Below are 115,343 nucleotides of genomic sequence, written 5' to 3' on the forward strand. Positions count from 1 at the left end.
GAAAAAATCGGTGGCTGCACTCGTAGCGACAATGATGCTAACCGTAAGCGGCGGGACAGCGATGGCAGTCGAGAAGGATACATCAATTAAAAATGTAATTATTCTGATTCCAGACGGTATGGCTAATGACGCTACTGCACTGGCTAGATGGTACAAAGGATCATCTTTAACGTTAGACAGCATGGCAAGCGGCATGGTGCGCACGCATTCCGCGGATGCACCGATTGCCGATTCTGCTCCAGCGGGTACAGCTTTTGCCACAGGACATAAATCACATACTGGCTATGTAGGTGTTCTTCCGGATGAAGCGACGATGCCTGGACAACAACCGATCGCAGCAGGTGATGCCAAAAAACCTGTAGCTTCCATTCTGGAGGCTTCCAAGCTAGCAGGGAAATCGACCGGAATTATTGCTACTTCGGAGATTATGCATGCGACACCAGCTGATTTTACCGCACATTATCCTGACCGTAAAAATTATGATGCACTCAGCATGCAACAAGCCTACAACGGAGTTGACGTTGTGTTAGGTGGAGGAGGCAAGTTTTTGGAGCCAGCAGGGCGTAAGGACGGCCAAGATATAATTGCTCAAATTAAAGACCAGGGCTATGATTTTGTCACAACACCTGAAGGGTTGAAAAATTCGACCTCCAACAAGCTCTGGGGCAGCTTTTCTCCCGAAGCCCTCGCGTATAACTTGGATCGCGATGCATCCAAGGAACCTAGTTTGGCAGAAATGACAACGAAAGCCATTGATGTGTTATCCAAAAATGATAAAGGCTTTTTCTTAATGGTAGAAGGCAGTAAAGTGGATTGGGCTGCACATGCTAATGATCCAACGGGAATTATTAGTGACGTGCTTTCATTTGACGATGCAGTGAAAGTGGCTCTGGATTACGCCAAGCAAAATCAAAATACTGTCGTCGTAGCAGTGACAGACCACGGAAACGGTGGATTGACGATTGGTAGCAGTGATACAACTAGCAATTATGACAAAACGCCTTTGGCTTCTTTTATAGACCCGCTGAAAAAAGCGAAGCTAACGGGGGAAGGCTTGGAAGCCAAGCTGAATGCAGATCGCAGCAATATTAAAGAGGTGCTTTCCACGTATTTTGGCATCACCGATTTGACAGACGAAGAAGTAAAGACAATTAAAAATGCTAAAGAAGGTAGCGTGAATTATGCCGTCGGACCGATGATTAGCAAACGTGCCAATATTGGCTGGACTACGGGTGGACATACAGGAGGCGATGTTGTGTTGTACACGTACGCGCCGAACGGAGACCGTCCATCCGGTGTAATCGACAATACGGATGTAAATAAGTATATGACACGTGTACTTGGACTGGATTTGGATACAGTCAGCAAGCAACTGTTTGTTCCTGCAAAAGCCGCTTTTGAAGCTAAAGGAGCCAAGTTTACTGCAGACACGAAAGTCATTACAGTGACCAAAGGCAGTAACAACCTGGAGCTTCCAGTATACAAAAATATTGCTACACTCAATGGTAAAAATTCTACGCTCAACGGTGTAGTCGCATTTAACGGCGTTGATTATTTTGTACCCCAGCAAGCGATTGATTTGATTCAGTGATAAACAGAACCATCGACAGAAGCTGTTTCTTCCATAAGGGAGGAGGCAGCTTTTTTTTTTGTGTAGAGATGAATATGTAGTTTTTAAGTTGAGAATGAAATTGGTTTTCAGAAAATGGGATTTTTTGTGAAACTAGTCACGTTATATTCTCTCTAATGTTGCTAGAATAATACATGTACGATATAAGTCGCTGATGATGTAAAGTCCGGATGGACGAGGGAAGAAGGGATGAGTCACGGACGAATTATTACTGCGTCTGGCTGATGGCAAGGAATGGACGCATACAGAAATGACGGAACTGCTAACACGTCTGGATAGTGAGCCGGCGCTACGAGCTCAACTGCGTCAACTGGCAGCTCGCACCAAATTGGAGCGTTATGGCAAAGGTGTTTTTTTACGAGGATTAATTGAATTCTCAAGTATATGTCGTCAGGATTGCATGTATTGTGGGCTGCGTGCTTCGAATAAACAGGCAGACCGTTACCGTTTGCAGCCGGAAGAAATTCTGGCCTGCTGTGCGGAGGGGTATGAACTGGGTTATCGGACCTTTGTTTTGCAAAGTGGGGAAGATTACTGGTTTACGGCTGCTCGGCTGACGAAACTAATTCGGGAAATTAAAAGCCGTTTTGCAGATGTGGCGGTTACATTGTCCATCGGTGAACGGGATGACGAAACTTATGAGCGATTATACGAGGCGGGTGCGGACCGTTTTTTGCTCCGGCATGAGACAGCTTCACCCAGTTTGTACGCCAAGCTGCATCCGACGATGACGATCGAAAGCAGGCGTAGCCGTCTGCTGGCTTTGCAACGTATCGGCTTTCAGATCGGGGCTGGATGTATGGTGGGATTGCCAGGACAAACGAACAGTGAATTAGCAGACGATTTGGTCTATTTGCATAGCCTGTCCCCAGATATGATCGGGATTGGCCCCTTTTTACCACATAGCAACACGCCGCTTCGTGAGGCCAGCCAGGGGAGCATGGAAAAGGCACTTGATATCATCTCATTATCCCGATTGGTCGTTCCAGATGCGCTTATTCCGGCATCCACGGCCATGGGGACGATTCATCCCCAAGGAAGGGAGAAGGCGCTTCAGGCGGGAGCGAATGTGGTGATGCCTAATTTGTCGCCACTGGCGGTGAGGCCTAAGTATGCGATTTATGAGAATAAAATATGTTTGGGTGATGAGTCTGCCCAATGTAGACATTGCTTGGAGCTGCGGATCCGTGGAGCTGGATTTGAAGTTGATATGGGGCGCGGCGATAGTTTGAGAGTGCAACGACAGCTTATAAGACAGGGGACAGTGTGAAACGTGACGGAAACAGTGCAGTAACCATAAATAAGGAGATGGGTATACGTGAGTGGAGTACGGGAGAAAGTGTCGGCGGATTTTATTGATGAAGCAGAGATTATGGCTGCAGTGGAGCAGGGGAAACAAGAGGCAACCAATCGACAACGCATTTTGGAAATTTTAGAAAAGGGTAGAGCCTGCCGCGGACTGAATGCAAGTGAAGCGGCGGCTCTTTTGCATGTGGATGATCCTGAATTATTGGAAGAGATGTTCAAATCTTCGCGGGCAGTCAAAGAGCAGATTTATGGAAATCGGATTGTGTTGTTCGCTCCTTTATATGTAAGCAATCACTGCGTTAATAACTGCGAATATTGTGGTTATAAACATACCAATGATAGCTTTACGCGTAGCCGCTTGACCCCGGAGGAATTGGTGGAAGAGGTCAGAGTACTTCAAGAACTGGGACACAAGCGACTCGTACTGGAAGCGGGCGAAGACCCAGTCCATTGTCCCATTGACTATATCGTTGATTGTCTGCGCCAGATCTATGAGGTCAAAGTAGATAATGGCAGCATTCGGCGGATCAATGTGAATATTGCATCCACTACCGAAGAGGATTATCGGAAATTGGCAGAGGTGGGTATTGGAACGTATATTCTATTTCAGGAAACGTATCACCGAGAAAGCTATCGCAAATTTCACTTACAAGGACCAAAACGGGACTTTGATTGGCACACCACCGCAATGGACCGGGCTATGCGTGCAGGTATAGATGATGTGGGGATCGGTGTGTTGTACGGTTTGTATGATTTCCGCTATGAAACTGTAGCCATGCTGAAACACGCCGAGCACTTGGAAGAAGTCTTTGGCTGTGGGCCTCACACGGTCTCGGTTCCACGCTTGCGTCCGGCTGAAAATGTAGACCTGGAGCGATATCCGTACCTGGTCAACGATGATGATTTTATGAAAATTGTATCCGTCCTTCGACTGGCTGTCCCTTATGCTGGTATGATCCTGTCTACACGCGAGGAGCCGGAATATAGAGACCGTGTCATTGGTTTAGGCGTGTCACAGATTAGTGCAGGATCAGCTACGGGCGTAGGCGCCTATGCCAAACAGGACACGGAAGACAAGCCCCAATTTGAGGTGGGAGACCATCGCTCACCATCGGAAATTATTAAAAGTCTGTGCCGCGGCGGATATATGCCAAGCTACTGTACAGCTTGCTACCGTGAGGGACGAACTGGAGACCGCTTCATGGAGCTTGCCAAATCCGGACAAATTCACAATGTGTGCCAGCCGAATTCGCTGCTGACCTTCCAAGAATATCTACTGGATTATGGGGATGAGGAGGCACGTGAACTGGGAGCTGCCGCGTTGCGAGAGAATCTGGAGCGTATCCCACGTGAATCGACGCGCCGTTTGACGCTTGACAGACTTGAACGATTGGAAGCAGGCGAGCGTGATTTGTATTTTTAGCATTATATAATATGGGTAGTATCATTTCACGCTATGAAAATTCTTATTATTTATAATAATAGCATTTGAACATACAAAAGTAGCCGCGCTGATTCCAACGCGGCTGCTTTTGTATGTCTAGAGAAAAAATATTAATGATGAGATTTTAAGAATAACTACCGGCTTCAGCCGCTTGCTCCCAGGCCAGCATAGCAGATGGAAAGCATTCAATAGCACGGGGAAAGACCCCCTGGACATAAGCGATAAAAACACCATAGTTCACAATCGGCACGCCGGCCGCTTTCGTTTCAGACATACGATGAAGCATTGTACGCCGATTGAGCATGCAGGCACCGCAATGAATAACCAACGCATATTCACTCAAATCGTCAGGGAAACTGGAGCCGGATGCATGCTCGATAATGAGACGTTTGCCTATCGTTTGGCGGAGCCAACGAGGGATCTTCACTCGACCAATATCGTCAGATTGGCATTGGTGAGTGCAGGCTTCGGCAATGAGTACACGGTCTACATCCTTGAGGCGATCAATGGCTCTTGCCCCTCGCACCAGTTCGTCCAGATCGCCTTTATGACGGGCAAACAGAATAGAGAAAGAGGTAAGAGGTACATCCTTGGGTGTGTCGGCTGCGACTTTCATAAAGACCTGTGAATCGGTAATGACCAGGCGGGGCTTGCGTCCCAGTCGCTCCAGCGTCAAACGTAGTTCATGCTCTTTGGTCACTACAGCGATGGCATCGCTCTCTAGCGTATCACGGATCGTTTGCTGCTGCGGCAGAATCAATCGACCCTTTGGCGCAGCTTTATCGATGGGAACCACCAGCACGACCAGATCGCCAGGTGACAACAAGTCACCTACGATGCGGAAGCGATCTTCGTTTTGGGGGAGTGTATTCGTGATGGCCTTTTTCAGTTCAGTGTCCCCCCGAAGCATAGCGGCACTGAAAGGAATCAGTGTGAGATTCAATTCGTTCCCCAGCGTTGCAGCCATCGGATCTGATTCAGCAAGGGTATCTATTTTATTAAGTACCCCAATGACAGGAATCTTTTTAGTGCGTAGCTTTTCAAGCAGCTCATGCTCGAATGGTCCGACGCCAACAGTGGCGTCGATGACCAGCAGAGCCAAGTCTATACTATTAAGAATTTCTAGCGTTTTGTTGCGGCGCAGCTCCCCGATCTCACCCTCATCGTCCAGTCCGGCGGTATCCACCAGAACAATGGGACCCGCAGGAAGTAGCTCCATCGGCTTGAAAACGGGGTCCGTAGTCGTTCCTCCTATAGGTGATACCACAGCGGCGGGCTGGCCGGTCAAGGTGTTCAGAATGCTGGATTTGCCTGCATTTCGGCGACCAAGCAGAACGATATGTGGTCGGTTGCTTCTCGGGGTATCATTCATTCCCATGGTGAGTTCCTTCTTCCTGCCCCGGAATTCCGGGCTTGGTAACGGTATAGGGATGGCACAATTGGTCAATCCGCGCACGGGTCAGTTGACCGCGATCCTCTGCAATATCCTCTGGTGAGCGCCCCTGTGCAATGGCTGCTGATGCAATGGAAGCAGCTTCATCATAGCCAAGTTCCGCGACTAGCGCAGAAGCCATCACAGCTGAGCTGTGCAGATTAGCAGAGCAGCGTTCCTCATGTACGATCAGACCGCGCACACACCGTTCCTCGAACAGTTGAACGGCATTGCTGAGAATGTGCAGAGATTCCAGCAGCGACTCGGCAATCAACGGTAGGAACGCGTTCAGCTCCAGCTGTCCAGAGGCAGCAGCCATCGTGATAGCCGCATCATTGGCCATCACGCGCATCGCTGTCAATCCGGCCATTTCTGCCATCACCGGATTGACCTTGCCTGGCATAATAGAGGAGCCAGCTTGGACCGGAGGCAGCATGTATTCACCGATACCACCGAAAGGACCAGAGGCCAGCAGACGAAAATCGCCAGATATTTTGAGCAGATTTACGGCAGCGGATTTAAGTAGACCCGATACCTCAACGAAGACATCCATATTTTGAATCGGGTCCATGGGGTGGTCGCTACGACATAGTCCTAATCCAGTCTCGTCCGCCAGCTTTTCGACCATCCGGTAGCTGTAAGCCCGAGGCGCATTCATACCTGTGCCAATCGCCGTGCCTCCAATTGGGATTTCTCGCAGCCGTTCTTCGGCTTTATAGAGGCGCCAACGGTCACGCGCTATAGCTTTTGCGTAGGCACCAAAGCCTTGCCCGGCCATCATAGGCAGGGCATCCATTAGCTGTGTGCGGCCTAGCTTGAGCAGGTCGGCATATTCTATTTCTTTTTGCTGTAAAGTATTTTGTAACGAAGACATCGTGTCACATAAAGGGCGCAGCAGGCGTATCGCAGCAATTCGTAGCGCCGTAGGATAGACATCATTCGTAGATTGGCAGCAGTTCACATCATCCAGCGGATGTACAAGCTCATATTGCCCTGGCTGCCCCCCTAGCTGTACGATGGCCAAATTAGCAATGACCTCATTTACATTCATATGGGTACTGGTGCCTGCGCCGCCTTGCATGGCATCTACGGTAAACATATCTTGATGCCGTCCAGCGAGTAATTCATCGCAGGCATTTACAATGGGAGACACCCGGTGAGTAGGTAGCCGTTTCTGCTCACCATTGACTTGAGCGGCCGTTTTTTTCACCAATACAAGAGCGTGAATCAGGTTTCTGTTCACGGGCCTGCCGCTGACTGCAAAATTGTTCATCGCACGTGCGGTGTGAATACCGTACAAGGCCTCCGCAGGAATTTCCATGTCTCCTAGTGCATCCCGTTCGGTCCGCATAACTTTGACCAGAGGAGAAGACGGAGTCATGTTATAGACCCGTCGCCGGAATACGTGTCATATGCAGCAGCTGACGTGCACTTGCAGCTCGTTTTTCCTCAACCCGTGCATGAACCAGATCTGGCTCGACCAGCTTGAGGGCTTGCGTTGGACATTTTCCAATACAGGCCGGTCCGCCATCCACACCTTCGCACAAATCACATTTGCTGGCAATCATGCGTTCTTTGGGTTGCAAACGACCCGACACATTAGTGTACAGTCCGTCTTGCACGACCGGCTGTCCGTCTCTATATTGAGGCACCATGGTAATCGCGCCGTAAGGGCAGGCGATCATGCAGGTTTTACAGCCAATGCAACTTTCGCTGTTAATAAGAATGCAGCCGTCTGCGTTCGTAATGGAGCCGTTCGGGCAAGCATTAGCACATGGAGCATCCTCACAGTGACGACACTGGACAGGTGCGGTGACTCCAAAGGATTTGATCACCTTTAAGCGAGGGTGAAAATGAAACTCGTCATCTGGCGAGATAAAAGGGTTCTCCGATGAATGTGCGATAACACATGCGATTTCACAGGTACGACAGCCGATACACTGATCGGGATCAGCTAAAACAAAGCGATTCATACTAACTCGACTCCTCTCTAACTAACGGCAAATTATAATTTCTAATGATTATATCTATGTGTTGAACGTACTAATGAATGGGATAATCGATATGTCCTTTGACGGACATATCACTGCTGCTGCGGCTCTGCCTGCCGGGTCCACGCTTTTGAAAGGACGTGTGCAGCAGATGGTGTGATACATGACCTAGCGGCTCACCTAGAAATTCATCGTACAGCTTGATGATAAAAGGATTCTCATGCGATTTGCGCACCTGAGATGCAGCATCATGTCCATAGATGGACGATTTACGCGCACGATAAGCCTCGATTTTTTGTTTTTCTAACATGAGCTTGGGTTGCCCTCCTCCGCTGATACATCCAGCTGGACAGCCCATCACCTCAATAAAATGATAATCACATTCGCCTGCCTGCACACGATCCAGGAGCTGATAGGCATGCTGGAGTCCAGCGACGACCGCTACCTTGAGCTGCAATTCGCCCACCTGTACCTCCGCTACTCGAATGCCTTCCTCGCCACGGACAAAATCCAGCTGGAGCTTTGGCAGCTTCTCATTCGTCAGCAGTTCATAACCTGTGCGGATGGCAGCTTCCATAACTCCTCCTGTTACACCAAAAATAGTACCTGCGCCTGAATATTGACCTAGCGGTGCATCAAATTCCTCATCAGGCAGGTTCATAAAATCAATGCCTTGTTGCTTGATCCAGTATGCAAGCTCACGCGTGGTCAATACCTCATCTACATCACGATAACCGTCGGATTCCATTTCGGGACGATCGCATTCAAATTGTTTACAGGTACATGGCATGATCGCGACGCTGTAAATATTCGCAGGTTCCACCTCATCCAGCTGTGCACCATAGGTCTTGACCAGCGCTCCCACCATTTGCATTGGCGATTTGCAACTGGATAGATGGTCTAGCAGATCGGGGTATTCAATCTCGGCAAAACGGACCCAAGCTGGACAGCAGGATGTGAACATCGGTAACGGTCCACCCTCGGTTACGCGGCGAATCAACTCAGTGCCTTCTTCCATGATGGTTACGTCAGCTCCAAAATTCGTATCATATACTCGATCAAAGCCGAGGCGACGAAGGGCAGCGGCCATTTTGCCGGGTGTTAGGGTACCAAACGGCATACCAAATTCCTCCGCGAGTGACACACGAATGGCTGGGGCGCACTGCACGATTCGAAGCTGTCCTGGCTTCTTCATCATGTCAGCTACCTTATTCAGGCTGTAGCTATAATAGGCAGCAAAGAGCGGTTCGCCGGTGTCGGCAGGCATATCGCGTTCACGTATACGTTCCTGACGTTTGATGGCGGCTGCGTGCGGAGATGAATCTGCCCAATCTGTGGCGTATACGCTGCAGATTTGCACACATTGACCGCAAATAACACAGCGGTCTGCGTTCACGGTTTGAGGTTCTCCAGGCAGTCCCTCTATGGCATCTACCGGACAAACACCCGCACAGCGTCTGCATCCAGTACAGAGCGTTGGGTCAATATGAATGACGGGGTCTGTAGAATCAGACGTCCTCATACATGGAGGCGAAGAGATCTTGTCTGTTGTTGACATGTTTTTCTACCTTTCTGCGGCTGATTTTGACCTTACAGGCGTGGGAAAAAGACTTCCCGCCGAGGCTCTGGAGGCGAGTCGGATATACCATTGGCCAGCCGTAGCACATGATTTGGACAGGCCTCTACACAAGCAGGCTGTCCGTTCTCTGTTTCCGCGCACAGATCGCATTTGCTTGCCGCAGTGCGGGGAAGCGCGGTTCGATTCGCACGGTTAGTCAGACCGGACTGCGTGATAACGTGTCCGGCTCGATAGACTGGAGATACCTCGATTGCCCCGAAGGGGCAGGCCAAAACACAGGAGGTGCAGCCGATGCATCGGTCCTCATCAATCATGACTACGCCGTCCTCCTGACGAATGGCCTGCACCGGGCAGGCATGTGCACAGGGGGCATTCTCACAATGCCGGCATTGCACTGGCACATACGTATCCCCGGCGCGCACCACATATACCTTGGGAACCACAGGCACGCTGACGGTTCCGACCGAAGCGCCTATGCCGCCTGCCTGACCATGAACGGCAAAGCACGCTAGTTCACAAGCTTTGCAGCCAATACATTGCCCGCCGTCTGCAACGACGAATGAGGAAGCAATAGCACTTGTTCTATCGGCGGACCCCATTCTGTTTGTCGGACGGCTCAGCGTGTTGCGCGCGCCGCTCATCTCGTCACCTTGTCAGCTAAAACGGCTTCCTGAACGTTCATTTGTTTACGAATCTGTTGGTATGATTCATGTACATCACGTTCAGCCTGCGCTTGGTCGGCAATCCGCTCCAACCGGATGGCACAGTATTTTAATTCCGGGGTTTTGGATACCGGGTCGAGAAAATCGGCGGTCAACTCGTTACATGCTCCGACCCACCAGTGATAGGTCATGTAGGTCGCACCTTTCTGCACACGGTCACTGATTTGTGCCCGTGCCATAATGCGTCCCCGACGCGAGGAGATAGCCACAATTTCGCCATCTAGAATGTTTAGATCTGCTCCGTCTTCCGGACTAATCTGAATAAATCCAGGCTCATCAGACAACTGGCGCAATGCACGGCAGTTACCAGTCATAGTACGTACGGAGTAATGGCCTACCTCACGTACTGTAGATAAGACAAGCGGGAATTGTGCATCCGGCTGTTCTTGTGGTGGTCGCCATTCGCAGGCGAATAATCGGCCTTTACCACTAGGTGTGGAAAATTGGTTGCCTTTGTACAAATACGGTGTACCTGGATGATCCTCTGTAGGGCATGGCCATTGTACGCCGCCTTGTTCCTCCATTTTCTGGTAGCTGGCACCAGCGAATAAGGGACTGAGGCTTCGCATTTCATCCCAAATTTCCTCGGTGTTCGCATAGGACATAGGGTAGCCCATGGCGGTAGCAACCTCGCTAATAATAGCCCAGTCAGGCTTTACATCACCTTGCGGCTCGACGGCCTTGCGGATGCGCTGAAAGCCACGGTCTGCCGAAGAATACACCCCGTCATGCTCGCCCCAAGCGGTAGAAGGGAGGATGACATCCGCATGCAGTGCCGTCTTGTTCATGAAAATATCCTGCACCACGACAAATTCCAATTTTTCCAGCGCTTCACGCAGCTCGGCAGCGTTCGGATCACTTTGTACAGGATCTTCGCCGAAGATATAATAAGCCTTCAGCTTGTTCTCTTTCAGAATGAGATGCGGTACTTCTGTAAGTGAATATCCTTTTTTACGCGGCAGTTCAACACCCCATGCTTTTTCAAACTTTTTGCGAACTGCAGTGTCGATGACATCCTGGTAACCAGGATACACATTGGGTAATGCACCCATGTCGCAGGAGCCCTGGACATTGTTTTGTCCACGTACAGGTCCAATACCTACATTTGGCTTGCCCAGATTACCAGTAAGCAGGGCAAGGGAAGCGAGACCTTTTACCACATCAACGGCCTGTGAAAATTGACATACGCCCATTCCGTATAGAATTGTAGCGGTAGGAGCCTTGGCATATTCCCTCATAGCGGCCCGAATGTCAGCAGCCTTGACACCCGTAATACCTTCCGCATATTCAGGTGTATATTTTTTAATGTTTTCTACATATTCGGCAAAACCTTCTGTGTTTGCTTCGACATATCTTTTGTCGTACAGCCCTTCATGTACTAGCACATGACCAAAGGCGTTCACCAAAGCCATGTTCGAGCCGCCTTTTAGAGGTAGCCACATATCCGCGATGCGCCCTGTTTCAGTCATACGAGGATCACATACAATAATTTTGGCACCTCTTTGCTTGGCAGCTACAATACGTCTTGCGACGATTGGATGCGTTTCTGGCGCATTGTATCCAAATACGAAAAGGAGATCAGAATGTTCAATTTCAGGAATAGAGTTGGACATAGCCCCATCCCCAAGCGAGTAGGTTAAGCCTGCTACGGAAGGACCGTGGCAAACACGGGCACAGTGATCAATATTATTGGTGCCAATGACTGCCCGCATGAACTTTTGCATGACATAATTGGCTTCATTCCCCGGACCGCGTGCGGAACCCGTCCCCATGATAGAGTCAGGTCCATACTTTTCCTTAATTGCTGACAGCCGTTCGGCAGTATACTGAATGGCTTCATTCCATTCCACTTCCTCCATGACTCCATTTTTGCGAATCATGGGCTTGCGCAAGCGTGCAGTCAGAATCTGTGGATCATTCAAAAAATCCCACCCATAATGTCCTTTCAGACACAATGTTCCTTCATTTGTACGGCCATTAGCTGGCTCCGCGCCAATTACCTGTCCTTTGTCCACTAGCAAATGAAGCTGACAACCGCTTCCGCAGTAAGGACATACTGTTAATACCTTGTCTGCCATGTGTGCAGCACCTCTTTTTATATGAAATAGATGAAACTCGTAACATAAAAAAAGCCAATACAAAAATGCCGCTTTACGCTGCATTCTGTACTGGCTTATCCGCGAGCGAGGAGCTAATCTCCTTCCCGCTAATCCAACCGGGGTATGTGTTGTAATTCACAAGTAATGATAATATGTCCGTCTCCATGGACGGAGGGGCAGACCTCCCAAGTGTAAGTGAAGGGACTGCCAAGTGTTTTTTCGGCTTCCCTCATAAACTCCTTTTCCAGATAAGGACGAAGGACATTCCAGTAATCACTGACCTTTTCCACAGCGCCTTCATGAACGAGAATTTCGGACAGATTAGACAAAGTACCTTGGATCTCTACTGTAACTCGGAGTGGTGAGTTCAAAGAAACCTTAACGTTGTCCGGTCCTTTTCCTCGGTAATGCTTGACAATACATACGGCCAGCTTCCTGATGCGCTCACGGTATTCCAATTCGGTATTCAACATCTGGACACTCCGCTTCGAATCAAAATAAAGGCGTACTTGCCGCGCATGCTAGACAGCCTCTGTAGCTAATTTAGAACAGGAAGTAAACGTCCCGACCAAAATGGTCTGCCCAGCACGGCGTATCACTCTTCTATGGTAGAACAGGTTGACCAGGAAAGATGTGAAATTCATTACACCCAACCAAAATTTTACATAGTTTAGATTGGAGGTAGGTATGCTGGGAATTTGCGAGCGAAGTTCTGGAAAAGTAGCCATTGGTTTTCATAAAGAGTGATTATGGTCGGAGGAAATCTACACACTAGCAAATACATTGACCGAGGAAAAGTATGGATGATATAATCAAAAAAGGAAAAATCATTGATTATTTTAGATCCGTATTTAAACGGGCTTTTTTAAGAGTTTATTTTGTAAGCGTGTACAATGATTTTCCTTATATAACACGGGGGAGGCGATCAATGGATTCATTTTATCCAAAATAAGTGTCTTTCTTTTTTTTTTATTTTTTATGCAACCGGTTGCACGATCTAGCTACTAAATTTTATCAGGAGGGTGTTAACTTGCTAAGAAAAAAAACAGGGAGTTTTATTTCTTGGTTGATTATACTGTCGCTTTGCTTGAACTTTTTCGGTTTACCTGGCGGTGCTTCGGCCAGTAACACCGATCATACAGCCGCCTATACGAATTCCACAGTGAATGTTCTTCCATTGCCGACCGCAGCGGTCACGTCTACCGTTACTGCGACGTATGCACCTACATCAACTCAAAACGGATTAACGGTTCACTTTAAAAAGCCTGCAAGCTGGAATTCAGCAATTCGAATCCATTACTGGAATTTGAATCCGGCAACCGTTCCGATTAGTGGGGCGTGGCCCGGAATTCTGATGAAGTCGGACGGAAACGACTGGTATAGCTATACCATTGCCGAGGCGACAGGCTCAAGTCTCATCTTTAATGATAGTAGTGGCAAACAGACGGCCGACTTGTCCCGCAGTGTGAAAGAGGGCTGGTATTACACGGATAACGTATGGTATGATGCCAACCCGGAAACTCCAAAAGTTCCGGTGGTTTCCATCTCTCCCGAGCCGAAAACATACGATTCGGCCCAAATGGTAACGCTGTCCAGCACCAACAGTGGCGATAAGATTTATTATACGATAGACGGTTCGACACCTACGACCTCCTCGACCTTGTATACCACTCCAATCAAGGTTGCTTCCTCTTTGACTATCAAAGCCATCGCTGTCAATTCAATCGGTCAAACTGGAAATGCATCCTCTTTCGATTATGTAATTGACCTAAATGCCGATCTGCAAGCTCCGACAATCACGGCTAATTTGCCTGCCGGGCATTCCGGTTCCTCTGTGACGATATCCTTCAACCTGAAAGATAACAAGGCGGCAACGACCAAGGCATACTACACGGAGGATGGTACGGAACCGACCACAAGCTCAAAAGTCTACATCCACGGTAACGCACTGACCGGATTGACCGGACCGTCCATCCTTATCTCCAGGACCACGACATTAAAATTTCTTGTTATAGACGGTGCTGGGAATCAAACCAAACAGAGCTTTGTTTATAATATTGGAGACAAGGGGGATTTTCGGGAAGACACTATTTACTTCGTGATTACTTCCCGGTTCTATGACGGTGATCCAAGCAACAATGTGCATGCATGGGATGATACCAAGGCGCGTAATCCGGATTCGGACCCGGCTTGGAGAGGAGATTTTAAGGGACTGATTCAAAAGCTCGATTATATCAAAGCCCTCGGATTTAGTGCCATCTGGATTACACCTGTTGTGCAGAATGCCAGCGGTTATGATTATCATGGTTACCATGCTATAAACTTTGCCAACGTAGATCCAAGGTATGAATCGGCAGGAGCTTCTTATCAGGATTTGATCAATGCGGCCCATGCCAAAGGGCTGAAGGTTATTCAGGACATCGTCGTCAATCATACCGGTAATTTTGGTGAAGAGAATCTGTACCCCATGTTTAAGAAAGATCCGGCTAAACCGGATACCGGTAACAACTTGGTGAAAACTACGGATAAGCTGCCGTCAAACTATGATTCCATGACACCCGATCAGCAGTATAAGGCAAGGCTCGCTTTAATGAAGACCGCCGAAACGAATAATAATATTTACCATACAGAGAAAAGTCTTTCCTGGGAGTCCTATACTGTTCAGACTGGTCAGATAGCGGGAGATTGCGTGGATTTGAACACGGAAAACCCTGCAGTTAACAAATATTTAATTGATACCTACAATCACTATATAGACATGGGCGTTGACGCTTTCCGTGTCGATACAGTGAAGCATGTGAGCCGATATATTTTCAATAAATACTATATTCCTGCCTGGAAGACAAGAGGCGGCTCGGATTTCTATGTTTTTGGAGAAGTAGCCACCCGGTACAGAGATGTTTGGAACAGCGGAATTCCAGCGATTTCAACGCCATTCTATACTTGGAAGGCTTCAAAATCATATCCGGGCGATGGGAAAAATGACTATGCCTCTAATAAAATGTCGGTTGAACAAGAGTGGACGGATAACTCTACTACAGCAGGACAGCCAACCTCGAACAATGCTTTCTTAATCGGCAATACCTATCATACGCCTGACTATTCGATGAAATCGGGTATGGATGTGATAGATTTTCCTATGCATTGGGCATTCAAGACCGCGCATGAAGCCTTCAATATGAGAAGTGGAGATCAATACTACAATGATGCCACCTGGAATGTAACCTATGTCGACTCCCATGACTATGCGCCCGACCAGGCTCCGGAAAATCAAAGATTTGCGGGCACACAAGATACTTGGGCCGAGAATCTCGATCTGATGTTCACCTTCCGCGGAATACCCGCCATCTTCTATGGCTCCGAAATCGAATTTCAAAAGGGGGCAGTCATTGATCCGGGTCCAAATGCACCGCTAAGCAAAACGGGACGGGCTTACTACGGCGATCACATAGAAGGCAGTGTTATGGTACAAGATTATGGCAAATACACAAACGCTACTGGCACGCTGGCGGAATCACTCAGCCATCCTCTGGCGAAACATATCAGACAGCTAAATTTAATTAGAAGAGCTGTTCCTGCCTTGCAAAAAGGCCAGTATTCTACAGAAAATGTAACGGGTAATCTTGCGTTTAAGAGAAGATATACCGACAGCGCCAAAGGCATTGACAGCTTTGCGTTGGTCACGATTTCGGGAAACGCAACGTTTTCCGGAATTCCGAACGGAACCTATGTGGATGCAGTGACCGGTGATTCCAAAAAAGTTACGGATGGCAAAATTACCTTGACTTGCTCCGGTAAAGGAAATGCAAGGGTATATGTTTTGAATGGCAGTGGTGGAATTGGAGAAACGGGAACCTATTTGAAGTAAGCAGTCATCGGAGATTGACGGTGTACGGTATGGTGATGCACTCAATCTCAATGTTTTAGCGCAAAACTATAATGATATAAAAATAGAGTCATACCAAAGGTCAAAAGGAAAAATAACCTTCGGCCTTTGGTGTTTTAGTCTTGCCTCAATATTTTCTTAAGCGCGCTTATAGGTCAAGACTATCACTTCTATAGATATCATATCTTAGACCAATCAGACACGTCGTGGTATATTGTTGACATCCAAGAGAGAGCCGTACAGCTTCTCTCCACTAGGTTCGAAAAACACAGGGGTGAATATTGATGAGTAAAAAGACCATGTTCGAGAAAATTTGGGATAACCATGTCATCTATCAGGAAGCGGGCAAGCCGAGTATTTTGTACATTGATCTTCACCTCGTACATGAGGTAACTTCGCCGCAGGCGTTTGAGGGACTACGTCTTAGCGGTCGCAAGGTGCGTCGTCCAGAGCTGACGTTTGCCACAATGGATCATAACGTACCGACAAAAGATCGTTACAACATTACGGACCCGATTTCCAAGCAGCAGATTGATACATTGACTCAAAATTGCCGCGATTTCGGTGTCACACTATATGATCTGGATACGGTAGATCAGGGTGTCGTTCACGTTATGGGGCCTGAACTGGGGCTGACTCATCCGGGAAAAACGATTGTTTGTGGTGATAGCCATACCTCCACACACGGGGCGTTCGGAGCGCTCGCTTTTGGTATCGGAACCAGTGAGGTAGAGCACGTATTGGCAACGCAATGTCTCCAGCAAGCAAAAGCAAAAACGATGGAAGTTCGTTTTGTAGGGCGTCGCAAACCTGGTGTGACGGCAAAGGACATGATTTTGGGTGTCATCGCCAAATACGGTACAGATTTCGCTACAGGCTATGTTATTGAGTACACAGGTGAGTCCATCCGCGAGTTGAGCATGGAAGAGCGCATGACAGTGTGTAACATGTCTATTGAAGGCGGAGCCAGAGCAGGTATGATTGCGCCGGACGAAACGACCTTCAACTACTTGCGTGGACGTCAACATGTAGCCCAAGGTGACGCATTTGAGCAGGCGGTTGCTGAGTGGAAAGAGCTTGTCACCGATGAAGGCGCTGAGTTTGATGTCGTGCTGGAGTTTGACGTGGACTCCTTAATTCCACAAGTAACGTGGGGCACCAGTCCCGGTATGGGCACAGATATTTCCTCAACCGTACCCATTCCGGCAGAATTGCCGACAGAAAACGAACGTAAAGCAGCTGAAAAAGCGCTTGAATATATGGATCTGAAGCCAGGCACACCGATCACGGATATTGCAATTGATTATGTGTTTATCGGCTCCTGCACCAACGGTCGGATTGAAGATTTGCGCGCTGCAGCCGAAGTAGCCAAAGGCTACAAGGTTTCTGACAAAGTCACGGCAATCGTGGTACCAGGTTCGGGTCGTGTGAAAATTCAGGCTGAAGAAGAAGGACTGGACGTCATTTTTCAAGAAGCAGGATTTGAGTGGCGCGAAGCGGGTTGCAGCATGTGTCTTGCAATGAATCCAGATGTACTTCAACCGGGGCAACGTTGTGCTTCAACTTCTAATCGTAACTTTGAAGGTCGTCAGGGACGCGGAGGACGTACTCACCTTGTATCTCCAGCAATGGCAGCCGCTGCGGCGATTCATGGACATTTTGTCGATGTACGAGATTGGAAATTCAAGCAAGAAGAAGTTGTCCGCTAGGATACGGAGGAGGAATTAACGATGGAAGCTTTCACAACTTTAAAAGGAATTGTAGCGCCTGTGGATCGGGTGAACGTGGATACGGATGCTATTATTCCTAAGCAATTTTTGAAACGAATCGAGCGCACAGGCTTTGGGCAGTTTTTGTTCTATGAGTGGCGGTTTGATGAGGCGGGCAATATTAATCCTGAATTTGAACCGAACAAGCCTCGTTATGTAGGGGCATCTGTACTGATTTCTCGCGCCAACTTTGGTTGCGGCTCCTCCCGTGAGCATGCACCGTGGGCAATCATGGACTATGGGTTTCGTTGTGTAATCGCACCGTCTTTTGCGGATATCTTCTATAATAACTGTTTTAAAAACGGTATTTTGCCGATCAAGCTGTCTGAAGAGCAAGTAGAGGAATTGTTCCAGCGCACGGCGAAGCATGATAATTACCAATTAAACGTAGACCTGAATGAAAAAACGATCACTGACGATTACGGTCTGCGTATTGAATTCGATCTGGATGAACATCGCCGTCAATTCCTGCTGCAAGGCTTGGATGATATTGGCTTGACCCTCCAGCATGAGTCTGAAATTCTGGCTTATGAGCAAAAGCGTGCTGCGAAACAAGGCGCATAATGCTCATTTCCAGTCCAATTTTAATATGAAGAAATATAGTTGATTTATTTGATAGACAGACAGCCCGTACTGGCAACTCTTTTGCCTACGGGCTTTTATCATGTTTAGAAAATAAATTGGTAAATAAGGGGTTGACGGTTCGACTCATCATGGTATTGTAAATGTAAAATGGTTGAAGGACTATGTCTGTAAGTAGCACAAAAAATACATATATAAGTTAGGGGAATGAGGATGAAGAAATATGGTTGGGTGATACTAGCGGCTATCTTGATTTGGTTATGGCCGTCCTCCCCTCATGTGAATGCGGCTGGAGCAGAATTATTTTTGGAGGGCAAAAGGGTGGAAGCGCCCGCAGGTGCCAAGCCTGAAATGGTCAATGGTAAAATCATGGTACCGCTCAGGGTGGTTGGGGAGCAGCTTGGATATCAGTTTAAGTGGGAGCCACAAGCCTATAAAATTTCAATACAAAAAAACAGTACCGATATGTCTATGTATGTAGGCCGTACATCGGCTGATGTGAATGGAAAAACAGTTAGTTTGGATGCACCACCTGTGCTGCGGGGCAGCTCGACCATGGTTCCATTGCGTTTTGTCGGGGAGCAAATGGGGTTAAAAGTGGATTGGAATAATCAAAATAAATCCGTAAATCTCAGTCAGAAGATTGCAACTCAACCAGCGAATAAACAGTCTCAATCCCAACAACCGTCGCAAACGTCAACACAGAGTACAAAAAGCACAAATAAAACGTCTACAGTAACAGCGACAACAATAACTCCGGTTGAAGCAGACAAGCATACGGAAGCCGTACCTTCAACTTCCAAGGAGCAGAATGTAGAACAGACTACAACAAATGCGGTGCTTGTACAAAACATTTCTTTTGAGAATGAAACGTTAAAGATTTCTCTGAACAAAGACCTAACTCCTAAAGTATCCAAAATGACAGGACCTGACCGTATAGTTGTAGATTTACCGGAGACTTCACTGTCGACAGATCTTCTCCAGTCGTTCCCGGTTCGTAAGGATGGCACGCGGGCGTTGGTGAATAGTTACAGTGAGGATGTACAGGAAATCAGATTTGCTCCTGCGGATGGAACAAAAGGGGGCGCACGTATCGTCATTGCTTTGAATCAGGCACGTGATTACGATCTTTCAACAAATGGCATAGGTGATATCACCCTTCAGTTGCGTGAACGTAGTGTGAACCCGGAGATAGTAGCTCCAACGAATGTCGAAGGACGGCGAATCGTCGTAATTGATCCAGGACATGGTGGTAAGGACCCTGGAGCAGGCAGTGTGACTGGACGACATGAGAAGGAATTTACGTTGGCGGTAGCGTTAAAAGTCCAGCAGCTTGCCCAAAATGATCCTGATATTCAAATTGTATTGACTCGCAATGGAGATACGTATCCCACACTGGATGAACGGCCACAGCTCGCTAATAATCAGCAGGCTAGCGTGTTTGTTTCCATTCATGGTAACAGTATGCCAACTTCTAATAACGGAAAAGCTAATGGGTCTGAAACCTATTATGCACGTCAGGAAAGTTTGAGCCTGGCCACGATCATGCACAAGCATCTTGTAGCAGCAACCGAGTTTAAGGATAACGGTATTAAGGTGGCAAACCATGTGGTGACGAGAAAATCACAAATGCCCGCTGTATTACTGGAATGTGGCTACCTTAGTAATCTGTCAAATGAAGCGGCCATGTTCACAGAAGAAACACAGCAGAAGATTGCCGAAGGTATTGTCGATGGCCTGAAAGAGTACCTTGGAACAGGCACAGGAGTAACTGAATCACTCAACTAAGAAAGTTTGCAATAAAAGCTGCTTTTTCACCTTTTAATGAAAATTCATGAGGGTGAAAAGTAGCTTTTTTTATTTTTTTGCTGTGACTTTTGACGGGAAGCAAATGGTCCATATTTTTAGTCAAAATTCGACAAAAATAGTTCTTTGGCACGTATATTTCTGTTATGATGGAATATATTCGCAACTTTTGGTGTGAGATAACGTCTATAAGGTTGTCTGATATTACATAAGGCGTATATCAGGTCGCCGCACCGGAGCATGTGGCAAAAAAATTATGAATGGAAGGGTGACGAATGAAGAAATTTGGTTTTTTGTTGTTATTATTTGTCTTCATGTGGGCGGTTCCGGGTTATGGACATGCGGCTTCGAGTGGAACACAAATCTATCTCGACGATCAACAGTTAAGTGTCCCTAGTGGTGCTAAGGCACAAGTAATTGGCGGAAGTACGATGGTTCCGCTGCGCGTAATTTCTGAAAATTTGGGATATGACGTGACATGGAAGCAGCAGGCGCGAACCATAACGATTGAGAAGGACAGTACCTTGATCCGAATGATAATCGGAAGTAAGACGGCGACTGTCAATGGAAGCGACATTAGTCTGGATGCTTCGCCTCTGCTGCGTTCCAATTATGCCCTTGTACCGCTTCGTTTTATCGGCGAGCAAATGGGACTGGACGTAAAATGGGACAGCAGCTCCAAGTCCGTAAAATTATATACCCGCAATAGTGGGTCTGGAAACGGGGAATTTACACCTCCTAAGTCCGGAAATAACAGTACAGGTACAGGAAGTGTAACTGCGCCAACCAATAATGCGAGTTCAGGTGTGACGCAGGTGCAGGGAGTCAGTTTCAGCCAAAACCGCTTAACCATCACAACAGCGGGTGCTGTCAAGCCGAAAGCGTTTACGATGACAGGCCCTGATCGGGTAGTGGTGGATTTGCCAGCGACTGCATTTGCGGACAATTTTGGAGACCAGCAGAAGCTGGATAGCAACTTAAATGGTTCGCTGGACATTGAGAATGAAGCGGATGTGTCCGGTATCCGATATGCTTTATTCCAAAAGGAACCATCAACGGTGCGAGTTGTTATTGATTTGAAACATGCCATGAATTATACCGCATATAATGATGGATCGAATCGTGTTATCGTCGATCTGGCTTCCAAGGATTCAGTGAATACAACGCCAGACGCAACGTTACCGGATGGGTCAGAGCCGGACGATACGCAGACATCTCCAGTTAATAGCAATGGTAAAAAGGTCGTTGTTATTGATGCTGGACATGGAGCAAAAGATTCCGGGGCAGTTGGTATTTCAAGAAAAAATTATGAAAAGACCTTCAACCTTGCGATGGCTCTGAAAGTAGAAAGCATATTAAAACAAAACCCCAAGCTTGAGGTTGTGTTAACACGTAGCGATGATACATTTTTGGAGCTTAAACAGCGCGTAAAAGTGGCTGAAAATCTTAAAGCCAACGTGTTTGTGTCCATTCATGCTAACAGCAGCGGTAGCTCAGCTTCCAACGGCACAGAGACGTATTACCAGCGTAGTGCAAGCAAAGCGTTCGCCAACGTTATGCATAAGTACTTTGCTCCTGCGACGGGTCTGACAGACCGCGGCATTCGTTATGGAAATTTCCATGTAATTCGGGAAACGACTATGCCAGCTGTTTTGCTTGAAGTAGGATATCTGAGTAATGCAAAAGAGGAAGCAACACTGTTTGATGAAGATTTTCAAAACCGGGTAGCTCAAGGGATTGCAGATGGAATCACAGAGTATCTCGACGTAAAATAAATCTTCAACAAATCGCTTGCCAACGTCAAGTAAGGAGGGGGACAGACATATGAACAAGAAAATCGTAATTGCAGGTCTGCTGGCACTGTTTGCCATTGCAGGTGCAGGGTGTGCCTCTAAGCAAACATCGGCTCCTGCGACTCCATCTCAGGAAACACAAACTTCAGCTGCACAAAATAGTACACCCGAACAGACGACCCCTGATCCATCAGCTCAGTCTGCTGAAAATAATGGAGCGAGTCAAACACCTGCAACTCCGTCGACGGAGCCTACAAAGACCAAGACGGACACGGAAAAGTCAGGAGATCGTCAAACACAGCAGATCACGGTGTATTATACGGATACACAAGAGAACGGTTTGAAAGAACAAAAAAAGGAAATTACCTATCCGAGCGAGCTGGAAAAATTCCAAAAAGCGTTTGAAGCTCTACAAAAGAGCGGTGATTCTGCTCTGATTCCGTTGTGGTCCGAGAAAATTACCGTGCATAAGATCAAATTGGATAACGGTGCATTGACCTTTGATATTTCCCTGCCGGATGAGGCTCGATTGGGAGCTGGCGGCGAGGAATTGGCTATCGATGCTTTGAAGCAAACGATGTTCCAATTCAAGGAAGTCAAAACGCTGGATTTGCTCGTAGATGGTCAATCTCTGGAGTCCTTAATGGGACATGTAGATTTGGAGCATCCAATGAGCCGTTAATCGATCAGACTGTATGAAAATTTCTTGAGAATTTACACACTTTTCACGTGCAATCTGTGACAGATAATGATAATATAGGAGTGTATTTCTCGCCTATGCAGGCAGTCATGCACAAATAGTATTCGTTTCTTTCCGGATGATTATTTAGAGTGACCGTCTTGATGCGGGCTATCCCGTATCAAGACGTTTTTTTTGCTAGGAGGTAGGATTTCCGTGAATGCAGCAACCGCACGTCATATATTGGACACCATCGGTACGATGTTTCCGGATGCCCATTGTGAGCTGAACCATGACAATGCTTTTGAATTAACGATTGCCGTGTTATTGTCTGCTCAATGCTCCGATCAGATGGTCAATAAAGTAACGGCAGACCTGTTTCAAAAATACAAGTCACCTGAGGATTATTTGGCTGTTCCTCTTGAGGAACTGGAGCAGGATATTCGTAGAATCGGCTTGTACCGAAACAAGGCCAAGCATATTCATAACCTCTGCCGGATTTTAATAGACCAGTACGGGGGAGAGATACCTTCGGAGCATGATCAACTGGTCAAGCTACCCGGTGTTGGCCGCAAGACGGCTAATGTCGTAGTATCTACTGCCTTTGATGTACCAGCTATTGCGGTAGATACGCATGTAGAGCGCGTTTCCAAACGGCTCGGCTTTGCAGGGTGGGATGATTCAGTGCTTGAGGTGGAAAAAAAGCTGATGAAAAGGGTACCTAGGGATGAATGGTCTGTGACCCATCACCGGCTCATTTTTTTCGGACGCTACCATTGCAAAGCTCAAAACCCTCAATGTCAGGTGTGTCCATTGCTGGATGTGTGCAGGGAAGGCAAGAAACGTATGAAAACGTCTCTTATCAGAAAAGATAAGAAACGTAGAGCTTAAAGACCCGAAAGACCTATAAAGGTAATAGAGGGTTTAACCATTTATGTGTAGAAAAGGATGAAGAGTAATGAAGTGCATTGCGGTATATACAGATAATTTTGAGGCGTTCTCCGATATTTTTGAGCAAATTGTAACAACAGAGTTTGCTGAAAACGAAGAGCGCGAGCTAGAGGGAATCACAGTTAGTCATTCTGGTGATGTCCCTGAGCATTACCTGGAGCGTATGTCACAAAAACCAGAAGTGGTCGTAATGAAGGATAAATCCCGTGGAATTACGATCTTACAGCATGGTCAAGTATTTGAAATTTTGCTGCCAGTACTTGAGACTGCAGCTAATTAAGTGTAATTAGCGGACGACATGCGTTGCATGTTCCGGTATAGGCGGCTCGGCTGGTCTAACCAGCCCGCAGGCGCATATACGAACCTTGAAGACCGTCATAAAACGCTGGATATGGATGATTTCACATATTTAAATATGAAATCTTCAATTACATTTTCAGAGGAGTTTCTTAAATGAGCATTTATGATTATTCAGCCATTGCGATGAACGGCAAGGAGATCACCCTTAGTGATTATAAAGATAAAGTAGTGTTGATTGTAAATACGGCCAGCCAGTGCGGTTTTACATTTCAATATCAGGATTTGCAGCGTCTATATGATCAATATAAGGATAGAGGCTTGGTGATTCTCGGGTTCCCATGCAATCAATTTGCCGATCAAGAGCCGGATTCCAATGAAAGTGTGCAAACATTTTGTACTCTGAATTATGGGGTCGCATTCCCCATGTTCCAAAAGGTGAATGTACGTGATGAGCAGGCTCACCCGTTGTTTACATATCTTGCTTCGTCGTTGCCCTTTGAGGGCTTTGATGAAACACATTCGGTTGCCAAAATACTTATTCCTTTAATTCATGAGCGTCATCCTGAGTACTTACCAGGAGATTCGATCAAATGGAATTTCACGAAATTCCTGATTGATCGGAACGGGAAAGTGATCAAACGATTTGAAGCAACGACAGACCCTCTGGATATGGAAGAATATATTGAAGCATTACTGTGATGATCTGTTTTGGACATTATAAAATAAACTTATGGTTTGCCATTTACAAGAACGCGTTCCCGAAAGCCAGGTACAGGCAGGGAGCGCTTTTTTAGTTTTTTTAATGTGATGATTCTCACAGTGGCTTAGGAATGCTACAATATAGCTATTTGGTGCAGATAAGAAACAAGGAGTGAAACCGTAGCTTATGATGCAAACGATTACAGGAGATGCGGACAAGTGGTTGAATACGATAGAACAGATACAGGATAACTTGCGTAAAGCAGGGGATGAAGCGGGAGCGAGGGCGCTAGGGGATTTGATGGAAAAAGCGCATGCGCAAGAGTTGACCATTGCCTTTTGTGGACATTTTTCAGCAGGTAAATCGAGCTTGATTAACAGCCTGTGCGGTAAAACCGTGCTGCCATCTGGACCGGTGCCTACAAGCGCTAATGTAGTGTCCATCCGTCATGGACGTTCGAGAGTGCTTATTCATCCAGCCCGATCGGTAGAAAACCCGGAGCCGGAAATCGTGGAAGCTTCCCTGTCCGAGCTTGCTGAGTATTGTAAAAATGGTGGAGCCTATGAATCAGTTGAAGTATGGGAGGATGTTCCGATATTATCTGGCGGAGGAGTGCTGCTGGATACACCCGGCGTAGATTCCACAGACCACGGACACGCGATGGCGACACATTCAGCTTTACATTGGGCTGATATTGTTTTTTATGTGATGGACTACAATCATGTCCAATCTGAAAATAATTTGTCTTTTGCCAAAAGTTTGTCGGATTGGGGCAAGCCACTATATTTGATCATCAATCAAATCGATAAGCACCGAGAGCGGGAGCTATCCTTTACACGTTATCGTAATGAGGTGGAAAGCAGCTTTCATGCCTGGCAGGTACATTACACGGACGTTCTGTTTACTTCCTTGAAGGAGCAAAATCACCCCTGGAATCAGTGGGAGCAGTTGACGTGCTTGATTCCGAATTTGCTGGAGCGCAAAGCAGAGCTTTTGGCTTATAGTTTAGTGTCTTCTATGCACCATTTGGTAGAGCAGCATGTGGAGACGGTGCAGGCCGCTGAAGAAGAGGAACTGAACGCACTGCTCAAAGAAGCAGGTGGAGAAGAGGCCATTTTGCGCCTGGACATAGAGCAGAAGGCCTTACAGCAAGAGGATGAACACTGGAGGATGCTTCCAGAGCAGGAGCATAAACGGCTTCGTCAAGAGCTGGATCATCTACTGGAACACGCCCATCTCACGCCTGCGGAGCTACGTGAAGCTGCTGGCGAATATTTAGAAAGCCGCAAGCCGGGCTTTAAAACAGGGTTATGGTTTGCCGGAGGAAAGACAGAGCGAGAAAAGGAGCACCGTTTGGCCCGGCTGGCAGGGATGCTGAGTGATCAGGTGGAGGGACAACTGTTGCCTCATGTGCGTGAGTTACTGAGGTCATGGGGAGAAGGTCAAGGTTTGTGGACCGCTGCGATGGAGCAGGAGCTGGATGACATCCGCCCTGCAACGGATCGGCAACTGGTAGAGCAGACAGTAAAGGAAAATGCTTTGTCTCCGGAGTATACGTTGAACTATTGCAAGGACTTACGCGCTGCTGTGACCGCTGATTGCCGCCGCAAGGCGTTGGCGCTGGTAGACCGCCTGCTGGCCCAGCTTGCGGTACGGGTCGAAGCCAACCGCGAGGCTCTCGCGGATGCGCGCACTGCGTTGCTGGCGCAGGCGGACGCGGCGAGCCGTTACAGCACTCGCTTGCAAGCCTTGGCTTCGCACGCCGACCTGCTGCGTAGCATGCTGCCGCAGGCTTCCGCGCCTGGCGGGTTGCCCCGTGTGGGCACGCCTGCTCCTGCGGCCGATACTGCCGCTGCTGCCCCGACAGATACGGCTTCAACAGGTGCCGTGCGTCCAGACATTGCTGGCTCGCACAACGCATCGGTGCAGCCACAAGCAGGCATGACAACAGCGCAGTCTGCCGCCGGGGGCCGCCGTACGCGGCTGGATGCAGCAGCGACAAGATTGAAGGCGGCCGCTGCATTGGTAAGCCCGTACCCTGCGATGCAGGCGGCTGTTCGGGATTTACATGCGCGAGCTGCTGCACTGGAGGACGGGCGCTTTACACTGGCGCAATTCGGAGCATTCAGTGCCGGCAAATCCAGCTTTGCCAACGCTTTGCTGGGCGAAGCGGTGTTACCCGTATCGCCCCATCCGACGACAGCGGCGATTAATCGCATTATGGCGCCTACAAGTCATGAGCGCCATGCCACGGCTGACGTCCACATGAAATCAGTGGATGCGTTGCGGGAAGATCTTAAATACTCATTTCGGTTATTAGGATTGGGAGAGCCAGCATCCGTGGGCTGGCAAGAAGCCGTAAATTCGTTATCACCAGAAGGTATTCATCCTGCGGGAAGGCCTCATTACAGCTTTTTGAAGGCTGCTGCAGCTGGATGGGAAGAAGCTGAAAGCTTGCTAGGACAACAGCTTCAGGTGAATCTAGAGCAATATCGAGATTTTGTCGCATCCGAGCGCAAATCATGCTTCGTGGAGCATATCGACCTTTATTATGATTGCACTTTGACTCGTCAGGGCATCGTGCTGGTGGATACGCCAGGTGCCGATTCTGTGAATGCACGGCACACAGGTGTGACCTTCAATTATATGAAGCATGCAGACGCTCTTGTATTTGTGACATATTATAACCATGCGTTTACGCAAGGAGACCGACAGTTCTTGAATCAATTGGGCCGAGTCAAAGAGACATTGGCGCTGAATCAGACGTTTTTTATCGTCAACGCATCCGATTTGGCGTCTTCTGAAGATGAACTATATTCTGTGACTCAGCATGTACAGGAACAACTTCAGGCGAACGGAATCCGCAAGCCGCGTATTTATCCGCTTTCCAGCATGCTAGCGTTGGAAGCAGCCGAGCGGGGAGAGGCTTCGCTACGTGCAGCTTCACGGTTTGATGTGTTTGAAAATGATTTTTCGGCATTTGCAGCCGAAGAGCTGGCAGGCTTGTCTATTGCATCTGCTTTGCAGGAGCTGGGACGTCTGCGGAGTCGAATAGAACAACATGCTGCTGATGCCCGGTATAGCGCTGAAGAGCGTGAGCTCCGATTAGAGCAATTAACTCGAATTCGTGGGGAACTGGAGAATGTGCTCCTTGGTTCGACTGACAACAATGGTGGATCTGTGCTGTCGGACGAAACCGATGAACTGTTGTATCATGTACGCCAAAGGCTAGCCTACCGGACGGGTGAATTTATGGCAGAAGCGTTCCATCCATCTGTTTTGCGTGAAGGAGTAGGTGATCTTCGTTTGGCCTTTGCATCTTGTGGTCGTGAGCTGATGCGATTGATCGAACTGGAGTTGTCTCAGGAATTGCTGGCAACCACCCTCAGACTAGAAAAAATGGGGCAAGCCTTGGTGGGTAAAGCTATCCAACAGTGCGTAGATCACATGAACCTTCAGTTGAATGGGCTAGATTGCACAGTTCCTGGATTTAGAGAATGGGCTGTCCCCGAACTGAGCGATATTTCCCTACAGGAGTCCATTCAGTGGAAGAATTATTGGAATAGCTTTAAAAATCCAAAGCTATTTTTTGAAGGGACGGGTCGGGCGAATTTACAAACTAGACTGGAGCCCATATTACGCCAGTTAATCGGAGAAGCTGTGGATCAGCAGCGAGAACGAATGTCTTCTTTTTACGTTGCTATGATGCAAGAGGAACAAACATGGCAGAAAGCACAGCTACGAGAGCAAATGCTGGAGACGATTCGTGGTATGGAACATGCACTTAAGGGCGGTGAGGAGCCACAAGTTTGGGAAGAGCTTGCTGATCAGCTCGCGAATTTAGAGTCAATATAAATATGTTCATGATTGCATTAAGATCAAGACACCGGGTTGTGGGACAATCCGGTGTTTTAAGCATACTTCAAAAAGAAAGGAAAACTGAGGAAATAGCCATATTCAATGATAAGAAAGCGATTTAATTTGTCTAATCACCTACCAATTGCGAACCTGCCTGAAAACGGCCCGTTATCCTCTTTGCCGCCTTGGAACACGGATGGTAAACTTCACTAAGCCATATAACAACGTCGTGCAACTAATGGAGGGACTTGACATGGAAGTGCTCAGGCAACTGCAAGTTTTTTTTCGTGAGAGGAGACATTATCTATTTCTTTCCATTCTATGCCTTGCGATAGCGACGGCCTTGGGACTGGTGTATCCGAACCTGCTCCAACGGCTCATTGATAACGCTATCATTCCCGGTGACTTCGAGAAAGTTCCGGTTCTGGCTCTGACTGTACTGGGAGTCGTGATCATCAAAGGGTTTATGCAATTTTTACATGGTTTTTTTGGTGGACGGCTAGGTAACTATCTGGCGTATCGACTTCGCAATGCCTGTTACGAAAAGCTGCAATTTCTGTCCTTCAGATATTATGACACCGCCAAAACGGGGGATCTTATGTCCCGTCTGACTGGTGATTTGGAGGCGATTCGCAACTTTATCGGGTTTGGTTTTGCGCAGCTCCTCAATGTGCTACTGATGGTCGTATTCGGCTCTATCATGATGCTGTATATTAATTGGCAGCTCACCCTCTTTACGATGATCAGCATGCCATTGCTACTCTTCGTCACATTCAAATTTGAATCTCGGATTCATCCCACCTTTCAGGAAATGCGAATAGCTCTCAGCGCCCTGACGACAGCGGTACAAGAAAATATTACAGGTGTGCGAACCGTTAAATCTTTTGCTCGCGAATCCTATGAAGTGGAAAAATTCTCCGTACGTAATGAGCAGTACAAAAGTAACCAAATTCAGGCTGCTTCCTTATGGAGTCGATTTTTTCCTGCGATGGAACTGATTGCCTCGGTCAGTGTGGTTCTTCTCTTGGGCATGGGTGGATATCTAGTTATCCAGAAGTCAATGACCTTGGGGGAACTCGTCGCTTTCTTTAGCTTAATTTGGTATATTATCGGTCCCATCTGGAGCATTGGCTTTCATATCAATAACTATACGCAGTCCAAAGCTTCCGGTGAAAGGGTTTTGGAGTTGCTGAATCAGTCTGTAGATGTAACCGATGAAGCTGATGCACTTACACTCAACGCCGATCAGGTGAAGGGACATGTGACGTTTGATCATGTTACCTTTGCTTACGGAAATAAGCTACCTGCTGTTGTTGACATCAATCTGGATGCGCCACCGGGATCGGTCATTGGGATTTTAGGAGGAACAGGTTCCGGGAAGTCGACCATTATTCAACTACTCATGCGAGCCTACAATGTGAATGCAGGAAGCATCAAGCTGGATGGGACGGATATACGTCATTTGAAAATTCGCGATTTACGTGCTCAAATTTCTTCTGTGTTTCAGGAGACGTTTCTGTTCTCGTCCTCTATACGCAACAATATTGCATATGGGTTAAGTCATGTCAGTATGGATGACATCATACGTGTTTCCAAGCTGGCTCAGGCGCATGAATTCATAACTGAATTACCGCTGGGCTACGACACTGTTGTTGGTGAACGTGGATTGGGACTGTCTGGAGGGCAGAAACAACGGATCGCCATCGCGCGCGCACTACTCAAAAATCCGAAAATTCTCGTGCTGGATGATGCTACCAGTGCGGTCGACATGGAGACGGAGCATGAAATTCAGTCCGGTTTTCAAGAGGTTATGCGTGGACGCACAACGTTTATTATAGCTCATCGAATCTCTTCGCTTCGTCATGCCAATGAAATTGTAGTGCTTGAGGAAGGACGAATCGTCCAACGTGGAACACATGAACAGCTCATTGCTACTCCAGGTCCATATCAAGATGTGTATCATATTCAATACGCCGATTACATAGCGGAGGCTCCAGACGGTGTATCCGAAGGGCAGGTGAGACCATGAATATTCCAGTAGAAAAAGCCAAACCGTTAAAGAAGCCGACCAATGAGCGCTTTGTCTATCAAGATGATGAGGTCATTGATAAACCGTTTAACTGGGCGGAATTCAAACGTTTGCTAGCATACATGAAACCTTATGCCCGTCAGATTCTGCCGATTCTTCTGGTCATGATGATTCTCGGCACGATTACTAAGCTGACGGTTCCATATTTGATCAGTCTGGCCATTGACAAGGCCATTGCTCCCGCATGGCCTGCACTGCCGAGCGTAAAGTTATTGTTGCTCATTACGGGTGCCGTGCTCTTGTTATATTTAATTCAATGGGCAGCCAGTACGTACCGCATTAAATTCACCAATATTATTGGTCAGCGGGTTATTTACGATTTGCGTGAAGATTTGTTCAAGCATATTCAGAAGCTTTCCTTTAACTTTTTTGATAAAAGACCGGCGGGTTCTGTATTAGTACGTGTGACGAATGACATTAACTCGCTACAGGATTTATTTACGAATGGTGCAGTGAATGTCCTGATTGACTGCGTACAGCTTTTCGGAATTATCGTTATTTTGCTGCTTATTAACTGGAAGCTCGGTTTGGCAGTGATTGTGACCGTTCCGATCATGTTTTTGATCTCGACCAAGCTGCGAGTACGCATCCGTCGCGCCTGGCAAGAAGTACGCATGAAGAACTCGCGTATCAATTCTCATTTGAATGAATCTATTCAGGGAATTCGTGTGACACAAGCGTATACGCAGGAGCAGGAAAACATGGCTTATTTCGACGATATGAACAGCTCCAGTAAAAAATCGTGGGATAAGGCTTCTGCTATGAATCAGGTCTTTGGCCCACTTATTGATATTACCGGAGGATTAGGTACGCTTGTGCTGTTCTGGTTTGGAGCGCATTTAATTCAGACAGATCAGCTTACGGTGGGGCTGCTGGTTGCATTCGCCAACTATGTAGGGAACTTTTGGGAGCCAATCAATCGGCTGGGTCAAATGTACAATCAGCTACTGGTTGCGATGGCTTCTTCAGAAAGAATTTTTGAATTCATGGATGAACAGCCGAATATTGCAAACAAACCGGGAGCAAAAGCCTTACCGCCTATCCGGGGTGAAATTCAATTTGAAAAAGTCATTTTTGAATATGAAAAGGGACGTCAGGCGCTTAAAGGTATTAATCTTTCTGTCGAGGCAGGTCAATCTATAGCGCTTGTAGGTCATACTGGATCAGGTAAAAGTACAATTATTAATTTGCTCAGTCGTTTTTATGACATTACGTCAGGGCGACTTACCATTGATGGTTATGATGTGCGAGATGTCACGGTGGAGAGCTTGCGCAGCCAGATTAGCATCGTGCTTCAGGATACATTTATTTTTTCGGGGACGATACGCGATAATATCCGATTTGGCCGTTTGGATGCAACGGATGAGGAAATTGAAGCGGCTGCGAAGGCGGTCAATGCTCATGAATTCATTGTTCACTTACCAGATGGCTATGAAACAGAGGTAGAGGAGCGTGGAGGGATGCTTTCCATGGGCCAGCGCCAGCTCTTATCCTTTGCTCGTGCCTTACTGGCTAATCCGCGAATTCTTATTCTGGATGAGGCCACAGCTAGCATTGATACGGAAACGGAGCTGAAAATTCAGGAGGCTCTTCAGGTTCTATTGGAAGGCAGAACTTCTTTTATGGTTGCTCACCGTTTGTCCACTATTCGGAATGCTGATCATATCGTTGTACTGGACCATGGGGAAATCCAGGAAAGTGGTAATCATGAACAATTGATGAAAAAACATGGAATATATCGGGGGCTGGTGGAAGCACAGTTCAGATTTTTGTAAAAAAAAGATCAAAAAATCGCGTTTTTTGTAAATTAAAATGCCGAGCACTATTGCATTCTTGGAGCTAAACCCTGAAAATAAAGATGAAAAGAGATCAGAGCAATATCGTCAGAGGGGGAAGAGTTCAAGATGTGGGGTGCTCCTTTTTCTGCCAAGGCTAAGAAGATGCTACTGCTGGGTAGCGGCGAATTGGGAAAAGAAGTCATTATTGAAGCTCAGCGGCTTGGCGTGGAATGTATTGCTGTAGATCGCTATGAGCTGGCTCCAGCAATGCAGGTGGCTCATCGCTCTCACTGTCTGGATATGCAGGATGCTGAGGCGTTGAAGGCATTAATTCGCAAGGAACAGCCCGACATAATTGTACCTGAAATCGAAGCTATTGCTACGGGTGCTTTGGAAGAATTAGAGCAAGAGGGATTTCACGTAGTACCAACGGCCCGGGCCGCCCGTCTTACGATGGACCGGGAGGGTATCCGCAGGTTGGCTGCCGAGAAATTACAGCTTCCGACTGCCGCCTACCGTTTTGCAGATCATTTTGAGCAGTTACGGTCGGCGGTTCAAGAGCTGGGCACGCCATGTGTGGTCAAACCCTTAATGAGTTCGTCGGGTAAAGGGCAGTCTGTATGTCGGACACTCGAAGACGCAGAATCCTGCTGGAATACGGCGCTGGAAGGCGCGCGTGCCAAAACGACACGTGTCATTGTTGAAGCTTTTGTCCCGTTTGAGAGCGAAATTACCTTATTGACCGTCAGATCGGAATCAGGCACGACTTTTTGCCCACCGATTGGCCATATTCAAAAAGATGGGGATTATGTCGAATCTTGGCAGCCTCATGGCATGACGGACAAGCAGCTTTCGGAGGCGCAAGACATTGCCCGTACGATTACGGATGAACTGGGTGGTTACGGATTGTTTGGCGTAGAGCTGTTTTTAACGGCTGATAGCGTCATATTTAGTGAAGTATCCCCGCGTCCGCATGATACAGGTATGGTAACCATGATCACGCAGGATTTGTCTGAATTTGCGCTTCATGTACGGGCGATTCTCGGATTCCCGGTGCCTTCGGTCACGCTGCTTACACCAGGAGCTTCAGCTACCTTGAAGGCAGAAGTGGCAACGCGCGATTTCGCAATAAGCGGTCTGCATGATGCACTATTGCTACCCCGGACACAGGTGCGAGTGTTCGGGAAGCCTGAAACCAAGCCGGGACGCCGGATGGCTGTAGCGCTTAGCGCTGCAGAAGATGTGGAGACAGCACGGAAGACAGCCAAAGAAGCTGCCAATATGCTGAAAGTGGAGGTAAATCATGTCTAACAGTGTGATGATTCCAGTACTGACAATTCGTTCCGTAGAGCTTGGCGATTGTGAAGCCGTAACTGGACTACTTAGAGAAGTCGGATACCCGATGACTTGTGGTGTTATGAAAGAAGTTATGGGAACAGCGCAGGAGGACAGTCAAGCGAATATGATGGTTGCAGAAATGGATGGTTGTGTTGTCGGAGTAATCGGCATGCATACGGCTCAAAGCCTGGCCTATCCTGATCCTGCTGTACAAATCACCATGCTGGTCGTGAGCGGGGAGTATCGCGGCGAAGGCATTGGCAAACGATTGGTTGCTTGTGGTGAGGAGTGGGGGCGTGCGCAAGGCTGCTATCATTTATTCATTACTGGAGCGAATAACCGCATCAAACAAGTAGAGGCCCGTGCTTTCTACAACCGAATCGGCTTTGAGAAGCAAGGCTACCGTTTCAGCAAAAAGCTTAGATAATTAGCTTGCAACAAACAATCTAATACTTAAAGCCTCAATATTTTTAACTTAGTCCTGTTCGCCATTGCCGAGCAGGCTATTTTTTTTCCAACTTTTATACCATTGATGATGCTATAAAACATGATATACTGCTAGAGTAAAGATTACAAAGTTGTAACCTGAGACGTTCACACCAAGGCACTTATACAACGAGGAGATGACGAAATGAAGAATATGTTGAAAAAAACACTGGTGATGGGAAGCTTAAGCGCCGTTTTATCCGCAGGATTCATCGTTCCGGCATCAGCTTCACCAGCTGACGATTTGTCTGCCCAATTACAACAGTGGTTTCAAAATAACGGATACACAGTCAATATGTCCAATGGGACGACAACAATAACGAAGACTGTCATTAAGGATTATTCTGAAAAGGACAAGGCTAAAACAAAAACAGCAAATCCTTCTTCTGGCAAGCAAACGACGAATCAGGCTAGCCAAAAGGCTTCAAAGACTGTTACCAAGCAACAGACCCAAACACAAAACGCCAACTCAGGTGCAGGTCAGTCTACAGATTCTAATGCACAACTGAGCAAGTCTCAATTTGCAGCCGAGGTGGTAAAGCTTGTAAACAACGAGCGCAGCCAAAAAGGTCTGAAGCCCCTCACCTCTAATGCGAAGCTTACAGAAGTAGCCTTAGCGAAGGCGAAGGACATGAGCACGAACAATTACTTTTCCCATACATCTCCGACTTACGGTTCACCATTTGATATGATGAAAAAATTCGGTGTAACTTATACGTATGCGGGTGAGAATATTGCAATGGGACAAAAAACACCACAAGAAGTAATGAAGGCCTGGATGAATAGCCAGGGACATCGTGAAAATATTTTGAAGGCAGAATATACACAAATCGGTGTGGCTTACTACAATGGATATTGGGTACAAGAGTTCACACGTAACTAAGTTGATAGAAAAAACGTTTCAAACGTCATTTCTGTTTGTAAAAAGATAGTGACGAAACGTAATTTAGAGACCCGCTGACAACGTTCAGCGGGTCTTTTTATGTCGCTTATGACTCTTCAAGCATAAACCATTTCTCTATCCCAGAAAAGACATATGGGACGCGCTTATAGTATGATGACAGTAAGCTGAATGGATAACAAACTACTTTTGGAAAGCTAGGTGAACAAATGAGCTACGAAATCGTGCATGAAGGTGCTTTTGCGATGCTTAAGGTGCAGTTGAACCCCGGAGAAACCATTAAAGCAGAAATGGGAGCGATGGTTTCCATGTCTTCCAGTGTAGATATAAAGGGGACGGTAGACGGTGGGCTGTTACGTGGTTTAGGCAGAATGCTGAGCGGAGAAAAATTCTTTTTTCAAGAGCTGAGAGCAGCCCGGGGACCCGCTGAAGTACTGCTAGCCCCCGCAAGCATAGGTGATGTACAAGCAGTGGAACTGGATGGCACGTACAGGCTGTTGGTCCAAAAGGACGGTTTTTTGGCCTGTACGGAAGGGATTGAGGTTAGTACCAAAATGCAAAACCTGATGAAAGGTTTATTCTCCGGTGAAGGTTTTTTTATTGTAGAAATCAGTGGCCGAGGCACAGTATTCCTATCCTCGTATGGAGCCATTCACCCCATTTATATCGCGCCAGGAGAGGAGCGTATTATTGATAATGCTCATCTAGTGGCATGGCCGGATTATATGGATTATAGAATTGAAAAGGCATCTAAAGGCTGGTTGTCCAGCGTAACGAGTGGGGAAGCTCTTGTATGTCGTTTTCGCGGTGAAGGAACGGTACTGATTCAAAGCCGAAATCCGGGTAGTTTTGGACAATGGATTAGAAGTTTCATCCCTGATAGCAAATAGTTCCTTCCGTCTAATCCCGCTGATGAGAGGAAGGGCTATTCGCACAAAAAGTATAATAAAAGGATGGGAATTTGCCATCCTTTTTTAGTATGTTCATGGAAAATTATATGGGATTGTAATCATTGATTTTCGCTTGAACCAGAACGGTTTATTTGCAAAATGACAGGAGAAGCTTTATGTTTATTTCACCAAGCTATCAGGAGGGAACACGAGTGAATTCATCAAAATGGATTTGGCGGTCTGTCGGTTCCGTTTCCATTGCCGCCACACTGCTATTATTGTACGGATTTATTGCAGCAGTACGAAGTATTACGGCTCCAGAGCCATTGGTAAGTACTCAACCTGTACAATCCGGTTCATCGCAGACACAAACTGCACCATCGGCTACTGCTCAGACGGAAGAGTTGCGTGTAGCTGCCATTGGCGATTCGTTAGCCAAAGGAACGGGGGATGACTCCGGAAGTGGTTTTGTGCGTCGGTCGGTGACTTTGTTAAATGATCAGGAAGGACATAAAGCTCGGCTCATAAATAATCTAGGGATTAATGGACTGACGACTCAAGGACTATTAACCAAGTTGGATGAGCCTGGTGTGTCTTATGTACTGAAGAAGGCTAATGTGATTATAGTTTCGATTGGCGGAAATGATTTATTTCAGGGCGCACAGGCGGCCCAAACCGGCAAAGAGCCACCTACACTCAGCGGTTTGCGCAAAGCTCTGCCTGATGCAGCCAAACGTCTGCAAAAGGTGCTAACAAAGGTAGGGAAAATTAATCCGAATGCTAAAATTGTCTATGTAGGATTGTATAATCCATTCAGTGATCTGCGGGAAATGAAAATTCCCGGTAATCTTGTGGTAACTGAATGGAATATGGCTGCCATGGCAATTACCAACCAAAACAGTAACATGACGCTGGTTCCAACTTTCGATTTATTCGAGCAAAATTTGCCCGTCTATTTATCATCCGATCATTTTCATCCCAACGGACAAGGCTATCAGGCAATCGCTGAACGTATCGCACAAGGATTTGCTGTTACCGCAACGAAGGGTACCGATCATGTAAATCCTAATCAACAGTCTACAAGTAGCCAACCTGCAGAAGCGAAAAAGGGAGGGAACAAGTAATGAGCATCCAATCTGCTGACAAGACCGAGGCTGGCGTGACCCAAGATTCGACATCCACGAATGCAGTGTCCAGTCTTCATTCCTCCAATCAGGTTGGTAGCGCAGACAGAGACAGCAGCAATAATGAAATCGTGCTCTCTGTTCAGCATGTTAAAAAACGAATTAAACGCAAAATGATCATTCATGATGTAACGTTCGACGTTCGCGCAGGTGAAATTTTCGGATTTCTCGGCCCCAATGGAGCAGGAAAAACGACGACTATTCGTATGCTGGTCGATTTAATTAAGCCTACGGAAGGGACGATAACCGTATGCGGTCATAATGTAAATCGTGACCCTGAGCAGGCTTTACGGCATATTGGTTCTATTGTGGAAAATCCAGAGGTGTACAGCTACCTGACAGGATGGGAGAATTTAGAACATTTTGCCCGCATGCAGCCTGGTGTTGATGAACAGCGCATCCGCGAGGTGGTTGAGTTGGTTCGGCTCGATCGTCGCATCCATGATAAGGTAAGTACATATTCACTGGGGATGCGCCAACGTCTTGGTATAGCTCAAGCCTTGCTTGGCAGACCTAAGCTACTCATTTTGGATGAGCCGACGAACGGGCTAGACCCCAAGGGAATCAAAGAGATGAGAGCTTTTATCCGTTTGTTAGCGGCAGAAGGCATGGCTGTATTTGTTTCCAGTCATTTGCTCAGCGAGATCCAGTTGCTATGTGATCGTGTGGCAATTATTAGTCGGGGAAAGGTGCTGGCTGTTGGTGGGGTACAGGAACTGGTTGAGACACACTCACATATGGCTGTATGGCAGCTGGAGCCTCGCGATCAAGGCCTTGCCCTATTGCAAAATTCTCCGTATGTGCACATAATTACGAACGTCGATGAATTAATTGATGACAGCATTGTTGCAGGCAGCGGAGTCGATGCTATTTTTACAGAAATGGATGAAGAGCATATTGCGAAGCTGGTCGCACACATGACAGCTTCCGGTATTTCCGTTAAAGGTGTAACCAAAATTAATCCTACATTGGAGCAACTATTCCTGAAAATGACGGAAGGTGAGATACTTGAATAATATTTTACCGCTCGTACAAAATGAAACCCTTAAAATTATCAAGAAGAAACGATTTTATGTCATTTTACTTGTTTTGCTTGTGCTTGTGCCGATTTTTACGTACGCTCAGATGAAAGTGGCAGAAAACAATCGCAAGAAATTCGGCAATGATTGGCGGCTGGAACTGCGTCAAGCCATTACCGATAACCAAAACTCGCTGGGCAGCGATAGGGTTCCCGAAGAATGGAAGACCTATCGTCGGGTCTTTGTGCAGCAGATGCAATATTATCTGGAGAATGATGTGAATCCTAATGAGCCGAGTGGCGTCACTTTTACCAGAGAGTTTATGGATAACTCCATAAATCTGTTCGTTCCGTTGTTGATCATGGCCATTGCTTCGGACTTGGTTTCAGGAGAACGGACGACAGGCACGATAAAAATGTTGCTGACTCGGCCGGTCAGGCGGTGGAAAATACTGCTGAGCAAGCTGCTGACACTGTATATGTTCGTTTCGCTCATCATTTTGGCCGTATTTGTCATTAGTTATCTTATATCAGGCTTGTTTTTTGGTTTTCGTGGTTTTAATGTTCCGGTATTTACCGGCTTTCAAATTGTTGGATCGACGGTGGATTTGTCTGCTGTACATGCAATTCCACAATGGCATTACCTGATGCTGCAAGCCGGATTGATCTGGTTTGTCAGTCTGGTGGTTGCTTCGTTAGCCTTTATGGTATCTGTTCTGGTACGTAGTACAGCTGCAAGTATCGTGGTCATGATGGCCGCGCTCATTTCGGGCACTATACTGACCAACATGGCTTCATCTTGGCAGAGCGCCAAATATTTATTTATGGTTAACCTCGGATTAACCGATTATTTATCTGGAAGCCCTGCCCCGATTGAGGGAATGACCCTGCCGTTTTCTTTAGCTGTACTGGGCATTTGGGGGCTGCGGCGTTGATTGTTTCATTCGCCGTCTTTACGAAACGGGATATATTGAATTAAAATGGACAAGGTAAAAGAAAACATCTGTTTGCATTTTTGGTGAAAACCATCAAGAATAAGGCAAAACACGGTTACGATTAGACAAAGGGGGAGCATGAATGGTCGACAAAATCGACTTGTCTGCGGGAGCTTCCGGTACACAGAACGGAGCTTCAGAATATGGCGCGGACGACATTCAAGTGCTCGAAGGGCTTGTGGCAGTTCGCAAACGGCCGGGCATGTACATCGGGAGCACCAGTTCTTCGGGACTGCATCATTTGGTATGGGAAATTGTAGACAACGCGGTGGATGAACATCTCGCCAAGTTTTGCTCTCGCATTGATATCACAATGCATAAGGACGGTTCTGTTACAGTATCAGACAACGGGCGCGGTATTCCTACGGGAATGCACAAAATGGGAATTCCTACGCCTCAAGTTGTATTCACCATTTTGCACGCCGGAGGTAAGTTTGGCGGTTCGGGATATAAAAAGTCCGGGGGTCTGCATGGGGTAGGTGCGTCTGTAACGAACGCTCTTTCGGAATGGCTTGAAGTGGAAATCTACCGGGACGGCAAGATTCATCGTCAGCGGTTTGAATATTGGCAGGACAAGAAGGGCGTGGAGCATGTCGGTGAACCGACCACAGGCCTTGAAGTGCTGGGCAATACTAACAAGACGGGCTCGAAAATTACATTTAAACCGGATATTCGCGTTTTTCAGTCAGGAATTCATTTTAACTACGATACGCTGGCTGAACGCCTTCAGGAGATTGCTTTTCTGAATTCCGGCCTTCGTATTCAGCTTAAAGACGAACGCAGCGGAAAGTCAGATGAATATTTTTATGAGGGTGGAGCAAGTCAGTTTGTTTCTTTTTTGAATGAGGGTAAGGATGTACTGCATGATGTTATTCACTTTAATGCCGAGAAAGAAGACATTGAAGTGGAGATTGCCATCCAATACAATGCCGGCTACACAGAGACGATTGCTTCATTCGTTAACTCCATTCCGACACGTGGCGGGGGTACGCATGAAACAGGCTTCAAAACCGCTTACACTCGTATCATGAACGACTATGCACGCAAAACAGCGATGTTGAAGGAAAAGGATAAAAACCTGGAAGGTAACGATCTGCGTGAGGGTATGATGGCTGTAATCAGTGTCAAGATGGCCGAGGTTGAATTTGTCGGTCAGACAAAAGATCAGCTGGGTAGTGCTTCGGCGCGGAGTACAGTGGATGCCATCGTATCTGAACAAATGCAGCGCTTTTTGGAGGAAAATCCACAGATAGCGCAAACCTTGATCAGAAAGGCAGTTCAAGCATCCAAAGCGCGTGAAGCTGCACGTAAGGCTCGGGACGAAATGCGTTCTGGCAAGAAACGCAGTGAAAGTTCTAATTTGAATGGCAAACTGTCGCCTGCGCAGTCTAAGGATTTTACACGTAATGAGTTATTTATCGTGGAAGGCGATTCGGCTGGAGGATCGGCCAAACAAGGACGGGATTCCAAAATCCAGGCAATTTTGCCGTTAAAGGGCAAGCCGATGAATCCGGAAAAATCAAAGTTGGCGGATATTATGAAAAATGATGAGTATCGTGCGATTACGGCAGCGATTGGCGCGGGGGTAGGAACTGAGTTCACGCTGGAAGACAGCAATTATTCCAAAATCATCATTATGACCGATGCAGATACAGATGGCGCGCACATTCAAGTACTGTTGTTGACGTTCTTTTATCGGTACATGAAAGAACTCATTGATGCAGGACGCATATTTATTGCTCAGCCGCCATTGTATAAAATAACCCGCAAGTCGGGTAAGCTCGAAACGGTTCGTTATGCCTGGACTGACGAGCAGCTTGATAATTACTTAAAAGAATTTGGACGAAATTTTGAGCTTCAACGTTATAAAGGACTCGGGGAGATGAACCCTGATCAGTTATGGGAAACGACAATGAATCCCGAGTCACGCACCCTGTTGCGCGTTCAGATTGAGGATGCTGCCAAAGCTGAACGCCGTGTGTCCACATTGATGGGTGATAAGGTGGATCCACGTAAGCGCTGGATCGTGGAAAACGTGGATTTCACGGAATACGTAGAGTAGTGCTATTAAATGAGGTGTAGACATGAGCTTATCGGAGCAATTTTTGCCAGCTTATCTGGAGGAAATGGTCGGTGACCGCTTTGGCCGATATTCCAAATATATAATTCAGGATCGGGCGATACCTGATGTACGGGATGGATTAAAGCCTGTGCAACGCCGAATACTGTACGCGATGTACGATTCGGGTAATACCCCGGAAAAAGCGTATCGCAAATCCGCCAAAACCGTTGGGGACGTTATGGGTAATTACCATCCTCATGGTGATTCATCTATTTACGATGGGATGGTACGGATGGCGCAACCTTGGAAAATGAGCCACGTACTGGTGGATGGCCACGGCAACTGGGGCTCTCAGGACGACGATCCTGCGGCAGCTATGCGTTACACGGAGGCACGATTATCTCCGATCGCAATGGAAATGCTGCGTGATATCGAAAAACGTACGGTTTTGTTCAAGGATAACTTTGATAACTCGGCAAAGGAACCTGTTGTGCTGCCATCCCGTTATCCTAATTTGTTGGTAAACGGATCCAGCGGGATTTCAGCGGGATTTGCAACGGAAATTCCAACTCATAGCTTGCGTGAGGTGATTGACGCCACCATCGCAGTGATGGAAAAGCCGCAGATCGAGCTAGAAGAGATTATGACCTTTATTAAAGGTCCGGATTTCCCGACTGGCGGACTCATTATGGGTGGCGAAGGCATCAAGGATGCTTACAGAACAGGCAAAGGACGTATTTATATCCGTTCCAAAACGGAAATTCAGTCTTTGCGTGGAGGCAAGCAGCAACTGGTTATTACAGAGATTCCATACCAGGTTGTTAAATCCAGGCTCGTAACCGCTATGGAAAACATCCGTTTGGAGAAAAAGGTAGAAGGGATTGCCGAGGTTCGTGACGAGAGCGGGCGAAATGGCCTGCGTATTGTTGTCGAGCTGAAGAAGGAAGCGGATGCAGAAGGTATTTTGGCATACCTGCTGAAAAAAACCGATCTCCAGGTGGCTTATAACTTCAATATGGTAGCCATCGTAAACAAAGCACCACACCAGCTTGGATTAAAGTCCATTTTGGAAGCGTATATAGCTCACCAGCGCGAGGTTGTCACAAACCGTATCAAGTTTGAACTGGAAAAGGCGGAGGATCGCGCACATGTACTGGAAGGTTTAGTCAAGGCGCTGAACATTCTGGATGAGGTCATCGCGGCTATTAAAGCTTCTAAAAATCGTCAGGATGCACAAAATAATTTGCAATGGATGTTTGGCTTTAGTGAACGACAAGCGGATTCCATTTTGACTCTGCAATTGTACCGTCTTACGAATCTTGAAATTACAACTCTCGAAAAAGAACTTACTGACATTCAAAAGAAAATTACTCAATATCGTTCTATTCTGGATAGCGACCGCAAGCTGATCAGTCTGATCCGAAAGGAACTGCTGGAAATTCGTGAAAAGTACGGTATTGACCGTCGCTCGGAGATACAGGGTGAGGTAGAAGAAATTAAGGTAAACCTGGAGGTCATGGTTGCGGCAGAGGATGTGTTGCTGACCCTCTCGAAAGATGGCTATGTGAAACGTACGAGTATGCTGTCGTTCACTCGCTCTGGCGGGGAACGTTCAAACTCAGGTGTTAAAGAAGGGGACTACATTACCCAGTTCCTTGATGTGAATACACTCGATGTGCTACTCGTCTTCACCCAGCGTGGACAATACTTTTTGCTGCCTGTGCATCAGGTACCAGAGTATAAGTGGAAAGAGCCGGGCACTCCAATTGTCAATGTCATTTCGCTAGCGAAGGAAGATCGGATCGTAAGCGTTATTCCGATCAAAAACATGGAGGAAATCGGCAAAAGTCTTGTGTTTGTAACGAAGAAAGGACAGGTCAAACGAACAGAACTTACGGAGTATGCTACAAAGCGCTCCAGTGCTGTAGCAGCCTGCAAGGTGGCTGGCGACGATGAAATATTATCAGTAACGTTAAGCGACAATAGCAAGGATATTATGTTGATTACCCGTGCGGGGATGAGCATACGCTTCAAGGAGCAAGAGGTTAATGCCATGGGCCGCGTTTCAGCGGGAGTCAAAGGTATACAACTGGCGGAAGGCGATGAAATTGTCGCAGCACTATGGGTAGAAGAGGATGAAGGAGAGGTACTGGTACTGACCGAATCCGGTTACGGTAAGCGTACGCTACTGCTGGATTATCCTTCTCAGGGAAGAGGCGGTAAAGGAATCAGCACCTTCGAATTCAAGGAAGGCAAGCGAGTGCGTTCGAACGGAACACGAATTGTGGCTGCCTTCTATTGTCGTGAAGCTGTTCAATTATTTGTCATCACATCAGAAGGGCAGACGATGTCCTTCCTTTCGGAAAAAGCTCCTTTAACCGACCGCAAGGATACAGGCAAGCTGCTGGCTCCTGTGGAGAAGAAGGACGAAATTGTAAATGTGCTGCCGCGTAGTGAACCTCAGAGTTCGCAGACAGTAGAATAATTGTAAAGTCAAGCGTTTTTTAGCTCGAAAAAGAGAGGTCCTCACATGCCATTCCGGCACGAATGAGGACCTTTTTGCCGTCATGCTGTCGAACCTTGACCTGCCTCCAAATCCGAAGTGAGACTTCCTTCCCCTTTTCATTTGATGCTCCAAAAAAGGCAGGAAACTGAGGGGAAATGGCGAAAATTTAATGTGATGAAATACAATCCGGACGGTGGCCCATACGGTAACTTTGATGCTTTTACTGACCCTGTTATTCAAAGGAGTGAGGCAAAATGCAAACGACCGAATTTGCAAAAATCTGGTCCAGAATGGCTAAGGACTACAAGGTTCATATGGAGCAGCAACTAGCTCCATCACTAACTGAGGCTCAACTCACGGTGTTGGAGGTTCTGAACGAATACGGCCGCATGAAGCCGTCTCAACTTATCCCATATCTCGCCACTACACCTGCGGCAGTTACGATGCTATTGGATCGGATGGAGCGGAATCGACTGGTCACCCGGTTCAGAGACGTAAAGGACCGTAGAATTGTATGGATTGTTATTTCAGATCAAGGTAGAGAAGAAGTGGAGCGTGGATTGCAAATCAGGGACGATTTTCTGGGTTCTGCACTAAACCGAATATCTCAGCACAATCAGAATTTGCTGGTTTATTTGTTGGGGAAAATTACAACGAAGTCAAAAACTGCTGTATCAGCCAGTGAAAACGAGGGAATAAAGGAACAAATAGAGCGAGCAGAATAGCTTTCTGAGGCGAATAGAAATGCGCGGGTAAATGCCGATCGTGGTATTCATTTCCGCGCTTTTTTGTGTTCAAGCATAGGTAGTATTTGGGGGAATGTTGACATTTACATAAGAGATGGTAAAATAATAGTTATAAATAAATAACATTTCGCATGCGAATAGTTACTAGTTTGTGTATATGGGTAAAGAATATGTATTGGGAAGAAGGATGGTTCTAGTGAGTGACAGAGAGGAAGACAGACTTGAGGTGTACCGGATTATTCAATCGGTAAGGGAGGTTAACAAGACAATATTTTATGCTTTCTGGAATGAGGAGCAGCATTTGGATCTGACGGCGATTCAGCACATGGCTTTGGCCATTCTAAATAAACGTCCCAATATTGGGTTATCCGAGCTGGCAGAGATAGCTCATGTGGGAAGCAGCACTATGAGCGGGGTGGTTGACCGCTTGACCAAGGCGGGATATATCGCTCGTGGACGGCATGAGCATGATCGCAGATCTTTAGTACTGACGCTTACGCCAGAAGGAAAAGATATCATGCAAAAGGTAGACGCCATGTGGATGGAGCGCGTCTTGCCAATTCTGGACATCCCGAAGGAGCAGCTAGAGTTGCTCTTGGATGTTCATAAACAAATGATCATGAAATTAACACCGAAGGGAATGAATCAACTTGAGCAGTCCTCAAATGACACTACCAGGTAATGTCCGCAGAGCACCCATTGTGGCCGCTCTGTTGATTGGCGCAATTGTTGCGATTTTAAACCAGACGTTGATAAGTGTGGCTTTACCGAAAATGATGAGTGATCTGAATGTAGATGCCAATATAGCTCAGTGGCTTAGCACAGGTTTTATGCTCGTAAACGGGGTATTAATCCCGGTGACCGCATTCCTCATTGCCCGTTTCTCTACTCGTAAATTGTTTATTAGTGCGATGACTATTTTTTCAATCGGCACGCTGTTATGTGCAATAGCGCCGAGTTTTAGTATCTTGCTAATCGGTCGGCTTATTCAGGCTGCGGGTGCAGGGATTATGATGCCATTAATGATGGTCGTTATCTTGAACATTTACCCAATAGAGCGTCGTGGCCGTGCAATGGGAACGCTGGGGCTTGCCATGGGGTTTGCTCCAGCCATTGGACCAACCTTATCTGGTTATATCGTCCAGCATTATGACTGGCGAGTATTGTTCTGGATTATCCTGCCGATTTCCGTAATTTCGATTGTGATCGGATTTATTTTTCTGAAAAATGTAACCGAGCAATCCAAGCCTAAGCTGGACATTCTCAGTGTTATTTTGTCTACATTCGGTTTCGGCGGGCTGTTATACGGCTTTAGTGATGCTGGAACATCAGGTTGGGGAAGTATTCCAGTCCTGTCTACACTCATCGTCGGGACGATTGCGCTTATTTTATTTATTGTCCGACAACTGAAGGTAGATGAGCCTATGCTGGAGTTCCGTATCTTTAAATACGATGTGTACAGCTTGACGACAATCATTAATGTTATTGTGACGATGGCTCTGTACGCTGGTATGATATTGCTTCCGATTTATTTGCAAAATATTCGCGGATTTACACCGCTCCAGTCTGGTATGCTAATGCTACCAGGAGCGATTCTGATGGGGATCATGTCTCCTGTGACGGGAGCTATTTTTGACCGAATTGGAGCGCGCTGGCTGTCTGTAATTGGGTTGTTGATCATGACTGTAACGACATGGGAATTTACACGTTTAACCGAATCAACCACCTATTTGACACTCTTGATCAACTATACGGTACGGATGTTCGGGATGTCGTTGCTGATGATGCCGATCCAAACGGCCGGACTGAATCAGCTTCCACAACGATTGAATGCCCATGGTACAGCGATGGGCAATACGCTGCGTATGATTTCGGGCTCGATTGGGACAGCAATTCTAGTGACGGTAATGTCTACTCAAACCAGCAATCATTTGACCACGATGATTGCATCTGAAGGACTGAACGTTACGGACAAAGCGGGAATGCTGGCTGCTGGCAATCAAGCTACGATTTACGGTATTAACTCGGCTTTTATCATTGCTACACTATTGAGCGTGACGGCTTTGGTTTTAGCGTTTTTCATCAAAAATACGAATGCACAAAACGCACGTTCCCGTCAACAGCTGGTCAACAGCGAGAAGGGGAATACCGTGGTTTCCTCATCATAAGCATGGATACATTTTAATTTGCTTTTGTGAAAAAAGAGAACCCGCATTGCATGTTTGTTTACATGCAGTGCGGGTTCTTTGTAGTAAGTCTGCTCAATTCTCCGACGTAATCATCTTCTCATAAAGCGACAAGGGCCACTCACTCCAAGGAAATTGGACGGGAGGCAGTGAGTGGAAGCTCATCGCTTCCTTGCTGACCGGATGCGGTGCTCCAGCGAGCAAGGACCAGAGGGCCAGCTGTTGACCAGGACGGCTCAGATTACCGCCATATTTTTGGTCTCCATAGAGGGGACAGCCGATTGCCTGCATCTGTACGCGAATTTGGTGCGAGCGTCCGGTGTGTAGCTTAATTTCCACAAGACTGAGTCCAGCAGCCTGTCCGATAACGCGGTATTCCAAAATGGCTTCCTTGGCACCGGCCGTGCCGGGTCGAACCGTTTTGACCGTGTTGGTACGGCTGTCCTTTAGCAGGTAATGGGTTAGCCGGCCTTGAAGAGCCGCAGGAACGCCATTCAGAACAGCTGTATACAGCTTGTGAAAATGACGACTTCGAACCGACTCTGACAGGCGAGAAGCAGCTTTGGACGTCTTAGCAAAAATCATGGCTCCGCCTACAGGCCGATCTAGCCTGTGAACTAAACCTAAAAAGACGTTACCAGGCTTATTGTGTCTGATTTTCAAATCTTCCTTGAGTAAAGACAGCAGATCGGGATCACCGCTGGCATCCTCCTGTGTCGGAACATTGACAGGCTTTACAACCGCCAGGACATGGTTGTCCTCATATAGTACGGGAATATTCGGCTGTGCATGCTCTTGCCGAGTAAGTTCATCTTGATTCATAAGAGGAATTAAGCCTCCCAGCGTCCGAGAATACCACAAGGCAAATTCAATCCTGAGCGTGTGATCGGCAATCCGATTTCACCAGCGCTAATTTGGCCCCCATACTTTTGTTGCATCGTCATGCTCAGCATGTTACGCAATACAGTAGGTGAAATACCCGTCGTGTAGGAGTTGATCAGCATAAACAAGGGTTGATCTGAAATGATGCTCATGCAGGATTCAAGGAACGGATATAAGCTTTCTTCAAGCTTCCAGGTTTCTCCATTAGGTCCACGTCCGTAAGAAGGAGGGTCCATAATAATGGCATCATAACGGTTGCCTCGACGTTGTTCCCGTTGCACGAACTTGAACACGTCGTCTGTAATGAAGCGCACCGGACGGTCAGCCAGACCGGACAATTGAACGTTTTCCTTTGCCCATTGCACCATACCTTTGGCGGCATCCACGTGAACTACACTGGCTCCGGCATACGCTGCGGCAGTCGTGGCCCCTCCTGTGTATGCAAACAGGTTCAGTACGGAAATAGGTCTGCCCGCGCCTTTAATTTTATCCATCATCCAGCTCCAGTTGGCTGCTTGCTCTGGGAAAAGGCCAGTATGCTTGAAGCTGGTCGGTTTAATGTGGAATTTAAGCGGTCCATAGCTAATCGTCCAGCGCTCGGGGATAGGCTTTTTCATATCCCATTGGCCTCCCCCGGAAGAGCTGCGGTGATAATGCCCATGAACATTCCGCCATTCCGCTGTTTCCTGGGTCAAAGGCCATATGATTTGCGGATCGGGACGACGCAGGACAATATTGCCCCAACGTTCCAGCTTTTCACCACCGCCTGTATCCATTACTTCATAGTCTTTCCACTCTTGTGCTACATACATGTACAATCCATCCTTCAGCAGTCAATTCAGGATTTAGGCAGTAAGCTGCGTAAAATCCCCATATGGAGTCTATTGTACAACAAACCTTAGCAACAATCGAATGATTCCATGAATAAGTAAGTAGTTAGACAGAGCAAAAATATTTTTTTCGGATGTACTTGTAATTAGAGCGCTTCCATATTAAAATGAAATCAATCCCACTTGTACGTACAACTATCCGATTTTCATTCTATTTGTGAAGAAGGGATTCAGTTGTACGTACATAATATTTTTACATCTATCCATAGATTCTAATTGTGAAAAGTCGCATATAATGCGACTTTTTTGCGTATATGTTTACCAAAATACAGTTGATAATTGAAATTTGTATTTGACAATGAGAATCATTATCAAATATTATTTGAGTAATAGGGAATGAAAGCATCCCATATTTCAAATAAAGGTGAGGGATGAACTTGGGTAAAATCATGATTGCTTATGCTAGCATGACCGGTAATACAGAGGAAATCGCGGAATTGATCGCCGAGGGTGTTCGTCAGGCAGGGCATGAGGCGGAGTTGAAGGCTTCGTATGATTGCAGCGCGCAAGAATTACTTGCATATGATGGATTCCTTTTGGGTGTATATACATGGGGAGATGGTGAGCTTCCTGATGAATTTTTAGATTTTTATGAGGAACTAGACGAGCTTGATCTGTCTGGTAAAAAGACTGCTGTATTTGGCAGTGGAGATACATCTTATACACAATTCTGTGGCGCAGTGGACTTGGTAGAGGAAAAAGTCAAAGAACGCGGCGCATCGGTCATTCAGGAGAGTCTGAAGATTGAATTCAATCCACTCGATGATGAGAAGGAGAATTGCCGGGCTTACGGAAGGCAATTTGCGCAGGCTGGTATTGGAGTGTCCTGAGAAGAGAGTGAGGGATAGGTATGCGCAATAGCGATAGCTTAAGCGGTTTTCCTCTTCTGCACGACTATCAGCTTGAGGAGATGTGGAGAACTCCGCAGCCAATCCGTCAATCACAGAGAAAACGAGGGCGTGAGGGTTGGAATTGGCGGCAACGGGTTCAATATGCGATAGGGCATGCGCTGAACGAATACTTTGGAATGGAAGTAGAGGTACGGCGAGAAGTCCCTGTCCAGTATGTGCTGGAGAAGTGGTGGCCTAAGCAGTCGAACAGTTTTGAATCCTTGTTCCATTACTGGGATGTCAAAAATAAAGTGTCAGGCGAGTTGTCAAAAATATGTGCCTTAAATAATGACTTATTGGTGCCTGTGATGTTGTATGAACAATTTTGTACAGCGGTGCCTGAGTTGGAGGTCGACATTTCGCTGATTATTCAGGCAGCCTGGCAACAATCAGAACAAGCGGATTCATTATTGATTCAAAAGTATATGGTGGACTACAACCCTAACGTTATTAGTACTTTTCAACATTTAACAAATGTATTTTGTTACTATGCATTTGGAGCTCTTCCTCAGCTTATCGAAGTATACTGTCTGCTAGAAGGCAAGAAGGTTCGTTTTTTTCCGGGCTCGGCTTCTTTACAGCAATCTTTGGATTACGTACGACTATTAAAAGACTCCAGAGAGGATAAGCATGGGACGGCAGAACGCTGTCGTTGTAGGGGATGTATGGGGCAGCAAGGTTCTCAGCAGAACAGAGCGAATAAGGACAAAAAGGAAGAGCGGGAGGCGAAAAACTGTAGGAATCGGTCATTTGGACCTACGATTTTCTCTTAGGTTTATTGTGTGAACCTTTAAATGTAAACTATCCCTTTTCATGAAAGAGCCTTGGAAACAAGGTTCTTTTTTGTGAAAAAAAATTCTGAAAAAACTGAAAATTTATATTGCCTGAATAGATAAATATATCTATAATATTTCAATGTACAATAGTTATATGAAAATATTTAAATATAATAAAGACGGTTTGTGGACTATGGATCAGCTTGTCCTACGTACATAAATAAGTCCTGTCTTGTGCATGGCTTGCTGCCATGTGTTTATTTATGCTCTACATTTGATTTAATGCCCTAATATTTCAATTTTAAAATATTAGCGTTGAATAATAAAAATTTTTTGGACAACAGGGGTGGAACAAGTGAGTAAGAAAACTGTATTGCCGATTCTCATCGTGCTGCTCATTCTGAGTGGTGGAGCTATTGGCTACTATTATTGGTATCAGGCAACACACTTTGTTAAAAGTGACGATGCGCGCATTCAAGCCGATCAGTATAAGGTGATGCCGCAAATCTCCGGTGAGATTAGCCACATTGATGTTGAAGAAGGCGATGTGCTGCAACGCAATGAACCGATTGCCGAACAGGATGTATCAGGACTGGATGCAAGCATGATTAGCAAGTCTGTGCTGCGTGCGCCGATTAACGGAACTGTTATTAAGATTTATTCAAAAGAACATGAAATTGGAACACCGGGTAGTGCTGTAGCGACTATGGTTGATATGAACAACCTGTATGTATCCACGAATATTGAAGAAACCGATATTAACCGTATTAAACCAGGACAGCTTGTTGACATTACGCTTGATGCTGCAGGCGATCAGGTCATTCAGGGTAAGGTTCGTAAAGTGGGCGAAGCTTCCAATGCAGTGTTTTCGCTCGTTCCTGCTGTGAACACAAGTGGTAACTTTAATAAGGTGACTCAACGTGTACCTGTAGAAATTGCTGTGAACAAGCCGAAGGACATGAAGCTTATCCCTGGAACGAACGTGGAAGTAAAAATTCATACATCTTAAAAAGGAGGGGTCCATGTGGCTGCCAATGAAACTGCTGCTGCTCCTTCGACAGATTCTTCCAAAGAACGCTGGCTTGCCTTTTTTGCTATCGTTTTAGGCGCCTTTGTCGCCATTCTGAACAACAGTCTGATCAATGTCGCCATTCCACGATTGACGACGGATTTAGGGTCAACGACGACACGTATTCAGTGGGTTATTACAGGTTACACGCTTGCATCCGGCGTAATCGTTCCGATTACCGGATATATGGAGCAGCGTATCGGATACAAAAAGTTTTTGATTCTTGCGCTCAGCGTGTTCTCGCTGGGGACAGGAATATGTATTTTTGCATGGAGTGATTCTTCCCTGATTGCAGCGCGTGTATTGGCTGGTCTGGGTGGCGGTGTCATTATGCCGCTGAGTATGACGATTATTTACAAAATTATGCCGCGTGAACAAATCGGGATGTCCCTTGGTATATGGGGTATCGCTGCAATGGCCGCACCAGCTGTAGGGCCTACGCTGAGTGGCTACTTAATTGAATGGTTTAACTGGCGTTTCTTGTTTATTGTCAGTCTGCCGGTTGCTTTATTTGCCATTTTAATGGTCATCCTTCTCATCAAGGAGCCGCCTAAGGTTACGCCGAAACCGTTTGATCTGCCAGGATTTTTACTGGCGGCAACCTGTGCAGGAACACTCTTGTACGCACTGACAAACGGCCAGCGTGATGGCTGGACTTCTTTTGGGATTGTATCTCTACTATTTATTTCTTTCTGGGCACTTGTCTTTCTCATCTATGTAGAAAGCGGCAAGGATAATGCTGTAATTGAAATTTCATTATTCAAGAATTCAAAATATACGATTAGTGTTATCGCCTCCAGTCTGGTCATGATGGGGATGTACGGAGGAACGTTCCTAACACCGTTGTTTTTGCAAAATATTCAGCGCGTGTCACCGATTGATACTGGTATTATCCTCATTCCACAGGCCATTGCCATGGCGGCGATGATGCCTATTGCCGGGAAGCTGTTCGATAAGTTCGGCATTGTGCCTTTGGGACTTGTGGGCCTGACGTTAACCAGCTTTATGACCTATCATCTTCATCAGCTTACGCCAGATACTTCGCATGCCTGGTTGGAAACCGTAATGGCATTACGGGGTCTGGGAATTGGTATTTGCATGATGCCATTGTCCACGGTCGGCATGAATGCTGTTCATCCGAGCAAGGTAGCCAATGCGTCTACAGCGTCCAATCTGGTACGTACCGTGGCTGCATCTATGGCGATTGCGGTACTGACCGCCATTATGCAAAGCCGTTCAGCTGCCCATGCCCAGCAAATTTCGGAGTCCATTACACAAGACTCGGCTCATACGCTACAAGCGACATTGGGTAGCTCATGGATGTCATCCATAAGTAGTTTAATCACACTGGATGCTACATCGAGAGGAATTGGGGATACGTTCCTCATTTCATCTATACCGCTGTTTTGCACGATTCCACTCATCTTTTTGTTTATTCAGAGGAAGAAAGCAAAGACACAGCCGGAAGCTTAATAAAGAGAAATACAAAAATATCGACTGGATGGCTTACATTATTTCCACGGACAGAAAGAAAGGGAATTATCATGAAAATATTGAGAGTAGAAAGTACATTAGCGGCTTTAGTCCTCGGCGGCGCAGTGCTGGCAGGCTGCTCCAGTAATAGCGAAGCGGCTCAGGACATGGTCGTACCGGTTAAAATTAGTCAAGCACAGCAGGGGATTATCGGACAGGGCAATATTTATACAGGTACGGTAACTCCTTCGGAAACAGTCAATATTGTGCCTAAAGTAGGCGGTAAAGTGGTTGAGCTGCCTGTGGATATTGGTTCTGAGGTTAAAAAGGGTCAAGTACTATTCAAGCTTGACGATAAGGATATGCGTAACAATGTTGCAAAAGCCCGTGCCGCCGCCGCAGCAGCAGCAGCAGGCGTAAGCACCGCTCAAGCATCCCATGAATCAACGATGGTTCAAGCAACTTCGGGCTTAGTGCAGTCCAAAAGCGGTGTGATTCAATCCCAAAGTGCAATCAATCAGGCTCAGGGAGCTATTAATCAAGCAACTACAGCCGTAGAACAAGCGACACATAGTGTCTCCTCGGCAGCCAATACGGTGAAACAAACACAGCAAGCATTGGCAGATGCACAAAAGAATGTAACCCGTACACAAAGTCTGTTTGATGCTGGTGCGAGCACCCAAGCACAATTAGAACAAGCAAAAACCGCAGTTGTGAATGCGGAAGCGGCTTATAATAATGCACAAAATGCGCAGGCTAATGCAAAAGATCAATTGATAGCGGCTCAAAAGGCCCTAACTACAGCCCGCAACAGCTATGAGTCAGCAAAAAATAGCTACAGTAATGCCAACAGCGGCTACAGCAATGCGCAAAATCAACTTAAAGTATCTCAAAATACGGCTGGCATTGAGTCTAGCCAACAATCTCTTAAGCAGGCACAACTGAATGTAAACATTGCTCAGGATGCATTGGATGACACCGTTGTTACATCACCGATCAACGGTATTGTGGGTACGAAAAATGCAGAAGTGGGCGAAATGGTATCCGCTCAGTCTCCTGCGCTTGTCATTGCTAACCTGAGTACGGTCAATACATTGATCTATGTCCCTGCGGAACAGATCAACAATGTAAAAGCAGGTGACAAGGTACAGGTTCGTGTTGCAGCTTCCAACATTGTAACAACAGGTACAGTCAAAAATGTAAGCCCGTTGGATGCAAGCGGAAAAGGCTATCCTGTAAAAATCTCAGTAGCCAATCCAGATATGAAACTGAAATCCGGCATGTTGGCTGATATTAGCTTTGTCGCTGCCAATGCGCAAGAAGGTATTGTTGTTCCTACTGCGGCAGTGCAAAAGGATCAAGGTAAAGAATATGTATATGTGGTAAACGGCGACCATGCGAAACGCAAGGAAGTGAAGATTGTTCAAACGACAGGTTCACAAACACTCATTACCAGTGGCTTGAGCAAGGAAGAGAATGTGATCGTGAATAATCTGGCATTGCTGACCGATAACTCACCGATTACAATTACCCAATAACTTGGTTCTAAACTTGCGTTCTTTATAATAGTAGAAGTTTATTATGGATACATTCCAAGGCAGCCCGCAAGTGGGCTGTCTTGTTTTTATTTCATTTGCACATTTTACATAGAATTAATGTCGATCTGGGACTTTTTTTGACGAACATTGGTAGAATAGGATAGACTAAATTGGAAATAGATAGTTTACGAGATCTCAGACAAGCGATCGGAGGAATTGTGAGATGGAAGTGAAATTGGTTGTAGATTATGAAGCTTATGAGAATGGCCAAACGATGGCTAAATCTATTGAGGAACTGGCAGCCAAGCCGGAGAGTGCCCAAGTTACGGATCTGATCATCGGAGATTGGGGAGGCGCCTATGAAAACTCACCAGATGATTTTATACCGGTGTTAGTGAAGCTGAAAGATCAATTTCCTAAGGTACGCAAGCTGTTTATTGGTGATATGGAATATGATGAGTGTGAGGTATCATGGATTAACCAAACGAATCTGTCCCCGCTGTTAGAAGCGTTTCCAAAGCTTGAATCCTTACATATTAAAGGAAGCCAGGACCTGAGCTTGGAACCACTTCGCCATAATCATCTTCAAGAATTGGTTATTATTTGTGGCGGTCTACCTGTGAGCGTTCTTCAGCAAATCATTAATGCTGAACTGCCTGAACTGCGCAAGCTGGAGCTGTATTTGGGTGTCGAGGATTATGGTTTTGACGGTAAACTGGAAGATATTTTACCGTTTTTGGACAGCAATCCTTTTCCCAAACTTACGTACTTGGGACTCAAAGACAGTGAGATACAGGATGAAATTGCCATTGCTGCTGCTAATGCCCCTGTGATTGGACAACTGGAAGTGCTAGATCTCTCACAAGGTACATTGTCTGATCAAGGTGCAGAAGCGCTGCTGGCTAGTGAAAGTATAAAAGGGCTAAAACATCTGGATTTGAGCTATCATTATATGTCTAGTGAAATGATGGAACGCTGGAAAAACTCAGGTTTATCTGTGAACGTAGAAGATCAACAAGAAGCAGATGAAGAAGATGATTGGCGCTATCCATCACTGACAGAGTAATTTGCTCCAATGGATTTCTAAAACGGATTGAATTTAAAATTAAAAAGAATAAAAGTGAGGCGGCTCTATGATGAAGATGTGGGATAGTAATGTCAACGAGCCGTTTATCTTGTTCGGTAATTCGGGGAATCGTCGAACTACGGGGCTGCAGAAAGCACGAAGCAGATTAATGCTTCCGCCAGCTCTGGAGGTTTCCTATACAGATGTGTTGGGGGCCATTCGAGAGAAGCACAGTCTGAGCGAACTGATGGTCAGGATAGCTGCACAAGCTGCGCAAGATAGCGTGAATGGCAGTGTCCATGTGCAAGAGAGCATTGATCAATTACTGGCAGGGCGGGTGGACAGAGGTCCATTGCTACGTCTGGATGCACCGGGCGAAAACTTTGAGGTAGAGCGGGAATTGATTGCTCTGGGCGCCCCGGATGCCGAGGGAGACGATTCTTTGTTGCCATGGCCGGAATGGGCACATGACACAGGTATACTGGCGACAGAAGCGCGCCGTTTGCAGGAGCAGCATGGTCGCATTTGGCACCCGGCACAATGGTTCCGGGGCTATTGCCGTCTGCTGGCTTGGCTGCGGCATGAAGTAGATCGGCTCTGGCCTTCGTCGCGCTGGATGAACGATCCTGCGGAAGTAGCCGTCATGTTTGACAAACGGGGTTGTAGCGCCGTATTAGACCAGGCAGACATCAGGGTTCCGCCTGTGCTTACAGCTTCAGGCGGTGCTTTTCGTGATGCTGTCGATCTCCATACAGCTATGAAAAAGAGTGGGTTTCACCGCGTATTTGTGAAAATATTTTGCGGGTCAGGTGCTTCTGGTGTCATGGCATATCAGGTACATCCCCAGACACATGCAGAGCTGGCGGTAACTACGATTGGAACAGAGATCATACACGGACAGCGTGTGTATTATAATGCCGGACGATTGCGTCGTTATACAGACAAGCAGGACATTCATGCCATCCTTAACTGGCTATGTTTAGAAGGAGTACATGTGGAACGCTGGATTCCCAAAGCGACCCTGAACGGACGTGTTTATGATGTGCGTCAACTCGTGTGTGAATCAGAAGCTTGTCATGCGGTTTTACGTTTGAGTCACAGCCCCATTACAAATCTACATTTGCGTAATGAGCGACTCTTGCTGGAGGAAGCCGGACTACCACAGAATACGATAGAATCGGTTCAACATACTGCAATAGCCGCCATGAGGGTTTTTCCGGCGTCTATGGTTGCTGGACTGGATGTGCTCGTTCCAGCTCACGGTGGTCGTCCTTATGTATTGGATGTTAATCCGTTCGGTGATTTACTGTATCGGGTTGAGCATCGGGGTTGGAATCCATATGAATGGGAAATGCTGCACCTTGCTAATAGGAGCGTAGTTTTGGAAAGGGAAGACAGATAATGACTGATATGAATCAAATTGTCGGCTCTCACGATATTGTCATGATTACGCTGGATACCCTGCGTTATGACGTAGCCAAGCTGGAGGAAGAAAACTGCCCGAATTTATGCGGCTCCGGGTCGTGGGAAAAGCGCCATACACCAGGGAGCTTTACATATGCTGCACACCATGCTTTTTTTGGCGGATTTTTACCGACTCCGGCCAATACAGATAAGGCTTCACATATCAGGCTGTTTCACACAAAGGATACGGGATTACGAACGCATCCACATACCTGGCTGTTCGATGCTCCGGACATTGTGTCGGGGCTGGAGAACGAGGGCTATCGGACCATCTGTATCGGTGGCGTTATTTTTTTCACGAAGAAGAACAAGCTGGCCAAGGTACTGCCCGGATATTTTCAAGAGAGCTACTGGCGTATGAACTTTGGCGTTACCAACCCTCGTTCAACAGAGCATCAGGTGAATCATGCCTTGAAGCTGTTAGAAAAGGTAAACCCTGCACAGCGCTTGTTTTTGTTTCTGAATGTATCAGCAATCCATGGGCCTAATCATTATTTTATAAAGGGCTCTTCAAAAGATTCAGTAGAGTCTCAACGAGCAGCTTTGCGGTACGTGGATGGTGAACTTGGACGCTTGTTTGATGCTTTGCGTAAGCGTGGCAAGACGTTTTGCATGGCTTTTTCCGATCATGGTACAGCTTATGGCGAAGACGGCTACGAAGGGCATCGTCTGGCGCATGAGGTAGTGTGGAATGTGCCTTACCGCGAATTTATACTGTAGGACAAAAAGAAACGTAGTTTGCACTGGTAAATGATCAAGAATCCAATCCAGCGCGAGGAAGGAGCAGAAATGAAAGCCATGAATCTGAATCACCTACATCCGATGGGCGCAGCAACCCAAACTTCTCCGGGAATGGACACAAAATTAGTAACGACTAGATTTCAGTGGCCGGATACTCCTGTAGAATGGGCACGTACGATCCGAGAAGCTCCCTATCGCTCCTATCTGTACTCTTACCCGCATAAAACGGCCTATCGTTCGTTCGATACACCGCTCTCACTGCAGGAATTGTGGGAGAAAGAAGAGTTGGAAAGCTATTTTTTGTATATGCATATACCGTTTTGCGCAGCTCGCTGTGGATTTTGTAACCTGTTCACTTTACCGGATAAGCGCCAGGATGTGCACAAGGAGTATGTGGATGCGCTAGAAAGACAAGCTCGGCAATGGGCCCCAATTATGGGCGGTCGGCCTTTTTCGCGTTTTGCGATTGGCGGTGGTACGCCGACCTTATTGGAGGCTCCTTTGGTGGAGCGTTTATTTGACATTGCGGAAAATATTATGGGATTGGACCCCAAGCGAGCTTCTATTTCAGTCGAAACCTCTCCCGATACTGTAACTGAGGATAGGCTGGAGGTGCTCAAGCGCCGCGGTACAGATCGTGTCAGCATGGGAATCCAGAGCTTTGTGGAATCAGAAAGTGCCGCCATATACCGACCTCAGAAGCCCAAGCTTGTTAGAGAAGCACTTGAGCGGCTGGTAGAATACAATTTTCCTTTGCTCAACGTGGATCTGATCTATGGTCTGCCTGGTCAAACGGTGGAAACCTGGCTGTATTCTCTCGAGGAAGCCCTGTCCTATTCGCCAGGAGAGATTTTTCTTTACCCGTTATACATTCGTGAAAATACGATTTTAAAGCCCGGCTATACTGGGCTGGATCATGATATTCGCCTTAGCTTGTATGAAGTAGCGCGCGAACGACTCAAACAGGCAGGATATGTACAATATTCCATGCGCCGTTTTGCTAAAAATGAGGGTACATCTAGCAAAGAGCTTTTACCCTACAGTTGCCAGGAGGAGAGCATGGCTGGATTGGGGTGTGGTGCACGCTCTTATACACGCGATGTACACTATGCCAGCCGGTATGGTGTCAGTACAGCAGCTACACGTAGTATTATCGCGGATTATGTGGCGGCGGAGCGTCATGATCTGGCTGACTACGGCTTTATTTTAAATGCGGATGAGCGTAAGCGGCGCTTTATCCTGAAGGCGCTTCTTCATCGGGAAGGTTTGGAGCTATGTGCCTATGCAGAGCGCTTTGGTGTATCCCTGGAAGACGATTTTACAGGAATGTCGCTGCTACTGGAATCGGGTATGGCTGTGGTCGAGGAGGGCACGCTTCGACTTACGGAGGAAGGAATGGCCTATTCCGATGCGATTGGAGACTGGATGATCTCCACATCAGTACGCGAGCGTATGGAAGGATATGTAGGCGCATGAGATCGACCTTATATTATCGTGGTTCGTTGACCTCGTGCAACTATGCTTGCCCTTACTGCCCATTCAGTAAAAACGTCGATAGTCGGGAAACGTTGAACAAGGATCGGGCGCAGTTGGAGCGTTTTGCTGATTGGGTACGGGAGCAGGGGGCTTTAGGGCACCAGCTCTCCATTTTTTTTAATCCGTACGGAGAAGCCTTGATTCATTCCTGGTATCGTAAGGCTATGATTGAGTTTTCTCACATGGCGCATGTGGAAAAAGTGGCGGTACAGACGAATCTATCGGCTAAGCTGGATTGGACAAACGAACTAAATCCAGATACGGCTGCGCTGTGGGCTACTTATCATCCTGGAGAAACCAAAGAGCAAGCTTTTATATCGCAGGCTATGAAGCTATATGAACTTGGCATTTCCTATAGTGTCGGTACAGTTGGATTGAGACAGGCGTTCCCGGCTATTCGTTCCTTGCGGGCGCAACTTCCAAAAGAAGTTTATATGTGGATCAACGCCTACAAGGACCGACCACATTATTATACGGATGCCGAGGTTGCCGAATTAACTGAGATAGATCCCTATTTTCAATGGAATTTAAAGGATTATAGCAGCCAGGGGAGAGCATGTCGCGCGGGAGCAGATGTATTCTACGTCCAAGGTGACGGGCGAGTAAAACACTGCTATCAGGATCGACGTGTGATTGGGCACCTGTACAGAGACGGTCTGGAGGGGCTGAGCGCCCAGCGTCCGTGCCGGATGAAAGAATGTGGCTGTTATATCGGTTATATCCATATGGAAAAGCAGCCATTTCGGGAAATGTATGGTAGTGGTTTGCTTGAAAGGGTGCCGCGTACAACCATGACGATCTATTAGAGAGAAAAGAGCAGAAAAAGAACCGCCCTTGCCACCAGGCAAAGAGCGGTTCTTTTGTTTTGAAACAAGTTTGTATGACGGTTCTATGCAATTAATTAAGTTTGGACAATAGCGGTAATTTCTTCATCCAGATCCAATCTGACCTGCTCGCGATAGGCACGAATATTGTATTCGGAATGAAGATATCTCAGAATGGCTTCAATCATATTGGCTTCCACCAGATATTGACTGCGTCCCTGGACATGAACTTCGGCTGTATAGCCTGTATCCTCTTCCCAGCTTAGCTCCACAACCACATCGGTCGGTCGTACGCCCTTGCGTTCAGCCATATGCAGGCAAATGGCATTGACAATCTCATCCATGCTTAAAATCATAACTTAGTAACGTCCTCCACGAGAATCATCGGGTCTACGGCGATTTTTGATAGCTCGGTAGATCCCTACACCAACCATAATCAGGACATAAATAGCTAGAACGTTAACGGCCAGGCCAAGTAAGCTGCCCAATGCACCCATGTTGCCGAACAATCCGCCGAAAAGCATACCTGCCAAGCCGCCCAGCATCATACCTTTGAGGAACCCGCCACCGCCACCGAGGAACCCACCGGTTCTGCTTGTGTTGCCCGTAGCCGCACTAGATTTAGTTCCGCTATCAGACTTATTGATGCCGCTGCTGTCATTCGCCTTGCTTGGTGTAGATTGGTATGATTTTGGTCCGGATTTAAATCCACCACCACGCCTTGCATCAGCTGTAGATGGTGCGATCATAGCAATGAGTAGGGTGAAAGCCATCATCAGCATCATCATATTTTTCAAAGTGAATGTCTTTTTCATGTAAATATAATCCCCCTAGTAATTTGTGTTATAGGTCAAACAACCGCTTACCCGTAATACGATATAGCATGGAAAAGGGTTTCAAAGAATTTTAAATTTTAAAAAATTAAACGATAACGTACATAAATCCCATGCATGGATTGATAAAAGCATTTTGCTTTAGGGTTTAAGTAAAAACGGATTAGTGTCCGCTCTGACATCACCGGCAAGCAGCATGCGCAGCACCATTTGGCACCATTCCAGACCTGCTTTGGCATTCATAAGCCCTTTTTGTACTAGAATATAGTCACCGAAATTCTTACTGCCAAAGTGTAAATTTTCTGCGGGAATGTCGTTCAGTATATCCTCTAGATGACGGATTTTCTGAATAAAATAACGTTTGCGTTCCTCTAGCATACGATTGGCGCTAGTTTTGTCCGTCAACCAGAGACAGAATAGTCGAAGGCTTAATTCATCCCGTGTAACCGGAGCAGCTAACGTTTCCTGAGACCATTGCTGAAGCATATGGATTCCCTTGTCCGTAATGGTATACATCTTTTTATCAGGCTTGTCGGACTGCTGAATCCATCGGGAGGCTAGCAGTTCCTTGCTCTCCATACGGGCCAGTAGCGGATAGATCTGGCTGTGCTTGGCCTGCCAAAAAGGCTGAATACGCAGCATCAGATCATAGCCGGAGGATTCCTCTCTGGCGAGAAGTCCCAACAGACCATACGATAGTAAATTCATATATCTTATCTCCTTCATCCATCAAAGTAACGGTTGTAACAGCTCTGCGGCAGGTAATCTGCGGCTCCATAAAAAGTGTACACTGAAACTGTATGGTTTGACAACTTTCACACCAGTCGTTCACAGGTTAGCCAAAATTGGCTCGGGTCATTCGGTATGTATATGTGCTTTTTTTCATAGAAACAGGGTAGTTTAAGCACGTATATACGCGCCTGAACTACCCTGATAACTTTTGAGGATAAGGATTCTGTTTACTGGTTATTCCCATCAACAACAAGGGTTAACGCGCCTGTATCCGGATGTATTACCATACCATGAACGGGCGTATTGGGAGGGAGAAGGGGGTGGTTTTTAATAAGCTTCACTGTAGTCTGTACCCCTTCTTCAATGTTGTCAAAACCCTTCAACCATTTATTTAACTTAATACCTGAATTTTCTAATGTACTTAGCACTTCCTGCGAAATTCCACGTTCCAGCATCTCATTAACCATATGATCAGCGTTTAGTGCAGCCATGCCGCATTCATAATGACCTACAACGAGTACTTCGTCTGCTCCCAGCTCATATAAAGCGACTAGCACACTGCGCATTACACTTCCAAAAGGCTGTGAAATAATGGCACCCGCATTTTTAATAATTTTGACATCCCCGTTACGCAGGTTCATGGCTTTGGGGAGCAATTCCGTTAGCCGCGTATCCATACAGGTTATGATGACCATTTTTTTGTTAGGGAACTTGCCCGTTCTATAGGCCTCGTATTCTTTGTTTTCTACGAAAACACGATTGTACTCTAAAATTTCTTGGATGTGATCCACGATAGTTCCCTCCAGATTCTAATAAAGTGCAATATGTACTGCCCAACGTTGATCCAGGTATTAGGAGTTGGTCGTACATGTTGTGTGTTGATTATACTTTTTAATATAAGTATCATCAAGTATAGGTAGTTGTAAAGTTTTAACCATTTTAAGTTAAAGAGGTGACCCTAATTATGGAGCAACAGACGTTGGATCAATGGACGGCTTTAAAGGAAATCTCACACAAAATCAGCGGTTATGGCGAAGCAGTCGGCTTGCTGCACTGGGATTTACGGACAGGAGCTCCACGCAAGGGAGTTGACATTCGGTCCGAGACGTTGGGGATGCTGTCCACGGAAATGTTCAAGCTGATGATCTCAGATGAAATGGGGCAGTTGCTGCAATTTTTTGCCGCAAAAGACAAGCTGGAGCAACTGGAGGACAATGATCGCAGATTGGTAGAGGAATGTCGCAAAAATTATGACTTGAATCGTTCAGTCCCAGCAGACCGCTACCGGGAGTATAGCATTTTAGCGGCTCAGGCAGAAAGCAAGTGGGAGGAAGCAAAGGAATATAGCGACTTTGCCGGATTCGAACCGTACTTGTCTAAAATCGTAGACATGAAGCGTGAGTTTATCGGCTACTGGGGTGTTAAGGATACAGAGTACGACACACTTTTGGATCAATATGAGCCAGGGATGACGGTTGAAAAGCTGGATGCTGTCTTTGATCGACTCAAAAAGCGCCTTGTACCCCTTCTGTCTAAAATTCAGGCTTCACCCAACCAGCCGGATAAGAGCTTTTTAGACGGTGTATTTGATGTGAAGCAGCAGGAAAAGTTCAGTCTGTTCATTTTAGGGCAGATGGGTTATGACTTTGATGCAGGTCGTTTGGATGAGAGTGTGCATCCTTTTGCGACAGGATTAAATCCAGGTGATGTGCGTATAACAACACACTATTTGCAAGATGATGTAACCAGTGCTATTTTCAGCTCACTGCATGAAGGAGGCCATGCACTGTACGAACAAAACATTGCTCCTGAGCTGGCAGGATCACTACTGTCCGGAGGAACCTCTATGGGGATTCATGAATCCCAGTCCCGCTTGTGGGAAAATAAAATCGGACGCAGTCGTGCTTTCTGGGATCGGTATTACGATGATCTGCAAAAGCATTTTCCTGATCGTTTGGCGAAGGTCACGGCAGAGCAATTTTACCGGGCAGTCAACCGCGTGGAAAATTCATTGATTCGTATTGAAGCGGATGAGCTGACATATAATTTACATATCATTGTCCGCTATGAAATTGAGAAAATGCTGTTTAATGAAAAGCTGGATGTAAAGCGTCTCCCCGAAGTGTGGAATGCAAAATATAAAGAATACCTGGGGCTTCTACCCCCGAACGACGGGCTGGGCGTACTTCAAGACGTTCACTGGTCCGGTGGTGATTTTGGCTATTTTGCTTCTTACTCACTTGGCAATATGTATGCAGCCCAAATTTTGGCGACTCTGCGTAAGGAGCTGCCGAACCTGGATGAGCTGATTGCTGCTGGTGAGCTGGAGCCGATCAAGCAATGGCTGACTGAACGGATTTACCGTTACGGCAAGAGCCGGACGCCGTCTGAGTTGATTGTAGCCATTACGGGTGAGGATCTGAATCCTGATTATCTCGCCGACTATCTGGAAGATAAATATACATCCATATACAAGCTCTGATTTAGAGTTCTTATACAATCGCACACAAAAACCTCGCATTCATAGGCAAATGCGGGGTTTTTGTATGCAGTTAACCATTATAATGTCAGCCGCATAACAATATATGAAGTCAACGATGTAAAGGTGGGGAGGGAACAAGGATGAAATACGGCGCTCGTTGCAAAGCAGTGGTGGCTGCGGCACTACTCGGATTACTGTTGCTCAGTGGGTGTGCCCCCAAGGGGGGGCAGACGATTGAGATCAGACTTGGCGAGGTAGCCCGTACGGTCTTTTATGCGCCGCAGTATGTAGCCTTGAGCCAGGGGATGTTTGCTCAGGAGGGACTGGATGTCCAACTGGCTACGATCCCTGGCGGAGACAAGGCGATGACGGCGTTGTTGTCCAATCAGGCAGATATCGCGCTGATCGGCGCGGAAACATCTATTTATGTGTATCAGCAAGGAGCAGAGGACCCTATCATTAATTTCGCTCAGCTGACACAGAAGGACGGAACCTTTTTGTTTGCTCGGCAAACAAAGGATAGCTTTGACTGGGAAAAGCTGAAACAACAAAGTTTTTTGGGACAACGCAAGGGCGGAATGCCACAAATGTCACTTGAATTTACGCTTCGCAAACACGGCATTGATCCGCATAAGGATCTGAAGCTGATTCAAAATATTGATTTTGCCAATGTCGCCTCTGCTTTTGGTTCGGGTACAGGGGATTATGTGCAGCTGTTTGAGCCACAGGCGTCTATTTTTGAAAAGGAAGGTCGAGGTCGGGTAGTTGCCTCTATCGGCGTAGAGAGTGGCGAGTTGCCGTATACGGTATATATGGCGAAGCAAAGCTATCTAAACACCAATAGCGAAGCCGCTCAGAAATTTACAAATGCCATATATCAGGCACAGCAGTGGATTGCTGCGCATTCACCTGAACAGATCGCCGAAGCTATTACACCTTATTTTAAGGATACAGAATTAGCTGTTTTGACGAGTAGTATCAAGCGCTATAAGGAACAGGGTACCTATGCAATGAACCCGATGATTGAGGAAAATGAATGGAATAATTTACAGGATGTCATGGCTTCGGCAGGTGAGCTGAAAAGCCCGGTTGCACTAGATAAGCTGGTAAACCCAAGTTTTGCAAAACAGGCGATCTCCTCCAACTCTATCGGGAATACTGAGACAGATGTGAAAAAGAGCACAACCGAAGCTACGGATACAGCTGTGGATGCAGGAGGTTCACCATGACGGAGGAACAGAGTGGTCTCACTGCGGATGTGATGATCCCGATGGTGAGAATGGAGCAAGTGACCCATGTATACGTAACAGATCGGGAAGCTTCATTGGCGGTTGAGAATATCGATTTTTCCGTAAATACAGGGGAATTTGTCAGTTTAGTCGGTCCAAGCGGCTGCGGAAAAACGACGATCCTGTCCATGATCGCCGGGCTGCTGCGTCCAGCGGCAGGTCAAGTTATGTTGCAAGGTCAGCCGGTAAGTGGCCCGAGTCCTGAGGTCGGTTACATGTTGCAGCAGGATTATCTTTTCCCGTGGCGGACGATCATGGATAACGCATTGTTAGGTCTGGAACTAAGCAACAGAGTAGATGAAGCTGCGCGTGAGCGGACGCGATTATTGCTGGAAGGTATGGGTTTGGGAGGAAAGGAGCATTTGCATCCATCCCAGTTGTCTGGAGGAATGCGCCAGCGTGTGGCGCTGGTACGGACGCTGGCGACGAATCCGGGATTGCTGCTGCTGGATGAGCCGTTCTCCGCGCTGGATTATCAAACTAAGCTGCAGCTGGAGGACCTCGTTGTGCAAACCTTGCGCGAACGAAAGAAAACGGCGATTTTAGTCACGCACGATTTGGCCGAGGCCATTGCAGTCAGTGATCGGGTTATAGTGATGGGGCGTAATCCTGGTCATATCCGGCGTACTTTCGAGATTCCGGATTCCATTCGGGAAGCGCAGCCTTTTTTTGCGCGCGAACAGCCGGGCTTTAATGAGCTATTTCATGAAATATGGCGGGAACTGGAGGCTTCGGGAGCAAAGGAGTGAGTTAACGTATGAAGAACGAAGCTGATCAGCCTGAGCAACGTTGGATTCAAGGACTGCATCAGACGTATTTGCGTAACAGGCGTATGCAACAGTGGTTAGTAACAGGTGTGCAGATAGCTATTTTGCTGCTTTTATTTGTATTGTGGGAAATTGCAGGTCGTTTGAAGTGGATTGATGTATTGTTGTTTAGCTATCCTAGCAAAATTTTCACTCAGATTGGCAAGGATGCGGTCAGCGGGGAATTATGGGGACATGTAGGTGTCACTGTTGGAGAAACGATGGCAGGTTTTTTGCTCGGTACTCTGCTCGGCACATTGCTCGCGGTACTTATTTGGTGGTCGCCGTTTTTATCAAGGGTACTTGATCCATATATGGTTGTGTTTAACAGTATGCCCAAGGTAGCGCTAGGGCCAATATTTATCGTCATGTTTGGGGCGGGTTTTACCGCGATTCTGATGACAACCCTCTCCATTACGGTTATCATTACGACCCTTGTGGTATACAACAGTTTTCAGGAAGTCGATCCCAATTTGGTCAAAGTGGTTCGCACGTTTGGAGGAACACGCCGGGATACGTTTCAAAAGGTGATTTTGCCTGCCTCCTTTCCCGCAATTGTCTCTACGCTGAAAGTGAATGTCGGCATGGCATGGGTTGGCGTGATTGTTGGTGAATTTTTGGTTGCTAAAAATGGCTTAGGTTATTTGATCATTTATGGTTTTCAGGTGTTCAATTTCACACTGGTCATGTCCAGTCTGTTGATCATTGCTGTCGTAGCTACATTGATGTACCAGGCAGTTGTGTATGTGGAGCACCGCTTGCTTTCAGGTCGCCCTCATCGGTAATTATTAAATTTCTGAATATTTGTGCAAAACGTGAAAATAAAGTACCATGAAAATGAAATACTTAATATTTATGAAAATGAGAAAACAGATTTCATCTAGAGGGGACAGAATTTTTTCATGGGCTTTCGTACGATTAAAACGGCTATTGCCGCATTAATGGCCGTACTTATTGCGGAGGGAGTAGGCATTCACGGAGCCACCTCGGCAGGGCTTTTAGCAATTTTGGGGGTGGATGTCACACGCAAGAGAAGTCTCCGCACCATTTCGGCGAGATTTTTTGCATCCGTCGTGGGACTTCTTTTTGCTTGTGTTTTGTTTGTGGTATTCGGATTCCATGATTGGGTGCTTGCATTATATATTTTAACGGCGTTTCCGGTCATTGTACGGGTGGGCTTTAAGGAAGGCATTGTCACGGGTTCGGTCGTGGTTTTCCGAGTATTCAGCGGCGGTGTGATTGATATGGAGGTACTGCTGACCCAGCTGGCTCTGCTGGTGATTGGGCTGGGTTCTGCGATGGTTGTCAATCTAGCTTATATGCCGCGTTCTGATAATACAATGCAACAAATCCGGCAGGAGGTGGATCGGACATTTTCTGTTATATTCAGAAATATGGCCAACACGCTGCGTAGTCCGGCATACATATGGGATGGCAAGGAAGTTATTGAAGCGGACAGCGTGATCACCAAAGGGGTCACTGAGGCGGGTCGTTCATTGGAAAATCAAATGCTTCGTCCCCAAGAAGGCTGGAATGTGTATTTTTATATGCGCAAAGAACAGCTGGATTCGATTCAAAACATGATGCAGTTGATCGCACAAATGTATCAACACATGCCGCAGGCCAAGCTTCTGGCCGAGCTGTTCGACCAGCTTAGCAACGACGTTTTGGCTGGACATTATACAGGACAGACCGAGAAGCTGTTGGAGCAGGTTCGTGAAGAATTTAAAGCCATGGAGCTTCCCGCAACTCGGGAGGAATTTGAGATTCGTTCGGCATTATTGCAGCTTACACATGAGCTTCACCAGTATTTGAAAATCGCTAAAAAGGACAAGGCCCCTACTCCGGTGAAAAATTAGAGTAAGGACCTTGAGCGGCTACTATCTATGACGGACAGTAGCCTTTTCTTGTTCAGTAACGGTAGAATTCGGATGAGTGAAAGTCCGTTTATGCCGAATTCGATCTGTGATCCATAAGACGACGGTGATCAGGCAAGGGTAAAGCATGGCCCACCCGACAAAGGGGAAAACAACTGCCGTGGAAATGAAGGAAATCCAACTAATGGAAACTCCCCAACGACTCCCACGTAGGAGCTTGATTCCTGCTGCACAACCCCCTAGATAGGTCAGAATGAAGGTAGCGTTCGGCAATTGGATCAGGTTGGTGAGTGAAACAGCACCGCTACTGTACAACACCATAATGATCACGAAGCAGACGCTAAGAAAAGCAATGCCCCCGATGGGGGTATGGAAGCGTTGGGATAACACGCCCATCCAGCGAAAGGCCTGTCCTTGTCGAGATAAAGCATAAGCGACTCGTGAAGCGGCACCCACGTAAGCAATAATAGTAGCGGTGCAAATAAAGATCCCCGTCAAGCCCGCAATGATCGCACCCCATGGCCCGATAGCCCGACTAATCACCCATATGAGCGAAGCATCCGAACCTCCTGCAAGGTAACTTTGTGTGCCTACCGTAGCAAGCGCAGTAAGGAAATAAAGCAAACCCACAATGATGGCTGCAATGGTCACACCTCTAACGGCAGACCGCTCGGGATTGGTAAATTCCTCTGACATATGGGACACAGCCTCCCAGCCGATAAAGCACCAGAACAGAATCGCAGCTGCTTGGCCGACAGAAAGCCAGCCATGTGGAACAAACGGCGTGAAGTGAACAGTTTTCATCTGAGGGAGTGCTGCGGCAATAGCGAATATCAGGACGGCAACGATGGCTATAACGACGGCAATCTGAATACGTCCGGCAACCTTCATACCAATCCAGTTGATGACCAGGCCCACCGCCAGCATGGCAGCGGCCAACATTATGCGGGTTTCCTCTCCCCAGCCCATAGCTGCGGTCATATAGCCGGCTCCGGTAAGTGCGGCAACAGGGGCCCCAATTGGAACCGACATGAGAAAAAACCACCCGATATAAGCACCAGCACGTGGGGAAAAGGCCAACGTCACAAAATGCGATACCCCTCCCGCATTTGGGAATTTCGCGGATAGAAGTCCCATGGAAAGCGCCATTGGCAGAATGAGCAGGGTCATGAATCCCCATGCCAGCAACGATGCTGGACCCGCCATTTGGGCGGCAAGACCAGGCACAATCAATACCCCCGAACCCAATACAGCTCCGATATAGAGCGCAATGGCCTGTGGAAGACCAATAGTGGATTGAAGTTTATTTTCATTCGTCATGCAGAAAAGCCTTCTTTCTCTTGTTATTTTCTCCAGCTTATCAGATAATCAATCTATCGGAAAAACGGAATATTACGATTGCTTGCATCGGAAAAATCGATTGAAGGAGCGGATTATGGAATCGCGGCATTTGTTTACCTTTATAAATGTGGTGGAGGCAGGCAGTTTTACGCGAGCAGCGCGTATACTGGATTATGCACAGTCAAGTATTACTGCTCAAATTCAAACACTGGAGACGGAATTGGGTACGCCGCTGTTTGATCGCATTGGCAAGAAAATTATGCTGACCGATGCCGGACGACGCCTGCTGCCCTATGCGCAGGAAATTTCCAAGATGCATGCTATGGCCAAGGATGCGCTTCGTTCAGAAACAGAATTAGCAGGAACGCTAAAAATAGGAGCACCAGAGTCTCTGGCTGCTTTTCGTTTGCCGAGTCTGATCCGTGAGTACAGGGAGCGGTACCCAAAGGTTAAAATTGTACTTAAACCCGGCGAATGCTGGGAATTACGTGATTTGATCCGTTCCGGTAAATTGGATTTGGCTTTTTTGCTTCAACCTGAGACGGAGGATAGGGAACTGAATATCACCACGCTTATTCATGAGCCGATGGCGCTGGTTGCGCCACTGAAGCATTCGCTGGTTGCCTATACACAGGTAGAGCCTGCCGACTTGAAGGACGAAACCATTTTGCATACGGAGGCTGGATGTACGTACCGAATCCTTTTTGAGCAGTATTTGAACAAACACGGTATTTTTGCAGACCCTAGTCTGGAATTTTGGAGCATAGAAGCCATCAAGCAATGCGTCATGGCTGGACTGGGTATTGCGCTGCTTCCGCTGGTTACGGTACAAAATGAGCTGCGAGAAGGGAAAATGGCACGTCTAGCCTGGGATGACAGTGAACAGCAGGTGGCTACTCAGGTCGCTTATCACACGAAAAAGTGGAAATCGCCAGCTCTCAGCGAATTTTTACAGATCGTTGAGCAGCATGTAACACATTGGCGTGCATGAGTTCAAGCCATGGCGGCATATGCTTATACAAATAATATTTTTTCCTTTTCGCCTATTCACTCAACATTCGCCCACAACCTGCATACATATGTATGGAATGATTGATTGTATGGAGGAGGTTCAAGAATGGCATTAAGTCATAAAAATCGTAGAGAGATTATTACCAAAGCGATCTGTGGTAAAGGTCGCAGATTCTCTACCGTAACCCATACCGTAACTCCGCCGAATAATCCGACCAGTATTTTGGGGGCATGGATTATTAACCACCAGTATGAAGCTGTGGCGGCTGGAGACGGCATTGAGGTCATCGGGACGTATGATATCAATATTTGGTACTCATACGATAAAAACTCGCAGACCGATGTGGCTAAGGAAACGGTGTCGTACGTAGAAAATGTGCCGCTCTCGTATCTTGATCCGAAGCACCGGGCGTCTACAGTGGAAGTATCCGCCGAAGCTACACAGGAGCCAAGTTGCGTCGAGGCCAGTGTGTCTTCTGGAGGTGGCAGCGTAATGATCCGGGTCGAGCGGGAATTTGCGGTGGAGCTGGTGGCGGAAACGAAGATTGTTGTAGAAGTATTCCCGTATGGTAGCAGTGACGATTTTGACAAGGACTTTGATTTTGGAGCGGAAGAGGGGGACTATGAGGAGCTCGACCCCGACCTCATTGACGACGAGCTCTGACAGGAGTGACCAAAAAGAGGGCCACTTTACTCTTTGCGCCGGCTGAAATTGCGCAGGGGGCAAAGGCCCTCCTTTTTTGTCGTTTGGATTGTTTAAGTCCGTACGTAGATCGGTAAGGGGGAGTTATGATGCGGCAACCGGGACAGGCGCTCAGACGTTTCAGACAGATGACGGACGATGAAAAAATGCGCAGATTGGAGCGCTCAGGTATTTCGGTTCGTTGGCTGGATGAGAGTACAGCAGATTTTGCGATCGGCTACGCGGTGCAAATCCATCAACTACGGGTGCTGGAAATCCGTAGACGTTCCCTCGAAGGTTCTACTAAGGTTAGTGCATATGATCGGTCTGAACTAGATTATCAATCACCGCTCTATGTCCGGATGGAGCGGCTGGCTGTACGTGCGTTGTATACTCTCGGTTTGGACAGTGGTGAGGTAGTGCTGACGCCGCTGGGAGAACGTAGTTGTCAGGTTCGCTATGTCTTGGCACAGCCATGGCTGAACGATAGACGTTTGGCCACGCTATATGAAGCTGCTGCTCGTGAAGAGGATGCTCCGGGAGAGGAACTTTCAGCGGAACGGGGCAGAGCGCGACTATTAATCGGAATGGATCCCGAATTTGTGCTGGTTCGTATGCCAGAGGGGAGGGTTGTTCCGGCCTCTCGATATTTGGGCCGATTAGGCGTAGCCGGCTGCGATGCCGTTACCCGCCGAGGACGAACGCTATACCCAGTCGCTGAGCTTCGTCCTGCACCGAGCGAAGATCCGGCACGTCTGCTGAGGCACCTGCGCCAAGCTTTTGCGATAGCAGCTCGGCGGATAGATGACCATACGCTCATCTGGCAGGCGGGCGGAATGCCGCAACCAGGTTTTCCCCTGGGCGGACACCTGCATTTCAGCGGGGTTCCGCTAAATGGTGCCCTGCTCAGGGCGCTAGATAACTATTTGGCGTTGCCTCTGGCGCTGCTGGAAGACAAGCGCTCGGCTCGGCGCAGACCGCATTATGGCAATTTGGGCGATTTTCGCCGTCAGTCTTACGGAGGCTTTGAATATCGTACACTGCCCAGTTTTCTAATCTCGCCACAGCTGGCGAAAGGTGTGATTGGGATGGCGTTTCTGATTGCTTCCCAATACTCACGTTTGCAGCGTAGGCCGCTGGGAGAAGAAGAGGCTCACAGAGCTTTTTATGAAGGGAATCAGGTTGTACTTAGAGAGTATATGGAGCCACTTATTTTAGATATGATTTCATTAGAGATCTTTTCTCAATATGAAGCTTATATAGCGCCACTGCTGGATAGCCTTCGCAAGGGAAAACAATGGGATGAAACACGGGATTTGCGCCCGTACTGGAAGCTTTCGTAAAATCAAGTGTCAACACCCGAGAGGGTTTCATGTTATCGACTGTCATTTTTGATATAATGAAAGGTAAATATGAGTTTAAACGGAACAAAGTGTGGGGGTTAGGAAACGGTATGTCTAAATATACACCGATGATCGAGCAATATTTATCTATAAAAGAGCAGGCTAAAGACGCATTTTTGTTTTTCCGCCTGGGCGATTTTTACGAGATGTTTTTTGATGATGCGATCCTTGCATCCAAGGAGCTGGAAATTACACTGACTGGTCGTGAGGGTGGCGTCGCGGAGAAAATTCCGATGTGCGGCGTGCCTTATCATTCAGCAGAAAATTACATACAACGCCTTATTGAGAAGGGTTATAAGGTGGCCATCTGTGAACAAATGGAGGAAGCCTCAGCTACCAAGGGAATGGTACGGCGGGATATTGTCCGTGTTGTGACCCCGGGTACGGTCATGGAGGGCAAGGTGCTGGGTGATAAATCCAACAATTACATGGTATGTGTCACAGAGACGGACGGGATGCTGGCGCTGGCGGCATGCGACTTGTCGACAGGTGAACTCTATGTGACTTCCGTACCTGATTCGAAAGAATGGCTATTAGATGAAATTAACATTTATGAGCCGTCCGAAATGTTGGGGGATGGTCATTTGCTTGATTTTGTGACCTCCCGTATGTCCCCTGTTGGAAGGCGGGTTGTGTATACGGCGTGGGACAAATCCAAGGATGATCTGGTACGGGATCAATTTGGTGAAGCCACGTGGGCAAGGCTTACGGAGGAACGCAGACGGTGCGTATCGCGCCTGATTTCCTATTTAAATGAAACGCAAAAAAGATCGTTAGGTCAACTGACCCAAATCTCGGTCTATGAGCCTAATCATTTTATGATTCTGGATCCATTTACCCGCCGGAATCTGGAACTGGTGGAGACGGTGCGTGAGCGCTCCAAGAAAGGCTCGTTGCTGTGGTTGCTGGATCGGACAGAGACATCCATGGGCGCACGTTTGTTACGTCGTTGGATCGACAAGCCGCTGTTGAGTAGCAATATAATTGAGGAACGGTTAGAAGCGGTAGACAAGCTATACCACCAGTTTATTTTCCGCGAGGATGTACGTGCTCAGCTTAAAGAGATTTACGACCTGGAGCGTTTGGTAGGACGGATCGCTTTTGGTAGTGCTAATGCACGAGATTTGATCGCCCTCAAGCTGTCTCTGGCCCAAATTCCGTCTTTACGCGAGCTGTGCGCTGAATCTCCGTCGAATACGCTGAGACGGATTGCACAAACATTGGACAGCTGTGCAGACCTGTGTACGCTGATTGAGGAAGCAGTGGCTGATGAACCCCCGATTTCCGTAAGAGATGGAGGGCTTATAAAGGAAGGCTATCATCAGCGTCTAGACGAACTGCGTGAGGCGAGTGTGAACGGTAAGCGTTGGATTGCTGAGCTGGAGGCCAAAGAACGAGTAGCAACCGGCATTCGGTCACTCAAAATCGGATACAACAAAGTGTTTGGTTATTACATCGAGGTGACCAAATCCAATTTGGCATCATTACCGGAAGGTCGATATGAACGCAAACAGACATTGGCGAATGCAGAACGGTATATCACACCGGAATTGAAGGAAAAGGAATCGCTGATTTTGGAAGCTGAGGATAAGATGGTGGATCTGGAGTACACGCTTTTCTCAGAGCTACGCAGTAAACTGAACGCTGAAATTCCCCGTCTGCAAAAGCTGGCAGAGCAAGTTGCTGAAATTGACGTGTATCAGTCGCTGGCAACGGTTAGCGCGGAACGTGGATTCGTGAAGCCTGAGCTGACAACAGGATATGATTTTGTAGTGGAACAGGGACGGCACCCCGTTGTGGAAGCCGTCATGAAAGATGGCGGCTTTATCGCCAACAATACAGTGTTGGAAGAAGCCGATGCGCATATTCTACTCATCACCGGTCCGAATATGGCTGGGAAAAGTACGTATATGCGTCAGGTTGCACTCATTGCGATTATGGCTCAAATTGGCTGCTTTGTCCCGGCTGCACGTGCTAAAGTGCCGATGCTGGATCGCATTTTCACACGGATCGGCGCAGCGGATGATCTCATTGGCGGACAGAGTACTTTTATGGTCGAAATGGCAGATATTCAAGTCATGACGGACAAGGCAACTCCACGAAGTCTGATTATAATTGATGAACTGGGACGAGGAACATCCACCAGCGAAGGGATGGCAATTGCACAAGCGGTCATCGAATTTGTGCATGATACGATTGGCTGTAAGGCGCTGGTATCTACGCACTTCCATGAGCTGGCCCATTTGGAGCAAGGTCTGTCTTCGCTGCGAAATTATTCTATGGCCGTGCAGGAAAGCGGCGATAAGGTGAATTTCCTACGCAAGCTCATACCGGGTGCGGCTAGTAGTAGCTATGGTATTTATTGTGCCCGACTTGCAGGTTTGCCTAATAACATTATTGAGCGAGCAAATGGTCTACTGTATGGTTTTGAACAGGCGGCAGCTCAAGTAACGGCAGGCACCGAGACAGCAAGAGGAACGAAGGAAGGGACTGATCTTCGTACAGTGCCAGGGACAGAAGAGATTTCTCCAATGTCCGCAAAATATGCGGACCAGACATTGCGAGCAAACGGAGAAACTGCACCACAAGTCCAGTCTGGATCACAGCAAGCTACCCTGGTAAAAGAAGATACTCTACAGATTGTGGAAGATTTAGGTGAGTTGGAGCATGCAGCTTCTGACGTGGTACAGCTGTCCATTTTCGGAGAGCAGGACCTTGCTCCCTCCAAGCCACACTCAGAGACGGTAGAAGCTAATCCGATCGTGCGCCAAATTTTGCGGAAGGTGAAAAATGCTGATGTCATGAATATGACACCCTTACAGGCGATGCAACTGTTAAATGAATTAAAGAATAAGGCCAATGGTCTGTAATTAAGAATATTAGACATTATTATTTTGCTTATTTTTCATCACACTTTGAAGTCAGGAGGAGGTTAAAAGGATGTCTAAAATTCGAGTGCTAGATGAGCATATTGCGAATCAGATTGCTGCCGGTGAGGTCGTGGAACGTCCAGCCTCCGTCGTGAAGGAGCTGGTGGAAAATGCGATTGATGCGGGCGGTACACGAGTGGACGTATGGGTAGAAGAGGGCGGCCTGCAAAGTATTCGGGTGACGGATAATGGCAGTGGGATAGAGCCTGAGGACGTGGAAACGGCATTTTATCGACATGCGACAAGCAAAATCGGACATGGCCGAGACTTGTTCCAGATCACAAGTCTCGGCTTCCGGGGAGAGGCATTGCCAAGTATAGCGGCTGTCTCAAAAGTAGAGCTACTCACAGCAGCAGGAGATGACGGCCGTGCCCGTAAATTGGTGATTGAGGGCGGTAAACTGATGCTTCACGAGGATGCTGCTGGTAGGCAGGGGACGGATTTTACCGTACGCGATTTGTTTTATAATACACCTGCGCGGCTAAAATATATGAAAACGATCCAGACGGAATTGGGACACATTTCGGATGTATTGTACCGAATGGCGCTTTCGCACCCAGAAGTGGCCTTTACATTGCGGCATAATGGTAATACATTGTTGCAAACGCTGGGCAATGGTGATTTGCTCCAAGTGATTGCTGCTATTTACGGAACTTCTGCGGCGAAATCAATGTTGATGGTGGAAGGAGAGAGCCTCGATTACCGAATTAGCGGCTATGTCAGTCGCCCAGAGTGGACCAGATCGAATCGAAATGCAATCTCGACAGTAGTGAATGGACGATTTGTGCGGAGCTATGGGCTCAATCAGGCACTGCTCAAGGCGTATCATACTTTGTTGCCGATTAATCGTTATCCGCTAGCTGTGATCCAACTGGACATGCATCCTTCTTTGGTGGATGTTAATGTCCATCCAGCCAAGCTGGAGGTGAGGTTCAGTAAAGAAGCTGAACTGTCTCAGTTGGTTGAAGATTCGGTAAAAGCTGTTTTAGGGCAGCAAGTGCTGATTCCAAAGGCAGTCAAACGCGAAATTGGCGGCAAGGATAGCGGCTCATTTGTGCAGGAGCAGTTTCATTTCTCGAAAGGAAATAGTGCAGAAGTAGATGCTTCTTCAGATAATATAAGCAGTAATGAAAGTAATGAAGAGAGTAAGAAGTTTAGCCAGGAACGTGAGCAACTTCCAAATAGGGGGAGCCATTCAGTCATTGGGCAGGCCAATAATCTCGCTCGTCAAAGTATCAGTGATGATGAGCTGGATGCAGATTTTGTGGAAGAAAACAACGAGGGTGATGTTAAAGGAGGCGTGTCGCTTCCTGATGGGACGACTACACGGATATCCACAGGAGATCATGCCGAAACAGATGTCTCTTCCTCGTACAGCGAAGGGATACAGGAAACGGCTGCTTCTGCTGCTTACAGTTCTGCTGTTTCACCAATTGCAGACAACACTACTAAATTCACGGATCAGAAGCCGCATCAGGAACGTCTGAATACAGAGCAATTAGCAGCGTTGTCGGGGGCAGCCCCCGAGTTGCCCACGTTTCCTGAGCTGAATTTAATCGGTCAGCACCATGGGACCTATCTGATTGCGCAGAATGACCAGGGCTTGTATTTAATTGATCAGCATGCCGCGCATGAGCGGGTCAATTACGAATTTTATTACGAAAAATTTGGCAATCCTGAATCAGTATCACAGGAGTTGTTACTGCCAATTACATTGGAATTTACGCCTTCCGAAACGGAAAAATTGAAAACGAGGTTGCACTGGTTTGAACAGGCGGGGGTGTATTTGGAGCATTTTGGCGGGCAAACCTTCCGTGTCAGCTCATATCCGTACTGGCTCCCTAAAGGAGAAGAAGCGGATGTCATTGAGGAAATGGCCGGATGGGTACTGGAGGAAAAAGCCATTGATCTTGCTAAACTGCGGGAAGCTGCCTCAATCATGTGCTCCTGCCGGGCTTCGATTAAAGCAAATCAGAAGCTGGCTGACCGACAGGCTGCCGTGCTGCTAGAGCGTTTGGCAGCCTGCAAACAACCCTATACCTGCCCCCATGGGCGCCCCATCGTTGTTTCCTTTTCCACATATGATCTGGAGAAGCTGTTTAAAAGAGTAATGTAAGGGAGTATAAATATGTTGCAGGATTGGGAAAACCGTGAAGAAGAAAAGCAGATGATGCTTCGTGAGAAGCAAGCTGAATTACTGGTCACGACAGGAGATTCTCCCTCGGACGAGGTTGTGGAGCGCGCAAAGTTGCTTGCAGCCGAGCTTGGGGTGCTGTACGCTCCACGTCGCGGCATATCAGTAGCTAAGCTAATCGCTGCTCACAGAGTCCGTCAGGCTCTGGTGCTGGTGCAGGGCGGGGTGAGGCTGATTGGCCCGAAACAATCACCGATGATTTTTCATCCAAGCATGGGATTCATTCGAGCTAAAAGGGTATTAAAGGGCGAGGCTGATCCGATGTTGACGGCTGCCCGACTTGCCCCGGGTGATACCGTGCTCGATTGCACGGCAGGGCTCGGTACGGATTCTCTTCTATTCTCGATTGGAACGGGAAGCTCTGGACAAGTTACAGCTGTGGAGAGTTCCTTCCCTGTCTATGCATTAATCAAGGATGGGATGAGGCATTACCGTTCCGGTAACGCTGCAGTGGATAGAGCCTTTTCAGACATTGACGTTCGTTATGGTCATCATCTGGACTATTTGCGTAGCTTGCCGAATCGAAGTGTAGATATTATTTATTTTGACCCGATGTTCCGTGATCCGTTGCTTGATTCCAGTGCAATCGGTCCATTGAGAGGATTGGCTAATCCAGATGCGTTGAATGAAGAAAGTATTGCTCATGCGAAAAGGGTTGCACGAAAAACAATTGTATTGAAAGAAAAAAGGGGTAGCGGAGAGTTTGCCCGCCTCGGCTTCCGTGTGGAGCAACGGGGCACAACGAAAACAGTGTACGGAGTGATTGATATTGACAGTGGCATCTAAGCCTAAACTACTTGTTCTTGTTGGCCCGACTGCGGTTGGCAAGACGAAACTAAGCATCGAAATGGCTCGACAATTTGACGCGGAAATTATTTCCGGGGATTCCATGCAGGTATACCGTCATATGGACATTGGAACTGCCAAAATTTCCGAACAGGAAATGAAAGGAATCAAGCACCATTTAATCGATATTCATGAGCCTGAGTACCCATATTCAGTAGCCCGATTTCAGGAAGACTGTCGTCGTCTCATACCTGATATTCAATCTAGGGGAAAGCTACCTTTCATCGTAGGCGGAACGGGTTTGTACGTAGAATCGGTTTGCTATGAATACCAATTTTCTGAGGTAGGGGCTGATGAAGCTTTTCGCCAGGAACAGCTTGACTATGCCGATCAGTTTGGAGCCGAAGCGCTTCATGCGCGACTACAGGCAGTTGATCCCGAAAGTGCACTTCGTCTGCATCCTAATGATCGTCGTCGAGTCGTGAGAGCGCTGGAAATTTACCATGTTAGCGGAACAACACTTAGCTCTCAACTTGCCAGTCAAAAAAAGGAATCTCCCTACCAACTCTGCATCGTAGGTTTGACAATGGATAGGCAAATGCTATATAAACGTATTGAAGACCGAATTGACGGGATGCTCGATCAAGGGCTTGTTGCTGAGGTAACCTCCTTAATGGAACGGGGAGTGCGAAGCGATGCCATCTCCATGCAAGGTCTAGGCTATAAAGAGATATCCTCCTACCTGCGGGGAGAGGTGTCTTTGGAGGAGGCGGTGACTTGGCTAAAACGGGATACGCGTCATTTTGCGAAGCGACAGCTCTCGTGGTTTCGCCATATGAAGGATATCCAGTGGGTAGATGTCACTGATTTCGAAAATTTTTCTGCTCATGTAGCCCGAATACACGAAATTATAGCAGGAAAGTTCCGGACAGACCTTGAATATACTTCAAAACAATCCAAATGATTATTGGGGGTACGGCTAAAATGAACAAGTCTATTAATATCCAAGATACGTTTCTGAACCAATTGCGCAAGGATTCTATACCTGTAACGGTATACCTCATCAATGGATTCCAGGTGCGAGGAACGATTAAAGCATTTGACAATTTTACAATTGTTATCGATTCGGATGGAAAGCAACAGCTGATCTACAAGCATGCCATCTCCACCTTTACACCGCAACGCAACGTATCGCTTGTACAACAAGATAACGCTAGCGATAACTGATTACGGCTGGGCGGACGCCCGGGTAATGAAACTTTTCAGGCGTCCGTCTCGTCTAACTGTATAGGAATGTGACCGGGAGCAACCTGATCAGGGTTGTTCTTTTCATTCCGTTTACTTTCATGCTGCCGACAGCTAGCTCTAAGCTTAGGCTCGGTGACATAATGATTATTCGCGAAAGGGAGTCAGGGGAATGCCAAACGATTCATTGTCCAGATCCGGCAATCGCAATAGAAACACATCTAAAGAGAAGCCGAAGGGCAAGAAAAAGAAAATAACAGGTAAGCGAGTTGGGTGGACGCTGTTTATTACAGCAGCATTAGCCATATTTTGCGCACTTGGTGGTTATTTATTTGTCATGGTTAATGGCGAAAAAATCTACAAAGCCAACAAGGACAAAATTACAGTGAACGAGACATCAAAGGTTTATGACCGCAACGGTGTGCTCATGGGTGAGCTGTCTGTGCAAAAAAGTGACCCAGTGAAGAGTGAAGAAATTCCACCGTTGCTCAAAAAAGCTTTTATCGCAACTGAGGATAAGCGTTTTATGGAGCATCAAGGAGTTGATATTTGGTCTATCGGTCGGGCGGCAGTGAAGGATATCGTTGCTCGTTCTGCGGTGGAGGGCGGCAGTACGCTGACTCAGCAGTTGGCCAAAAACTTGTTTTTGACACGTGACAAAACCTTTTTCCGTAAAGCGACAGAGGTATCCATCGCAATGGCGCTAGAGCGGAATTTGACTAAAGATGAAATTATTACGCTATACCTGAATCGGATTTGGTTTGGACGCTCGTATTCCGGTATTAAAGCAGCCTCGGAAGGCTATTTTGGGCAATCGAACTTAAAAGAACTAAAATTGTGGCAGATTGCTACACTGGCAGCTATTCCAAAAGGGCCTTCCAAGTATAACCCGATCAGTAACCCGGAAAACTCAAAGGCCCGGCGTGCAGTGGTTCTCCAGCTGATGTTTGAGCAGGGAATGATTGGCAAGCAGGAAATGGAAGAAGCCAAGGCTATAAATTACGATTACAAACAACCGGAAAAAGTGCAAAAGTATCAAAATTTTATGGAATATGTCATGGATGAGGCAGAGGATGCCTTGCCAGGAGTCAGCGGCAATGATCTGATTATTGGTGGTTATAAAATTCATACGACAATGGATGCTCAGGCTCAAAATGCGCTGGACCAAGCGATGGCAGATGATGATATGTTCGAAAAGAGTCCAGACGATCAGCCTGTTCAAGCCTCTATGGTCATTATTAACAACCAAACAGGTGGTATTGCCGCGATGGCACCCGGACGGGATTATAAAAAGGGAACCTTCAATCGTGCGACACAGAGCCGCAGACAGCCAGGATCGGCCTTTAAGCCGATTGTAGCCTATGCGCCAGCTCTTGAATCCGGTAAATTTACGATAGATACTCCTTTGAGTAACGAACGGCAGAGCTTTAACGGATACAGTCCGAAAAACTTGCATGGTTACTCTTCGACCATCAGCATGATCGATGCCATTACGAAGTCTGAAAATATACCACCTGTATGGTTGTTGAACCAAATCGGTGTGGAAAAAGGGGTTCAATTCGCCGAGAGCGTAGGCATACCGATGGACAAAAATGATCACTCGCTTGCTATCGCATTAGGGGGATTAAGCAAAGGAACAAATACCCTCGAAATGGCGCAGGCCTATAGCGCTTTTGCCAATAAGGGACAATTCCAAAAAGCTTACTCCATTAAGCAAATTAACAATAGTGATGATCAAGTGGTTTATACTCATAATGAGGAATCCAAATCTGTTATGAGTGAGAAAACGGCTTATGAAATGACAAAAATGATGCAAAATGTGGTCAATAGCGGTACAGGTCGCAAAGCACGTATTGACTGGCCTGTAGCTGGTAAAACGGGTACGACCCAAAGTGGTATCAGCGGCAACAGTGGTAACCGGGACATTTGGTTTGTCGGTTATACGCCGGAATATACCGGAGCGGTATGGATGGGGTATGACAAGCCGGACAGTAAGCATATGTTGAGAAACTACAGTGGACAGTCGGCTGCCTTTTTCGGAAGGGTCATGGGTGAAGCTCTCAAGGGGCATCCAGTTACGCAATTTAGCGAGCCGAAGGGATATGAACCACCGGTTGAAGAGAAGCCAGAAGAGCCGGTTCAGGCCACCGCTCCTAGCGGACTGAACGGGTCTTATAGTCAGGATACCCAAATTGTATCGTTGTCTTGGAATGCGGCAGAGGGAGACAATGTACAATACCGTGTTTATCGTAAAGAGTCTTCCGAAGGAAGCTTCCGGACGATTATGGAGGCGATGAGAGGCACGAGTGGTGAAGATACGTCTCCTGTAGCTGGAAAAACGTATCAATACTATGTCGTAGCTTATGGAGCGGATGGTAAAGAATCCGCAGCTTCCAATACGATTAGTGTAGAAATTCCGGCAGAGACTACTCCGATAGATCCGCAGCCAGGAAACGATCCTAATCAGGATGGAACCGTACCGGATAATGGCGAGAATATAGACGGTCAGAACGGCACAGACCAGGGGAATACGATTCCTGGAGGTACTGATAACGGTACTGGTACTGACCAAGTTCCAACGTCTCCTGGAGGTAACAATGGAAATGGTACTGGAGGCACAGGCAACAGTAACGACAATTTTGGGAACGGAAACGATACAAATACGGGGAATGGTCAGACGACTACACCGGATTCAGGTATAACTGATGAAAATACTATGACCAATCCAGAAAATACAGATGCATCTACCACAGGTGCTATTATGGATGGAAGTCATGAAAACACATCCAACGGTCATTCAAACTCCAATCGTGGACGTCACAACCGGGATTAGCAAATATGTTTTATGTAAGATGATAGTGGCTTCAAATCAAAGGTATTTTCGGACTGTTTTGACAGTCTGAAAATACCTTTTTTGCTGTAATACAGGGGTTATTTTTGAGTGTACAGTTTAAATATGGTAAGCTGGTTTTACCAATGTTGGAGAGGAACATCATTTATGAAGCGCAAATTCGGAGACCGGGCCAACTGGCGCAGAATCACCAATCGCAAGTTTGCTTGCCGGTATGTAGAAAGTGATGCGTTTACAGGATATGTGACCCTGTATACTATTTTGAGTCTCAAGGAGCCATTATGGAAAAGTTATGGTGGTCATACGTTTTGCATAGCCGATAAAGGTTATTCCTGGTTACAATATTATCCCAAAGGTAAGCATTATGTGGTGACTGCTATGTTTGACAATCGAGAGCAAATCGTTGAATGGTACATTGACACCTGCCGAAATCAAGGAGTAACCGATCAAGGAGTTCCTTGGTTTGATGATTTGTATTTGGATGTGGTCGTGCTTAAAAACGGTGAAATCTTTCTGGTGGATGAGGATGAACTGGAGGAGGCGCTACAACGGGGACATATTTCTACGCAAGAAGCAGAATTGGCTAACCGAACGGCGGCTGACTTGTTACATCAGATCGATGCTCATATGTTCCCCTATTTTAAAATGTCGCTGAAACACCGGGCTGAATGGTTTCACAACGGTGATTTTAAGAGAGAACGGTGAAATTTTTGCAGTGGATTAAAAGCACTGGGCCCCAACGCCATGAGCCAAAAAGCAGGCAAAGTCGCAATGGGAAAATATTTATGGTATCGAAGCGTTTCATACTTGGTTTGATGATTTTTATTTTGGTCGGATTCGTATGGGCAGGTATCCGAGTATGGAATATGAATACAGCTGCCTCTACCAATCCACTCCAGCATGCACAAATTGGTATCGTACTAGGTGCCTCAATGTGGGGAGCTGAACCCAGTCCTGGTTTAAAAGAAAGGTTAGAAGAAGCCTTGCGGTTATATCGCAACGGGACGGTGCAGCGGCTAATTGTAAGTGGAGGACTGGATCAACCTGATTTTCCGTACACGGAGGCCGAGGGGATGCAACACTACTTGGTAGATAGGGGAGTCCCTGTACAGCATATTCTATTAGAAAACCAGGCGACCAGTACTTACGAAAATCTGCTCTACAGCCAGCGTATCATGAAGGAATATGACTGGAACTCCACCGTAATCATCACACATAGCTATCATGGACCTCGGGCGATGGAGATTGCTCAATTTTTGAATTTTGATCATCCTCAGATGGCTCTGACCGAATCCAAAGTGCTGAATATGCCAATCCATCAATCAAGAGAAGTGTTGGCTTACGCTAAATGGACGCTGCAACGGTGGTGGATCAGTGCTCAAACTTGGATTGCCTGAATTGAGGGAAGGCTTAGTGCACGTTCTCGTTGCTTTTATGCTAATAAGGACATGCTGGACCGAATACATTAATAGGGTAAGCTGTGCCTGAAGAAATGTTGAGGTGATGGATGCATGAACGGACGGGGAATCGCCGCGGGCAAGCGGTCGGAGGAGAGACCTTCCAGACAAATCAATGTCGTGCTGCGTAGCCCGGAGCCGATCGCTTCGGTGACTGTGGACGAGACGGAAGCAGTGGCTTCGACCAAGTCGCAGGCGCTACCGCAGTATCTCAGTCTTTATCAGGAAATTCAGAAAGAACTCGATCATCTCGTCGGCTTGGATAACATCAAAGAGCTGGTATTTGAGGTATATGCCTTTTTACAAATCGCCCACATGCGCACTGATGCAGGTCTGTTGAGCAACGCACACGTATATCACATGATTTTCAAAGGAAATCCAGGTACGGGGAAAACGACAGTAGCCCGCATTATCGCTAAAATGCTGCAAAAAATGGGGGTGCTGAGTAAGGGCCATCTGATTGAGGTGGAAAGGGCTGATTTGGTAGGTGAGTATATCGGCCACACCGCACAAAAAACGCGAGACCTGGTAAAGAAATCTCTTGGCGGCGTGCTGTTCATTGATGAGGCTTACAGTTTAGCACGCGGAGGGGAAAAGGATTTTGGAAAAGAAGCGATTGATACCCTGGTAAAGGCCATGGAAGACCAAAAAAATCAATTTATTTTGATCCTCGCAGGGTATTCGGGAGAAATGGACTTTTTTTTACGGACAAATCCTGGTCTTCCTTCTCGTTTTCCAATCCAGTTGGATTTTCCTGACTACACTGTGGATCAGCTCATTCAAATTTCGGAGATGATGGCTAAGGAAAGGGATTATATTCTCATGCCTCAGTCTATACTCAAAATGAAGGAGCATTTGCTAAATGAGCGAAATGACAGTCTCCATGCATTTAGTAATGCACGTTATGTTCGTAATGTGATTGAAAAAGCGATTCGACACCAAGCTGTCAGGCTGCTTAATCAGTACAGGAGCGGGCAACCCGGTAAGCAGGAGTTGATGACGTTGCGACCAGAGGATTTGAAAATGGACAAAAGATAGGCGATAATAGGAATCTGAATCATATCGAATTGTATGACATCGAACGAGGGCCGGCCTGACATCAGGTCGGTTTCTGTTCGAGAGTTGACATGAAAATAAAGGAGCAAACAATATGGCGAACTCCACTCATGATACACAAACCGAAATGCAGGATAAGGCGGTACTGGTCAGTTTAATTACGGATGAAGTCAAACGATCTGGCATCAATACGGAATATTCGCTGGAAGAACTGGTGAAGCTGGCTGAAACAGCGGGAGTTGAAGTCCTGAGCGTCCTCACACAAAATAGGGAATCCAAAGACTCGAAATGGTTTATTGGCAAAGGAAAAGTAGATGAATTGCGTGCAGTTGCTGAAGAATTGGGAGCGAATACAGCTATTTTTGATCAGGAGCTCTCGGGAGCTCAAGTACGAAATCTGGAAGAGAGCCTGGATCTCAAAATAATTGACCGAACACAGTTAATTCTGGACATATTTGCTCAGCGTGCAAAAACACGGGAAGGTATTATCCAGGTTGAACTGGCGCAGTTGTCATACTTACTGCCTCGACTGTCTGGACACGGTAAAAACCTTTCACGGCTCGGTGGCGGAATCGGAACACGTGGTCCTGGTGAAAGCAAGCTCGAGACGGACCGTCGTCACATTCGTGACCGAATCAGTGATCTGAAACGCCAACTTGAGGAAGTGACGCGTCATCGGTATTTACACAGGGAGCGCAGACAAAAGGCTGGCATCGTTCAGGTGGCACTTGTTGGCTATACGAATGCCGGGAAATCAACACTGTTGAAGCAACTAACAGCTGCCGATGTATATATTGAGAACCAACTGTTTGCAACGCTCGATCCTACCTCCAGAACAATGGAATTGCCGAGTGGCAAAGAAGTTATTCTCACAGATACAGTAGGATTTATTCAAAATCTGCCTCATGATTTGGTAGCCTCTTTCCGGGCCACTTTGGAGGAGGCCAATGAGGCCCATCTCATTTTACATGTCGTGGACGCCTCTTCAGACATGCGTGACGAACAAATGAAAGTTGTAGAGTCAATCCTGCAACAGCTTGGGGCTGCGGACAAGCCTCAGATTGTATTGTTTAACAAAAAAGATGCTTGCACCCCTGAACAATTGGAAATGCTTCCTTCCGGGGAAGGCTATTTGAAAATCAGTGCATTTGATGAAGCGGATTTGCTACGCATTCGCGAACTGGTTCAGGAGCATCTGAGCGGTGACACACTGAGATTCCGTATTCCTGCGGAACGTGGGGATTTAACATCTGTGCTTTATCGAATTGGAGATGTACTGCTGACAGAGTATGATGGCAATGATGTCATTTATGAGGTAGAAATTCAAAGAGGCGAATACGAAAAGTATGGTCATGCTCTCAGTGAGTTCACAGAAAGTTAACATCTAATGACGTTTTTGGGTTAATAAGATCATAATGCTTATCGTTCCAAATTGAACAACAATATAACATGATTAGCCTAAGGCTGCGGAAGAGAGAGGGTCAAGAAGGTAAATGGTAGTTTTTAGTCCAGAAATTCAGCAAATTCAGGAAACGGTAGAACATAAAATACAAGAACGTATACAGCACATAGATCATATTGTAGATGCAAATCAGTGGAAGGTCATTCAGGCCTTCCAGCGCAAGCAAGTGAGCGATTTTCATTTTGCAGGTTCAACGGGATATGCTTACAATGACCGGGGGCGTGAAGTGCTGGAAGAAGTCTATGCAGATGTGTTCGGTGCGGAGGCAGCGTTGGTGCGTCCGCATTTTGCCTCGGGAACGCATACCATCGCCACGGCTTTATTTGGTGTGCTGCGACCAGGGGATGAGTTGTTATACATTACAGGGCGACCATATGATACCTTACACAAAGTGATTGGTAAGCCCGGCGACGGAACAGGATCATTGCAGGACTTTGGTGTTACTTATGGAGAGACAGCGCTGACAGCAGAAGGTAAAGTGGACTGGAAAGCGGTGGAGTCCGCAATCCATGACAATACCAAAGTGATTGGTATCCAGCGCTCACGCGGCTATGATTGGAGAGCTTCCTTTAGTGTGGCAGATATTGAAGAAATGACGGCACGAGTGAAAAAGATAAAGCCTGACGTTATTGTCTTTGTAGACAATTGCTACGGGGAATTTACTGAGAAGCTGGAACCTACTCAGGTCGGTGTTGATTTGATGGCAGGTTCGTTGATTAAAAATCCCGGTGGTGGCATTGCAGAAACGGGTGGATATATCTGCGGCAAACATCAATATGTAGAGCTGGCATCCTACCGATTAACAGCACCCGGTATTGGGGGAGAAGTAGGAGCGATGCTAGGTACTACACGAGGCATATACCAGGGACTATTCCTTGCTCCTACATTGGTGGGGCAAGCGGTTAAAGGAAGTATATTCGCAGCTGCGGTCTTTGAGGAAATGGGTTTTGAGACCAAACCTGCCTGGCATGAAGAGCGTACGGATTTGATTCAGGCCATTTCTTTTAGCGGAGCAGAACATCTAATTGCTTTTGTACAGGGCATTCAGCGCGCAGCCGCCGTGGATAGCCATGTGGTGCCAGAGCCGTGGGATATGCCGGGTTATGAGCATCCGGTTATTATGGCAGCAGGTACGTTCATACAAGGTGGAAGTTTGGAATTATCCGCAGATGCTCCGATTCGGGAGCCTTATATTGGTTACATGCAAGGGGGCTTAACCTACTCGCATGTCAAATATGGAGTACTTATGGCTCTGCAAACGATGAAAGAACGTAAATTATTGTGAGTTTTTCTAACATATCATTGACACTTTGCATCAGCTAAATGTACAATAAGGTGAATAATAGATCACTGGAAGGTTGATGACAAATGGGCGACGAAATTCGCAGAAATATGGCCTTGTTTCCAATAGGTATTGTCATGAAGCTAACGGACTTGTCAGCACGTCAGATTCGTTATTATGAGCAGCATAATTTGATAGTTCCTGCCCGTACATCAGGTAACCAACGACTTTTTTCATTTAATGACGTAGAGCGTCTGCTCGAAATTAAGGCGTTGATCGAGAAGGGTGTAAACATTGCAGGAATTAAACAAGTCATGAATCCGGTTACCAAGGAATCGGAGGAAGCTACAGTTATTACTGCAGATACGGAAGTCAAACGCCGTGAAATGTCCGACACTCAGCTTCATCGTTTGTTGAAGCAACAACTTGTTGCAGGCAAAAGACCAGGACAGGTATCTTTGATCCAAGGCGAATTATCACGGTTTTTCAACAAAAGATAATGCTGTGGCTTACCTTTTGGCATAAGTTTATTCTACTTAAAAACGCTCTCATCATTTAAGTCATTTATGATACAGCCGATTTGCATATAGTCGTTACAGAAAGGGAGAGGTTAGTGTGAGTTATACCAGAGAAGATATCATTAGGATTGCGAAAGAAGAAAATGTTCGTTTTATTCGTTTGCAGTTTACCGATTTGCTGGGCACCATTAAGAACGTTGAAATTCCTGTTAGCCAGCTGGAAAAAGCATTGGATAACAAAATGATGTTTGACGGTTCTTCCATAGAAGGCTATGTACGTATCGAAGAATCTGACATGTACTTATATCCAGATTTGGACACTTGGGTTGTATTCCCATGGGTAACCTCAGATCGTGTAGCTCGTTTGATCTGCGATATTTACAAGCCAGACGGCTCTCCATTTGCAGGTGACCCGCGGGGGATCTTGAAACGTGTACTTAAGGAAGCCGAAGAAATGGGATACACTTCGATGAATGTCGGACCAGAACCTGAATTCTTCTTGTTCAAAACCGATGAAAAAGGCGATCCAACCACAGAACTGAATGACCAAGGCGGATATTTTGACCTGGCTCCAATGGATCTGGGTGAGAACTGCCGTCGTGAAATTGTTCTTAAGCTTGAAGAGATGGGCTTCGAAATTGAAGCATCCCACCATGAGGTCGCACCTGGTCAGCATGAGATTGACTTTAAATATGCAGATGCAGTTAAAGCTGCCGATCAGATTCAAACGTTCAAGCTCGTTGTTAAGACCATTGCTCGTCAGCATGGTTTGCATGCAACCTTTATGCCAAAACCTTTGTTCGGCGTGAATGGTTCCGGTATGCACTGCAACCAATCGTTGTTTAAGGACAATGAAAATGTATTTTATGATGAGACGGATGAACTCGGATTAAGCCAGACAGCTCGCCACTATATGGCAGGTATTCTTAAACATGCACGTGCAATGGCAGCGATCACGAATCCAACAGTAAATTCCTACAAACGTCTCGTACCAGGTTATGAAGCGCCTTGTTATGTTGCTTGGTCTGCAAGCAATCGGAGTCCGATGATTCGGATCCCCGCATCTCGTGGCCTGAGCACTCGCGTCGAAGTTCGGAACCCTGACCCGGCAGCGAATCCTTATCTAGCCTTGGCTGTAATGCTGAGGGCAGGTTTGGATGGTATCAAACGTCAGATGGCTTTGCCAGCCCCAATCGATCGCAACATCTACGTGATGTCCGAGGAAGAGCGAATTGAAGAAGGCATTCCTAGTCTGCCTGCAGACCTGAAAGAAGCTCTGTCTGAGCTTATTCGGAGCGAGGTGATCTCTGACGCACTGGGTGATCATGCTCTGGCTTACTTCTATGAGCTTAAGGAAATTGAATGGGATATGTACAGAACCCAAGTACATCAATGGGAACGTGATCAATATCTGACGCTTTACTAAAATGTGGAATCCCTTGGCGCTCTAAGCGTTGAGGGATTTTTTTGTTTGAGGATAATGCTTCATTTTCTTGGACTACGCAGTACTCCCCACAATTTCCCCACAAAAAATTATTGAATTAGGTTTTAAATAGTTAGAAGCGGACACGGTGTAAAGATAAATGCCTTGTGCATGTTCGATCCATGCCATGAGCAGATACATACAAATCAATGAAGGAACTTCTTCAATTCTGTATAGAGACCTATAGGGATAGCTACGGAAAATGCTTTTGGTTTCATAAAGTAGACTGGGAAGAATACAAACGCCAGCAGGGCGCGAAGAAGTGTTTAGAAACAAAAAAAGAAAAGTATGAAATCTATGAAGCTAGTTATGGAACTGCTACTACATTCGCTGGTCGAGCTTTGAAGTTTAAGGAAGTGCGCTTACAGGAAGATAACCAAAAGTCCACATGCTAAGAAGAAGAACCCAAAGAGAATAGATACAGAGCCCCTAAATTTCATGTCATCAATGTAAGCGTCGCTTGGTTCTGAGTCACCTTTGATTTTCCAGGCTTCGTTTGCACGCCATCCCCAAGTGGGTTTCCGTTTACTTAAAATACCAAGCGCGAAAAAAATAATAGCAATAAGAATAAACATAATTCCCATTTGATCACCCGCTTTAAGTAAATTATACCAAAAAATGAACGACAGATAGAAATTATTGTCTCCAAGAGCAGATGAAACAAAAATAAGAGGGCTTTGTTCTCCATGTTACGGTGAATTTTAATCCGAGTAGGCAACAGCATTAAAACTTTCTATTCCTATTCGGGTAGCATCTGCTGTGCAAAATATATATAAGGTATATACCAATTCATTTGATGGTGGTAGAGGGATATTGTAATCAGAAGCATTGATAGTGACGACTTGTACAGCGTTTGGGTTTGTTTCGGAGACACTCACAGAGTAAAGGGCATTCCGTTACATCTAAACCAAGCTCCGCGATGGTACCAGCAGTATTGGCTGGCAAGGGAATTGAGATCGTATTACCGTAACTTGCGTTTTGAGATGTTCGAGCATCTAACAATCTAGTCATGTCCTCATCTCCTTTTTGATAGTTTATGCAGAACATATTCATTGTTGAGGGCAGTAAGGATATATCATATTTTTGCTCATAGGGAATAAAGAAAGAGAAAACAGCCTTATACAATGTCTGTCGAAGCATCGTTGTAATGATGCCAGATGCAGAGGTTTCTTCCTCATTAAAAATGTTGATTTAGATTTTAAAAATACTCCTACGGATGAAAGAAGAGGCGTGTACGCATTCGAACAGTGTACTTACAGTAATGCGGAAAGGGATTTTTAATTGTATATGACTGTAAAATGCCTTTTGATGCTGCAAAGAGTGGATGGAGCCGAGACGGCGGATGAGTGTGGAAAAACATATAAATGAGATGTGGAGCAACAACCATTCTGTAGTGGAAGGATTGATCCAGACCCACCACAGCAGCCAGATATAGAAATGGGGTATAGAGATTTCAACAAGTGGCTAAGGGCTAGAACGATGATTTAATCGCCGTTGAAACCCTTATGCAACAAAAGGATAACGAGATAGCCAGGCTCAAGAAGTCTGTTGAAGGTCTACGGTTATCACGACAATAAAAGGTCAAAGTGTGTGCAACCTGAATATGAGCTCAGCTATTACAGCCTAAAAGAACAGAAGAGTATAAGCGATTCCGTGGAGCGTGGCCGCTCATGACCATAAGCTGATTGGATGATGGCTCACCCTTGGGTGGCATTCTGGATGTGGATAGCTCTAAAGAGTAACAGGTCATTACAAGTTCTATCTCCTCATTACAAACAATATCCGTTTTGCAATCTCTAACATTAGAGATGTGCATGAAAGGCTTGCTGCAAAGCTTTTGTATCTAAAAGCTCAACAGTATATGAGCAGAGTATAAAAAAGGTATTCATGGCATATCAGCCACAACATTCGCTGACAAAAGACGCAAGGTCATAGAAAATTTAGCAAAAAGTCTGTCAACCGAACATTGGATTTTGTGATGATCGACTATGGTCGGGGGCGAAACCAAGAAGGAGAAATTGGACTTAGGATGCCAGAAGCAAAGGGCTTAAGCCTTTGCGGTCTTTATTATAGGTGTCAGAAGAAAATAAAGTTCTAGACTGAAAAATAAAGTAATATTCTGACGATGCCTCATTAAGCTAACGGGCAGGATAGTTTAATAACATATCGAATTTTTTAAGAGTGGAAGGGTATACCAGATGAGGCGTTGCTTAACTAAAGCGTGAAGTAGAGATAATCAAAAAAAGGAGATATCCAGATGGAAACAAATCGAAATATTCGTTTAGCAATCGAAGAGTCTATACAGTTCCTTGAATCTACTCCGCATTTGGGGATGACTCACGGCGAGTGCAGCCGTCGAAAATGGGATGGAGCTTGGTGGCATATGGCTGCTCTTTATGAAATGGGAGAGGTGAAACTAATTCCCGAGTCTGCTATTATAGGAGCAAAATATTTACTCGAAACTCAGGTTTGGCCCACCTTCATCATATCCCCCGATGACCATCCAACAAGTGAAAGTGATAAGATGAAGATGGATTGCTGCCATTGTGAACTTGCCGTATACTATATGATTCTAATGGCGTATGGCTGTAATTTGGACAAGGAACTTCCTTGGATTCGCGAATGGCTCTTAAAGCATCAGTTACCTGATGGAGGGCTGAACTGCGACCCTGAAGCTTATACTCATTCTAAAAAAAGCTCTATTGTTTCGACACTTCCTCCGCTTGAAGCTATCTTATGGCATACAGACCGTGAATTTACTGAACAGGAAGTCGTTTTCTTAGATGAAGGCGCACGTTATTTAATTGAGCATCGTCTTGTATGTTCTAAACAAAATAAAAGCGTCATCGATATGGAATGGCTGAAGCCTTGCTTTCCGAGGTTTTTTGAATATGATATATTACGTGGCATGTCTTTCTTGGCAGAATGGTCCCGACGTAGGAACAAAACGCTGCCGGTCGGGCTGCTTATTGAAGGATTGGAACGATTGAACATCTTCAGGGAAACAGAAGGCTTGCGAATCGGTAGACAAGTCTTTGATCCACAAGGCCCGTGGGGTGGGCAATCCTTTCACTTGTTAGAAGCAGTGGCTGGCATTGGTGACGTTTCGCCTTATCTAACCAGACAGTTGGATCGAATTATCAAACGATTGGGACCGGAGTATACCTATGCATAAAGACTTCCTTTAGAAGGGAGCTCATGGTGAAACAGGAACGGACCAGGATGAGGAAGGTTTAGAGGGGAAAGTTGCAAATTTCAAATATGTAAAATGATTGTCTAAACACTGATTGAAGGCGTAAAACGGGAAGAATAGTTATAAATATGTTAAAATAAGGGCGAATAAATTCAGAGGTGATTTAATGTTCAATCCGAAGATCTTCTTCTATTAGTTGTGTCTAAGGTCATGGCTTCAAATGCCAAAATCTAACCCGGCACAACGGGGATGAAGATGTTTACACGGGAAGAGATTCAATCCTGGGAAGATGAGAAACAGCGTAGTCTGGAGATCAATAATAAGCCCAAAGATCCAAGAAAAGAGAAGCTTAAGGATTTCCGTAAAGGAATCAAGAGTGTTCATTACAACAAAGAATGTAAAGTAGCAAGAAAAGATGATTATCGGCTGTATAGAACAAAAATGAAACGACTGATGCGTAGTGAGGAATACGAGATCCTACACAGTTACAAACGAACGAGCGGTTGGATTACTTGGTAAATGGGGTAGCCCTTGAATGAACTCATCCTATTGTTGAAGTGACTAGCAGTAGGGCAGTTCATGAGGGGCTGCTTTTTTCATTGAAGTAACGGGCAGGTTAGTTTAACTCCGAAAACAAGAATAGGGAACAAGTGTTCTTTACATATATTATATATGCGTATATAATCAAAACGAAACGGAAAGGAGATCTGGTTTGCTTGATAAAACATGTAGATTCTTCTTTAGTGTAAGAATATTATAATAATAACTCAATTTTGGAGGAGTCTGTATGCCATATTGTAAAGTCAAGAATGCCAATATATATTACGAGGAAATTGGTAAAGGCAAACCAATTATAATGATCCATGGTTTTACACCAGACCATCGGTTAATGAGCGGGTGCATGGAACCGATATTTGAAGATAATTCCAATTGGCGTCGTATCTATCTTGACCTGCCTGGAATGGGACAAACAAAGGATTACGATCAAATATGTAATTCAGATGATATGCTAGAAACAGTTATAAATTTTATTGAAACTCTTGTCCCAAACCAAGATTATCTCATAGCAGGCGAATCATACGGTGGATATATTACAAGAGGAATAATTAATAGACATAAAGATCGTATTGGTGGGGCTGCACTGATTTGTCCATTAATTATTCCTGAACACAAAAGAAGAATACTTCCCGAGCATTTTGTTGTTCATTGTGATCGCGAGTTTATGGACACCTTAAGTGAAGAGCAAATAAGCGATTTTAGCGCAAATCAAGTCGTCCTCAATGAATATAATTGGAAAAGGTATTCAGAAGAGATCGTGTCAGGTTGTAAGATCGCTGACTTTGATTTTCTTAACAAGATTCAAAGAAACTATGGATTTTCCACCAATATAGATGAATTAGTTTTCGATAAACCAACAGTATTTACTCTTGGGCGACAAGATGCAGTTGTTGGTTACATAGATGCTTTTAGAATTTTAGACAATTATCCTAGAGCAACCTTTGCCGTTCTAGATCGAGCAGGCCATAATCTTCAGATTGAACAGACTCTATTATTTGAGTCACTTATGCGTGAGTGGCTTGAAAGAGTAACAGAGTTGGGATTTTAGTTGTATATTATTGCATTGAACTAACGGGATACGTTAGTTCAATGCAATAGCGACAGTCAAGGACCCTATTTCCTCGTCTTAGTTGTCGCTGTTTCAATTTCTAAGGTCAGTCTAATACTTTGGCTTCTTCTGACATTAGGAACTATGATTTTTTATCCTGAAATTTGTTACTTTATTCATAGTGTTGAGGCATCCTTTTCAATGGGGGTGTCGTTTTCCACACGGTGAGTTACGGAAATTGCCGGGGCTGTTTCGCGACTGGACCTGCATGGCAAGCGCAACGTTTTTGCGGATTATTCTAAAGTAATCATGAATTGTACAGAGGGGAATGTGCTTAATGAAAATAGGATATGAGCGATGGACGGTGATTTAAAGAAAGCTCTGGATGAGCTTGAAGCCTTACGTGGTACAGTTTCAGGGTCTTGTCTCTTTGAGAGTGATCTGATATAGGCTGCATCAAAACACAAGCGTAATTGCTTGTGTTTTTTTATTGTTTCTTATCCGTTGAAAGAAGGATGAGCAATATTAAGAAAGTGAGCAAAAGCAGCATTAAAGAGTGTTCTGCCCACCTAATACGAATAACTAAATTTTCTTAGCTATTTCTTCTTTGTTTAATTTTACTTTTCCGGAAGCCCATAAATAACCAGCCTCATAGATTACGTTCGCATAAATAGATACGAATAAATCTTTCTCCATATCTGTATATAAGTTTTCTACACTCTTAAGCAAATACAAATTCAACTCACTCAATATTTTTTCTTTCAATTGAGGGATTACCAAACTTATATTACTTTGGCGACATTGTAATCTCGGTTGCTGGTAAAAGTCACAAACAACTAAAACAAGTTGGCTTATACTTTCTTGATCAAATTTTATTGATCCAATTGTCCGTTTTGCAATAGCATTTGAAGCGGAATTTCCTAAAATGGACAGTGAGAGTAGAGTAGAGTAGAAGAAGCAAAACCCACTGTAAAATAATATAAGCTTCTTAGTCTTAGTGAGATAACTTAAACTGTCTTCAATAAAAACATCGGCAGCCATGGACGAAAAAATAAAATCCTAGACTGCCGATGTTCGATTGAACTATCGTGTGCCTTTAGTTCAATCTTTTTCCTTTTCATAAAAGTTGTTGAACAAAGCTTTCTATCGTTGAAATCATGTCTTAATCCAATTCAATTTGTAAAATTCTAATCCCCACCGAGTTCAATCGTTTTCGTGGCGACCCGGTCATGAAATTCCCGATCATGCTCTACGAATACAATGGTGGGCGTGTATTCAAGCAGCAGCTCCTCAATTTGCATCCGGGAAATCACGTCGACAAAGTTGAGCGGTTCGTCCCAAATATGCAGATGAGCCTCCTCACATAGGCTTCTCGCGATCAGAACTTTCTTCTTCTGCCCGCCGCTAAACGCCGATATATCCTTCTCAAACTGGATGCGGGCGAAATCTAGCTTACGCAACACGGCTTTAAATAAGCTTTCGTCAATTCTGTGCTCTGCTGCATAATCGGAAAGCGTACCTCGCAAATGAGAAGTATTCTGGGATACATAGGAAACGCGAAGCTGCGGATCCCGTTGAAACGTACCTGTATAGTATAGCTCCTCAGCGTTGAGCAGGTGAAGCAAGCTAGACTTACCTGAACCATTTGGACCTGAGATTGCAATCCGATCTCCTGGTTCAATCGTCAGACTAACGTTCTTGCATACTGCCCTTTCCCCGTAGTAAATCGTAACATGATCCAGTATCGCCAATTCCGATTTGGGATACACGAGCTGAGAGATCGCAAGGCTTTCTGACTGTTCGATATTTCGGAGCAGTTTCGATTTTTCCTCTAAAGCAGTGTGTTGCCGCTGTTCGATGGATTTTGAGCGTTTCATCATTTTGGCTGCCTTATGTCCGACGTACCCCTTATCAAGTTTGGAACCGGAATTTCGTGTGCCGTTTTTCGATTTTTCGGTCTCGAAAGACCAGCTACTAGTACGTTTAGCGGAAGCTGATAAACGCTGTATGTCTTTGTACAGCTTTTCGTTTTGTGCCATTTCGAATGTATCCTGGCGAGTTTTGTTCGTCCACCAGCTGGAGAAGTTGCCTTTTTGGATTTCAATATTCGTTTTGTTGATCGACAGAATATGATCCACGCAGCGGTCGAGAAAAGCACGGTCGTGTGAAACAAGAATAAAACCACGCTTCGTATTCAGATAATCGGCGACAAGCTTGCGTGCGTGCAAATCGAGATGATTGGTCGGCTCGTCGATGAGCAGAAATCGATTGTCTTGGATGAATAGCACAGCCAGCAATACCTTCGTCTGTTCTCCTTGGGACAGCGATTCGAATGGTCGGTACAACACGTCTTCTGAAACCTTAAGCAGGTTCAGTTCACGCATCAGCTTCCAGTTCTCATAGGTTGGCACGATCTCTTCGACGACATCTAAAGTCAAATACTCCGGATGTTCGACGGGAAACGGAAAATAATCAAAGGCGACTGGTGTGGATATCGTACCGCTGTATTCGTACTTCCCCTGCAGCAGGTTTAAGAACGTCGTTTTACCCCGACCGTTTCGTCCTGTAAAGCCCAACTTCCAGTCTGTATCAATTTGAAAATGAACATTTTCGAATATAGGATCATAGCTGCCTGGATAGGCAAAAGTAAGATTGGTTACCTGAATGGCGGGCATGGCAATCATCCTTTCGTTTGGAAATAAAAAAGAGCCGCAAGAAAGGTGCTTTCTTGCGGCTCTAATCCATACGAGGAAATAAGACCCCATTACAAGGGGGCCATATGACTGTCCGGAGAGGGAGCGCAAACGAAACGCAGACCTTTCTTGCAGAGACGAAATAAAACAACCCTAGCCAATTGCTGAGTCCGTTCTTTTCGTGATCTCGAAGCAAGAAAGTTCTACATGTATCCGTTCAACTCCCATCATCAAATTACAACAAGTTTATCACAATAGTAATTTAACTACAACCTGCGTTAGTTTCATTTAGGATGAAGCCTCGTGTAGGTCGACATGCTCCTTAGATTGATTACTGTTATTCAACTATCTTCTGCATATCATTGCTTCGCAACCAGCACGCCGGAAAGAAATACTTAAAGGTTTGGATATAGGATAGGAAATGCATTAGCAGCGATACGGGCCCAAGATGATTATTAGAGCCAGTAAGTTAATTGGTAATGAGATAGAGGGCGATATTATTACAGGTGCCTTATTCTGTACAGCAAAAGAGGGTAGGCGTATTTTTGGGGACTTGAATTCATTTCATGTAGATAATATGGGTGGGGGATATATTAAATCTACGGATGATATGGTTTATTTTCAAAATGAGGTTAATTTTACTGAAGCTACTGTAAGTGGGCTTAAGCTCGGAATTGAAGATTTTATTGAAAATCTCGGGGAAACAATCAGAGAGTTGAGAAACGATGTTGCTTCATTAAGAGGTGATATGTACGATGATGTAATTGTGAACGCTACATTTGATCCATCATCAAGAAATAAAGAGGGTTTTAGGGGAATACAATATGAGCGTAAATGGAAGAACATTGTTTGAAAACGCTATTGCCGTCGATGGTACAGCGTATGTACCTTTGCGCCCGATTTCAGAATCTTTGGGGACGAACCTAGCGGTGAAGGGGGAAACTATTGAAATTACAACAGGAACCCCTTCTTCATATGTGGTTGTTGAAGAGCAGTCACAAGCAATGGCTTTGAAGAATAACCCATATACCAATTGGTCCAAGGAACTAATTGTAAAGCACTTTTTTGTCACGGTGACGCTTTTTTCAATGCGCTCAATAAGTTTTTGATCGTCGCCTGCCGCACCTATTCTTCTATCGATGTAATTCAATGACTTTTCAGATTTTGTAATATCATTATTAAGTATTTCGATCAATTCCTCCACAGTCCCAAGCCCTCTTAAACAGAGGGCTTTTACTTTTATAAGAGGGATTAGTATTAGACTGCCTTTAATAATAGGTATCTTAACACGTTTATTGAATCGGAACGCAAATTTCGCAACGATGATTATTAATAAGTTCAATTGTATAGCGCTCCAAGATAGGTTTGGTTTCATCTAATCTGAACTTTTGGTTTTCCAACTCTAGAAATATTTCGCCCCAAGCCTTTTGAACAGCTTCTGCTGTATGATTTATCTTAAAAACAGCGTATCTTCCTCCACTAATATTGCTTAGACTTACTTCATCAGTATTAACACAGTAACCATCAGGAATAACCAAACATGCATCGTAGCGACAATTTTCCGGCTTCACAAATGCAGGATTATCTTGGGCAATGCCGAGGATAATAGACTTATTATTAAATAATTTATTCGATTCAACCCAGTATTTAAATTTCTCCATTAGTTGTGAATTTGCAATTCCATACGGACCAATCTGTCTCATGTATGCAATTCTACAAGACGGTATTTTTTCAATTTCAGCCTTCATATTTTCTTCTCTTTCTTTTTAAAGTACATCGATGTCTGAAACCATCTTATAATGCTTTAAAATGATAAACAACTCCATTTTAAAAATAATCAAATTAGTGTCTAATACCCAAAGAGCAGACTTATGTGCCTGCTCAACGATGTGTGATATTAAACTGCTGTGTCCCGATAGCTTAAACAAGTCTTACTTATAGAGACTCGATTCCCCATTCTTTATATAAGTCGTTAAGTTCATGCGATGTCTTTGTAACAAAACTCTTAACCACATCTACCTTTAAATAAATTGGGGTTATCTGGGGTTCATTGTTCTTATTACGTAGCCATTGTAGTTTTATATCTCGGTACTGATTTACTTCAATTTGTGTTAACAATGGTTCAATACTATAGGCATTTCCTACATAGAGCTTGTTGAGAACATCTTCTGCCCATTCTTCTCTTTTGATTAAATTAAATTCTACTTGGTTTGCTTCCATAGTATAGATTTTTCTTATTTCATCTTTTTCTCCTTGATACTCACGTTCAAAATTCGAATAGACTGTTTCCGTCCATCTTATGTCCGCATAGATATGGGCAAAATACCCTAGTATGTAATCTGTCCAGTTAGTCTCAACATTAAGGTTTAAATAATACTGGCATCTTTCCTTAAGTACCTCACTACTAGGGAATCTATCTTCACAAACAAAATGTGTAATACCCTTTTCGCTTCTTGTCACATCTCCCCTTACATGGACAGCATCTGGAGCAATACTCCCAATTAAGAAACTAGAAGATGGAGTACGCGAGCAAAGTTCTAAAGCTATAGCAAAATGGACCATTGGATAAGGCATTCTTTAGAACCTCCTAAGTTAAGACAGTCGAATAGTTATAATGTAGCTATACGCCAATATATTACAAAATATTGAAACTGGGCATATTTGAAAATAGCTAGTCATTTTCTTTACCTTTATATTCTATAATTCGTTGAAGAGAAATATGAATTGCCCTGAGATAACTTACTATGGTTATAAAACCGATCACTAAAATAATTATGAGTAGATCCATAGGTAACTCGCTCCTAACTCAAACAGAAGATTTGGTCATCCTCCATATTACCATAATTGGAACTTTACTTCCTGTTAGCTTAAAGATGTATAGTCACTCTACAACCTTATTTTTGCTGAGCAATATTTCTGTTTAAAATCCGCAGCATTAATACACAAATGACCCGTAAGTGGGTCACTTTTTTCAAAGTGTCCATCTTACGGGTCACAGTTCAAATTGGTCGGCGGGGCTTTTGTTAGACACTGAGTATGGCAACATTGAATACATAAAGCGCCTTGGATTTATCTCCAAGACGCTCCCCTGCTTGTAGTAACGGTTAGTTAATGTCTCCTGTGTACGACCAGTAGTACCCCAAGCTTCACCTTCAACTTTGTTACCGTTGGCTCTGAATTGAATTAAGTATTTACCTGAAGGCATCCCATTAGGGAATGAATTAACGCTAGTCCACGTTAATGTGTCTCCTTTGCCAACAGTTTTATAGACATATTCTTCCCCGTTACCCTGCAAGCTCCAAGTGAGATTTGATGTTCCTTCATTCTTCACTTTAATCTTTACATGTCCATAACCTTTCTCAACAGTTAAGTCCATCGTCGGACTTGTCCCACCAAGAACCGAATGTACCTCTTGACCAGTTTTTTGGATAACTATACCTCCATGATCCTTCGATACTTTAATCCCCGTAACTGGTGCGGCAGAAGCAACCAGCGGAGCTACTGCCGTAAGAGCCAATATACCTGTAAGAATGATTGCTGTGTTTTTAAACCTCATCAAAAACCGTCCTCCCGAATGGTATAATTTGTACTACTGACCAGTCATAGCGCATAAAAAGGAATAAAATGTACTTTTATATTAACAAAATGGTAAAAAATATTAATATTCGAAAATGCATATTTCATTTGAATATTGCATGACAAATATTTCAAAACTTATTGACAACTGTTAAATTATCGACAACAATAGATTGCAATAATATAAAAGTTTTGGAATTTCTGTATGAAGGGTGGATATGACATGAAGCATACACCTACGATTCGAGCAGAATTAGACAGATATTTAGAACAAAAGGGTTTGAGCTTAGCGCAATTTGGACAACTTGCAGGCATGAATAGGGGAATAATAAGTGCTATTGTGTCAGGGAATAAGTCTATGTCTATTAACCAGCTTGATCTAATTACTGAGGCTATGTGCTTACCAGAAGGTCACTTTTATGATCTGTTTATAGAAAACTACATTATTGATCATCCTCCAAATATGAGGCGAATCGAGCCGTTTTTGTATCGCTGTGCGGAGTTGGACAAGTTGGATGCAATCCGTCGAGTGGTGGGAGCCATCATGGACAATCTCCTGTATTCACCCAAGCTATTTGAAATTGCAGAAGAATTATTGTCCCAGGGAAAAAATGCGGCTGCATTGTTGCTCTATGAGGGGGTAGCTGAAGCGGAAAAATATCAACATTCCGAACGTTTGGCTGTTTGTCAATATCGTATATTTACGATTCAAGTTGGAGACGACCAAAGCAAAAATCTTAGTGCAGCTACGATTTTTGAAGTTTTTGTTGAGCGTCTTGATGAAATAGACCAACTTGACGCATTGAAGGACTTAGCTAACGTGTACAGGTCTTTGCGTAAATGGGACAAGGTAGACGAAATGGCAAGGCAAATGAGAGCTAAAGCGGAAATCCAGTATAGTTTAAAACACCAAGAGAAACGTGAGTTACGAGATATTGAAAAGAGAACAAGAGGTCCGCTATTTGGATACATTGCTTATGCTGACCTGTTATATGCTAGTGTTTGTGAAGCCCGGGGCGATTATCAGCAAGCTCTACAATATACATACGCCTATGCGGATTTAGAATGGGTTAAAGAGACCGACGAGGATACAAGACACTGGGTAAACTTGTTCAGTCAGTGGGCAGAAGGCAATATATATGTAAATAAGCTTCTGTCTGGAGATGTTGGCGTACTGCCAGACTATGTTGAATATATTGCAGCAACATCAAACGCTAACGAGAATGAGAAGCTCTCAAAGCTGCTGAACATTATGATAGCGGCTAATAGATATCAAATAAATGTGGATGATGTCCTCTCGCGTTTTGAAATGGACATTCATTCCTTTGCTAAATTACCGACTGTTGCTGATATGTACACTCAACAAGTAATACCAGACTATTTCGCATGGTTTGGTTTCGAGATGGCTCATTATTATTTACATCGAGGAAAGTACACTGATGGCTTTAAATTTTTGATGAATGCAATGGTAAAGTCACATATAATAAATAATGAAACATACTTTATAAACTGTATAGGCCTATTTATGCGTTTCCAGGACCATGCGGCTCCTGCAATTCAAACGGAGTTTTCCGATCTAATTGAAAAGGTGTGGTTGAGTAATGTTAAAGAAAATAACACTGTCAATCATTTCGAGTAGTTTTTTGTTTTTTTTGACCGTACCTGGTATTCAAATTCTTGTACAGATTGGTGGATTCTAAAAAAGGCTCTGCTAACCTCAGGTTGGCAGAGCTTTCTTTAGTGCTGGAATTACCATACATACGGCAGAATAACTATTTGAAGTGATCAGTATGAACCATACATATAAAGTGTTAAAGTCGGATATAGAGTTGTTTGCAGCTGCCTTAAATCAGGTAAGAGTATATGTTGTTCAGCCGTTGGGTGAGGATTTGATAGATATCGTGGACTACGGCGGACCGGTCGAAAAATACACACCGGAGTCGATCAAGATTAACGGATCTTATTTCTTCCGTAATCAGTTTGAATTTAGAGTAGATGTGAAAAAAGACTCCGCTGGTATGTAACCAGTATGGAGTCCTTTGTTGTTTATTTAGTTGAATACTCACTTACTTCAAACGTAAGGATTTTATTGAATATTACATAGTCCTTACGGGTACTAAATGGACCTTTGTTATTATTGTGCTTATCAATAGCAAAGAATGAAGGGCCTCTTCCAGCATCTTTAGCGTCATACCAAGCAATGAATGCACTGAGTTCTTTTTTACTTAGATCGAATTCTTTATCAAATCCATTGTCCATTGTTACAGTCAGAATAGCACGATCACCCGTTGGTTGTGAGGAACCATCTGTATCCGACGGATCAGGCGTTAATTTCTTTACAGTAGCTTCAGCTTCATTGGATACAACTTGATCCATGGAGATCTTCGCAGAAACTACATAATAATAAGTAGTGTTTTCTTCCACTTTATCATCAGTATAAGAAGTACCAGAAATATCCGAGGCTAGTTGTTCATATGGGCCTCCAGGGGTTAGTGCTCTTTCAATTTTATAGGTAGTAATCCCCTTTATTTCATTCCACTGCAATTGAATATTTTTTTCAGTTCCTGTTGCATTAAGAGTTAATGAATTCTCAGGTTGTTGATATGGGAGGAACCCTTCTGGAATACTATACATGAAGGGGGTCGCACCAAAATTTGCATCAAACGAAAAGCTGCCAGTTGAACCACCTGTGATTGAAGGAGTCACAATCTCCCCTGGAAGATCGCTTGGTTTAAAGGTACTTGTATAAACTAATACACCATTCTTATACCAGCTGATTTTATCATCATCCATATTCAAAGCCACACCAATAACATCTTTTAATGTGTAGGGCGTTCCAGTAGAAACAATTCCCGGAAAAGTATTTCCATTTGAAGCATAATACATCCAATTCTGGAGGGCTCCTGTGCCTGGTCCATTATATTGTTTACCTTCACCTACGATACCAATGCCAGTTGTGGTACTTGCTTGAGCTGTTACTGTGACTTCCCAATACCATTTTCCTTTGGTTTTTCCCACACTTGCTTTGGTTCCAATTGAATCTACAGTTGCTGAAACAGACTGGCTCTTTTCCCATACTACGTTTTTTGTAGCAGCATACGCTGAAGTACTCAAGCCTACAAGCGTAAATATCCCCAATAATAATAATGACGTAATAAATCGCTTCAACAGAATCTCTCCTTGTGTATTTACTATGATGCGAGTTTAACAATTTATATATGGATTGTCTAAACAATAATGTCTATATATTCAAATATAAGTTTAATAATGTATTTAAATTTCCGAGGAACACAAGGCCCAACTTATATGTATCTGGTATTACCTTTATTTTATATGCGATACTTCGACATGACTCTCCAATTAGTATAGAGAAGATTTAAATACTATGGAGGTGTCGTATGATAAAAGGAATCGTAAGAGGATTAATTGTATTTTTATTAGCTGCTATTTTTTCCGTTCAAGGTGTCTATGCTGAACCGGCAGCAATCAACCAACAAGCAACCGGGTATACGTTGGAGTTTCCAAGTTCACGTTACCCTGAAACCGGGGCACACATTAGGGGATGCAATAGCAGCCGGACATTCTGCGATCTGCACGATTGATAGAGATGGAGCAGAGGAAAATAGGAAGGAGTCACTCAAGGGCTATCCAACTAAAAAAGGATATGACCGCGATGAATGGCCGATGGCTATGTGCGCCGAAGGTGGTGCAGGTGCTGATATCAGATACATAACCCCTAGTGATAACCGGGAAGCGGGATCATGGGTAAGTCATAGGTTGGAAAACTTCGCGGACGGCACAAAAGTAAAATTTATTGTTAATCAACTTTGCATTATCAAAACGTGAGAAATAAAAAAAGCTCTGCTAACCTTAATGGGACTGACCCCATAACGGGAGACAAATCAAAACACCTTCAAGAAAATCGAACCATGTCGTAAGATATGGAGATAACCTTGGAGGTGTTTTTACGTTGGCAACGAGAGTGAGTTATCCCTTAGAAATAAAGATGAAAGCTATTGAAATGAGATTGGCAAGAGTCCCGGTAAGAGAGGTTATGGAGCAGTTGGGAATACGGAATAAAACACAGCTAAAAACATGGATGAGGTGGTATCGAAAAGGTGAAGTGCATCGTCTGGAGCAGCCTGTGGGTAAACAATACAGCTACGGAAAAGGTCCGGAACACTCTTCGGAGCTCGAAAAAGTAAAAGCGGAGAACCGGTTCCTGAAGCAGCAAGTGGACCTGCTAAAAAAGTACAAGGAACTGGAAAGGAGGTGGAACCAGAGGTCGCCGTTGCCTGGATCGAATCCATTCGAGACGAAGTGACGGTGTCTGAGGCTTGTACATGGCTCGGAATCGCAAGAGCGACCTACTACCGTTGGAAAGCAACTGTGGGGACAGAGTATGCTGACAAAGCAGTGGAGAGAATCCGGGAGCTTTGCATCCGTCATAAATTTCGGTATGGTTACCGGAAAATCACCGCACTCCTTCGGGCAGAGCAAAGAATGAATCACAAACGAGTTCAGCGGATTATGCAGCGTGAGGGGCTACAATGCCGCGTGAGGATGAAGAAACGAAAGGCCACTGGGCAGCCCGCTCATCCAGCAGAAAATCTGCTGAAGCGGCAATTCCATGCAGAGGCGCCCTTGCAAAAGCTCGTCACGGACATCACCTATTTACCGTTTGGCGGAAAGATGTTGTACTTCTCCAGCATTCTAGACCTGTACAACGGGGAGATTGTGGCTTACAGTATAGCGGACAAGCAAGATACGTCCTTGGTTTTGGATACGCTGAACCAACTTCCAAAACGGTCAAGCATGCTGCTCCATAGCGACCAGGGAAGCGTATATACGTCACAGGCTTATCAAGCTGCAGTAAAGGGAAAAGGCATTACCATGAGCATGTCCCGTAAAGGAACGCCCGCTGATAATGCCCCCATCGAATCGTTTCATTCCACACTAAAGTCTGAAACATTCTACCTCGAAGATCTCATCTGTACAACGACTGCAATCGTTGTACAGACCGTTCGAGACTACATCACCTACTATAACTCAATTCGGATTCAAGCGAAACTAAATAACCAGTCGCCGGTAGATTACAGGCGACTGGCTGCTTAAACTTGAAGGTGTTTTGATCCCTGTCTCACAAACGGGGGTCAGTCCCTAATTGGTCGGCAGAGCTTTTTTTCTTGATTAGTTTAAATTTAAAGTATAGATAAAGGACTCCCCAGGTAAATGGTATGAGTCCTTTTTTATACCCAATAAAAAATAAATATGCAAAAATATAGAATATATTTATAGATAAGCAAGTTTATGTTTAGACACATTTCCTCAATTAAATTATTCTTAGTTCTATTAAAAATATTGGAGGATTATTTAATGAAGAAAGCATGTATAACAGTTTTATTTTTAGTTCTTTTATCTCTTCCCTTGTCGAATGTTTTTGCAGCTGAAGCAGAGTATTCAGAAAATCTAGTTCCACATATGACAACTAACATTTTTCCATCTGGAGTAGCAAGTGCTAGTAATGAATATTCATACGCTTATGAGGCGTTTAACAAAGAATTTGCTACTATTGCTAGTGCGTGGACATCAAGTACAACTTCTGCTTGGCTAAGATATGACTTTCCTAAAGCCGAAGTTATTGAGCAATATGTGATATATCCACAGACAACGGCAACTGACCGTGCCCCTAAAGATTGGACTTTCGAAGGCTCAAATGATGGGGTTACTTGGAATGTGCTAGACACTCAGTCAAATATCACTGGATGGGTAGATAGCACTCCTAAAAAATTCACTTTCTCTAACCCTAATTCGTACAAAGATTATAGAATTAATATTACAGGCAATAATGGAAGTCAGTATCTAGCTCTTAGCGAATTAGAGATGATGTCTAAAGTATCGAGCTCTACTCCTAATCCAGGAACAGAGGACCCGGACCAAACTTCAAACGGGGATCATGCTATTCTAGTAGTCACCATGACAACTGGCTTAGAGAAAGAATTCGATCTGAGCATGAAAGAGGTAAATGACTTTATCGCTTGGTACGAAGGTAAGCAGGCTGGTTCTGGACCGGCTTCATATGCCATTAATAAGCACGACAACAATAAAGGCCCATTCAGTAGTCGTAAGGACTACATGCTGTATGATCGTATCCTAACATTTGAAGTAAGTGAATATTCTAAATAAATTTAAAAGCTCTGCTAACCTTAATTGGTCGGTAGAGCTTTTAACTGTTCACGCCACTTATAGTGTATCAAGGTATTCTTTCTGGAATTTGATAAAATCTTGCACACTATCGTGATAGGTAAATCTACCGCCATTTTTATCAATAATCCAGTTGATCTTCTCGTCATTTAACAAGACTCCATACATGCAATGATGAAGCAGTTCAATTTGCTTTTCATCCCTAATTCGGATCAAGTGTTTTTCTTGTTCGTCAATGAGGTACCATTTCGTTTCTGTTTCATCTACATCCGCATCTACATACAGTATTGATACCGACAAGGGGAATGGCCAGTCAAACCAATGTTCTCGCTTGTCTTCTCCATAACCTTCAAATGCCATGGTTATTTCCTCCTACTTGGTTAATTTCCTGATTAGTTTAAATGTATCAACGTGCTGTGATTGTACGCTTTATTGACAACTGTTTTTTGGGAACTCGCAGTTAGCCTTTAGCATCTTGGCACCAATGCGGTGAATGACTTGCCGTTTGAGGTTGGCACGAACTGCGATGCGTCTGTTTAGACTGGGGTAATAGGGGGGACGAACTTTATTGTAAATCCCTCATTTGCTCAATTTGTAAAGGCAATGCTGGTTCAAGGGAGAATTTTCGGTAGCCCCTTTTGGCAATGGACGACGTAGGCTTTTAGGAATACACACATTAAATTTACTGCTGTTCTTGTCTTATCCTACTGGCTCAGGAATATCGCCCCCATAATCTTTCCATGGCTTCACGTGCACTATCGTAAACTTCTGCAAAAGTTTAGGGTAACTTTGGTAACGTCTATTCCGTAATTGTTGCATAATAGTTGTGTCCGCTTTCGTCGTTCATTGTTTTGATCTGTATAGATACAGAAACGCCGGGTAACAAAGAAGTTAAATGCTTTGTTACCTGATATCGAACGCTACTACCAATACCCTACAATTATTCTGCTGAGCGAAGACGGATACGCTCTATATTGTAATCATAGAGGGCTGGGATGGTGCCAAATGATCATTACATTTCCTCGTCTGGAAATAGGCATTATACGGTATTAAACCTCCAATGATCTGAAGTTTATTTTTCTGTACTCAGAATATAATTCGTCCATAACACATCAGGAGGCTGCATACATGTCATGTCAATAAGACTCGAAGGTAATGGATTAGGGGAAAGCAGCCGCATCATACAGGAACATAAGGAAGCGTATCTAAAACTCATGAACGACAGTTAACGGCGCGGCAAGCCAGAATTGGATGATCAGAAAGTGCAGCTAATCAAGCAAGCGCTAATAAATTCCTACAATTCACGTACGGCTGCCACACGGTGAAGATGATTTTAGCTGGGTTAAGTTGGAGGATATTATTCTGCAGTACATAAAAGGCCATAGGTAACCGGGGCTTTTTTTACGTCCTTTAGCACGTTGAAAATATGTTTACTATTTAATATTTTTCGTATATATTAATATTTGGAAATTAGTTTTTTACAAATTTTTCCTACAAAACTAGATTGAATTAACAGAGGAGATTATTTCAATGAGCATTTCAATAAGAATAGAACGCAAATCCGGTGGTGAACCAATCGAGTTTGTAAATGGTGAGATCATTGGCTTTACTTATAAGAATAATAGTTCCATAAAACTTTCAGCTAAGTCTCCAAACTTGGCTCATTCACTACATATTCAAAGCAAAATTCCGCTTCATTCGCTTCCTTCAGTTGTAGACAATGCGGATAATTCCAACATGCTGTATACATGGGCAACCACAGAATATAAACCTGATAGTGAGGATTACTATCGCAAATGTAATATCCAAATCGTTAGAAATGAAAATACAATCCGAGATATTACGTTTACACACGCTTATGTAGATAAGTATCAAGAACAGATTGATACTAGCAAAGAGATCCTTGAGTTTGAACTTGTTTTAAAACAAAAAGAAGATCAATTGGGAAAAATTCAGTACAGTCCTCAGGTAGAACCTAAGGAAACAAGAGAACAGGATGAGTCTGATGCCTCGAAAAAAGTATTGGAAGGTGCATACAGTAAGAATATGTTAGTGTATGCAGGAAATAATACTTTTCCGTTTGAAAATCCGATGGTAGAACTAGAAAAGACTTGGGTGCGAGGCGTAGAGAAGGTAAAGAATTCAACAGATACTGTAATACATTATCCTGATCGTAAAGCATTTGCATTAGTAGCTGTTCCTATAGCTCGAAAGAAGTACGGGGACATCACAGCCAATTTACTTCAACATTCACTTGACTACAAACCAGGAAATTTACACTTTAACGAGTGGTCATATGAGGCGCAGCAAGTTAAAAATCTAAAGAGCACATCGCAATAGTAAATGATGAAGTTAAAAAAGCTAATGCTAAAAAAGTTAAAAGTTTTTCATATAATGGTTCTAAGGGATTAGAAAGTGATAAAGATTTATATAATGCTTTTCACAAAATGAAGTACAAAATAGATGGAACATATGTAAACGGGCAATGGAAAATTACTACAACGTATTCTGAGGTCTACAATTTTGAGTATAATTTTAAACAAATGTTTACTGGGAACAACAAACTTGGTTGGGCTGCAGCAAACCTAACAAATTTGATGGAATCATGGGGAACACTAAATGAATATACGTCTTATGTAACAGTAACTGATACAAGAAAAGCTTGGAAGTGAGGTGTGAATTGCGGATGAAGCGTAGATATATCTTTATTTTGATCTTGCTCTTTCTACTAGTTATAACTACTACTATAATTTTTTTAGTGAATTTGGGGGATAATACGAAGTATAAATACCCATCAGGCAAAGATACCGTAGAATATTTTGGTGACGGGACTTTTCAAATTTATAGAGGGGGGCCGCACGACCCTTTAATTCTTTATAATCATCTTGCTGATCCGCTGGAAAATACTGTTGATAATATTGTGTCATATAAGATAAAAAAAAATATCGTATACGTGGTTGGGGAAAAGAGCTTCATTAAATTGGATTCAAGTACCAACACGTACGAGCAAAAGAAACGGATTTCCGACTTTACTTCCAAAGATAGAGAGATATTCAATAAATTAATGGAAAAGTAGAGGATACCATAAGCAAATATGGTAGCAAGGGGGTTCTAGCTTGTTCACAAGTCCTATATGCACACAAGAAGAACTTTATCAAAAGTATATACAAGTCCAAATGTTGACTCTTAATATTAGAGATTTACCTAATATATTTTGTCGACTTCATAATTTTGAACGATTGCGTTTTGAAGATGACACTGAGGTTGGTTTCTGCAATTTCAGTTCTAAACTCTCGTAGAATTTTATTTCAACGGCAGCCTTGGAAGAGGAAATATAATCCTAGACTGCCGTAGCTTTATTAAAATTAACATTCATCGTTAGCTTGCTCAGGAAACGAACTTTAGAGCTGTATCAATATATATTTTTAACTAGCTAGTTTCAGCCCCACAGCAGAGCTAAGGACCAACCCTATACACAAAATGCGCATTAAACCGCGGGGCTCACTATAAAAGATCATGCCGAGGATAGCGCCTCCAGAAGCGCCAATTCCAGTCCATACAGCGTAAGCTGTTCCCATCGGGAGTGTTTGCATTGCCAACGATAAAAATATAAAACTTAGGCCAAAACCAGTAATCAAAAGAGTCAGCGATTTCCAACTGCGGGTTTGATTGAACCTGTTTATAAGCAGAACCCCGATCATTTCAAAAATGCCCGCTAAGATCAAATACACCCAATTCATAGTCTACTTATCTCCTCTTTCTTCTTACTAAGTATTTTTAGTCCAATCACTCCAATAAGTAGCAGCCCGATTAAGGCTACTTTCGAAACACTTATGTCTGCGCCAAACAATAGAATTTCAGCTACTACAGTTCCAGCTGTCCCTAGCCCGACAAATACAGCGTATACAGTTCCAACCGCTAATGAACGAGCCGCCTTGATCATCAAATAAAAGCTGATGTAAATTGCGATTACTGTACCACTCCATTCCCAAAAACTATCCGCATGCTTTAACCCACTGACCCAAGCAACCTCGAATATAGCCGCCACAATGACTGAAAACCACGTTTTGTTCATAACACGCTCCTCCTTAAACTTCTTATTAAAAATTGGGCAAAAAAGAAAAAGATAAAAGCCCGGAAATAAACCGCAATGCGGTTATCTCCCAGGCTTTTATCCCTCCGTGTCACAGCCACTTGGCTGTGCGTTTTCTCTTGGACCAGACCAATCTTGCGATTGCGGAACCCTAGAAAACGTTTTTATTCAGTTATTGGCTAAAATCATACTAACACGCGATGTAACATGAGTCAATTTACAACTCCACCACTAACCTGCCAGTTACTTTAACGCCGATGCTTAGTCTACAACTGCATTTTCACTGGATTCGCCTGGTTGGGTGTATTTTCCATTTAACTGAATGCCCGGTCACGGAGTCGTAGCTATACATATATTAAGGTGAAAACAATTAAAGGAGGGCTAAAGCTATGAGTGGATGTGCAGGTGTGTGGACTTCTACAGCGGCAATTTTGGTGCTCTATATCCTTTTGGTTATCATTCTTAAATCGTGTTGGGTTTAATTTTGTGAAGAAAATTGTGTAGTGCCCCATCAGCAAGTTCAATACCCTTATTTCTTTGGTAATCTGCCCGAAATCAGATTAGATAACAAGCTCTGCCGACCGATTAAGGTTAGTAGAGCTTGTTTTATTTGAGCATTTTCTTGATTAGCTTTAATAACTCAGAAGCGCTATGATCCACTTTCATGCGTCAATGGTATTTTTATCAATGGTGCCTGCTCTAACGGAGAGGTAGTATCCAATGTCAATGAAAACGGGAATAAGAGTGGATATATTCAAAATAAAGGGAAAAATGTTTCTGTGGTGTTTTTTAATTACCAGCATGCCCTATCACAGAATGTATTCTTACATATATTAAAGTGACGACAGATAAAGGAGGTTAAAAGGCATGGGTGCATATGAAGGTAATGGCGGCGGCGGTGTATGGACTTCTACAGCGGCGATTTTAGTGCTCTTTATTCTCTTAGTTATCATCACTAAATCACTTTGGGTTTAATTTGTGAAAAGAACTGTTGGATAATATCACTTCACTCATGGATTGTAAAAGGTTGATTCTAGTAAGCGCATAAGCTATTTGGCAATAGCCACAGCATTCGCTGTTCTTTTGGTGGGTGCTTGCTGAATTTCTGCCATAATAGTTTTGCGCTTATTGGGTTTCGTCGGAAAGGGGAACGTCTCATTGAAGGGTTTATTAGCCTATACCGAATGCCTTTTCTTCAAGATCTTCTATAATTTCTAACGCAACAAAATATCCAAAAAATAATGTTAAAATATCCTCATATCGTTTTCCTGATCCTCTTGCGCTACTCAATATTATGTTTTGACTTTCTTGTATTTCTCTTTTATGGAGTGATAGAGAAACCACAGATGAATCAGGAGCGATCAGATCCACCATTAGAGTTGACAACTTTTTCTGAAACTCTTCAATTGGAAAGTCATTATTTTCTTTTGAGTACAGTTGCATAGGTTCAGGTGGATCTTTAAATGTAATCGGGTATTGAGTATTGAAGACACCTTCATTAGCTATTTTGTCAGCAATTAATTTACCGAAAACGATACCCGCTGCAAATGCTTGCCCAGGGATTCTTCCCATACCAAGATCACCATTAAATTGAGCTTCTCCAGTAGCAAAAACACGATTTAAGTTTATAACTTCAGCATTAGCATTGATTTCGATTCCTCCTGAAGAATAGTGCATTGTTGGTGTGATTTTGATTCTTTTATTTTTAACCACCTTAGTGCTAAATCCATATTTTTTAAATCTTTCATTCAATATAGTTTCATCAGCATGGCTCATATCCAAGTACATATCCTTTTTTTGCTTGATGCAATCTAGTTCAAAATGTAAAATCTCGTCAATCATTTCGTGGTAATCATCTCGAGCAATAGCATCACAAATATACTCATCTTTTAATAGTTGAATTCCTTCCTCATCTACTATTTTCCCTTGGCTTAAAGATACAACTCCACCCAATAAAATTTGTCTTCCATTGTATATTGACCAAGGATGAGACATTACAGTAGACATTCCCTTTAATCTTGCACCTATTTTTTTAGCTAGGATAAGCGTTTCTCCAGTCGAACCCGGTGAATTATCATTGTAATTAAATTGTCCCGCATATCCTCCTGTAGCTAATACCAAATAATTAGTATATATCCTGATAAATTGATCTAATTGTATGTCATAAAATAATGCGATAATTCCATCATTATACTTTTCCAAATCAATCAAAATTTTATTACACAGCGGTTGTTCAATATGTTGTAACAAACAATTAATTAATTTTTTTCCTCCCTGTGATTTAATCAAACATTCAGGCATGATACCAAAGGATGTTTTCTCATAAGAGATTCCTAATTCCTCGAAAAAATTTATAACCATGTTGGAGTTTCTATATAGCGTTTCAATAACCGATCGATCTGCTCCACATTTATTAATCGTAAGATTAATAATATTGTTAATATCATTCTCCGATGGAACACGTGTATTTGCGGCTGCAAGAAAGGAGTTGCTTTGTTTGGGCGCACTCTTTTTTGTTGTGATGGTATACTTGATATTGTTTTTCGATAAATAATAAGCGACAGCAAGTCCCGAGATACCCGTACCGACAATCAAAATTGGAGTGTAGTGTTCTACGAATGTTACATTTCGTTCCATCATTCTATCTCCCTTTTTAAGATGCAGATATGATCATCGGCTGAATCTCACAGTCCGTTTTCCACTTAGATATAGATATACAGTAGTATATGGAGCCGTGATATCTGACAAATATTGGTTATGTTAAATTGAATACAGGCACATTTGCAAAAAGGAGAGGCAAAAAAGAGTTGTTATACCCATCTTTAAGAAAATATTACTGATATTATAATAGGTTTATTACCGATGAAGAATGGGATCTAAGTAATATATTTTTCCTAATTGTACAAATTTATTACTTATTTTGTCAATATCATCTAAGAAGTAAATAACTCGACTTTGAAGCATGAATATTCAAACCAATCAATCTTTGATGGCACGAGCGAATCTTTTTCTGTTAATTAATTATAGGGAGGTGTCTTTTGATAAGAGGATTGGCTATCTAGGAGTGGAAAGCTTCTAAATTTTCAAAAGGCCATATTATATTACCGGGAAGCCGCTTCAAAAATATATTTCAGAACATATCTTAGAACATAAGAATATAGAAGGAACAGCTATCAAAAATAGGGGAGCTGCTTTGTGATTTTATTACTGATTCTATTTTTAAAATATGAAATGGAGGGAATATTGTGCCACGAGCTTCGGTCATACTGCCAGTTTACAATAATTCGGCTTTTGTCTTGGAAGCAATACACAGTATTTTAACTCAAACTTATTCAGATTTTGAATTAATTGTTATTGATGATGGTTCGACAGATGGATCCACCTTTCTTATTTCACAAATATCAGACCCTAGAGTGATAAAAATCTTCCATAGTACCAATCGAGGGTTAATCGCTTCTTTAAACGAAGGATTAAAAAGGGCCAATGGTGAATATATCGTTCGTATGGATAGCGATGATATTTCTACGCCAGATCGACTAGCTATTCAAATCGCATTTATGGATCAAAATCCATTGATTGATGTATGCGGTGCTGCTTTTACTTCATCTAGTGGAGGATCAATAAAGGTAAATCCGGCCAGTCATGACGAAATAAAAACATGGTTGCTATTTCATTGTTGTATCTGCCATCCGGCTATAATCATGCGCAATAGCATGATCCGTCGGCTTGGCATTCAATATGATAGTAATTATCCCCATGCCGAAGACTACGAATTGTGGAACCGACTAGCTTTCCAAGTACAAATGGCGAACCTCCCCATAAACGTATTGTATTATCGTCAACATAATGGACAAGTGTCCAACCAGCACAAAGCTATACAAGATGCTACTGCTCGGAGAATTCGTCAAAGACAGTTTAGTAAGTTGGGCTTGGAATTATCAGATGAAGAGAACCAGATTATGCTGGATATTCTTGAGTTTAAAATTAATCCCTACGATTATGGTAGCTACACCAGAGCGTTAGGTTTTGCCAACTGGGTGCTGGACCAAAACAATAAGTATTTAGTTTATAACCAGGAACTATTAAACATGGCGTTTTCACGGTGCATATCCCATATTCCTTATTGACAGAGAGCTAAGCAAGTGATCCGATTGGTCGGAGATACTCTAGTGGCACAAGCTTGTAATGCTTTTACAAAAAGGTGATTAGGCTTAGCCGGTTTAGCTGGTTGAGCCTTTGTTTTGTTTGTCTGTATGCCCTGTCACAAAAAGTATCTATACATATATTAGAAGTACAACAATTAAAGGAGGTTAAAACCATGGGTGCATGTGAAGGTGGCTACGGTGTGTGGACTTCTACAGCGGCAATTTTGGTGCTTTTTATCCTCTTGGTTATAATTAC

At 45.1% G+C, this 115,343-nt stretch carries 96 protein-coding genes, 4 pseudogenes and 1 riboswitch (2 of these 101 only partly in view); of the genes and pseudogenes, 75 read left to right on the forward strand and 25 right to left on the reverse strand.

All coding sequences use genetic code 11. From position 1 onward, the window contains the following. From BN1546_RS22855 to hydG, 3 genes are all read left to right on the forward strand, one after another. Positions 1-1,591, forward strand: the 3' portion of a protein-coding gene (locus tag BN1546_RS22855) for an alkaline phosphatase (RefSeq protein WP_090738889.1). The gene continues 26 nt to the left of window position 1, outside the view; only the last 1,591 of its 1,617 coding nucleotides appear in the window; its start codon lies off the left edge, out of view; its stop codon occupies positions 1,589-1,591. 256 nt (positions 1,592-1,847) lie between these two features. Further along, positions 1,848-2,900: a [FeFe] hydrogenase H-cluster radical SAM maturase HydE gene (hydE, locus tag BN1546_RS22860; RefSeq protein WP_255305584.1), complete on the forward strand. Its 1,053-nt coding sequence runs from the start codon at positions 1,848-1,850 to the stop codon at positions 2,898-2,900. Positions 2,901-2,948: 48 nt separating this feature from the next. Continuing rightward, positions 2,949-4,361, forward strand: a complete 1,413-nt coding sequence (gene hydG / locus BN1546_RS22865; RefSeq protein ID WP_090738891.1) for a [FeFe] hydrogenase H-cluster radical SAM maturase HydG — start codon at positions 2,949-2,951, stop codon at positions 4,359-4,361. 145 nt (positions 4,362-4,506) lie between these two features. Here the strand turns inward: hydG and hydF are convergent, their stop codons facing one another. From hydF to BN1546_RS22900, 7 genes are all read right to left on the reverse strand, one after another. Then, positions 4,507-5,760, reverse strand: coding sequence for a [FeFe] hydrogenase H-cluster maturation GTPase HydF (gene hydF, locus BN1546_RS22870; protein ID WP_090738892.1), 1,254 nt, complete (start codon positions 5,758-5,760; stop codon positions 4,507-4,509). Further along, a complete protein-coding gene (locus tag BN1546_RS22875; protein WP_080771909.1) occupies positions 5,747-7,195 on the reverse strand; it encodes an aspartate ammonia-lyase in 1,449 nt (482 codons plus the stop codon). Before BN1546_RS22875 ends, hydF begins: the two co-directional genes overlap by 14 nt. A 1-nt stretch (position 7,196) precedes the next feature. Then, on the reverse strand, positions 7,197-7,787 hold the full coding sequence (locus tag BN1546_RS22880; RefSeq protein ID WP_013371605.1) for a 4Fe-4S dicluster domain-containing protein: 591 nt from the start codon (positions 7,785-7,787) through the stop codon (positions 7,197-7,199). A gap of 70 nt (positions 7,788-7,857) precedes the next feature. Further along, positions 7,858-9,363, reverse strand: a complete 1,506-nt coding sequence (locus BN1546_RS22885; RefSeq protein WP_255305503.1) for a [FeFe] hydrogenase, group A — start codon at positions 9,361-9,363, stop codon at positions 7,858-7,860. A gap of 32 nt (positions 9,364-9,395) precedes the next feature. Next, positions 9,396-10,025, reverse strand: coding sequence for a 4Fe-4S dicluster domain-containing protein (locus BN1546_RS22890; protein ID WP_025678581.1), 630 nt, complete (start codon positions 10,023-10,025; stop codon positions 9,396-9,398). Then, entirely contained in the window at positions 10,022-12,184 is a 2,163-nt protein-coding gene (fdhF, locus tag BN1546_RS22895) for a formate dehydrogenase subunit alpha (RefSeq protein WP_025678582.1), read from the reverse strand. Before fdhF ends, BN1546_RS22890 begins: the two co-directional genes overlap by 4 nt. Positions 12,185-12,312: 128 nt before the next feature. After that, positions 12,313-12,678, reverse strand: a complete 366-nt coding sequence (locus BN1546_RS22900; protein ID WP_090738893.1) for a DUF2294 domain-containing protein — start codon at positions 12,676-12,678, stop codon at positions 12,313-12,315. Between the two features lie 557 nt (positions 12,679-13,235). On the opposite strand from BN1546_RS22900, the gene BN1546_RS22905 reads away from it, so the two are divergent. The 24 genes and pseudogenes from BN1546_RS22905 (at position 13,236) to BN1546_RS23020 (ending at position 46,690) form a co-directional block, all read left to right on the forward strand. Continuing rightward, on the forward strand, positions 13,236-16,073 hold the full coding sequence (locus BN1546_RS22905) for an alpha-amylase family glycosyl hydrolase (protein ID WP_090738894.1): 2,838 nt from the start codon (positions 13,236-13,238) through the stop codon (positions 16,071-16,073). A 302-nt stretch (positions 16,074-16,375) separates the two neighbouring features. After that, positions 16,376-17,800 carry a 3-isopropylmalate dehydratase large subunit gene (leuC, locus tag BN1546_RS22910; RefSeq protein ID WP_013371599.1) on the forward strand — a complete coding sequence of 475 codons (1,425 nt, stop codon included), beginning with the start codon at positions 16,376-16,378 and terminating at the stop codon, positions 17,798-17,800. Between the two features lie 21 nt (positions 17,801-17,821). Then, a complete protein-coding gene (gene leuD, locus BN1546_RS22915) occupies positions 17,822-18,424 on the forward strand; it encodes a 3-isopropylmalate dehydratase small subunit (RefSeq protein ID WP_040103521.1) in 603 nt (200 codons plus the stop codon). Positions 18,425-18,655: 231 nt separating this feature from the next. Next, positions 18,656-20,230 (forward strand): N-acetylmuramoyl-L-alanine amidase, encoded by a 1,575-nt coding sequence (locus tag BN1546_RS22920; RefSeq protein WP_090738895.1) that lies wholly within the window; start codon positions 18,656-18,658, stop codon positions 20,228-20,230. Between the two features lie 293 nt (positions 20,231-20,523). After that, positions 20,524-22,023: an N-acetylmuramoyl-L-alanine amidase family protein gene (locus BN1546_RS22925; RefSeq protein ID WP_040103523.1), complete on the forward strand. Its 1,500-nt coding sequence runs from the start codon at positions 20,524-20,526 to the stop codon at positions 22,021-22,023. Positions 22,024-22,072: 49 nt separating this feature from the next. Continuing rightward, positions 22,073-22,723, forward strand: coding sequence for a GerMN domain-containing protein (locus BN1546_RS22930; RefSeq protein ID WP_013371594.1), 651 nt, complete (start codon positions 22,073-22,075; stop codon positions 22,721-22,723). 213 nt (positions 22,724-22,936) lie between these two features. Then, positions 22,937-23,611, forward strand: a complete 675-nt coding sequence (nth, locus tag BN1546_RS22935; RefSeq protein ID WP_025365090.1) for an endonuclease III — start codon at positions 22,937-22,939, stop codon at positions 23,609-23,611. A gap of 67 nt (positions 23,612-23,678) precedes the next feature. Beyond that, complete coding sequence (locus BN1546_RS22940; protein WP_090738896.1) at positions 23,679-23,951, forward strand: NAD/NADP transhydrogenase alpha subunit; 273 nt, start codon at positions 23,679-23,681, stop codon at positions 23,949-23,951. 173 nt (positions 23,952-24,124) lie between these two features. After that, positions 24,125-24,670: a glutathione peroxidase gene (locus BN1546_RS22945; protein WP_013371592.1), complete on the forward strand. Its 546-nt coding sequence runs from the start codon at positions 24,125-24,127 to the stop codon at positions 24,668-24,670. A 187-nt stretch (positions 24,671-24,857) separates the two neighbouring features. Continuing rightward, positions 24,858-28,526, forward strand: a complete 3,669-nt coding sequence (locus BN1546_RS22950) for a dynamin family protein (RefSeq protein ID WP_090738897.1) — start codon at positions 24,858-24,860, stop codon at positions 28,524-28,526. 256 nt (positions 28,527-28,782) lie between these two features. Further along, entirely contained in the window at positions 28,783-30,558 is a 1,776-nt protein-coding gene (locus BN1546_RS22955) for an ABC transporter ATP-binding protein (protein ID WP_013371589.1), read from the forward strand. Then, the gene (locus BN1546_RS22960; protein ID WP_040103526.1) at positions 30,555-32,393 is read left to right on the forward strand and encodes an ABC transporter ATP-binding protein; all 1,839 of its coding nucleotides are present in this window, start codon (positions 30,555-30,557) and stop codon (positions 32,391-32,393) included. Before BN1546_RS22955 ends, BN1546_RS22960 begins: the two co-directional genes overlap by 4 nt. A 129-nt stretch (positions 32,394-32,522) precedes the next feature. Then, positions 32,523-33,707 (forward strand): formate-dependent phosphoribosylglycinamide formyltransferase, encoded by a 1,185-nt coding sequence (gene purT, locus BN1546_RS22965; RefSeq protein ID WP_019687815.1) that lies wholly within the window; start codon positions 32,523-32,525, stop codon positions 33,705-33,707. Continuing rightward, positions 33,700-34,161, forward strand: a complete 462-nt coding sequence (locus BN1546_RS22970) for a GNAT family N-acetyltransferase (protein WP_013371586.1) — start codon at positions 33,700-33,702, stop codon at positions 34,159-34,161. Before purT ends, BN1546_RS22970 begins: the two co-directional genes overlap by 8 nt. 204 nt (positions 34,162-34,365) lie before the next feature. Then, on the forward strand, positions 34,366-35,103 hold the full coding sequence (locus BN1546_RS22975) for a CAP domain-containing protein (protein ID WP_058829692.1): 738 nt from the start codon (positions 34,366-34,368) through the stop codon (positions 35,101-35,103). Between the two features lie 227 nt (positions 35,104-35,330). After that, positions 35,331-36,011, forward strand: a complete 681-nt coding sequence (locus BN1546_RS22980) for a TIGR00266 family protein (protein ID WP_016822128.1) — start codon at positions 35,331-35,333, stop codon at positions 36,009-36,011. Between the two features lie 176 nt (positions 36,012-36,187). Then, complete coding sequence (locus tag BN1546_RS22985) at positions 36,188-37,135, forward strand: GDSL-type esterase/lipase family protein (protein WP_013371583.1); 948 nt, start codon at positions 36,188-36,190, stop codon at positions 37,133-37,135. Continuing rightward, positions 37,135-38,211: an ABC transporter ATP-binding protein gene (locus tag BN1546_RS22990; protein ID WP_013371582.1), complete on the forward strand. Its 1,077-nt coding sequence runs from the start codon at positions 37,135-37,137 to the stop codon at positions 38,209-38,211. Before BN1546_RS22985 ends, BN1546_RS22990 begins: the two co-directional genes overlap by 1 nt. Further along, positions 38,204-39,192, forward strand: a pseudogene (locus BN1546_RS22995) (ABC transporter permease). Before BN1546_RS22990 ends, BN1546_RS22995 begins: the two are co-directional and overlap by 8 nt. 98 nt (positions 39,193-39,290) lie before the next feature. After that, positions 39,291-41,270 (forward strand): DNA topoisomerase IV subunit B, encoded by a 1,980-nt coding sequence (parE, locus tag BN1546_RS23000; protein ID WP_013371580.1) that lies wholly within the window; start codon positions 39,291-39,293, stop codon positions 41,268-41,270. Positions 41,271-41,292: 22 nt separating this feature from the next. Further along, a complete protein-coding gene (gene gyrA / locus BN1546_RS23005) occupies positions 41,293-43,755 on the forward strand; it encodes a DNA gyrase subunit A (protein ID WP_090738898.1) in 2,463 nt (820 codons plus the stop codon). Between the two features lie 275 nt (positions 43,756-44,030). Beyond that, positions 44,031-44,501 carry a MarR family winged helix-turn-helix transcriptional regulator gene (locus tag BN1546_RS23010; protein WP_013371578.1) on the forward strand — a complete coding sequence of 157 codons (471 nt, stop codon included), beginning with the start codon at positions 44,031-44,033 and terminating at the stop codon, positions 44,499-44,501. Positions 44,502-44,718: 217 nt separating this feature from the next. Next, positions 44,719-45,204, forward strand: a complete 486-nt coding sequence (locus BN1546_RS23015; protein WP_064963026.1) for a MarR family winged helix-turn-helix transcriptional regulator — start codon at positions 44,719-44,721, stop codon at positions 45,202-45,204. Further along, on the forward strand, positions 45,188-46,690 hold the full coding sequence (locus tag BN1546_RS23020; RefSeq protein ID WP_090738899.1) for a DHA2 family efflux MFS transporter permease subunit: 1,503 nt from the start codon (positions 45,188-45,190) through the stop codon (positions 46,688-46,690). Before BN1546_RS23015 ends, BN1546_RS23020 begins: the two co-directional genes overlap by 17 nt. A gap of 93 nt (positions 46,691-46,783) precedes the next feature. Here the strand turns inward: BN1546_RS23020 and BN1546_RS23025 are convergent, their stop codons facing one another. Together BN1546_RS23025 and BN1546_RS23030 are read right to left on the reverse strand one after the other, a co-directional pair. After that, positions 46,784-47,530: an RluA family pseudouridine synthase gene (locus BN1546_RS23025; RefSeq protein WP_013371575.1), complete on the reverse strand. Its 747-nt coding sequence runs from the start codon at positions 47,528-47,530 to the stop codon at positions 46,784-46,786. Between the two features lie 8 nt (positions 47,531-47,538). Then, a complete protein-coding gene (locus tag BN1546_RS23030; RefSeq protein WP_013371574.1) occupies positions 47,539-48,402 on the reverse strand; it encodes a class I SAM-dependent methyltransferase in 864 nt (287 codons plus the stop codon). A 449-nt stretch (positions 48,403-48,851) separates the two neighbouring features. On the opposite strand from BN1546_RS23030, the gene BN1546_RS23035 reads away from it, so the two are divergent. From BN1546_RS23035 to BN1546_RS23080, 10 genes are all read left to right on the forward strand, one after another. Then, positions 48,852-49,310, forward strand: a complete 459-nt coding sequence (locus BN1546_RS23035; RefSeq protein ID WP_016822119.1) for a flavodoxin — start codon at positions 48,852-48,854, stop codon at positions 49,308-49,310. A 20-nt stretch (positions 49,311-49,330) separates the two neighbouring features. Further along, positions 49,331-50,143 (forward strand): hypothetical protein, encoded by an 813-nt coding sequence (locus BN1546_RS23040; RefSeq protein ID WP_090738900.1) that lies wholly within the window; start codon positions 49,331-49,333, stop codon positions 50,141-50,143. A 358-nt stretch (positions 50,144-50,501) separates the two neighbouring features. After that, a complete protein-coding gene (locus tag BN1546_RS23045) occupies positions 50,502-51,155 on the forward strand; it encodes an HlyD family secretion protein (RefSeq protein WP_013371571.1) in 654 nt (217 codons plus the stop codon). Positions 51,156-51,170: 15 nt separating this feature from the next. Then, positions 51,171-52,688: a DHA2 family efflux MFS transporter permease subunit gene (locus BN1546_RS23050; RefSeq protein WP_016822117.1), complete on the forward strand. Its 1,518-nt coding sequence runs from the start codon at positions 51,171-51,173 to the stop codon at positions 52,686-52,688. A 71-nt stretch (positions 52,689-52,759) separates the two neighbouring features. Next, positions 52,760-54,226: an efflux RND transporter periplasmic adaptor subunit gene (locus BN1546_RS23055; protein WP_090738901.1), complete on the forward strand. Its 1,467-nt coding sequence runs from the start codon at positions 52,760-52,762 to the stop codon at positions 54,224-54,226. 223 nt (positions 54,227-54,449) lie between these two features. Then, entirely contained in the window at positions 54,450-55,292 is an 843-nt protein-coding gene (locus tag BN1546_RS23060; RefSeq protein WP_025676821.1) for an STM4015 family protein, read from the forward strand. Positions 55,293-55,359: 67 nt separating this feature from the next. Further along, a complete protein-coding gene (locus BN1546_RS23065) occupies positions 55,360-56,694 on the forward strand; it encodes an STM4014 family protein (protein ID WP_090738902.1) in 1,335 nt (444 codons plus the stop codon). Further along, on the forward strand, positions 56,694-57,476 hold the full coding sequence (locus tag BN1546_RS23070; protein WP_090738903.1) for an STM4013/SEN3800 family hydrolase: 783 nt from the start codon (positions 56,694-56,696) through the stop codon (positions 57,474-57,476). Before BN1546_RS23065 ends, BN1546_RS23070 begins: the two co-directional genes overlap by 1 nt. A gap of 69 nt (positions 57,477-57,545) precedes the next feature. After that, positions 57,546-58,973 carry an STM4012 family radical SAM protein gene (locus BN1546_RS23075; protein ID WP_090738904.1) on the forward strand — a complete coding sequence of 476 codons (1,428 nt, stop codon included), beginning with the start codon at positions 57,546-57,548 and terminating at the stop codon, positions 58,971-58,973. Next, on the forward strand, positions 58,970-59,839 hold the full coding sequence (locus BN1546_RS23080) for an STM4011 family radical SAM protein (protein WP_090738905.1): 870 nt from the start codon (positions 58,970-58,972) through the stop codon (positions 59,837-59,839). The genes BN1546_RS23075 and BN1546_RS23080 overlap by 4 nt, the downstream gene beginning before the upstream one ends. A gap of 95 nt (positions 59,840-59,934) precedes the next feature. Here BN1546_RS23080 and BN1546_RS23085 read toward each other — a convergent pair whose 3' ends face one another. From BN1546_RS23085 to BN1546_RS23100, 4 genes are all read right to left on the reverse strand, one after another. Continuing rightward, a complete protein-coding gene (locus tag BN1546_RS23085) occupies positions 59,935-60,213 on the reverse strand; it encodes a YxcD family protein (protein WP_013371563.1) in 279 nt (92 codons plus the stop codon). Between the two features lie 3 nt (positions 60,214-60,216). Then, a complete protein-coding gene (locus BN1546_RS23090) occupies positions 60,217-60,672 on the reverse strand; it encodes a hypothetical protein (RefSeq protein ID WP_013371562.1) in 456 nt (151 codons plus the stop codon). Positions 60,673-60,831: 159 nt separating this feature from the next. Then, positions 60,832-61,398: a PadR family transcriptional regulator gene (locus BN1546_RS23095; protein ID WP_013371561.1), complete on the reverse strand. Its 567-nt coding sequence runs from the start codon at positions 61,396-61,398 to the stop codon at positions 60,832-60,834. A gap of 251 nt (positions 61,399-61,649) precedes the next feature. Continuing rightward, positions 61,650-62,213: a beta-class carbonic anhydrase gene (locus tag BN1546_RS23100; protein WP_013371560.1), complete on the reverse strand. Its 564-nt coding sequence runs from the start codon at positions 62,211-62,213 to the stop codon at positions 61,650-61,652. Between the two features lie 173 nt (positions 62,214-62,386). Between BN1546_RS23100 and BN1546_RS23105 the strand changes: the two genes are divergently transcribed. From BN1546_RS23105 to BN1546_RS23125, 5 genes are all read left to right on the forward strand, one after another. Further along, complete coding sequence (locus BN1546_RS23105) at positions 62,387-63,904, forward strand: carboxypeptidase M32 (protein ID WP_090738906.1); 1,518 nt, start codon at positions 62,387-62,389, stop codon at positions 63,902-63,904. Between the two features lie 140 nt (positions 63,905-64,044). Then, positions 64,045-65,133, forward strand: a complete 1,089-nt coding sequence (locus BN1546_RS23110) for an ABC transporter substrate-binding protein (RefSeq protein ID WP_090738907.1) — start codon at positions 64,045-64,047, stop codon at positions 65,131-65,133. Further along, complete coding sequence (locus BN1546_RS23115; protein ID WP_090738908.1) at positions 65,130-65,942, forward strand: ABC transporter ATP-binding protein; 813 nt, start codon at positions 65,130-65,132, stop codon at positions 65,940-65,942. The genes BN1546_RS23110 and BN1546_RS23115 overlap by 4 nt, the downstream gene beginning before the upstream one ends. A gap of 8 nt (positions 65,943-65,950) precedes the next feature. After that, the gene (locus tag BN1546_RS23120; RefSeq protein ID WP_013371556.1) at positions 65,951-66,784 is read left to right on the forward strand and encodes an ABC transporter permease; all 834 of its coding nucleotides are present in this window, start codon (positions 65,951-65,953) and stop codon (positions 66,782-66,784) included. A 117-nt stretch (positions 66,785-66,901) separates the two neighbouring features. Further along, on the forward strand, positions 66,902-67,858 hold the full coding sequence (locus tag BN1546_RS23125) for an aromatic acid exporter family protein (RefSeq protein ID WP_013371555.1): 957 nt from the start codon (positions 66,902-66,904) through the stop codon (positions 67,856-67,858). Positions 67,859-67,879: 21 nt separating this feature from the next. On the opposite strand, the gene BN1546_RS23130 is transcribed toward BN1546_RS23125, so the two are convergent. After that, positions 67,880-69,196: an amino acid permease gene (locus tag BN1546_RS23130; RefSeq protein ID WP_090738909.1), complete on the reverse strand. Its 1,317-nt coding sequence runs from the start codon at positions 69,194-69,196 to the stop codon at positions 67,880-67,882. Positions 69,197-69,311: 115 nt separating this feature from the next. On the opposite strand from BN1546_RS23130, the gene BN1546_RS23135 reads away from it, so the two are divergent. The 16 genes from BN1546_RS23135 (at position 69,312) to glnA (ending at position 89,520) form a co-directional block, all read left to right on the forward strand. Continuing rightward, complete coding sequence (locus BN1546_RS23135) at positions 69,312-70,208, forward strand: LysR family transcriptional regulator (RefSeq protein WP_090739185.1); 897 nt, start codon at positions 69,312-69,314, stop codon at positions 70,206-70,208. 126 nt (positions 70,209-70,334) lie between these two features. Then, positions 70,335-70,892: an outer spore coat protein CotE gene (locus tag BN1546_RS23140; protein WP_013371552.1), complete on the forward strand. Its 558-nt coding sequence runs from the start codon at positions 70,335-70,337 to the stop codon at positions 70,890-70,892. Between the two features lie 125 nt (positions 70,893-71,017). Further along, entirely contained in the window at positions 71,018-72,253 is a 1,236-nt protein-coding gene (locus BN1546_RS23145; RefSeq protein WP_058711879.1) for a putative amidoligase domain-containing protein, read from the forward strand. Between the two features lie 110 nt (positions 72,254-72,363). Continuing rightward, entirely contained in the window at positions 72,364-75,183 is a 2,820-nt protein-coding gene (gene mutS / locus BN1546_RS23150; RefSeq protein WP_090739186.1) for a DNA mismatch repair protein MutS, read from the forward strand. A gap of 70 nt (positions 75,184-75,253) precedes the next feature. Next, the gene (gene mutL / locus BN1546_RS23155) at positions 75,254-77,359 is read left to right on the forward strand and encodes a DNA mismatch repair endonuclease MutL (protein ID WP_090738910.1); all 2,106 of its coding nucleotides are present in this window, start codon (positions 75,254-75,256) and stop codon (positions 77,357-77,359) included. Between the two features lie 12 nt (positions 77,360-77,371). Beyond that, on the forward strand, positions 77,372-78,223 hold the full coding sequence (locus BN1546_RS23160; protein WP_090738911.1) for a class I SAM-dependent methyltransferase: 852 nt from the start codon (positions 77,372-77,374) through the stop codon (positions 78,221-78,223). Then, a complete protein-coding gene (miaA, locus tag BN1546_RS23165) occupies positions 78,207-79,187 on the forward strand; it encodes a tRNA (adenosine(37)-N6)-dimethylallyltransferase MiaA (RefSeq protein ID WP_058711876.1) in 981 nt (326 codons plus the stop codon). The genes BN1546_RS23160 and miaA overlap by 17 nt, the downstream gene beginning before the upstream one ends. Before the next feature lie 20 nt (positions 79,188-79,207). Beyond that, the gene (gene hfq, locus BN1546_RS23170; RefSeq protein WP_013371546.1) at positions 79,208-79,450 is read left to right on the forward strand and encodes an RNA chaperone Hfq; all 243 of its coding nucleotides are present in this window, start codon (positions 79,208-79,210) and stop codon (positions 79,448-79,450) included. A gap of 190 nt (positions 79,451-79,640) precedes the next feature. Continuing rightward, complete coding sequence (locus BN1546_RS23175) at positions 79,641-82,301, forward strand: PBP1A family penicillin-binding protein (RefSeq protein ID WP_025675109.1); 2,661 nt, start codon at positions 79,641-79,643, stop codon at positions 82,299-82,301. Between the two features lie 165 nt (positions 82,302-82,466). Then, a complete protein-coding gene (locus tag BN1546_RS23180) occupies positions 82,467-83,024 on the forward strand; it encodes a ribonuclease FAU-1 family protein (protein ID WP_013371544.1) in 558 nt (185 codons plus the stop codon). Next, entirely contained in the window at positions 83,021-83,716 is a 696-nt protein-coding gene (locus BN1546_RS23185) for a YdcF family protein (protein WP_025675110.1), read from the forward strand. Before BN1546_RS23180 ends, BN1546_RS23185 begins: the two co-directional genes overlap by 4 nt. Positions 83,717-83,830: 114 nt before the next feature. Further along, complete coding sequence (locus BN1546_RS23190; RefSeq protein WP_016822094.1) at positions 83,831-84,814, forward strand: AAA family ATPase; 984 nt, start codon at positions 83,831-83,833, stop codon at positions 84,812-84,814. Between the two features lie 112 nt (positions 84,815-84,926). Further along, positions 84,927-86,213, forward strand: a complete 1,287-nt coding sequence (gene hflX / locus BN1546_RS23195; RefSeq protein WP_013371541.1) for a GTPase HflX — start codon at positions 84,927-84,929, stop codon at positions 86,211-86,213. A gap of 112 nt (positions 86,214-86,325) precedes the next feature. Continuing rightward, positions 86,326-87,579, forward strand: coding sequence for a methionine gamma-lyase family protein (locus BN1546_RS23200; RefSeq protein ID WP_013371540.1), 1,254 nt, complete (start codon positions 86,326-86,328; stop codon positions 87,577-87,579). Between the two features lie 83 nt (positions 87,580-87,662). Continuing rightward, positions 87,663-88,076, forward strand: coding sequence for a MerR family transcriptional regulator (locus BN1546_RS23205; RefSeq protein ID WP_007430683.1), 414 nt, complete (start codon positions 87,663-87,665; stop codon positions 88,074-88,076). Positions 88,077-88,191: 115 nt separating this feature from the next. Then, positions 88,192-89,520 (forward strand): type I glutamate--ammonia ligase, encoded by a 1,329-nt coding sequence (glnA, locus tag BN1546_RS23210; protein ID WP_013371539.1) that lies wholly within the window; start codon positions 88,192-88,194, stop codon positions 89,518-89,520. 419 nt (positions 89,521-89,939) lie between these two features. On the opposite strand, the gene BN1546_RS23215 is transcribed toward glnA, so the two are convergent. Then, positions 89,940-90,161, reverse strand: a complete 222-nt coding sequence (locus BN1546_RS23215) for a DUF6199 family natural product biosynthesis protein (protein WP_090738912.1) — start codon at positions 90,159-90,161, stop codon at positions 89,940-89,942. 1,163 nt (positions 90,162-91,324) lie between these two features. Here BN1546_RS23215 and BN1546_RS28545 point away from each other — a divergent pair. The 4 genes and pseudogenes from BN1546_RS28545 to BN1546_RS23240 form a co-directional block, all read left to right on the forward strand. Continuing rightward, a pseudogene (locus BN1546_RS28545) lies at positions 91,325-91,675 on the forward strand (hypothetical protein); the annotation flags it as partial. A gap of 159 nt (positions 91,676-91,834) precedes the next feature. Beyond that, positions 91,835-92,752, forward strand: a complete 918-nt coding sequence (locus tag BN1546_RS23230; RefSeq protein ID WP_090738913.1) for a prenyltransferase/squalene oxidase repeat-containing protein — start codon at positions 91,835-91,837, stop codon at positions 92,750-92,752. Between the two features lie 273 nt (positions 92,753-93,025). Next, positions 93,026-93,289 carry a hypothetical protein gene (locus tag BN1546_RS23235; RefSeq protein ID WP_013371533.1) on the forward strand — a complete coding sequence of 88 codons (264 nt, stop codon included), beginning with the start codon at positions 93,026-93,028 and terminating at the stop codon, positions 93,287-93,289. A gap of 268 nt (positions 93,290-93,557) precedes the next feature. Further along, positions 93,558-94,376, forward strand: coding sequence for an alpha/beta fold hydrolase (locus BN1546_RS23240; RefSeq protein ID WP_090738914.1), 819 nt, complete (start codon positions 93,558-93,560; stop codon positions 94,374-94,376). Between the two features lie 582 nt (positions 94,377-94,958). On the opposite strand, the gene BN1546_RS23245 is transcribed toward BN1546_RS23240, so the two are convergent. After that, complete coding sequence (locus BN1546_RS23245) at positions 94,959-95,417, reverse strand: hypothetical protein (protein ID WP_255305513.1); 459 nt, start codon at positions 95,415-95,417, stop codon at positions 94,959-94,961. A 146-nt stretch (positions 95,418-95,563) separates the two neighbouring features. Next, on the reverse strand, positions 95,564-97,051 hold the full coding sequence (gene abc-f / locus BN1546_RS23250; RefSeq protein WP_058829665.1) for a ribosomal protection-like ABC-F family protein: 1,488 nt from the start codon (positions 97,049-97,051) through the stop codon (positions 95,564-95,566). A gap of 466 nt (positions 97,052-97,517) precedes the next feature. Between abc-f and BN1546_RS23255 the strand changes: the two genes are divergently transcribed. Both BN1546_RS23255 and BN1546_RS23260 read left to right on the forward strand, forming a co-directional pair. Beyond that, a complete protein-coding gene (locus BN1546_RS23255) occupies positions 97,518-97,922 on the forward strand; it encodes a hypothetical protein (RefSeq protein WP_090738915.1) in 405 nt (134 codons plus the stop codon). Next, entirely contained in the window at positions 97,894-98,178 is a 285-nt protein-coding gene (locus BN1546_RS23260) for a stalk domain-containing protein (protein ID WP_090738916.1), read from the forward strand. Before BN1546_RS23255 ends, BN1546_RS23260 begins: the two co-directional genes overlap by 29 nt. A 183-nt stretch (positions 98,179-98,361) precedes the next feature. Here the strand turns inward: BN1546_RS23260 and BN1546_RS23265 are convergent, their stop codons facing one another. The 3 genes from BN1546_RS23265 to BN1546_RS23275 form a co-directional block, all read right to left on the reverse strand. Beyond that, positions 98,362-98,817 (reverse strand): AraC family transcriptional regulator, encoded by a 456-nt coding sequence (locus BN1546_RS23265; RefSeq protein WP_090738917.1) that lies wholly within the window; start codon positions 98,815-98,817, stop codon positions 98,362-98,364. 187 nt (positions 98,818-99,004) lie between these two features. Then, the gene (locus BN1546_RS23270; protein ID WP_090738918.1) at positions 99,005-99,643 is read right to left on the reverse strand and encodes a hypothetical protein; all 639 of its coding nucleotides are present in this window, start codon (positions 99,641-99,643) and stop codon (positions 99,005-99,007) included. A gap of 418 nt (positions 99,644-100,061) precedes the next feature. Further along, positions 100,062-100,625 carry a hypothetical protein gene (locus BN1546_RS23275; protein ID WP_255305585.1) on the reverse strand — a complete coding sequence of 188 codons (564 nt, stop codon included), beginning with the start codon at positions 100,623-100,625 and terminating at the stop codon, positions 100,062-100,064. A 243-nt stretch (positions 100,626-100,868) separates the two neighbouring features. Between BN1546_RS23275 and BN1546_RS23280 the strand changes: the two genes are divergently transcribed. Together BN1546_RS23280 and BN1546_RS23285 are read left to right on the forward strand one after the other, a co-directional pair. Next, on the forward strand, positions 100,869-102,284 hold the full coding sequence (locus tag BN1546_RS23280) for a helix-turn-helix domain-containing protein (protein ID WP_090738919.1): 1,416 nt from the start codon (positions 100,869-100,871) through the stop codon (positions 102,282-102,284). A 151-nt stretch (positions 102,285-102,435) separates the two neighbouring features. Further along, positions 102,436-102,669, forward strand: a complete 234-nt coding sequence (locus BN1546_RS23285; protein WP_090738920.1) for a hypothetical protein — start codon at positions 102,436-102,438, stop codon at positions 102,667-102,669. A 22-nt stretch (positions 102,670-102,691) separates the two neighbouring features. On the opposite strand, the gene BN1546_RS23290 is transcribed toward BN1546_RS23285, so the two are convergent. Then, on the reverse strand, positions 102,692-103,813 hold the full coding sequence (locus BN1546_RS23290; RefSeq protein WP_090738921.1) for an SPRY domain-containing protein: 1,122 nt from the start codon (positions 103,811-103,813) through the stop codon (positions 102,692-102,694). A gap of 344 nt (positions 103,814-104,157) precedes the next feature. On the opposite strand from BN1546_RS23290, the pseudogene BN1546_RS23295 reads away from it, so the two are divergent. The 3 genes and pseudogenes from BN1546_RS23295 to BN1546_RS23305 form a co-directional block, all read left to right on the forward strand. After that, a pseudogene (locus BN1546_RS23295) lies at positions 104,158-104,491 on the forward strand (NucA/NucB deoxyribonuclease domain-containing protein); the annotation flags it as partial. A 124-nt stretch (positions 104,492-104,615) separates the two neighbouring features. Beyond that, positions 104,616-105,760 (forward strand): IS3 family transposase gene (locus BN1546_RS23300; RefSeq protein ID WP_090737517.1). Its coding sequence is split into 2 segments (ribosomal slippage): positions 104,616-104,889 and positions 104,889-105,760, totalling 1,146 coding nucleotides; the frame shifts between segments, so codons are not numbered across the junction. A gap of 261 nt (positions 105,761-106,021) precedes the next feature. Further along, positions 106,022-106,831, forward strand: coding sequence for a discoidin domain-containing protein (locus tag BN1546_RS23305; RefSeq protein ID WP_090738922.1), 810 nt, complete (start codon positions 106,022-106,024; stop codon positions 106,829-106,831). Between the two features lie 57 nt (positions 106,832-106,888). On the opposite strand, the gene BN1546_RS23310 is transcribed toward BN1546_RS23305, so the two are convergent. Beyond that, entirely contained in the window at positions 106,889-107,209 is a 321-nt protein-coding gene (locus BN1546_RS23310; RefSeq protein ID WP_090738923.1) for a hypothetical protein, read from the reverse strand. Positions 107,210-107,982: 773 nt separating this feature from the next. On the opposite strand from BN1546_RS23310, the pseudogene BN1546_RS28550 reads away from it, so the two are divergent. Both BN1546_RS28550 and BN1546_RS23320 read left to right on the forward strand, forming a co-directional pair. Then, positions 107,983-108,238, forward strand: a pseudogene (locus BN1546_RS28550) (YolD-like family protein). Positions 108,239-108,379: 141 nt separating this feature from the next. Continuing rightward, on the forward strand, positions 108,380-109,189 hold the full coding sequence (locus BN1546_RS23320; protein WP_255305514.1) for a hypothetical protein: 810 nt from the start codon (positions 108,380-108,382) through the stop codon (positions 109,187-109,189). A 1,085-nt stretch (positions 109,190-110,274) separates the two neighbouring features. Here BN1546_RS23320 and BN1546_RS23330 read toward each other — a convergent pair. Next, entirely contained in the window at positions 110,275-110,589 is a 315-nt protein-coding gene (locus BN1546_RS23330; RefSeq protein ID WP_090738924.1) for a DMT family transporter, read from the reverse strand. After that, complete coding sequence (locus BN1546_RS23335) at positions 110,586-110,924, reverse strand: DMT family transporter (RefSeq protein WP_090738925.1); 339 nt, start codon at positions 110,922-110,924, stop codon at positions 110,586-110,588. The genes BN1546_RS23330 and BN1546_RS23335 overlap by 4 nt, the downstream gene beginning before the upstream one ends. A gap of 83 nt (positions 110,925-111,007) precedes the next feature. Then, positions 111,008-111,108, reverse strand: a riboswitch (guanidine-I (ykkC/yxkD leader). A gap of 223 nt (positions 111,109-111,331) precedes the next feature. Between BN1546_RS23335 and BN1546_RS28000 the strand changes: the two genes are divergently transcribed. Both BN1546_RS28000 and BN1546_RS23340 read left to right on the forward strand, forming a co-directional pair. Further along, on the forward strand, positions 111,332-111,424 hold the full coding sequence (locus tag BN1546_RS28000) for a YjcZ family sporulation protein (RefSeq protein ID WP_225683653.1): 93 nt from the start codon (positions 111,332-111,334) through the stop codon (positions 111,422-111,424). Between the two features lie 385 nt (positions 111,425-111,809). Beyond that, the gene (locus BN1546_RS23340; RefSeq protein ID WP_016821960.1) at positions 111,810-111,917 is read left to right on the forward strand and encodes a hypothetical protein; all 108 of its coding nucleotides are present in this window, start codon (positions 111,810-111,812) and stop codon (positions 111,915-111,917) included. A gap of 195 nt (positions 111,918-112,112) precedes the next feature. Here the strand turns inward: BN1546_RS23340 and BN1546_RS23345 are convergent, their stop codons facing one another. Beyond that, positions 112,113-113,579: an FAD-binding protein gene (locus tag BN1546_RS23345; RefSeq protein ID WP_090738926.1), complete on the reverse strand. Its 1,467-nt coding sequence runs from the start codon at positions 113,577-113,579 to the stop codon at positions 112,113-112,115. Positions 113,580-114,187: 608 nt separating this feature from the next. Here BN1546_RS23345 and BN1546_RS23350 point away from each other — a divergent pair. Next, the gene (locus BN1546_RS23350; RefSeq protein ID WP_090738927.1) at positions 114,188-115,069 is read left to right on the forward strand and encodes a glycosyltransferase family 2 protein; all 882 of its coding nucleotides are present in this window, start codon (positions 114,188-114,190) and stop codon (positions 115,067-115,069) included. Between the two features lie 191 nt (positions 115,070-115,260). Continuing rightward, a protein-coding gene (locus BN1546_RS28005) for a sporulation protein YjcZ (protein ID WP_080683377.1) crosses the window boundary here: on the forward strand, positions 115,261-115,343 show its 5' portion. Its footprint extends 19 nt past the window's final position; 83 of the gene's 102 nt are visible here — the first part of the coding sequence; its start codon is at positions 115,261-115,263; its stop codon lies off the right edge, out of view.

It is taken from the genome of Paenibacillus sp. Mc5Re-14, from assembly GCF_001049835.1.
Classification (GTDB): Bacteria; Bacillota; Bacilli; order Paenibacillales; family Paenibacillaceae; genus Paenibacillus; species Paenibacillus polymyxa_C.

Coding starts and splice junctions, on each gene's coding strand:
- hydF (WP_090738892.1), bottom strand. CDS start 5,760: ATGGGAATGAATGATACCCCGAGAAGCAACCGACCACATATCGTTCTG.
- BN1546_RS22875 (WP_080771909.1), bottom strand. CDS start 7,195: ATGACTCCGTCTTCTCCTCTGGTCAAAGTTATGCGGACCGAACGGGAT.
- BN1546_RS22880 (WP_013371605.1), bottom strand. CDS start 7,787: ATGAATCGCTTTGTTTTAGCTGATCCCGATCAGTGTATCGGCTGTCGT.
- BN1546_RS22885 (WP_255305503.1), bottom strand. CDS start 9,363: ATGTCAACAACAGACAAGATCTCTTCGCCTCCATGTATGAGGACGTCT.
- BN1546_RS22890 (WP_025678581.1), bottom strand. CDS start 10,025: ATGAGCGGCGCGCGCAACACGCTGAGCCGTCCGACAAACAGAATGGGG.
- fdhF (WP_025678582.1), bottom strand. CDS start 12,184: ATGGCAGACAAGGTATTAACAGTATGTCCTTACTGCGGAAGCGGTTGT.
- BN1546_RS22900 (WP_090738893.1), bottom strand. CDS start 12,678: ATGTTGAATACCGAATTGGAATACCGTGAGCGCATCAGGAAGCTGGCC.
- leuC (WP_013371599.1), top strand. CDS start 16,376: ATGAGTAAAAAGACCATGTTCGAGAAAATTTGGGATAACCATGTCATC.
- leuD (WP_040103521.1), top strand. CDS start 17,822: ATGGAAGCTTTCACAACTTTAAAAGGAATTGTAGCGCCTGTGGATCGG.
- BN1546_RS22920 (WP_090738895.1), top strand. CDS start 18,656: ATGAAGAAATATGGTTGGGTGATACTAGCGGCTATCTTGATTTGGTTA.
- BN1546_RS22925 (WP_040103523.1), top strand. CDS start 20,524: ATGAAGAAATTTGGTTTTTTGTTGTTATTATTTGTCTTCATGTGGGCG.
- BN1546_RS22930 (WP_013371594.1), top strand. CDS start 22,073: ATGAACAAGAAAATCGTAATTGCAGGTCTGCTGGCACTGTTTGCCATT.
- BN1546_RS22940 (WP_090738896.1), top strand. CDS start 23,679: ATGAAGTGCATTGCGGTATATACAGATAATTTTGAGGCGTTCTCCGAT.
- BN1546_RS22945 (WP_013371592.1), top strand. CDS start 24,125: ATGAGCATTTATGATTATTCAGCCATTGCGATGAACGGCAAGGAGATC.
- BN1546_RS22950 (WP_090738897.1), top strand. CDS start 24,858: ATGATGCAAACGATTACAGGAGATGCGGACAAGTGGTTGAATACGATA.
- BN1546_RS22955 (WP_013371589.1), top strand. CDS start 28,783: ATGGAAGTGCTCAGGCAACTGCAAGTTTTTTTTCGTGAGAGGAGACAT.
- BN1546_RS22960 (WP_040103526.1), top strand. CDS start 30,555: ATGAATATTCCAGTAGAAAAAGCCAAACCGTTAAAGAAGCCGACCAAT.
- purT (WP_019687815.1), top strand. CDS start 32,523: ATGTGGGGTGCTCCTTTTTCTGCCAAGGCTAAGAAGATGCTACTGCTG.
- BN1546_RS22970 (WP_013371586.1), top strand. CDS start 33,700: ATGTCTAACAGTGTGATGATTCCAGTACTGACAATTCGTTCCGTAGAG.
- BN1546_RS22975 (WP_058829692.1), top strand. CDS start 34,366: ATGAAGAATATGTTGAAAAAAACACTGGTGATGGGAAGCTTAAGCGCC.
- BN1546_RS22980 (WP_016822128.1), top strand. CDS start 35,331: ATGAGCTACGAAATCGTGCATGAAGGTGCTTTTGCGATGCTTAAGGTG.
- BN1546_RS22985 (WP_013371583.1), top strand. CDS start 36,188: ATGTTTATTTCACCAAGCTATCAGGAGGGAACACGAGTGAATTCATCA.
- BN1546_RS22990 (WP_013371582.1), top strand. CDS start 37,135: ATGAGCATCCAATCTGCTGACAAGACCGAGGCTGGCGTGACCCAAGAT.
- parE (WP_013371580.1), top strand. CDS start 39,291: ATGGTCGACAAAATCGACTTGTCTGCGGGAGCTTCCGGTACACAGAAC.
- gyrA (WP_090738898.1), top strand. CDS start 41,293: ATGAGCTTATCGGAGCAATTTTTGCCAGCTTATCTGGAGGAAATGGTC.
- BN1546_RS23010 (WP_013371578.1), top strand. CDS start 44,031: ATGCAAACGACCGAATTTGCAAAAATCTGGTCCAGAATGGCTAAGGAC.
- BN1546_RS23020 (WP_090738899.1), top strand. CDS start 45,188: ATGACACTACCAGGTAATGTCCGCAGAGCACCCATTGTGGCCGCTCTG.
- BN1546_RS23025 (WP_013371575.1), bottom strand. CDS start 47,530: ATGAATCAAGATGAACTTACTCGGCAAGAGCATGCACAGCCGAATATT.
- BN1546_RS23030 (WP_013371574.1), bottom strand. CDS start 48,402: ATGTATGTAGCACAAGAGTGGAAAGACTATGAAGTAATGGATACAGGC.
- BN1546_RS23035 (WP_016822119.1), top strand. CDS start 48,852: ATGAACTTGGGTAAAATCATGATTGCTTATGCTAGCATGACCGGTAAT.
- BN1546_RS23040 (WP_090738900.1), top strand. CDS start 49,331: ATGCGCAATAGCGATAGCTTAAGCGGTTTTCCTCTTCTGCACGACTAT.
- BN1546_RS23055 (WP_090738901.1), top strand. CDS start 52,760: ATGAAAATATTGAGAGTAGAAAGTACATTAGCGGCTTTAGTCCTCGGC.
- BN1546_RS23060 (WP_025676821.1), top strand. CDS start 54,450: ATGGAAGTGAAATTGGTTGTAGATTATGAAGCTTATGAGAATGGCCAA.
- BN1546_RS23065 (WP_090738902.1), top strand. CDS start 55,360: ATGATGAAGATGTGGGATAGTAATGTCAACGAGCCGTTTATCTTGTTC.
- BN1546_RS23070 (WP_090738903.1), top strand. CDS start 56,694: ATGACTGATATGAATCAAATTGTCGGCTCTCACGATATTGTCATGATT.
- BN1546_RS23075 (WP_090738904.1), top strand. CDS start 57,546: ATGAAAGCCATGAATCTGAATCACCTACATCCGATGGGCGCAGCAACC.
- BN1546_RS23080 (WP_090738905.1), top strand. CDS start 58,970: ATGAGATCGACCTTATATTATCGTGGTTCGTTGACCTCGTGCAACTAT.
- BN1546_RS23085 (WP_013371563.1), bottom strand. CDS start 60,213: ATGATTTTAAGCATGGATGAGATTGTCAATGCCATTTGCCTGCATATG.
- BN1546_RS23090 (WP_013371562.1), bottom strand. CDS start 60,672: ATGAAAAAGACATTCACTTTGAAAAATATGATGATGCTGATGATGGCT.
- BN1546_RS23095 (WP_013371561.1), bottom strand. CDS start 61,398: ATGAATTTACTATCGTATGGTCTGTTGGGACTTCTCGCCAGAGAGGAA.
- BN1546_RS23105 (WP_090738906.1), top strand. CDS start 62,387: ATGGAGCAACAGACGTTGGATCAATGGACGGCTTTAAAGGAAATCTCA.
- BN1546_RS23110 (WP_090738907.1), top strand. CDS start 64,045: ATGAAATACGGCGCTCGTTGCAAAGCAGTGGTGGCTGCGGCACTACTC.
- BN1546_RS23115 (WP_090738908.1), top strand. CDS start 65,130: ATGACGGAGGAACAGAGTGGTCTCACTGCGGATGTGATGATCCCGATG.
- BN1546_RS23120 (WP_013371556.1), top strand. CDS start 65,951: ATGAAGAACGAAGCTGATCAGCCTGAGCAACGTTGGATTCAAGGACTG.
- BN1546_RS23125 (WP_013371555.1), top strand. CDS start 66,902: ATGGGCTTTCGTACGATTAAAACGGCTATTGCCGCATTAATGGCCGTA.
- BN1546_RS23130 (WP_090738909.1), bottom strand. CDS start 69,196: ATGACGAATGAAAATAAACTTCAATCCACTATTGGTCTTCCACAGGCC.
- BN1546_RS23135 (WP_090739185.1), top strand. CDS start 69,312: ATGGAATCGCGGCATTTGTTTACCTTTATAAATGTGGTGGAGGCAGGC.
- BN1546_RS23140 (WP_013371552.1), top strand. CDS start 70,335: ATGGCATTAAGTCATAAAAATCGTAGAGAGATTATTACCAAAGCGATC.
- BN1546_RS23145 (WP_058711879.1), top strand. CDS start 71,018: ATGATGCGGCAACCGGGACAGGCGCTCAGACGTTTCAGACAGATGACG.
- mutS (WP_090739186.1), top strand. CDS start 72,364: ATGTCTAAATATACACCGATGATCGAGCAATATTTATCTATAAAAGAG.
- mutL (WP_090738910.1), top strand. CDS start 75,254: ATGTCTAAAATTCGAGTGCTAGATGAGCATATTGCGAATCAGATTGCT.
- BN1546_RS23160 (WP_090738911.1), top strand. CDS start 77,372: ATGTTGCAGGATTGGGAAAACCGTGAAGAAGAAAAGCAGATGATGCTT.
- hfq (WP_013371546.1), top strand. CDS start 79,208: ATGAACAAGTCTATTAATATCCAAGATACGTTTCTGAACCAATTGCGC.
- BN1546_RS23175 (WP_025675109.1), top strand. CDS start 79,641: ATGCCAAACGATTCATTGTCCAGATCCGGCAATCGCAATAGAAACACA.
- BN1546_RS23180 (WP_013371544.1), top strand. CDS start 82,467: ATGAAGCGCAAATTCGGAGACCGGGCCAACTGGCGCAGAATCACCAAT.
- BN1546_RS23190 (WP_016822094.1), top strand. CDS start 83,831: ATGAACGGACGGGGAATCGCCGCGGGCAAGCGGTCGGAGGAGAGACCT.
- hflX (WP_013371541.1), top strand. CDS start 84,927: ATGGCGAACTCCACTCATGATACACAAACCGAAATGCAGGATAAGGCG.
- BN1546_RS23200 (WP_013371540.1), top strand. CDS start 86,326: ATGGTAGTTTTTAGTCCAGAAATTCAGCAAATTCAGGAAACGGTAGAA.
- BN1546_RS23205 (WP_007430683.1), top strand. CDS start 87,663: ATGGGCGACGAAATTCGCAGAAATATGGCCTTGTTTCCAATAGGTATT.
- BN1546_RS23215 (WP_090738912.1), bottom strand. CDS start 90,161: ATGGGAATTATGTTTATTCTTATTGCTATTATTTTTTTCGCGCTTGGT.
- BN1546_RS23230 (WP_090738913.1), top strand. CDS start 91,835: ATGGAAACAAATCGAAATATTCGTTTAGCAATCGAAGAGTCTATACAG.
- BN1546_RS23235 (WP_013371533.1), top strand. CDS start 93,026: ATGTTTACACGGGAAGAGATTCAATCCTGGGAAGATGAGAAACAGCGT.
- BN1546_RS23240 (WP_090738914.1), top strand. CDS start 93,558: ATGCCATATTGTAAAGTCAAGAATGCCAATATATATTACGAGGAAATT.
- BN1546_RS23245 (WP_255305513.1), bottom strand. CDS start 95,417: ATGGCTGCCGATGTTTTTATTGAAGACAGTTTAAGTTATCTCACTAAG.
- abc-f (WP_058829665.1), bottom strand. CDS start 97,051: ATGCCCGCCATTCAGGTAACCAATCTTACTTTTGCCTATCCAGGCAGC.
- BN1546_RS23255 (WP_090738915.1), top strand. CDS start 97,518: ATGATTATTAGAGCCAGTAAGTTAATTGGTAATGAGATAGAGGGCGAT.
- BN1546_RS23260 (WP_090738916.1), top strand. CDS start 97,894: ATGAGCGTAAATGGAAGAACATTGTTTGAAAACGCTATTGCCGTCGAT.
- BN1546_RS23265 (WP_090738917.1), bottom strand. CDS start 98,817: ATGAAGGCTGAAATTGAAAAAATACCGTCTTGTAGAATTGCATACATG.
- BN1546_RS23270 (WP_090738918.1), bottom strand. CDS start 99,643: ATGCCTTATCCAATGGTCCATTTTGCTATAGCTTTAGAACTTTGCTCG.
- BN1546_RS23275 (WP_255305585.1), bottom strand. CDS start 100,625: ATGAGGTTTAAAAACACAGCAATCATTCTTACAGGTATATTGGCTCTT.
- BN1546_RS23280 (WP_090738919.1), top strand. CDS start 100,869: ATGAAGCATACACCTACGATTCGAGCAGAATTAGACAGATATTTAGAA.
- BN1546_RS23285 (WP_090738920.1), top strand. CDS start 102,436: ATGAACCATACATATAAAGTGTTAAAGTCGGATATAGAGTTGTTTGCA.
- BN1546_RS23305 (WP_090738922.1), top strand. CDS start 106,022: ATGAAGAAAGCATGTATAACAGTTTTATTTTTAGTTCTTTTATCTCTT.
- BN1546_RS23310 (WP_090738923.1), bottom strand. CDS start 107,209: ATGGCATTTGAAGGTTATGGAGAAGACAAGCGAGAACATTGGTTTGAC.
- BN1546_RS23320 (WP_255305514.1), top strand. CDS start 108,380: ATGAGCATTTCAATAAGAATAGAACGCAAATCCGGTGGTGAACCAATC.
- BN1546_RS23330 (WP_090738924.1), bottom strand. CDS start 110,589: ATGAATTGGGTGTATTTGATCTTAGCGGGCATTTTTGAAATGATCGGG.
- BN1546_RS23335 (WP_090738925.1), bottom strand. CDS start 110,924: ATGAACAAAACGTGGTTTTCAGTCATTGTGGCGGCTATATTCGAGGTT.
- BN1546_RS28000 (WP_225683653.1), top strand. CDS start 111,332: ATGAGTGGATGTGCAGGTGTGTGGACTTCTACAGCGGCAATTTTGGTG.
- BN1546_RS23340 (WP_016821960.1), top strand. CDS start 111,810: ATGGGTGCATATGAAGGTAATGGCGGCGGCGGTGTATGGACTTCTACA.
- BN1546_RS23345 (WP_090738926.1), bottom strand. CDS start 113,579: ATGGAACGAAATGTAACATTCGTAGAACACTACACTCCAATTTTGATT.